We start from the raw sequence: 115,343 nt of genomic DNA, 5'->3' as shown, positions 1-115,343 counted from the left end.
GTATTCAGAAACAACGCCTTCATAAAAGATCCTTTAAAGTGGCTGCTTAAAGGAATCTCAAAATCATCTGCAAGAGTGATTATATCATCTCTGATAGAGACAACCATATCGAGATTGGCTATATAGCTTTTATGGGTAAATGCAAATTTGCCGGCAGGCAAAGCTTGAATCAATTCATTCAGAGTTTGCCAAGTTTTTATTGTTGCATGACCAATACAAACGATCTGCCTTTTTCTCAGCTCAGAGTGTATGCATAAAATGTTATCTGCCCTTATGATGTTAGCTGATGAAGCACTTTTTATTTTTATATAAGAGACAGAATGATTTAATTTTTTTAAACAGGAGGTTAATACATCGGAAATTTCTTTTTCTGAAAATGGTTTTACAACAAATCGAAATGGTTCTGCGCGGTATACATCAATGGGCAGATAATTCCGTGAGGTTATCATAACAATAATAGAATTATTTCCTTTCGCACGCAATTTTTCAGCCAAGTCTATCCCTGAATTATTATTACCGAACCAAATATCCAAAAACAAAATGTCATATAAGAATGGAAGCGTCATCAACTTATCAGAGGAATCCGTTTCAATTATATTAATATCAAAATTATAAGAAAATGAGTATTGTAAAATATATTTTTTTAATTCACCTCTAACATATGGTTCATCATGACATAAACAAATATTACAGCTTTTCATATTCCCCTCCTCCTGCTTTATGTGTTTCCCCTCCTACAATATACATTGGCACACCACTCTTTCGGGCCACGACAGCATAAGCAGCCGAATATGTATCACAAACACCCTCTTTAAATATAAATGTACCATATGCACTAAGGTATGGATCACCCAAACGCACTAAAGAACCATATTCTGTATTTTGAATTATATAATCATAACACGCTTTTAGCTTATCATGTGTATCCATATCTTCCGTTATAATCTGAGCAAATATAGCATCTAATAATCTGCCTACTTCATCGGAACCTGTTGTTTCCATGGGATACAATGGTACAGAATCCAAAGCATGTCTCAGTCCTGAATAATACAAATCCCCTTTGCTGCTTTGAATACCCATCTTTGGTAATTGTGTCCCAATACTTTGTGTTTGTACAACACTATTAATTACCCACTCACCTTCTTTATTTACTTGACTTCCATCAGGGGCCATTGAATCCGTTAGCATATAGCCCTCTGGGCCAAAGTGGTACTTTTCTGAAACCCCATCTTCATTCCCATCCAGCCATTTCCATTCATTTTTAGAAAAGAAATGGTTTAAGCGGCTCCTTATCAGGATCTATTTCATACATTTGGTGTCCTACAATCATAATACCAATATACGTACCCATTATCTTATATGCTCTTCCAACCATACATTTCGCTTCCTTCATTTTAAATTGCTACAGTCAACATAATGGGGACTTGAATTATCTCTTTCTTATTGCTATAATATAAACATAAAAGGAACAACCGCCCCATACAAGGGGTTGGCCTATTTTGATGATAGAAAATCCACCCTATCAACGGCCAAGTTTACAAGGGTGGTTTTTCTATACCCATTTCTGGGATTTTTATAGAAAAATGTTACTTACGATTATGAAATATAAAGGTAAGCAATGACAGAATGAAAAGCCCAAAGGTCATTAAGTCCTGAAAGCTAAATTCCATCTGCACCACCTCCCATCTTTTGTATATGGGAGGCCAACGCCCTTGCAGTGACACGATTGTTCCTTTTCCAGTATATCATATCGCTTTATCTGAAACAATCCCAAATCTTCTTTAATTCTCCCCCTCCTTTTGATTATAGCATATGTTCACCGATTTTTGATTAAAATATTAAAAAATAGTTTATCATTTGTATTTGGCATTACGTTATGAAATTTTCAATGTGCGAGTCTTACGTTATCCTGCCGTCTGATACATAAGTGAAATCAGAAGAAAGGTTATGACATAATCAAAAATCCCTCCTGTCCTAAATGGCGATAAACTTACTTTTTTACTGGAAAATGGGAAAAACACTGGAATCCCCCCAGCTGTAAATAGATCTTGTATTAAATGTCCGGCATAGCCAGAACAAAATAACCAGCTAAATCTAAATCTATATAAAAGGCACCAGAGAACCAGCAAAAACACTGGAGCATGAAGTGCGCCTCTATGTCCAAACAAAAAGTTAAGAATCCTTGCTGTAATTGGAAATCGTCTGCCTATTATGCTATGTACATTTTCTATATCAGTACATTCTCAGCCACAACCCATCTTGGCTTAATTTCGCCAATGACGCGCCGATACTCCGGCCACAGCTCACGTTCATCCTAGACGCCTTACGCAATCCAGCAGCCGAATGCGGCTGGCAGGGGAACCCTCCCGAAATACAGGTAAGCTCTCCCGGACGGATTCCTGTCCTCTGAACAAATTCATCTGCTTGTAACTCATGTATATCCCTTCAAGAATTATCATCTGAATTTGCCCAGTCTGCTTTCCCATCATAAAAATGACCTCCCGCAATTGATATGATAATTATACCATACAGAAGGTCATTTTTCTTTAGTTTGTCAACAGGTCCATTTTTTAGTGTAAACTTACTATTTTATTAATTTTTTTTAGTTTTTTATGTACACATTGTATTCCCCCCCTCTATATGATATATTGTATTTAAAGGAGGTGAATCCGTTGAACAAAGCAAATCATAGAATTATTTTTTATTAAGTTTATTTTTAAATTTATAAGAAAGGAGTTGCTTTTATGTTAATAAAAAAAATTGTCTCTTTATTTTTGGTATTATTGACTACTCTTTCTATGACAATCCCCAGTCTTGCTTCCATACCTAATACTCAAAATACATTAGAAGTACAATTTAATGATTTCAAATTTACAACCAATGATTATGATCCTGCAAAAGTTACCTTAGAATATTCTAAAAAGGGAACGCAAGAACAAGTTGTCATTAAAGATAAAGCTGCAAATGAAACTCTTGAGATTATGACAGTACAAAGCCCTGCTGTTGCTACTCGTTCTGTCGTCCCTTATATTTTTAAACGAGCAAAAAGTTATGGAGCAACAACTGTAGAACTCAGTGTTCATGTTGAATTGTACAAGGAAGGATCTTTCCGGCAAATTAATGCCTTAACAGGTTCCTATCTTGGAATTACTACTAATGTTGCACCTACAGAAATAGAAGACAAAACTATTAGTGTTTGGAGCCAAAATAATACTTTTCCTACAACTGAACTAATGTTTGCTTATTCAGGAACTCTCGTGGCTTCTGTTAGTTCTTCTATGTCAGCAGAAGTTTCCGCCGAATTACTAGGTTCTGGTTTCAGCTTTAATTCAGAAGTTGACGGCACCTCTTATTATCGAAGATCTATAGATAGTACTGGTACTATCAGTTTATATTAATTAAAATGAAGGATAAATTTAATATGAAAGATAAATTTTCGGCTATAATAATAGCAATATCCATATTAGTTGGTAGTATATTAATATCTTTATCCATTTGGTTTAGTATAAACCAGGCTTTAAGAACCGCTGTAGGTCATCTCTTATTTGGATTAATGGAGGTATTCTAAAATTAAAGAATTGACAACGTAAAGGAGAGCCGGACATGAGTGGACCTACAGTGAAATGGGTTTATTGTGGCATTTCCGCTCCTATGATATAATACAAAACCACAGAAAATCAACATAAAAAAGTTCGTATAATCGTCAAAATACGAACTCTTAAAAATTCGCAAAAGAGCAGCACCTTTTTGTGGCGCTGCTTTTCGTAGTGATATTTACATGAGTATATAATCAGATTTTGGTTACTATCCATATTATAAACTAATCTGTGTTCGTCTGTAATGCGTCTGCTACACACTTTACTGTGCTTTAATGGTTCGGGCTTGCTACAGCTAACATATAAAGCACTCCTTTTTGCACTAAAAATCGTATGGTTTTTCGTGCTTTTATTATATGATATTATTATCTTCATGCCAATATTTTTAATGCGTTACAAAAATTTTATAAACAAGCCCGACAAGGATTTTTTATTGGGCCGGGGAATGGTTCGGCTCAGCTCCTTATATTATATATCAGCGTTTTTTCTATCGGCTCTACTTGGTCGAAAGTGAAGAAAAACGCCTTTGTCATAACCCAAAATATTTCACACCTGACTCAAACAGTTTCATATCCTGCTCTCCATAAATATTAACGGCCACAGACTGTCCCCTGCGCTCGGAATGAGCCATTTTTCCAAGGATACGTCCATCGGGGCTGGTAATGCCCTCAACTGCCATGTAGGAGCCGTTGGGATTCCACTCCTCATCCATGGTTATATTGCCCTGGCCGTCTACATACTGGGTGGCTACCTGGCCGTTGTCAAAGAGCCTGCGAAGCCATGTATCATCAGCTACAAATCTTCCCTCACCATGAGACGCAGGGTTGCAGTATACGCCACCAAGCTCCGCCCCTGCCAGCCATGGAGATTTATTAGTCACTACCTTCGTGTAAACCATCTTGGAAATATGGCGTCCAATGGTATTCATTGCCAACGTCGGTGAATCCGCCTTCTGCTCCACAATTTCCCCTTCAGGCACCAGCCCCAGCTTAATAAGGGCCTGGAACCCGTTACAAATACCCAGCATCAGTCCGTCACGCTGATTCAAAAGCTTCTCAATCTCCTCCTTCATTACGGCATTGCGGAATACGGTAGCAAAAAACTTGGCAGAGCCCTCCGGCTCATCGCCTGCGGAGAAGCCTCCTGGGAACATGACAATCTGTGCCCTGGCAATCTCCTTCTTATACACTTCCACGGACTGGCGGATATCCTCAGCGCTCAGATTCTTAAACACTCTGGTCACAGCTCTGGCTCCTGCCCGCTCAAATGCCCTGGCGCTGTCGTACTCACAGTTGGTGCCAGGAAATACAGGGATAAATACCGTAGGCTGACCAATTTTATGGCTGCATATATACACCTCATCCGTTTTGTACAGCCTTTCTTCCACCTTCGCTGCTTCACCCGAAAGCCCTCTGCCTGTAACAGTAGGAAACACATTCTCCAGTGTGCCGGTCCATGCAGTCAACGCCTCCTCCATGGTGATAACCGTATTTCCATATTCAAATATACCCTTGTCTGTCACCTCCCCGATTACGCGGCAGGATACGGACAGGCTCTCCACCTTGCCCTCCAAAACCTCACATACAAGGTTGCCCCAACCTGCTGCAAAGAAATCCTTGGGCTCCAGATTATTCTCAAGCTTCACTCCCAGCTTATTGCCAAAGGCCATCTTGGTCACTGCCTCGGCGATGCCGTTTCCCTCCACCGCATAGGCGGAAATAATCCTTCCATTTTTAATATCCTGAAAAACGGCTCCGTACCCTTCCATTACCTGACTGTAATCCGGCAGGTCGTACTGGTCACGGACAATCTCAAAGAGCGCCAGCTTGCTGCCCGGCTTCTTAAGCTCAGGCGTAATAATATGTTTGCTGCTGTTTACATCCACAGCAAAGGACACCAGCGTAGGAGGAACATGGATGGCTCCCTTCTCATGGTCAAATGTTCCAGACATGCTGTCCTTTCCCCCTATGGAAGGAAGCCCTAAGCCCATCTGGGCATGGTAGGCTCCAAGAAGGGCCGCAAATGGCTGGCTCCAGCTAGACGGCTCAGCGCTCATCCTGCGGAAATATTCCTGAAAAGTGAAACGGATCTTACTGTAATCGCCTCCTGCTGCCACAATCTTTGCTACCGAGGAAATCACAGCATAGACGGCTCCGTGAAATGGGCTCCAGCCGGAAAGGTATGGATCAAAGCCATAGCTCATCATAGTAACTGTGTCCGTATGTCCCGTCAATACCGGAAGCTTTGCAACCATAGCCTGCGTCTCTGTCAGTTGATATCTTCCACCGTAAGGCATCAATACGGAGCCCGCACCGATGGAGCCATCGAAGCGTTCTACCAGCCCCTTCTGGGAACACACATTCAACCCCCTCAGCACATCCAGCCATGCAGCTTTCACGTCGCCTGCCTCCTTTTTCTCAAAAAGGCTTCCCTTTTTGTCCGGAATCTCCAGCACCACCTCCGCCTCCTGATGGGCGCCGTTGGTATCCAGGAAAGCGCGGCTAATATCCACAATGGTCTTCCCTCTCCAGCGCATCACCAGCCGGGGCTCCTCTGTTACCACAGCCACGATCACCGCTTCCAGATTCTCCTCTGCCGCAAAGCGTAAGAATTGCTCTGCATCCTCAGGATTAACTACCACTGCCATACGCTCCTGGGATTCGGAAATGGCAATCTCCGTCCCATCCAGTCCCGCATATTTCTTCGGAACCTTATCCAGATCAATCTGCAACCCGGCAGCCAGCTCTCCGATTGCCACAGACACGCCGCCTGCTCCAAAGTCATTGCACTTCTTGATCAGACGGCTTACCTCAGGGCGGCGGAACATTCTCTGTATTTTACGTTCTGTAGGAGCATTTCCTTTCTGCACCTCAGCGCCGCAGACCTGTATGGACGCAGTCGTATGCACCTTAGAAGAGCCGGTAGCTCCACCGATGCCGTCACGGCCGGTGCGGCCTCCCAAAAGGATGATCCTGTCCCCCGGATCTGAGGTTTTCCGAACCACATCCTTTCTGGGAGCCGCTCCCATAACCGCCCCGATCTCCATTCGCTTGGCAACATAGCCCGGATGGTATATCTCCTTTACGTAGCCTGTAGCCAATCCTATCTGGTTCCCGTAGGAGGAATATCCCTGTGCCGCGCTGTTAACAATCTTTCTCTGAGGCAGCTTGCCTTTCAATGTCTCCCTAAGAGGTTTAGTGGGATCAGCCGCTCCCGTTACCCGCATGGCCTGGTACACGTAGGTTCTGCCTGATAAGGGATCACGGATGGCTCCGCCCAGGCAGGTGGCTGCCCCTCCAAATGGCTCTATCTCAGTTGGATGGTTGTGAGTCTCATTTTTAAAATTAACCAGCCACTCCTCCGTTTCTCCATCGATATCTACAGGCACAATGATACTGCAGGCGTTGATTTCATCGGAGATTTCCATATCCTCCAGCTTTCCCTCGCTGCGCAGCTTCTTCATTGCTATAAGAGCCAGATCCATCAAACAGATATACTTATCATCCCGGCCTTTGTAAATAACCTCACGGTCAGCCAGGTACTGACGGTACGCCGCTTCTATGGGAATTCTGTAATCGCCTTCCATAAAGCTTACTTGTTTCAGCTCTGTAGAAAAAGTGGTGTGGCGGCAGTGATCAGACCAGTAAGTGTCCAGAACCCGAATCTCAGTTACAGACGGGTCTCTTTGTTCCTCTGTCCTATAATAATTCTGAATATGCAGAAAATCCTTAACGGTCATTGCCAGATTCAATGTGTCATAAAGGGCCTTTAGCTCTGTCTGGCTGGCCCTGATAAAGCCCTCCAAGAGTTCGATATCCTCAGGAATCTGGAATTCTGTTGCCAGAGTATCCGGCTTCTTCTCCTCTGCCTCCCGGCTGTCCACCGGATTAATACAGAAGCTCTTGATTGCCTCCTTCTGAGAGGCCGTCAAATCTGCCGTGATTACGTAGGTAGTGGCGGATTTAATAACCGGCTCCTCGTCCTCCTTTAAAAGCTTTACACACTGCTCTGCGGAATCAGCTCTCTGGTCAAACTGCCCCGGCAGATACTCCACAGAAAATACCAGATCGCCCGGCTTCCTTGGAAACTCTTCCTCATATATCTCATCTACAGGAGGCTCGGAAAATATGGTTCCCAGAGCTTTCCGATACGTTGTCTCTGACAAATGTTCGATGTCATAGCGGATCAGTACCCGCACACTCTCTACCTGTTCCATTCCCAGATAATTAAGAAGCTCCTCCCGAAGCTCTCCTGCCTTCACTGCATACTCTGGTTTCTTTTCCACAAATATTCGTCTTACGCTCATTTCCAAACCTCCTGGTTATGTGGCAATTCTCTGGCTGCACAATACAAATGGGAGCACCGCCCTTTTATCTTTGCTTATCATATCACAAAAACAACAGATAAGTAAAATTAATAAATTTAATCTTATTTATTTATTTATCTTATAATATTGCTTTTCCACATTCATTTCTATAAGACTGCTGCCATTAAACGGCCTCTTACATAGTTCATCCTGCTCCCAGTATGTACTAATTTATACTGGAACGGCAAAACTACTTCTAGCACAAGTCTGTAAATTATGCTATACTAGATAAATATGTGATTATTTCATGATTAGAAAACAGGGGGAGATTATACAGATATGAAAATCGGGTTTGACAACGAAAAATATCTGACCATGCAGTCAGAGCACATCAGAAAACGAATTGGAGAATTTGGAGACAAGCTGTATCTGGAGTTCGGAGGAAAGCTCTTTGACGATTATCATGCTTCCAGAGTTCTTCCGGGCTTTGCTCCGGACAGTAAGCTGAGAATGCTTCTTCAGATGGCTGATCAGGCGGAGATTCTAATTGCCATTAATGCAGCAGACATTGAGAAAAATAAAATCCGCCATGATTTGGGTATCACCTATGATGAGGATGTGCTGCGCCTGATTCAGGAATTCAGAGACAAGGGGCTTTATGTAGGCAGCGTTGTCATCACTCAGTACAACGGCCAGAACGGCGCAGACCAGTTTAAAGCCAAGCTGGAGCACCGGGGCATTAAAGTTTACCGCCACTATCTGATTGACGGCTATCCCAGCAATATTCCTCTGATTGTCAGCGACAACGGCTACGGAAAGAACGATTATATAGAAACCACGAGACCCCTGGTTATCATTACAGCTCCCGGCCCCGGAAGCGGCAAGATGGCGACCTGCCTGTCCCAGCTCTACCATGAAAACAAGCGCGGCATCAAAGCCGGCTATGCCAAATTCGAGACCTTTCCCATCTGGAATCTGCCCTTAAAGCACCCGGTAAATCTGGCTTATGAGGCTGCTACTGCCGATTTAAATGATGTAAACATGATTGATCCATTTCATCTGGAGGCTTACGGCGAGACTACTGTAAATTACAACCGTGACGTGGATATTTTCCCTGTATTAAACGCTATCTTTGAGGGTATCTACGGCACAAGCCCTTACAAATCTCCCACTGATATGGGGGTAAATATGGCAGGCTTCTGCATCATTGATGATCAGGCCTGCAAAGAAGCCTCCAATCAGGAGATTATCCGCCGCTACTATCATGCATTAAACAGGCTGGCTAAGGAGGAAGGGAATTCTGACGAGGTATATAAGATTAACCTTTTGATGAATCAGGCTAAAATTACCACCAGCATGCGGTCTGTCATCGCTCCCTGTCTGGAACGGGCCGAACGGCTGGGCTCTCCTGCCGCGGCTATGGAGCTGGAAAACGGTACGATTGTCACAGGCAAAACCAGCAGTCTTTTGGGAGCCTCTGCCGCTTTGCTGCTAAATGCCATCAAAGCGCTGGGGAATATCGATCACGATACACATCTGATTGCCCCATCTGCCATTGAGCCTATACAAACCTTAAAGATCAACTATCTGGGCAGCAGAAATCCCCGCCTTCACACAGATGAGGTGCTTATCGCCCTGTCCATGAGCGCAGCCACTGGTGAAACTGCCAGAAAGGCCCTGTCTCAGCTGCCTCGATTAAGAGGCTGCCAGGTGCATACCTCAGTCATGCTTTCGGATGTGGATATTAAGGTATTTAAGAAATTAGGCGTAGAGCTTACCTCTGAGCCAGTCTATGAGCATAAGAACATCTATCACTAAGAATATTCTTTAGATATAAGCAGAGCTCATCTGTCATGTGTCAGTATTTGTTAAGGGAAAAGGCCCTTGTTGGGCCTTTTCAGTTGTATCTATAGGTACGCACGGTCTGAAGGACCGCTCCTTTTTCTTTCGATGGGGCTTTTAGGAGCGGCCTGCCCCCTTTCCAGGTGCCTTCTGTCATTAAGCTCCACCAGTCTGCATATTCTCTCCTCCGGAAAATATTCTATAGTAGTAATACTGGCGTTCCCCACAATCATATCCCTGCTGTCAGGCTGCCCCTTAAGGAGATAAGCCATAAAATGAGCCAGAGTTGAGCCGTGGGAAACCATAGCTATGTCCCCCCTTATCCTGCTGCGGATATATTCCCAGGCCAGGCCGCACCTCTCATCTATCTGGGCTAAAGTCTCCCCGCCGGGGGGAGCCACACCGGCAGGATGCCTGCGCCATGCATCATAACGTTCACCATCGGTAGCAAGGATATCCTGAACAGTCCTCCCCTCCCAAGTGCCGTAGCTGATTTCCATAAGCTGTGGAAGAAGCTCAACCGTCAGCTTAAGAGGCTCCGCAATCGCCTTAGCCGTTTCCAGAGCCCTTATCTGAGGACTGGAGTACACAGCAGTCACAGGCCGTTCAGACATCCCTTCAGCTAATGCTCTGGCCTGCAGCCTTCCCTGGGCATTCAGCGGAATATCCTGCCTTCCCTGAATCCTTCCGGCCACATTCCAATCCGTCTGGCCGTGCCGTATTATATAAAGCTTCACTGCCACCCTCCTACTGCCCGTCATCCAGACTCCAACCGTCTTTTACAGGGTTAGAGGAGCCTGCCTTACCGGCTGAGAGAACCTGTCCCTCCCCGCTGACAGTAAAGGCATCCAAAGTCAGCTTCATAATATCCTTTATCTCCTCCTGGTCCATCTTCATCTTTGCGGCCAGCTCCTCCAGAGTTGCCTCACGGCCTAACTCTCTGGCCAGAGTCTGAGATACCGTCTGAAGGACATTGACCCTGGCTGTCATATTCTCCTCAATGGCAAGCTCTCTCCTTTGCTCTTTCAGGGCAAACTCTACTCCTTCCTTCACCCTTCGGCATAAAAGCGCCTCCCAGTCTTCACTCCCGTCATACTCCACAGCAGCCAGCATAAGGGCTGTATTTGCCTCCTGCACAATATCCGGCATAGAAAGCTCTCTGCCTTCATACTCTCTTACCAGCTCCAGCACCTGTCCCAGACTGCCCTCCACAAGCCGCCCTCTTGCCTCTGTATTTCCGTGGGTCATCTCCCTAAGAAGCGTGTTTCGTTCCTCTTCCTCTAAAGGAGCAATAACTCCCATCTCTCTGAGATACATTTCATAAAAATTCTCTGTCATATCCTTCTAAATCCCTTCACTTTCCTAGACGCCCATTCCCTGGCACAGCCATATGACCTCATCCCGCGTTTGAACACCGGCAAGCTGCAAGCCACACGTCTGAAAGGATTCCCTCACTATCCCCGCGACCGTCTGCTTCACAGCTTTCCGCTTCCACTTGAGGCTTCTTTCTAGATTATACTGCATATCAAACTATCTTTCAATTAGTTTGCCATAGGAAGACACGGCAACCGAATGAATGATTTTTGTAGTTCAGCTTTTATATGCAGCATAAAATATGGAAGTAAGTCTCTTTACAACTGCATGTAATTCGTGATAAAATATGGTTAGCTTATAAGGAGGACTTAATAATGGATATTAATTATGAATTGTACAAAGTATTTTACCACGTAGCAGCTACACTCAGCTTCTCCGAAGCTTCCAAGCAGCTTTTCATTTCCCAATCGGCTGTTAGCCAATCCATTAAGGTCCTGGAGCGAAAGCTGAATCAGCCACTTTTTATCCGAAGCACAAAAAAGGTTCAGCTGACCCCCGAAGGAGAAATTCTGTTAAAGCATATTGAACCGGCAATGAATCTTATTAAAAAAGGGGAAAACCAGCTTCTGGAGGCCCATACCTTAAACGGGGGACAGCTGCGAATCGGAGCCAGTGACACCATCTGCCGTTACTACCTGGTGCCCTACCTGAATCAATTTCATAAAAAGTACCCTAATATTCATATCAAAGTTACCAATCAGACCTCCATTGAATGTGTTCGGTTTCTGGAAAATGGACAGGCTGATTTTATTATTACCAATTATCCCAACTCTGCCCTGACCAATCATTTAAAAACTCAGGTTATTAATGAATTTCATGACGTGTTTGCTGCCAGCAGAGCGGCATTTCCGCTGGAAGGACAATCTGTTACTCTGGAATCCCTGCTGGATTACCCTATTATGATGCTGGACCGGAAAAGCACTACCAGTGAATTTCTTCATCAGCTATTCCAGAAAAACCAGCTGGATCTGGTTCCTGAGATTGAGCTTTCCAGTAATGATCTGCTTATCGATCTGGCACGTATCGGACTGGGAATCGCCTTTGTTCCAGACTTCTGCATCCCGAAAGAGGACAAGGAACTGTTTGTCCTGAATCTAAAAGAACAGCTGCCCGCCAGGCAGATGGTGGCAGTTTACAATGAAAACCTGCCTGTATCCCAGGCCGCACGGCAGTTCATGGATCTTCTGCAGGCCACAGCCACCGCAAATGGCCTGTCCTGCTCATTTCAGGAGCAGCGTATCCCTGCCTCTTGCTGAAAATCAGGCATGGGCGCCATGGTCTGACTGCTCCTGACGCCCCCAAAACTCTCTCACCGCCTGCTCCACATTGAATCGGTTTACAACGGTGTAGGTTCCCCACTCTCTCGGAAAAAGAGCTACGGCCTCCTCTCCCAAAAACCGCTCGTCCAGCAAAGCAATAATTCCCTTATCCCCGGCTGTCCGTATCACCCGGCCTGCCGCCTGCATTACTTTATTCATTCCAGGGTACTGGTAGGCATAGTCAAAACCACGGCCCTGATGTTCGTCAAAATATTCCTTTAGGATTTCCTGCTCCGTATTTACCTGGGGCAGTCCCGTTCCTATTATGATGACGCCGATCAGTCGTTCTTCCTTCAAGTCAATCCCTTCGGAAAAGATCCCCCCCATCACACAGAGGGCTGCCATCGATAAGTCCCGCTCCTCTTCAAAGCTCCTCAGAAATTCCTCCCGTTCCTCCTCTGACATCCTGACTCTCTGCGCCATCCAAGTAAAGCCCATACTCCCTTCCGCCTTTCTTCTGGCAAGACGCTCCTCAATCTCGTTCAGATATAGATAGGAGGGACAAAACACCATATAATTCCCCTTTCTCCCCTCCACAATCCTGCAAATATAGTCCACAAACTTCTCATACTCATGAGGCCCCCGTCTGCTGTATCGGCTGCTCACATCTTCCGCAGCCAGTACCAAACGGTTTTCCTGCGGAAAAGGCGATTCGGCATATACCGCATACTCATCCTGATTTCCGCTCAAAAGCTCCTTATAATACCGGATAGGCAGCAGAGTAGCGGAAAAGAACAAAGTACTGGCCCCCTTATCCAGGCATTCCTTCAGATTCACCGCAGGATTGACACACAGAAGCTTTACCATAAAGTTTCCGTCAGAACAGAGCCTATCATAGATTCTATAATGATCATCCAGCCGGTCATAAACATAGAGAAAATCCCTTACCCGGAAATAAAAATCCAGCACCAACTCCCTGTCTGTAAACTCTGGATGTTCATTCATGAAGGTTTCCAGCACACCAAACATGGACATAAGACTTAAAGCCAGCAGATTTACATCCGGCAAAAGCTCATAGCTGCAGCCCAGCGCCTTCCTGTGAATCCCTCGTTCCGCTTCGTAAGAACGCTTCAACTCCAGGAACTGCTTGTTGCACTTCTCAAGAAGTTCCACTGCTTTCCCCGTGCCGGGATGGGATTTTAGGATTCGCTTCACCAAAAGCACATCTTCCTTAATCAGGCTGGCGCTGTACATCTCCCTGGCCCTAAGCACCAGGTTGTGGGCCTCATCTACCAGAAAGAGATAGGCCCGTCCTGGCTCATTCTCCGCAAAGTATCGCTTCAGCCGTACATTCGGATCAAAAACATAGTTGTAGTCGCAAATGATCCCATCCACCCAATTACTAATATCCAGGCAAAATTCAAAGGGACAGATCTTATGCTTCTCCCCATACTCAAGTATCCTTCCTCTGGTAATGCCATCCACCTCATGCAAAATCTCATACACAGCATCATTGACCCTGTCATAATGTCCTTTTGCCCTAGGGCAATAGTCCGGATTACAGTCAGGCTTCTCCATAACACAGAGCTTTTCCTTTGCTGTAATGGTCACTGTATTAAAATACAGGTTTCCTTTCTCCCTTAAAATCTCAAAGGCTTCCTCAGCCACACTTCTGGTTATCGTTTTTGCTGTTAAATAAAACAGCTTCTCTCCATATCCCTCTCCCATGGCCTTCAGACTTGGATATATGGTGGACAGTGTTTTCCCCACCCCCGTAGGCGCCTGTATAAACAGATTCCTTCCTCTCACAATGGAACGGTACACACTTACAGCCAGCTCTCTCTGGCCCTCTCTGTATGGGTAGGGAAAGGGCAGCTCCTTTAAACATTCCTGGCGGCGCAAACTATGATGATAGAGATATCTGGCCCATTTCACATATTCGTGTATCAGACCGCTAAACCAATGCTTCAGGGCTTCAAAACTGCGGCTTTCCTTAAATCTGCGAATCTGCTCCGTCTCTATATTACAGTAGGTAAGCTGGATATCAATCGAGCTTAACCCATGATCGCAGCAATAGAAATAGCCATAGCACAGAGCCTGGGCCATATGCACAGGCTCCGCCTCCTCCAGCCGTTCCAAATCCATATAAATGCACTTTATTTCATCAATAGTAACGCCGGAAGCTTCCATAATAATACCGTCAGTTCTTCCCTCCACCAGAATCTGAAAGCCATCCACCTCAACCTGGTGCTTTAGATTCACCTCGGCTCGATAGCTGCTTCCCATACGCTTCTGTATCTTCCGGTGCAGACGGCTTCCGGCCTGCATAGCCTCCCTCCTGGCTCCTGCTGTTCTGCGGTTGTCCAGGTCTCCTCTTCTCAGAACAAATTCAACCAGGTTCCGAACAGATATGCGAATTTGTGCCTGTGTATCCAATCCCCCGCCCCTCCTGACCACTGATAGCTATTTGTACCTGCTTCTTCCCGGCCTGCGGAATACCTCTAAACCATATCATAGCACAAAAAAAGGAGGATTGCAAACAAATGTTCGCAACTCTCCTCACCAGATCTTTGCCCTTTTGCTGATGCAGTTCATGGATTCATACCTTATGCGGCCTTACCAGCAGTATCCGGTGATATGGAATCCAGAAACTTCTCAAACCGTTCGTCGCTGCCTTGGAACTGAACCGTAAGAACACGGGTCAAATCCAGACTCAAAACACCCAGAATAGACTTTGCATCAATTGTTACGCGATTATAAAAAACATCAATATCAAAGCCACACCTGGAAGCCTCCTCAACAAACTTCTTCGCGTCAGCTATTGTAGGTAACATGATTTTCTTTGCTTTCATATACAAGACTCCTTTTAGAGGGCATTCATCAAGGTAGAGAATGTCCTTAAATATAACAATTTTAAGGTTGTTGATATATATATATCACTATTATATTCAGTTGTCAATTTTCGTTTCATTATCCATACCTTTCCATATTCCATTTTTTTATATGCATTTTTCTTAAACTATTTCTCATTTATCCAATTATATTTATGCAAAATTTTATTCGGTTTCCAAAAATCTGGGGAACCGGCCTGATTCTTATCCTTTGAAACTGAATTTCCTGTTTTGTTTTTCACCTTTTCATAGAAATTTCAGGCCTGAAAGCCATTTGAAATACGAATATTGGAAGAATGGATCACCACACCGTCCATTGATACAAACACCTCAGCCAGATAACCAGCAATGGCAGCAGAAAGCCCATAGCATTTCCTCTGCTTCTATTAGTAATGGTCATAATCCCCTGACAGAAGCTATGACTATGAACCTTCTCGGTCACGGCTACGCCTTAAGCTGGGAGGTTGTAATCCAGAAGGCTCCGACCATATCCGCAGCCGCGGCAAGCATTCGCGCCTTGGAGCTCCTATGCCAGGGGATACCTTTTTTTGATTATGGGAATTGTTACAGTCCTATCTGCATATGTGTTAAACAAAGGAGAAATGAACATCCGGGGCATCCGGCTGTCCATTCAAGGCGAAGCAGCCAAAGGCCCTGATAACGATTATAAGGCAGCTATGGCAATCCTCACGCCTATGGCATTCTTTGGAGGTATGCTGCCGATGCTGCCCTTTCATCTAAAAGGTGGGGATGAACCAGTATGGTATGGGGAACAGCTCTGATTCTTATGTGCCTGGGCCCTTTGGCTGGCCCGCAATGAGCCTTTGAACTAATATTCAGCCTCCCCGTAAGCCCTCTAAAATTGGCACAAACAAACCTTATTCCAGTATGCCTGGGCTTGGTCTGTACCTTTATTGCAGCCTGCTTTCTTCTTTAATTTCTGATAGAGAGAAAACAATTATTTATTGCACCTGGGGAACCACCATAGGCTCCTTACGTGCTCACAGCAAGGAGGAATCTTCTATATGTGTGGAATTGCCGGTTTCTATAATCCACTTGAGCATTACCTTACAACCAGCCATCATTATGAAGAAATCCTGAGATCAATGGCCCATGTTTTGAATCACCGGGGCCCCGACGACTCAGGGATATGGCTGGGAGAACAGGGAGGGCTGTCCCACGCCCGCTTATCCATCATCGACCTGACAGGAGGACGGCAGCCCATGGTAAGATCCAGGGCAGGACAGACCTTCTCCATCGTCTACAACGGAGAGCTTTACAATACGGAGGAACTTCGACAGGAGCTTATAGGTCTGGGACATTCCTTTCAAAGCTCCAGTGATACAGAGGTAATTCTCACAGGCTACATGGAGTTCGGCCCTGACTTCGTAAAACGCCTTAACGGTATTTTTGCCTTTGCTATCATAGATACTGCTGAAAAACGTCTCTGCCTTTTCCGGGATCGGGCTGGCGTAAAACCTCTTTTTTACACTCTGCGGGGGGATGAAATCATCTTTGCCTCTGAGCTTAAAGGTATTCTGGCTTACCCCGGTGTTAAGCCCCAATTAGACAAACAAGGGCTCAACGAGATCTTCTCTATCGGGCCTGCCAGAACTTGTGGCTGCGGTGTACTCAAGGGCATAAAGGAGCTTTTGCCGGGACATTTTCTCCTCTTCTCCCAGAAGGGCCTCTGCCTGAAACGCTACTGGAAGCTGGAAAGCCTCCCCCACGAGGACAGCTATGAAAAAACAGTTGAAAAGACAGCCTTCCTTATAAAAGATGCCGTTACCAGACAGATGGTTTCCGACGTTCCCATCTGCACCTTTCTCTCCGGCGGCGTAGACTCCAGTCTGGTTTCCTCCATCTGCGCTCTGGAGCTGAAAAAGCAGGGCAAACGCCTCACTACCTTCTCCTTTGACTTCATAAACAATGACAAATTTTTCAAAGCCAACACTTTTCAGCCCTCCCGCGATCGTCCTTTTGTAGAGAAAATGGTCCAGTATCTGGACTCCGAGCACCATTATCTGGAATGTGACAATCAAACCCAGGCTGATGGTCTGTACGATTCTGTACTGGCCCATGATCTGCCTGCCATGGGAGACATCGACTCCTCCATGCTTCAATTCTGCTCCATGGTAAAAGAATATAATAAGGTAGCCCTCACCGGGGAATGTGCAGATGAAATCTTTGGAGGATACCCATGGTTTCACAAAAAAGAATGCTTTAAAGCCCACACCTTTCCCTGGACCATGGATTTGGAGGCAAGGAAGGCGCTTTTAAAGGACAGCTTTCTGGATTATCTGGAGATGGACGATTATGTAAGAAATGCCTATGAGCGCTCTGTGGCTGAAACGCCAAGGCTGGCAGAGGATACTTTCGAGGAAGCCCGGCGCAGGGAGATAGCCTACCTGAATCTGCGCTGGTTCATGCAAACTTTATTAAACCGCATGGATCGCGCCAGCATGTATTCCGGTCTGGAAGCCAGAGTTCCCTTTGCGGATCACAGGATCATCGAATATGTTTGGAATGTTCCATGGAACATGAAAACCAGGGACGGAGTTGTAAAGAACCTTCTGCGCCAGTCAGGAAAAGGACTTGTACCGGATGAAATTCTTTTCCGGCGCAAATCCCCTTATCCAAAAACCTATGATACTGCTTATGAAGCCCTTCTGGCAGACCGGGTCCAAGAAATGATTTCCGACAGCAGCTGCCCTGTGATGGAGTTTCTGGACAGAAGGAAGCTGGAACGCTTCCTTACTAACCCCTCGGACTACGGCAAGCCCTGGTACGGACAGCTGATGGCCGGCCCTCAGATGCTGGCCTATATCCTTCAGATTAATTTTTGGCTGAAAACCTATCAGATTGAAATTCTGTAAGGCGCATTGTTCTTCCGCCTATGCTGCTTTGGCAGCTTGTCTGCCTGGCATCTAAGCTTCTTTCAATCAGAACAGGGATGCTGCAAAACAATTTTTGCAACATCCCCTTTTAATGCCCCTCATTTTGTGCATCTAGCTTCACCTGCAAATAGTGAGCTGCCTGCTGTCTGAAGCCCTGAAATTATGAGCGTGCTATTCCAACGCCTCAGGCCATAGACGCTACTATCTGGTCTGCCAGGGTCTCCAGTTCCTCCAGCTGTCCTTCCTTTAAGGAGGATTTGATCGTAATCATATTTTCCAGGATGGTCATATTCTTCATAGACCCAAGCAACTCCTGAATCTGCTTTCCAGACAGCACTCCCCAAGAGCCGTTTTCTATAATGGCCACAGTACGGTTCTGAAGGCCATGGGCTTTCATTTCCATCAGAACATGCTCCATATTGCTGAAAATACCTCCATTGTAGGTAGATGAGGCAAACACCAGGTGGCTGCAGCGAAATGCCTCCGAAAGAATAATGGATGGATGAGTGGAGGAAACATCATACATAGCTATGTGCTTCACCCCCCGATCCCCCAGCATACCTGCCAGAATGTTGGCCGCATTTTCCGTATTGCCGTAGATAGAACCGTAAGCGATCATCACGCTCTTCTCCTCCGGCTCATAGCTGCTCCAGGTCAGATATTTTTCTACATACCAGCTGATATTCTCACGCCAAACAGGGCCATGCAAAGGACACAATAGCTGAATATCAAGGACAGAAACTTTCTTTAGAAGAGTCTGTACAGAGGGGCCGTATTTCCCAACGATATTAGTATAATACCTTCTGGCGTCGTCCAGCCATTCCCTCTCAAACTGAATTTCATCCGCAAACAGATTACCGTTCATAGCTCCAAAGGTTCCAAAGGCGTCTGCGGAAAAAAGAACCTTATCTGTCATGTCATAAGTGACCATCACCTCCGGCCAGTGCACCATGGGAGCCATAAAAAAGGTGAAGGTGTGGGAACCTGATGAGAAGATATCCTTTTCCTTTACAATAATTGCTCTGGAATCAATGTCAAAATTATAAAACTGCTTGATAATAGGCACTGTCTTAACATTACAGATAATTTTTACATCCGGATATTTGAGAACAATCTCACCCAGCGTCGCGCAGTGATCTGGCTCCATATGATTCACAACTACATAATCCAGAGTACGCCCCCTAAGCAGAGCCTCTATATTCTCAAAAAATTGCTCTGTAATGGCGCGATCTACCGTGTCAAAGAGTACGGTCTTATCATCCAAAAGCAGATATGCATTGTAGGAAATACCTTTGGGGATCGGGTATGCATTTTCAAACAAGGCCAGTCTGCGGTCCGTTCCCCCGACCCAAAACAGCTGTTTATTGATCTTCTTCACACAGTACATATTTGGTCTTCCTTTCGCTCATAATTTATTCAAATGTCATCAACGTTATCTATCGCTTAGAAGTATACTATATTTTCCCCAAAATGTCACTGTATTATTTGGGATACATGTGAAGAACTGTCTAAAAATGACAGCAGCCCTTCCAAAACTAAGAACAAGTTTTCATTGCTTCACTTGTCCCCCTGGATATAATCTGCCAAAGCTATCTGCCCTTCGTTTTAAGACCCATTTCTGTTTATTTACAGATCAAAAATTTCAAAATCATCCATATCATCCTCCGTATTCTTCTTGAGATCCGGCTCCTGTAGATCATCTCCGTATTGCTTCTGGGCCTGACGAGACCCTCCTTTCTTAGAAGAAGCGTCACGGTATTCTATCTCATTCTGGAAGGAGCCTGTATGTCTGTCTGCTGCCTGGGCCTTGTCCTTCCCCCTATGATGCGCATGTTGCTGTTGAGCATTATAACCATGGTTCTGGGAATCCGCCGCCTGATATTCCCCATGCTCTCCTTGACAAACCACGTTTTGCCGGCCGGCGGCCTCATGCTCATTTTGCTCCCCTTCAAGGCAGCCGTCACCCTCGTACTCATCCTGATAACCTGCCTTATAGCCGTCGTCACCGTACTCATCCTGATAGCCTGCCTCATAGCCGTCGTCACCGTACTCATCCTGATAGCCTGCCTCATAGCCGTCGTCACTGTACTCATCCTGATAGCCTGCCTCATAGCCATCGTCACCGTATTCATCCTGATAACCTGCTGCACGGCCATCTTCCTGGTTATTACCCCGATACCCTTTTACGCTGCCGTTCTTATCCCCATCTTCCAAGAAATCATGGGAACGAGTATTAGCTCCTCTTTTTCTTTTGCCTCCTTTCAATACAGCCTTTCCTTTTCCTCCAGAACCGTTGTTCTTCTTTAAAACCACTATCAGAACCAGAATCAAAAGACCTACCGCAATCAGAATCGCCGCAATCAAAAAGATCTGGAACATCTTGTAATCGTCGCAGAGCTTGTCATAAGTTCTTGCCAGCTCATCGTAATCCGCCTTGGATACCATATTCCCTACAGCCGGATCTTCAAAGTAACGCTGAATGGTCCGCTCCGTATCTTTCATATCATAGCGGTAGAAGTTCTTCTCTCCCGCCTCATTCATGCCATAAACGATACAGTACTGATGCTCGGTTTCATTGCCCCATACCCAGCCGCGAACCTTGTTGTTATCATCAATATTAATGATACTTTCCTTAAATCCATCGGGAATCTTTACGGATTCGTCCGGCTCAAGAACTGTAATCTCCCTTTTGGATATCTTCATCTTTACGCCTGTAGAAAGACCGGACTCTTCTGTACTGGCTCCGCCCTCTGTCTTAGTAACCACAATCACGTATTCCTTTGTGGTTTCTCCGTCCTGGGCCGTAACCTTACAGGTTACCCGGTTTTCTCCCATCTGCAGATCCTCATAGCCAGATACTACGTTAGTAGCATTCTCGTCAGTGCACTGGGCCGTAACAATGAGCTTCTCCACATCTGTTCCCACCGTTACGGAATACGTATCCACATCTGGAGAAAACTGGGGAGTCAGGGCCCCCGGCGATACCTGGAGAGACTTAAGAGTAGCGTCCTTAGATGCTGTCTGAAGCGCTCCCACTGTAACGGTAGAGCTGCCCAACTGATCCACTGTTACCAGTTGGGAGTTAGAACCATAAACCTCCTGGCTGGTAACGGCAATCTTGCTGCTGCCTGCAGTACGCGCGTTGAACGTAAGCGTAAAAGACATGGTCTTTGTATTAGGCGTACCACCGTCCCCGCGGACATGGATAGCTCCTGCGTCTCCCTCTGCATTCGTACCGCTTACGAACTCCAGAACATCCGAATCATAGGACAGCATTACGTTGACGCTTTGAAGGCTTTCGCTGCTGGTTATCTTCATATTTACATTTACCTGACTTCCCACAGTTGCAGAGGGATCAGAAAAAGCAATTCTTCCGCTGGCCGCCCAGGCAGTAAAAAATCCGGCGGATACTGCAATTGTCATCACAAAGGCCGCCACAAATACCGCAGCCCTGCGCTTCATTTGTCTCATCATTCTAAATTCTCACTTTCTGATTGTAATGTTTTCAATAAACGCTTATCAAGACTGAACCTCTACAATGGTGACATTGCTTCCGCCAGGGCCATTTCCACTGCTGTCTGCCGGACCTCCTGAGCTGCCGGGACCTGAGCTGCCTCCTCCTGGGGAGGCAGCGCTTCCTGATACAGATCCCCCAGCCTGGACAGCCACATGAATCATGTAATTACGTGCGCTTCCATTTTGGGCTGTTACGGTAATAATAATATCTGTACCGCCTCCTGGTACCGCAATCGTTCCTGTTCCGCTAACGGATGCATTCGAGTCCAAAGCCGATGCACTGACCGTAAGGCTGGTGACAGAAGTATCTACAATCAGATTATATTCCTGGGTATCCTTATGAAAGGACGGAGTCAGGCTGAAACCATCCACTCCCAGTCCTGCAAGCTTGTTATTAGGGCTTCCGTCCCCTGTAGGAGCTGCACAAGCCTGCTCCGGCATATTGCTGTATACCGGAATTTGAAATTCCAGCGCTGTCTTCTTAAGCTCCGGGGTGTAAGCCTGGGCAAGCTTTGCCGCTTCGGAAGCAGCTCCCTGTATATTACTCATGTACTGATGCTTATACAGATTTTCTCCCTGGACATTGAATTTCTTCAGGTAGAAGGTATTCTGCCCCGCCTTCACATAATTATCCCCGTAATTTTGGGCGCCGCCCAGAATCGACTTTTCAACCGTATTCCACGGGCGGCCATAGCTGCCTGACTGGGAAGCATACCTCAGCCCCATCTGAATAGCCGTCATAGAGCCTGACTGATATGCCTCCACATTAAAGAAATTATAATAGCCCTCATAGCCCGGATAGCTGCCGGAAATAAGAGGGCTTGTGCCATTGCTGCCCTGCTCCTGAAGAATCATGGCTGCCAGAACATAGGGACTTACTCCTGACTGTGCTCCCGCATTCATAATAATATTAATATAAGGAGAAGATCCGCCTGCTCCTCCGTTTACCTCCCCTGTGCCGGCAGCTGGGGCTGCCCCCTCCGTACTGCCTGCCAAATCTCCTCCCGGACCCACCAGGCTTACACCAGAGGCTACCAGATTGCGCTCTCTGGGAAGGATAGAGGCCTGGGGCCCTTCCAGGCTGATTTCCCCTTTGCTGCCCTGAGAAGCGGGACTGCCGCTTCCTGCTGGCCCTGACACTCCCGGACCATGCTGGCTGTCATCATAGGCAGAGCTTTGGGGAGAGCCTGCGTTTCCTGACGGCCCTGCCGGACTGACGCCAGGGCCTCCGCCAGGACCAGCTGTTCCACCAGAACTGCCGGAAAAGTTACTGCCCTCCGTTCCGGTAGAAGTGGTTGTCCCGGACAAAAAGGTTCCGGCTACCAGGCTGTTAAGCCCCTCTATCGTCTGTGTATTTGCGTCATACTCATGAGACAAGAACTGAAATACATAGGTCTCGTCCAGAAAGTTCCTAGGGTCCATATAATACCGGATAATATCAGAAGAAGCCGCTACCCAGTTGCTTCCATCCAGCCCTGTCCAGACGCTGTTATCCCAGTTATAAGCGCCGGCTTCCACCGATTTCCACGAGGAAACACTGCCTGCGGCCACCAGGTTCCGTCCCAGCAGGCTTTCATTCTCAATTACCGTGTTCCAATCCAAACCGGTATTCCTGGCCTTAAACACCCAGTTCGGATACTGGGCATGAAGCTGTCTTAAGCCGTTTTTATAGCTCTCTGGAAAACCTTGGGAGGAAAGATACGCCTCAAAGTTCGGGTCTGGTGTGTAGGAAACGGGTAGCCTCACATATTCAGAGGATACAAAGCCAGTCTTCACTGTCCCGCCGCTCCCTGCAAACTGAATCTGATACCATAATTTTCCGTCGGCTCCCGTCTGCTCTCCGGCAATGGTAATCGCCGCTCCTGCTGCCAGTCTGCCCACTGCCGGGTAGTTGATTCCGGCCCCGCTGCGGACATTTAGTGAAGTGGCCTTGACTGTGGCCGCTCCCGTATATGCATAGGAATCCATCATCCTAAAAGGTGTGGAGAACGATGCCGGAGTTTTCACTGCCAGCATCAGGCCCAGCGCTAGCGCCAGCGCCTTTTTATACTTTTTTCCCTTCATTATGTACATATCTCCCGTATTTTCTATCATTTCCAGAAAAGGAATGATTTTCTATTTTTGACATTACTCCTATTATAATGACAAATATCTCTATATGTCAATAAAAACGGGGGATTCTCAGTTCAATGATCAGATTTGTAAGAAAAGCTTAAAATTTATGGCATTTCTTTCCATTTTCAAGAAACAGTTTCACAATACGTCGAACCGATCGTAATAAAGTCATGGCCTCCACATCATCCTTGGCATAGACAGGATAGCTTTTAATAAGCTGACCGTCCAGAATATAATCGATGGAACCCACCTGCTGGCCCGCCCTTACAGGCGCCTCCAGCCGGTTGGGAATACGCCGTAAAATCTCTATCTGCTCATCCTCCTTCAAAAGGAGGGCAAGATGCATTTCTTCTGGTTCTAAATTCAAAGAAAGACTCGTTTTATCTGTTTTGCAGCCATCCTCCTCCCAGCACAGTCCTCCTGTAACAGGAACAGTTCCAAGAGCCTCCTCCTGAAATACGTCTCGCATCTGGAAATTTTCCAAACCGTAATTGTACAGCTTTCTGGCGTCGCTCCATTTGTAGGTTTTATGGGGAGGCCAGCCACAGCCCAGAAGGGAAATAATATACGTCCTTCCCTCATTCTCCATAGCCCCCACATAGGAATAGCCTGCTCCGCCTGTAAAGCCTGTTTTGCCGGAAAGTATGCCCTTCATCATGGTAAGCAAAGCATTGTGATTGCAGCAGCTGAAGCTGCGCTTCCCTGACAGGTCGGTAAAGTAATAATTTTGAGTCTGGGTTATTTTTAAAAACGCTTCCCTCATCGGGGATTGGGTTACGCAATAGCGCATAATCTGGGCCAGCTCAGAGGCTGTAGTAGAATGAATCCGCTCTATGCCATTCTCATCCGTTTTTACTCCATCCAGACCGTTAGGGGTGATAAAATAGGTATTCTCACAGCCCAAGCTCCTTGCCTTCTGGTTCATAAGAGACGCAAATTCTTCCGCGCTTCCGCCTATGTGCTCGGCAATCATAACGGCAGCATCATTGTATGACTCCAGCATCAGGGCATAGAGCAGATCCTCCAGCCTGTATTGCTCCCCGGAACGTACCCCCAGGTGAACCTTGGGCTGTGAGGCTGCATAAGAGGAAGCAGTCACCCTGTCATCGGGGTTGCCCAGCTCCAGGGCCAAAATGCAGGTCATGATTTTTGTGGTGCTTGCCATTGGGCGGATCATATCCTGCCCCTTGCCGTACAGGACACGGCCAGTACGGCCGTCTATAAGGACAGCAGACTGAGCATAGAGCTTCAGGAAGTCGCCTGAGGCAGCGTCACCAGGCCGGACAGCGGAGGGAGCAGACAATGCCGGGGACTCTGTCTCCCGCACCCATCCATTTTCTGTAAATATCTCCCCTCCCAATCCCTCTAATGGATTCAGAAATAAGGAGATCGCCAATACTGCTGAACAAATCCATCGTTTCATGGCAGTGCCGCCTTTTTGCCTTTATTTCATCCTATTCTGTAAAAACTGCATTTATACATGGAACCTTGCAATCGAACACACATTCTGATATAATGATAAAAAGACTATTATTATCTAAGCTTCTAAGCAAGAGAAAGGCGGCAGAATAATGGCAGCTTGGAAACAAGGACAGCGGCTTATCTTTCATATTGATGTCAATTCAGCATTTTTAAGCTGGGAATCTGTATACAGGCTGACCAGCGATCCGAATGCCCTGGATCTGCGTTCCATCGCCTCTGCTGTAGGCGGGGATGCCAGCACGCGCCACGGCATTGTCCTGGCCAAGTCTCCCTTAGCCAAACAATACGGAGTCACCACTGGAGAGCCTCTGGCACAGGCACTGCGCAAGTGCCCGAATCTGACTATAGTCCCCTCCCGGTTTGATTTTTACATCAAATGCTCCAGGCAAATGATGCAGCTTTTAGAGGAATATAGCCCTGACCATGAGAAATTCAGTATAGATGAAATTTTTCTGGATATGACAGAAACCATCCATCTATTCGGCCAGCCTCTGGAAACAGCCGGGCATATACGTGAAAAAATTAAAAAACAGCTGGGTTTTACCGTAAATATCGGTATCTCCACCAACAAGCTTCTGGCTAAGATGGCATCCGACTTTGAAAAGCCGGATCAATGTCATACTCTGTTCCCTGAAGAAATACCTGAAAAGATGTGGCCCCTTCCTATACGGGAGCTGTTCTCCGTCGGCGGAGCGGCCCAGCGCAAGCTAGAGAATCTGGGCATCTTCACCATCGGTCAGCTGGCCGCCTGCAATCTGGCCCTTTTGAAGGCTCACCTGGGAGAAACATATGCCCTGCTGATTCATCAGTATGCCAACGGCATTGATCCGGCTCCGGTTGAGGAGCGTGACGCTGTGGGTAAATCCTACGGCAACAGCATTACCCTTTCCAGAGATATATCGGACTATTCCAGAGCGGATCAGGTGCTTCTTTCCCTCTGCGAGACAGTAGGAGCCAGACTAAGAGCCAGTCAGGTATTCTGCTGTAATATCTGTGTGGAGCTTAAGGACTGGGAATTTAAAACCCAGTCTCACCAGATGGTTCTTGCGCAGCCTACCGACTCTACCTCTGTGCTTTATAAATATTCCTGCAAGTTACTGAGAGAATGCTGGAATATGACTCCCCTTCGTCTCATGGGCGTACGGGCAGGAAAGATAATTGATGGAGGCTGTTCCCAAATAAGCTTTTTTGATGATCCGAAGCTGCTGAAACAGAAACAATTTGAAAAAGCGGTGGATTCTATACGAAGCCGCTACGGTGTTGACAGTATTAAGAGAGCCAGCTTTCTTCAGAAAGATGCCGTAGTTGACCACGCGGCCAGCAAACAGAAGCATTTAAACATCCCCCACGCTTAGATCGTGTCCACTGCCGCAGGAGAGACCATGATAAAGAAAACCCTACACTATCCCATATCAAACGAACAGGCCGGACTTACAGCAGAGCAGTTTTTAAAAGCCAAGGGCTATTCCCACCGTCTGATAGTCTGCCTGAAGCATACCCCCATGGGGCTTTCCGTAAACGGGAAGCCTGCATATGCCAACCGCCGGCTTTCACCAGGGGAAGCGCTCACTGTTCGTCTGCCGGAGGATGAGCCTTCCGGCAGTATTGTCCCTGTACAGCTTCCTTTGAATATTGTATATGAGGACGAGGATCTTCTGGTTATCAACAAAGAGGCTGGCGTTCCTGTCCATCCCTCTCAGGGCCATTATACCAACACCCTTGCCAACGGACTGGCCTGGTATTTCAGGGAAAAGGGCCAGCCCTTCACCTGCCGTGCTGTCAATCGTCTGGATCGGGATACCACCGGTCTGCTGCTTTTTGCAAAGCACATGCTCAGCGCGTGCATCCTGTCCTCCCAGATGCTAAACCGCTCCATCCACCGTGAATACCGCGCGTTGGTACAGGGGAAAATTCAGAAACCAGGAACAATCACCGCCCCAATAGCCAGAAAAGAGGGTTCCACCATTGAGCGGCAGGTGGATTATGAGAAGGGAGAGGCCGCCTGCACCCATTACAGTCCGGTTTGCTACAGCCCCAGGTACGATCTATCCTTAATCAGCCTGTGGCTGAAGACAGGAAGAACCCACCAGATACGGGTACATTTAAGGTCGGTAGGCCATCCTCTTCCCGGCGATTTTCTCTATAACCCTGATTACCGTTGTATTGCAAGACAGCCCCTTCACTCCTTCAGTCTGGCCTTCACACATCCCATAACCGGCGAAACGATGAAATTCAAGGCTGAACTGCCTGAAGATATGGCCTCCCTGCTCCAGCTCTGAAAGCAGCTTTGTCCAGTTCAGTTCCATCTAAGTCCCTTAGGATAATGGTTTTTCAGAATCCCTCCGGCCAGCTTACACCAGCCCAGACTGTATCCGTCAACGGTGACGAGTACCCAGCCCTTCCCCCTTGCTAACCACCCGGCATTGTCCCCTTCCGGCACAACGGTTCCTCCCCTTAAATAATTAAAAGCCTGAGGGCTTTCTGCCTGCAGATCACAGACCGCATTTACTTCCTCCGCCTTCAAGGTCAGCGCCAGTCCGTGGGAGGGTTCAAAACGGTTCTTTTTCAGCGTCCCCATATGAAGTCCGGGACGCGCCACCTTAAGTCCCGTCATATCCGGCATCTGCTCAGGCACAAGATAAAGCTGTTCCCCAAACAGCACATATTCCTCCCGGCTGAGAAATGGCTCCGGAGCTATAAGCGTATTCCTTAAAAACACCTCAAACTCCTTCAGCACATCCCTTCTTTTTCTATCATCCAGATACCTTGCCTTCCCGTTCTTTCCTCCGTAATTCTCATAAGCCCCAGTGCCTTCCTTCCTGAGCACAGCTATAAAATGTCCCTCTCCCTCCAGCTTATGGGGCATAATCCTCATCGTTCTCTCCAGGTGCAGCTTAAAAAGCTGGCTTTCATCCTGGAAGCTTCCTCCCGTTATCTGCCCGTAACCGGCCCACTTGGGAATCCCCGCCGTAAAGCCTTTATAATGGGGCCTTTCCTCTACGCTGAAATTCTCATGTCCCTCCAGAAACCGCATAATCGTTCCTTCATTTTCCTCTGGCGCAAAGGTGCAGGTAGAATATACCAGACGGCCTCCAGGCTTTAGCATGTAAGCTCCGTAATCCAGAATCTCCGCCTGTCGTGCCGCGCACATTCTTACACGCTCCTCGCTCCACTCTTCTCTGGCCCTCTCATCCTTCCTGAACATTCCCTCACCCGAACAAGGGGCATCCACTACCACTTTATCAAAGAAGCCAGCAAAATGAGGCGCCAGACGTCCCGGTTCTTCATTGCAGACAACACAGTTTCTTATTCCCATCCGTTCTATATTTTGGGAAAGAACTTTTGCTCTGGCGGGATGAATTTCATTCGACAGTAAAAATCCCCTCCCTTCCAGCCTAGCAGCAATATGGCTGGATTTTCCACCCGGCGCTGCACAGAGATCCAGAACCGAATCTCCCGGCAGGGGTTCCAAAAGCTCCACTACCGCCATAGCGCTGGGCTCCTGTATGTAGTAAACCCCTGCCTCATGGTAGGGATGCTTGCCAGGCCTGTCCTGGCTTCCATAATAAAATCCCTCTTTAACCCAGGGAACCGGACGGAGGGAAAAGCCGGCTTTCTTCGCTACCTGTTGGGCAAGCCTGACTGCCCACAGTCCAGAGGCCTCTCCATGCCTAAGCTCTGCTTCCTGTCCATGCAGCTTCAGGCTGCTAAATCTCAGTCCCTGACTCCTCTCTTCAAGGTAACTGGCCTCAAAGGCCCAGTATTCATCTCCTAATAGCTCCTTCATCCGTTCCTGAAAACCAACTGGTAACTCTGACATATTCTTACACCCTTCATAAATATAAAATGAGCTGCTGCATCTATCATACAGCAACTCACCTTATCCTTCAATCCTTAATCTTACATACATGCTCCATCCAGAGAACCCGGACGGCCGGAATGTCACAAAAGCTACAGCATAATCTTATAATTGCCGTCTGCTTCTCCATTTATAACATAGTAGGCGGCGCTTTCATTGGCAACTATATACAGCTCAATGGTCTTGATCACAACACCCCTATGACTTTTCTTGAATGCCTTAACCGCCTGATCCAAAACCTCCTTAGCCACCAGATCCTTTCCATCAAACTGGAAATGAACGGCAACCTTAGGCTCTCTCTTTCTTGTTACCGGCTTTTTAGCTGCTGCCTTGGAAGTCTCCTTCTTCGCGGCAGCTTTCTTCTGAGCTGCCCCTTTGTCCGCAGAAGCTGCCGCCTTCTTTGCCGGAACTGCCTTTGCATCCTTTGTAACCGGAGCTGCTGTCCTTCCTTCTGCCTTTACTCCTGGCTTATCAACCGTTTCCAAAGCTGGCTTAGCTGCTTCTTTCATCCCTTTTTTCGATTCCACCATAATCCGTTCCCTCCTTTGCTTTCTATGTAGATCCTTATAAATGCCCCCCTGATGTGTTAAGGAAATTATAAAATTCTTTCCTGCATTTGTCAATAAAGCCCCGCTAAAAACCCGCTTAATATCAGAATTTTTCTTATACTCGGCTTTTGTATCAAAGGTCAGTCACTGAACCCCTGGGCCAGCCTCTTCCCCTGATGCAGAAGCTGTAAATCCGGGACCATATCCAGCTGTAGTGCCTGCCGTCTGGTTTTCCTTTTCATATGCTGCCGTAGTTTTATCTACTGGTTGGATGAATACCTCCGGCTGGGTCTGTGCAGGAGGGGAGGCCGGAGGCGGCACAGGCGAAGAAACGGCAGCCGCGGAAGCGGCTGGCGCTGCTGTGGGTGCGGCCGGCGCTGCTGTGGATGCGGCCGGCGCTGCTGTGGATGCGGCCGGCGCCTTACCTGACTCCTGACTGGATTTGGAATTTTCCGTACCTGGCAGATTATAACAGATCACCGGCATACCTGCATAGACATTCTCAAACAGTGTCTTGGCTGCGGCATAGGGCAAATTAATACAGCCATGGGAGCCATTGTTCTTATAAATACTGCCTCCAAAGCTGGAGCGCCAGCTTGCGTCGTGAAAGCCGATACCACCATTAAAAGGCATCCAAAACTTAACGGGGCTTCGGTAGTTCTCCCCTTTTAGCACTGCGTCCCTCTGCTTGTAGGTAAGTCCGAAAAGGCCAGGAGGCGTCGTATAGCCCTTAGAGGCATTACCTGACACAAAATCAGATTCCAGAATTAGCTCACCCTCTTTGTAAACGAACATGTGCTGTGCAGTCAGATTCACCTCCGCATAGGTGTTGCCATAATCAGGCCCATCGCGGCTGGCAGCTGTCTGAGAATATATAGGCTCCCTTGTAACACTTTCTCCTGACTCCAGAATCCGTATCAACTCCTGAACCTCAGCCGCCTGATTGATGCGCCATCCATAAAAACCACTGACCTCTATGGTATTTCCGTAGCTGGTCTTAAAAGAACGTGTTGTATAAGCAGTGTTATACTCCCTTGCCAGTTCCTTCACGTAATCCGCAATCATCTCTCCGTTGAGTGTAACAGTATCTCCGTTACCCACCAGCCACTGATGAATTCGCTCCCCATCCAGCACCTGTGTTTTATTTCCGAAGATATAAGTGACTGTCATATTTACATAACCGTTTCTAGCATCCCTGGCAGCTGCCAAAGCCGGGTTATCTGCCCGTATTGCGGCTGTCCGGTAGCAGCCCAGCACTTCCAGATCCAGCTCTGGGGCAAGCTTCATAACTCCACGGGAAACCGCCTCTTTTACTTTGGCCTCATCCAGCTGATTCCCTTCTGTCTCAGGTACTATGGTGTATCCCTGACCGCTTATGTAGTCTGACAGACAGGCGTCCCTGGGCGCTTCCGCCAGAGAGCTGTCAAAGCAGTCCAGCTTACTCAGAGTTTTACTAAGCCCTTCTTCATCAAAGGATATCATCGTCTTCAGCTCATAGGACGGCCCCTTTAGCAGATAGCGGGGCCAGGCGTAGGGATTCTGCTGCCTGATAATCTCCTCCAGGCTTCCGTCAAATACGGTATAAAGCCCGATGTCAGTTCCCTTTATCGTCTCTCTGCCATTTCCCCGCAGGAGAAGGCTCAGCTCATAGTCCTTCACACCAGCCGCTATTAATTCCTTAACCTCATCTGCGGTCTTACCGGTCACATCCATCCCATTTATAACCGTATGGGGCAGATATGCCTTTTGAAAGCTCACGACCTTATACATATAAAAACCGCTGGCTGCCACTGCCAAAGCCATGAAAATACCTACGGCTGGCTTCCAAGAAAAAGGCTTGCCCGGCTCTCTTTCTCTGAAGGAAGCTCCTCCTGCATGGCCCTGTTGAAACGTATCCTGACCCCTTTTTCCGGTGGCTTTGCCACGTTTTCTAACAGAAGTCCGGCTGCGGCTTCTGGGATTTTTCTGTTCCTTTACTCCCATTTTCTCCCCGAAGGCTTCCCCATAAGACCCATAGAGTGGTTTTGCCTGCGCTGCTGACTCCACCTGCCGGATAGACGCTTGAAGTTCATCTGCCAGTATTGCTGCCTGAGACCTTCCTTCTGTCCTAATCTCGTCCCTCATTCATCATAACCTTTCTATTTCTTCCATCAATCTGCAAATTCTGCTTTCCCCATACACCTTAATCCCGTGTGCCTCCAAACATTCTCCACACACTCCATCCCCCTGTATCAATGTCCCGGTAAATGTTCCATCGTAAATTATCCCTCTGCCGCAGGAGGGGCTTCTCTCCTTTAAAACTGCCGCCCTGCATCCATAAAGCTGAGCCAGTCTAAGAACCTGGGCCGCTCCCCGTTCAAAGGCTCCGGTCACATCCTCCCCGTCCTTTGTAAGAACACGGCCAAAACAACGCTCCGCAGGAGTTCTTGGTGTGGAGAGGCCTCCCATGATCTCCGGACACACTGGAATCAGATGATGTTCCTTCATAAGACCTGCCAGCTTAGGCTCCAAAACACCTGTTCCGTTATATCTGCATTCCACTCCCAGCAAGCAGGCGCTTACCAGTATATTCATATTCCTCACTCCTCTGTTTATGTATTAGACAAGATCGATTTTTAAAATCAATGAGCCCTGAAATCTTCTCTAAAGCCGTTTGTTATCTCCCAGCACCTTGCCGCTTAAGAGAAGAAAGGCGGCAGCAGAGGATATACAGGCCGCTACGTCCGATACCGGCTCTGCAAAAAATACTGACTCCACCCCAAAAAGCATAGGGATAATCAGCATTCCCAGAAAATAAATCAGTTTCCTGAACATAGAGAGGCTGACAGCCACCCTGGCAATTCCCATTCCCGTAAACCCGTCTACAATGGTATACTGAACTGCCAAAGGAATAATGCACATAGTACAGACCCGGATAGCCCGCTGTGTCACTTCCATATAAGCAGGATTTCTGGTAAAGATCTGTACAAAATATCCTGGGACAAGCTGGCCTATTATAAACATAATCGTTGTAAAGACCAACCCCAGGGCTAAAATATACTTCTGTGCCTTTCGTATCCGGTCTGGCCTCTTTGCACCATAATTATAACCTAAAACCGTCTGAGTTCCACCGGTAATTCCTCCCAGCGGCATGGTGATCATCAGCATAAAGCTCTGTAGGATCGTATTGCAGGTCAGAAGCATATCTCCTCTTCCCCCCTTCCCGTAGGCATTGATAACCATGTTCATAACGATAATGAGTACGCTGTCCGAAGCGATAATCAGAAAGGGGGAAAGGCCTACCAAAAGCACCTGCTTCATGTATCTTCCCCGATACCCGCCAAAGGTAATAGGAACCAGAGACCGGTCGCTGAATAGAAAGGCCAACACATAGATACAGGAGGCCATCTGTGACAGCACCGTAGCGATAGCCGCTCCCTTAACTCCTATATGCATTGAGAAAATAAATACCGGGTCCAGCACAATATTGCTGACAGCGCCTATCACGACTGATTTCATGCCCACCTTCGCAAAGCCCTGACAGATAATAAATTGGTTCATGCCTACTGACAAAAGGGAAAAGACGGTTCCCGCCAGATACCAGCTTAAATACTCATTCGCATAAGGAAAAACAGCAGAGCTAGCTCCAAACCACCTTAAAAGCCAGCCCTTTAACAGAAATGTCACAGTCATAATCACTAAGGCCATTCCTAAAAGAAGGGCAAAGCAGTTGGCTAACATGCTCTGGGCTGCCTTCTCATTCTTTTGTCCAAGCCGGATACTCATAAGAGGAGCTCCTCCCACTCCAATCCAGCTGGCAAAGGAGGATAAAAGAGTCACTACTGGCCCGCAGATGCCTACACCTGCCAGGGCTTCAGCCCCAATTACCGGAATGTTTCCTATATACATCCTATCTACAATACTATACAGCACACTCACAAATTGAGCCAGCATGGAGGGAAACGCCAACCTCCATACCAGCCCTCCTATTTTATCCGTATCCAGATTATTTTCGATCTTCACTTCCGCTCTCTCCTGAAGCTAGTTTGTAAACTTCCCATTGTCTAAAGCCAATGGACCTCCTGCTTCAATTTTCTCTATGTCTGAATGTATTTACATCCCGAACCAACTCTTTCAGGTTGTCCGTAAGTCCTTCAAAGGCGCCGTACTTATACAGATTTACAAAAAACATACCGATAGGCACAGCCAGAATCATACCCGCAATGCCGCTTACCTTAAAACCCACATACAAAAAGAAAAGGGTAAGAAGGGGTGGCATTCCCATGCTGTCTCCCACCAGCTTTGGCTGAACCAGCTGCCTGATAAATTGAGTCAGAATATAGAGGCCCAAAAGCCCTGCCGCAACATAGTATTCTCCCCCCAAAAGCTTAACAAATCCCCAGGGAATCAAAGCCGTTCCCGTACCAAATACAGGGAGAAAATCCAGTACCGCAATGAGAATGGCCCAAAGGGGCCCATCCTTTATGCCCAGCACAAGGAAACCTGCCGTTAGAATCAGCCAGACCACAACCATTATTTTAAACTGGGCCATAAAGTACCCACTCATAAGCCGTAATACATCTCTTTTCAAATGCTGGAGATACCGGCTTGCCCCCACTGGCAGATAGCCCTTGATCAAATTCACAATCCGCTCTCTATCCACAATGAAAAAATACGCAGAAAGCACCGTCACTACAAAATTGACCAGTACAGCCGGAAGGCTTCTGGCTACAGAGCCGGCGGCCTCCACAGTAGGAGAAGCCAGCTTTTCGGCCAGTGCTCCGATGAGAGCGCCTACATCATCTCCAATGCTCTCCCAGGACTGCCGAATGCCATCGGGTAAAAACTGAAACAAATGCCGGGTCCGTTCCAGGCTCTGGCTTATGTCCACCTCAATACTTGCATACAGGGCTGGAAGCTCCTTAAAAAAGCCCTGAAGCAGCAGAATACTTCTGGAAACCACCAGATAGATAAGCCCGATTACCAGGGCCAGGGCAATCACCACAATGACAATGGAGCTGTGCTTTCGCACCAGCTTCACCCTGCGCTCCAGAAAGCGAACCAGCGGATTAGCCATCATAGAAATAATCCACCCGATGACAAAGGGCATAAAAAACCGCAGAAATCTGGGACCTGCAAAGCACAGCAAAAGCCATCCGGCTGCAGGAATCATAATATTCAGGAAAAGCCGCAGATAATGCCGCCATCCAGCTCCGTTTTTCATTCTTCCATCACCTGTCCTGTTACATTTTTTTAATAAAGCCTTCTGTCATTTTCCCTTTAGATACTCCTCCAGAAAATGAAAAAGGGCATCCATCTCCTCATCGGTTCCGATGCTGATTCTCAGGCTACTCTCCAGCCTTGGGGCATGAAAATAGCGTACGTAAATCTGTTCATTTTTAAGGGCTTCAAACAGCTGTTGCGCAGGTGCCCATCGGTGGGAAGCAAAGATAAAGTTAGCTCTGGAATCAGGAAAGCGAAAGCCCAGCTCCCTCAGGCGCGCCTTAGCCCTCTCCCTGGTTGCCACAATTTTCTTTGTGGTTTCGCAAAAGTAAGCCTCATCCTTCACTGCCTCCACTCCCATCACAATGGAGGGAAGGTTCATGGTATAGGAGTTATAGGAATACTTTACATCAGAAAGGGCTTTGATCAGGGCAGGGCTTCCCACCGCAAAGCCGATACGCAGACCAGCCATAGACCTGGACTTGCTGAAGGTCTGAACCACCAGCAGATTTTCATACGTGCTTATAAGCTCAAGTGCGGAGGGTCCCGCGAAATCAATATAAGCCTCGTCCACGATCACCACTACGTCCCGGTTGGCCCGTAGGATCTCCTCCACCTGATCCAGAGGCATATAAAGGCCTGTAGGCGCATTGGGATTCGGAAATATAACGCCTCCATTTTCCTTCTTATAGTCCCCGGTTCTGACAAAAAAATCCTCATCCAGAGCAGGCGTTTCGTAGGGTATCCCAAAAAGGCTGGCCCATACAGGGTAAAAGGAATAGGTCACATCTGGGAAAAGCACCGGCTTATCTGAATTAAAAAAGGTGAGAAATGCCATAGCAAGCACATCATCCGAGCCTACGCCCACAAAGACCTGGTCCTCTCCTACTCCGTAACGCTTTGCCAAAGCCCTGACAAGCTGAAAGGCCCCAGGATCCGGGTATTTGCGCAGCTGAGCCGTATCCATTTCTGCCAGGGCTCTGGCAACTCCCGGAGCCGGGGGATATGGGTTTTCATTTGTATTCAATTTAATCAGCCGTTCACCCTTTGGCTGATCCCCTGGCACATAGGGAACCACCCGTCGTATATTCTCTTCCCATAGCTTCATATTGTGCAGCACCTCCATCCTCCTTTTATTGATTCATTCCATAGGCTTTAGCTACCTTCTCAAATTCCGGAAGGGCACGCTGAATCTGTTCACTGGAAACGCAATATGCAATTCTTACATAACCGGGGCATGCAAAGGAACTTCCCGGCACAACCAAAATATTATGCTGTTTACAGATGCCGCAAAACCGTTTTTCATCTGCTTCAGGTGCTTTTACAAAGAGATAGAAAGCCCCTTCCGGCTTTACACACTCAAAGCCTGCCCTTATAAGTCCGTTGTATAAAAGATTCCTGTTCCGGTCATAGGCCTCAAGATCCACCTTCTCATCCACACAACGCAGAATCGCCCTCTGCATCAGGGACGGTGCGTTTACTGAACCCAGCACACGGTTTGCAATGGTTGCCGCAGTAAATACCTGGCCGCTTTCCTCTAACTCATCTGGAATTACCAGATAACCGATACGCTCTCCTGGAAGAGATAAAGTTTTACTGTAGGAATAGGCAACCACCGTATCGTCGTAGAACCTGGTCACATAGGGAACCTCCACACCATCATAGGCTAGTTCCCGGTAAGGCTCGTCGGAAATCAGGACAATGGCGGTTTTAAGCTCCTCTTCTTTGGCCCTTAGAATATCCGCCAGCCTCGCCAGCGTTTTTGCGGAATAAACTACGCCTGTCGGATTATTGGGGGTGTTAATAATCACGGCTTTGGTTTTGGCGTTTATCTTTTTCTCCAGCTCATCCAGATTGGGCTGGAAGGTTTCCGTATCAGGTGAAATTACAATCAGCCTGCCGTCATAATTAGATACATAATTTCCATACTCTACAAAATACGGAGCAAATACAATTACCTCGTCCCCAGGATTTAAAAGGGTCTTTAAAATCACATTTAAGCCGCTGGCTGCGCCTGCGGTCATGAGTATATTATTCTGGTGGAATTTCGTGTTAAAGCGGCGGTTTAAGGATTTTGCAATAGCAGCCCGCACATCTTCAAAGCCTGCGTTGCTCATGTATCCATGGACAAAGACAGAATTCTCCTCCTTAAGAATATCGCAGATCGCCATATTGACCGACTGGGGAGCGGGCACATTGGGATTTCCCAGGCTAAAATCAAATACATGCTCCTCTCCATAGATGGCCGCAAGACGCCTGCCCTCCTCAAACATGGCGCGGATCGCGGAGTTATGATTCACCAACGGCTTTATCTTCTCTGATATCATACATATGTCCTCTCTTTCCCTGTCTGTCCATCCTTTTTCCAGTTAATCCCTCTGTAGCTATGATTGTAGCTTTCCCTGGTTGGATTGTCAATCCATTTTCAGCGTCTGCCCTCCAAGACCGGTAAGCTGCCTTTCCGCAAAGTGAAAAGCAGGCACTCTTTCAAAAAGAATCCCCGCTTTCCCATGCAATCAGATCACCCAAAAATTATCGGTGCATACAATTTTCCGATACAGCTCGAATCTGGACCATTTATTAAAGAACTCCGTCCGCTCATTTGCTTTCATATGCTCCAGCTCATACCTGAAATTATCGAAATCCGCTTCGCTTTTAATGTATAAAGCGAATCCACGCTCATCCACAACCGGCAGCCCTGTAAATTGATACGCTTCCAGCGGAATAATATCCTGAATCCTCTGGCTTCGGATTAAAACAGCAACCCTGCTTTCTGCAGCCACAATATCAAAGTAGTCCGGGTATTGATAGCTATCCCCCGCAACCGGCACTAAATCACCTGCATGATAGGTTTTCTCCCCTCCGTTCATCCTGGATAGAGCAGCCTGATCCAGATTAAAATACAGCTCTTCAAATATGTAGCCTCCTGCTTTCAATTCACCCTTTTCAAAATATGGCTTTTCGTCTGCCGCATGATGCACCTCTTCCACAACGCCGCAGGCAGATGTCATATGGGAAACACGGTCAATTAAAATCAGTTCGCCCAGGGTCTTATTTCGCTTAAAAGTATCCACTACTATTTTTTCAGCAAATTCTATGCGGCATAAAGCAATTTCATTCTTTTCAATATAGGGAGCCGGTATCTGCTCTCCTGTATTTACATCTACCTTATAGAAAATTTCCCGTACTGTCCCAGGAAGCTTCCTAGTTCCTAGCTTCACTAGATACTCTTTTCCAACAAAAAGCTTTTCATCATCCATCCACAAAAGAGAGACTGTAACCTGTTTCTCCACCGGCAGCTCCTTCCAGCTAGTAAGCACGCACCCACGGCTTACATCCACCTCTTTATCCAGCTGTATCGTAACCGCTTGCCCCGCAGCTGCCTGCTCCGCCTTTGCATCGCCGTTTAATATTCCCTTTACCGTGGCGGTTTCCTTGCTTGGAAGTGTGGTAACGACATCTCCAACCTGAATTTTGCCACACTCAATCTGGCCCTGAAAGCCTCTAAATTCATGGTTGGGCCTGCACACTCTCTGTACCGGTAGATAAAATACATCCCCTGCCTCCTGCCGGGAGACATCCACTTCCTCCAGATACGATAAAAGAGGCTCCTCTTCATACCATGGCATATTGCCGGAAGCATGGGTTACATTATCTCCCGCTGTGGCACTGACTGGTATTATTTTTACACTGTAAAGACGCAGCTCGTCAGCCAGGGCTTTAATATCCCCTTTCACTTTCTCAAAACGGGCCTGGCTGTAATTCACCAGATCCATCTTATTAACAGCAAATACAAAATACCGGATGCCCATCATAGCGCAGATTCTGGCATGCCTCCTGGTCTGGACGAGAACGCCCTGCTTCGCGTCAATCATAACAATAGCAAGCTGGGCAAAGGAGGCTCCTACCGCCATGTTTCTGGTGTATTCCTCATGCCCCGGCGTGTCTGCCACAATAAAGCTTCTTCTGGCTGTGGTAAAATAGCGGTACGCTACATCAATCGTAATTCCCTGCTCCCGCTCAGCCATCAGGCCATCCAGCAAGAGAGAATAGTCAATCTCCCCACCTCTGGAGCCAATCCTGCTGTCCAGAAGCAGCGCCTTTTCCTGATCCGCATACAACAGCTTTGAATCATACAAAATATGTCCAATCAGCGTTGACTTACCATCATCCACACTTCCGCATGTGATAAATTTTAACAATCCGCTCATTCTAGAAATACCCCTCCCTCTTTCTCTTTTCCATGCTCGCAGCTCCGCCGTCCTTATCAATCACACGGCTGGTCCGCTCAGACTCAACAGAAGCTAAGGTTTCATGAATAATTTCATCCAGCGTCTCCGCATCAGATTCTATACCCCCTGAGAGAGGATAGCATCCCAGGGTACGGAACCGGATCTTTTTCATCTGCGGCACCTCGCCCGGCTCTAAACGCATACGGTCGTCATCTACCATAATGATGTTGCCGTCTCTGTATACCATCGGACGCTCCGCCGCAAAGTATAAGGGCACAATCGGAATCTGTTCGCGCTTAATATACTGCCAAATATCCTTCTCCGTCCAGTTAGAAATGGGAAACACCCGGATGCTTTCTCTCTTATTAATTTCTGTATTATACAGCTTCCACATCTCCGGTCTCTGGTTTTTGGGTTCCCAGGCGTGGGATTCATTTCGGAAGGAAAAAATGCGTTCCTTTGCACGGCTTTTTTCCTCATCCCGCCTGCCGCCTCCAAAAGCAGCCGTAAATCCATACTGATTCAGCACCTGCTTTAAGGCCTGGGTTTTCATAATATCCGTATAGGCGCTCCCATGGTCAAAGGGATTGATTCCCTGTCTAACGCCGTCCTCGTTTATGTATTCCAACATTTCTATGCCAAGCTCTGAGGCCGTTTTATCACGAAATTCTATCATTTCCTTAAATTTCCAGGTTGTGTTTACATGTAAAAATGGAAAGGGAGGTTTTTCCGGGTAAAACGCCTTCATCGCAAGACGGAGCATTACGGAGCTGTCCTTTCCGATTGAATACAGCATCACAGGCTTCTCACACTCTGCCGCCACCTCTCTGATAATATAAATCGCCTCTGCTTCCAGTTCATCTAAATGTGATAATCTGCTCATAAGCAACCGTCCCTCCTAATATTGGTTTGAATTACGTCTATCAAGCTCAATGGTTCTTATATGTCCGTCCAATCCCACAATCTTCCAATGGAGCATATGCCCTTTAGAGGTCACATACATCCTGCTGCCATTCCCTCCTATATCCGCGCCCAAAAAAAACTCAATCGCTCCTGGCGAACATTCCTTTAGGCAGGACGCGCATCCCCAGCAGTCCCTTGGATAATCCATATTGGCCTTTTCCCTTGAAATGGATATTAGAGTTCCCGGACAAACCTCGGCGCACCTGCCGCATCCAACACATTTTTCCTTATTGATCCGAATGCTCATATTCCGCCTCCTTTACAAGCTCTCTCCAAAACGTATGTATTTCGCCGTTTTCCAGCCTTGAGTTCAGATATTTTTCATAATCCGTTTCTGTATCTGGATAATCCAGATGCTCATTAAAGGAATGCCATCTGGTCTCCTTACGCCCGGACAAATGCGCGATTACCGCCAGGCAAACCAGCAGCCTTTCTTTTAATTCATAGGCAAATAAAAGCTCATGCATATTGGAGGCAGCAACAAAATCCGCCTGCTGCTGGAGCCTTATGATCTGATCCCTTGCAATACAAAGCTGTCTTTCATTGTACTGGTAACTGCTGGAAATGCCGCCTGCATACTCATCCATGACCTTCTGCATGGCCTCCTCCAGTTCTTCTATGGTATAAATGGCTCCTTCTTCGTTCAGTATCCGCTCATACTCCTGTAAGATACCATCAGCAAGGGCCCTAATGGAAGCTTCTGTTTTCTCCTCTGAGTCTTCACCTTCCCCAGCTTTTCCTGACAGCTTTTCTATCATATCCAGTGCAGCCAGCTTTCCCTCTGCCAAAGCGCCGGTTACATATTTTTGCGGACAGCCCCCTGCCACATCGCCTGCAGCATAAAGTCCTCTGACCGTAGTCTCTCTTTTTGTGTTAATCCAGTAGCCGCTTGCGGTATGTCCCCCCACAATATAAGGCTCCGTTCCCTGAATCTCCACATCCTGCCCGCTTGGGCCCTTCCCAGCTTCCATCCATTTCAGCGTCTGACTTGGGGCCATGTTCAGATATGCCTTAAGCAGCTCATCCTCCTGCTCCTTACTGATGCCCGTTGTCCTTAGATAGCACGGCCCCCTTCCTGACTGATTCTCCCGAACCGTTCCATACACACGTTCACTGGTGGTAAGACCATACTTTGCTTCATACACCTCTCCCCTCCCGTTTACCTGCTTTGCCCCAACTCCCTGTGCAATGGTTCCTGTGGGGGCAATGGTATCCTTACAGCGAAGCGCTATAAAGCGCATTTCAAAGGTGGTCATTTCCGCTCCGGCCCTTAAGCCCATAGCATAGCCAGCCCCTGTATTAAAGGGGGGATACCACATTTTATGCCTTGAAAATCCCGGATTGTTTGGCCGGTACAGGCCGGAGGCCCCGCCAGTGGCGACCAAAACCGCCTTTGCGGCAATCACATATGCAGTGTTTTCAACCACAGAAAAGCCAACCGCGCCATAGACCCTCCCCTGCTCCACAAGCAAATCCGTAATGTTGATATGGTTGAGCACAGACAGCCCTTCCCCTTCTTCTACCGCCTTTGCTAAAATCGGCTTTATGTTTTCTCCATTTATCTTAATGTTTCGATTGCCCCGAGCAGCGTATGCTCCTGTCTCATCCTTTAAAATAACCAGTCCCAGCTGTTCCAGATCTGCCGTCAATTCATTAAAATGCTCTGCCGCAGACAGAAGTAAATCCTGGCGGACAATTCCTTTTGCGTCCTTCACAGCATAATCCACATAATCCTGGGGCTTTCTTCCCTTTGTAATATACGCATTGATCGCATTTACCCCTGCTGCTAGACAACCGCTTCTCTTAATGTTCGCTTTCTCCACGATGAGTACAGACAGGCTGCTGTTTCGGCTAAGTGTAAGGGCCCCATAACAGCCTGCCGTTCCTCCTCCAATAATAAGCACCTGCGTTTGAAGCTGTTTAACTTCCAATTTCCTTTTCATCTTTTCCATCCCCTGGCCCTTGGATATCAGCAAAGCTGCTGACCAATGCCTCATCTCCCTGTTCTTAATGATAGTTTCTTATTTTGTTACATCATTATAAACCTATTAATATTATATGTAAATAGGTAATTTAAAAATGACAGCATTTTTTTATTAACTGCCCCTTCTGCAAATCAGACAGCCTTACCTTTACATCCGGGCTTCTCCAAGTCTGATTCAAGCAGAAGGCAAAGCAGATGGTGCAGACAGAAGGGAATATATTAACATTGAAAGCAACCTTCCAGATTATGGGCAAATGTATTGAATCTGGCCCTTTTACACATACCGCAAAAAACACGGTTCCAGCAGCTATTAAAAAGCTACATGAAACCGTGTTTTTATTTGGGGTAACAACCTGATGATGCTTCCTTTTCTTTAAAACAGAGTCTGCTGCTCATACTCTGCCAGCTTCTTTAGAAGAACCGGCCTCTGCTCCAGGATACGCATCACAGCCCTGTCATTCAGAACCCATTCCTCAAGCTGATCCCGCTCCAGAATCAGAGGCATTCTGTCATGGACTCCCCTGACCGAAGCATTGGCCCGCGTCGTAAGAATCACGAAACGATCCCCATCCTCAAAGGAACTATAAAAGCCTGCCATGAACATCACCTGCAAATCCATTCTCTGAAAGGTTATCTTCTCCTTACTTCTGTTCCACTCATAAAACCATGCAGCGGGGACAATGACCCGGCGGCAGCGGATTCCCTCGTAAAACATCCGTTTCTCCAACACAGATTCCGATCTAGCGTTGAAGATCACCTTATTTCCAGAAAACCCCGGATATCCCCATCTCTGCCAGGCCGCAGTCAGTCTGTTTCCTTTTTTGAGCAGCACCGGAGCCTGCTTTGCAGGATATACGTCATAGCCCAGCTTATCTCTCCAAAGCCGCTCGTCCAACTCCCGGACTGTGTTTCTGATTTCTCTGGCCGTTTCCTCATCAATATAGTATCTTCCGCACATAGCCTGCTCCTTTCTTCCCTTCGGAAAATGTACATAATGCAGCATTGCACTTTCGCGTGCCACCGAACCAGCGCGGTATCATATCTGGCGATATGATACCATATCCATATCCATCCCAAATCTACAAAAAACCTTACGGATGCTATTATTTCCAGGTCATTCCCTATATATCCTGCTTCTGTCTTACCATTACCGATGCAGACAGGAAATTTTTTCCAAGGCCTTTTCCGATTCCTTTATCCCTTTTATCTCGTCAAATCCCCTGCTTTTTCAATCGGGATTCCTTCAAACAGCTTCAAAAGCTCCGGCGTTACATGCTCCCCGGTAAACACACAAGTTACCGTTCTTCCTCCAGAAAGCACAAGGCTGCCTGTAATTCCCTTTAATGAATGCTCAGGCGGATCATAGAGGTAATTCAGACTGTAGCAATCCTCCTGTGCCATAGCGTCCATCAGCGTCTTTATATCCTTCTGATCCCGAAACTCCAGAAAGCCATCTCCCCTGTAGTTTGGATTCAGCTTCTTGAGAGCCTCCAGCCCCTCTCCCTTGGGCAGATCGCTATAGGAACCAGAGTCGTCCCTTTGAAGTACGGGCAGCACATTCAGCACGACAGAATCTACCTTATCAGGAACAAAATAGGTTCCCGGCAAAATATCCTGCTGTTTAAGAAGGGCTATTGTACGTGTAAAGGAGGGATACACCGGCCAGAAATAGTCATAGTTTTGAGAAAAATTTAATTCCTCCCACGACTGGTAGCTGTAATTCCACCTTAGGTGCTCCTCCAAATCTCCTGCGTTCTTCTGCCGCATGTATTTGGCCGCGGCATCAGTCACAAAGCTGATTCTTCCTAAAGGAAGCTCCGCCATTCGTTCCTCCACACTAAGCTCCATCAAATCTGACTGATAGGCCTCCAGTATCCTCTTCGATATTTCTCTGTCCTCACCTGCGCTCATCATTTGACCTGCCTCACTGTACACTACCTGACACACCTCAGAGGGAGCCTGACCTAAAATATCGTAAAGGCCTTCTTTATACTCCTGACTGCCGTAGATGGCTCTGTATGCATCCATAACAGAGCTGATAGGTATATTCTGATACTCCCGGCTCACCTTCCGACCATCCTTTAGCTCATAGCAGACCGTAATCGTCGTAAAGAATTTTTCCTCCGTCTCTTGTTCACCTTCTTGCTTTCCTGCAAGGAAAACAGCAGTAGGGCCGTCAGCTCCACCTATCGTTGTATAGGAAGCCGCCGCATAGCTTTTCTGAGCATTGCGGCCTTCCAGCCTCCGGTCTCTTCCTTCTAGGGTTCTGTCCCTGCTTTCTTCCACAATTGCAAGCACTGAATCCAGATCCGACAGCTTCATATTATTTTCAATATACACATACATAGGCTTATATTTCATGGTCAGAGCGCCGTCCTCATTCTCTGTAAACTCCGGGCGGCCTCTCCGCTGATGATCCTGTTCTACATCCAGACTTGCAAAAACCACACTTTCCTTCTTTGGAAGATAAGAATCATAGCCATACCAATCAAAGCGGAAGCTTAAAAATAGCAGTATCGTAATCACCAAACTAAGGCCCAACTGAAGCTTATTGGCAAAAAGCTTTTTAAAATCAAAATGATATATAATCTCTATGATACAGTGGGACAAAAGCACTGACACAACTGCTCCGAATATCCCCCATTGCACCCTGTTTTGCAAAATCCAGAAAAACATCCCCCCAGACAAGCCAAAGCCTATTACCATAATCAGCCTGATTGGAGCCTTGCTGCGCCTGAAAGCCATGGCTCTGCCCGCCGCTTCACTTGGCCGTATACGGTACAGCCAAAGGGACAAAAGTGTCAGAGCCGGCACTGCGGCCACCGAACAGAACAGCTCCGGCACATGCTTTCCCAAATCCTTAAGCTTCCAGGAAAGAGCCTCCATATAGATGCTGAAGGGCGAAAGATACTTAACCCCCCACCAGAAAGGCGAGTGCTCGTTGGTCCACATATACCTGGCTGTGGTAACAAAGAACATCTGACAATAGGCAGACAAAAGGAACATAATTCCGGGAAGGAAGAAAAAGAAAACCCCTGCTGCCAGAATCCCCACTACCATGTTGCCTGTCATCATCATGGCAATTACCACTGTGGCATACATCAGCATAAAGTAAAGCATATTGAAAGCCCACCCGCCTGCAAGAGAGCCTGCAATCGCTCCTAATGGCACACCGTAGGCCATGGCTACCACTGTCAGAAGGAGCAGGTTGATTCCATAAGCCACACCGGTCATAAGAATCCCACCCATAAACTGACAGCCAAATAAAGCCTCTCTCTTTACAGGAAGGCTATGATAAAAATCCACCTTCTGCTTATTATGGAGATAAGAAAAGCTGGAAACACCGATTACCAAAGCCGCAACAATCAGAAGAAAGGGCGCAAGCCCGTTGCCAAAGCCCGCCTGGCTCAGTACCACCTCTGTCCTAAGAGAGAGCAGCTTTTCTCTGAACTGGGCTTCCGGTATCGTTCCGTCATTAATAAATGGCCTTTCATTATTAAAGGATACGTAGTTCGTATTCTCTGCGCCCTCCAGGGCCAGAGCCAGCCCGATGGGAAGGGAGAAGAAAAATACCAGAAAGGTCAGGGCAACAGCCCATGTACGCCGTTTTAAATCTTCCTTTAAAAGCTTAGAGAACAAGTTTCCGTATATCATACCCGGCCACCTCCGTTTCACTAATAAATATTTCCTCCAAAGACAGAGGGATGCACTCAAAAAATACCGGATTATAGGAAGACATAATTGCCTCCACCTCATCCCTGCTCCCCCTCACTGTCAAGGTGCAAAGCCTCCCTCTCTCCTCTACGCTCACCTTATCCAGCCCAATCAGATCCTCCGGCTTCATCTCCGGCTGAAGGACACACTGAAGCTTATGAATATTCAGCTTCATAGCATCCAGATCTTTGGAAAGGAGTATCCCTCCCCTGTGAAGAAGCCCCACATGGTCGCAAATATCCTCCAGCTCTCTTAGATTATGAGACGCGATAACAGGCGTCAAATTTCTATCTTCCATATCCGCCGCAAATATGCTTTTTACAGTCTGCCGCATAACCGGATCCAGGCCGTCAAAGGTTTCGTCACAAAAAAGATAATCTGTGTTAGCGCAGACGCCGCAGATAACCGATACCTGCTTTTTCATGCCCTTGGAAAAGGTATGAAGCTTCCGTTTCTCATCCAGGCCAAAATTACTCATCAGCTTGTGAAACCGATTCTCGTTAAAATCCTGGTATACCTTTTTATAGTAATGCATCATTTCCAGCGGAGTGGCGTTGCTGAAAAAATACTGCTCATCGGAAATATAGAAAAACCGCTTTTTAGCCGGAATATTTTCAAACACCTCCTGTCCGTCTATGGTAATGTAGCCCTCGTCAGGCTTCAGTATTCCGCTGGCAAGCCTTAAAAAAGTAGACTTCCCAGCGCCGTTGGTGCCTATCAGGCCGAACACGCTGCCTTCCCTGATGACAGCATTGATACAATCTACAGCCACAATATCCTCAAAGCGTTTTGTAAGATTTACTGCTTCAATCATTCCTCTTTCCCCTTTCTGTAACAGTCTGACGCCTCCTTTGCCTAAGCAGCGCTTCTATCTCCTCCTCTGTCACTCCTATCCTCAGTCCCTCCTCAACAGAGGCGATAAACCGCTCCTTCCACTCCTTCTGAACCGCCGTCCTGATACGGCTGTTATCTGCCACAAAGCTGCCTTTACCCTTAACAGAATAAATATATCCCTGCCGCTCCAGCTCCTGATAAGCCCGCTGGATGGTATTTGGATTAATGGAAAGGTCTGTGGCAATGCTCCGAACAGAAGGAAGCTTGGCATCCTGGGGCAAAATCTCCCGGAATATCAGCTCCTGAAACCGCTCCACCACCTGTTCATATAAAGGTCTCCTGTCCCTGTAGTCCAGCACAATCATCCGTCTCTCCTCCTTTCTACTGCAATATATGTATGGTTATAGCACCTGACAGCCAGTCGGGTCTTTATCCATCTTGCTGCTCAAGCCGTCAGAATGTAAGGAGCAGCGGATATACCGGCTTCATTTCTTACACTTCGCGTCCATTGATTCGACTCCCCATTCGCAGCGTTGGTTTTATGCAGGTTGAACTGCCTCCGGTATGTTCGAGCCACACCACAATAGATAGAAAGGGCAATGAGTCCTTACAGGCTCATTATTCGCTCACATATCTCGCGTGTATTAACCGAACTAATACAGTCATTATAAATTTACCATAGTTCCAAATAAAAAACAATAAAAATTTTTCTTAAGATTCCTTACTGGTATCTTTAAAAGTACTACTGCATATTTTAAAAATTTCTGGTATACTGGTAAGAGATTACAAACAGACTTTAAGGAGGTTTCTATGTCCGGCGCCATGTTCTTTAGTCTGCTGCTAAATATCGGCCTTCTGGTGCTGATCGCAACCCTGTTAACAAAAATACCCGTTGTTCGGAATATGCTTCTGGAGGGCAGCGCCTCCATCGGCTCCAAAGCTGCCCTGACTGTCATTTTCGGATCTGTCAGCATTATATCCACATATACCGGGTTCAGGGCTCAGAGCGCGATTGTAAATACCCGTGTCATAGGAGTCCTGGCCGCAGGCCTTTTGGGCGGTCCCTATGTAGGCATGGGCGCTTCCATGATCGGCGGAGCCCACCGCTATCTTTTTGATATTGGCGGATTTACCGCCCTTTCCTGCGCCCTTTCCACCTTTATGGAGGGATTTATAGGCTCCATCTTTTCCAGGAGGTTTAAATCAGGTAAAATAAACGGCACAGGAATCTTTTTCATTACAGCTCTGGCCGAAGCAGGACAGATGGTAATCATTCTCCTTATCTCCCGTCCTATCTCTGCCGCTCTGGCTCTGATTAAGCTGATTGCTTTTCCTATGATTATAATGAATGCCGTAGGTATGGTTATATTCATCGGAACCCTTAATATGGTATTTATTGAGGAGGACAGCCAGTTCGCGGAAAAAATGCGGCTGGCCCTTGGGATTGCAGAGCAAAGCCTGCCCCATCTGAGAAAGGGATTGTACAGCGCCGCAGATATGGAATCTGCCACTGAAATTATCTATACCTCCACCGCCTGTACTGCGGTAATGATAACAGACACAAAGGAAATACTGTCCATTAAAGGGGACGAATGGTGCAGCCATTTGAAAAGCAGGACTGTGCTTCAGCCAATTCTGGAGTCCATTAAGGATCAAAAACCCACCATTTTCTCCCATGTAGAGAAGATGAATCCGCTGTATCCTGTACTAAAGAATCACATGATTGTAGCCGCGCCTCTCATCAAGCTGGACAAGCCGGTAGGCAGCCTTACCATGATGGTACAAAAGCATTGGCACACCTCCCAGGTTAACCTGAATTTTGCCGTCGAGCTGGCAAAGCTATTTTCAACTCAACTAGAGCTGTCCGATCTGGATTATCAAAGGCAGCTTCGCAGAAAGGCCGAATTTAAAGCCCTTCAATCCCAGGTAAACCCTCACTTCCTCTACAATGCCTTAAACACCATTTCCTATGTATGCCGTGAAAATGCGGACAGGGCCAGAGAGCTGCTGCTAGCCCTCTCCTCCTACTACCGCCAGACTCTGGAAAATGATCAGTACATGTTGGGTATCCACACAGAGCTAAATCATGTAACCAGCTATCTGGAGCTGGAAAAGGCCCGGTTCGAGGAAAAGCTTCAGGTAGAGGTAGAGGTGGAGGCTGGGCTGGACTGCATGGTTCCGGCCTTCATACTTCAGCCTCTTGTGGAAAATGCCATTCGCTACGGCGCAGACAAAAAAGGAAACCGCCATGTGTCAATTAAAGCCCGCACCCAGGGAAGGATGACTGAAATATCTGTAAGTGATAAGGGTCCGGGCATCCCGTTCCAGGTTATCACCAATCTGTTGGCAGGAATATCTGTCTCAGGTGTAGGGCTTATGAATGTACATAAGCGTTTAAAAAGTATTTATGGAGAAGAAAATGGGCTCAAGATAGAAAGCTCTCCGGCCGGAGCCAGGGTATGGTTTTTGGTGCCGGCCCCTTCGTCATTCCTTCACTTACAAGGAAAATAAGGAGATTCTGTTATGAAAATATTGGTAATTGATGATGAACGCCCTGCAAGAAAAGAACTGATCCAGCAGATTCTGGATCTATACCCCGAAAGCCAGATCCAGGAGGCTGACAGCGGCTTTGAGGCCCTGAAATGCATCAGAGGCCAGAACTTTGACCTGATGTTCGTAGATATTAATTTAAATGATATGGAGGGAACGGCGCTGGCAGGCGAAGCCAAGGGGATTCTGCCCTATGCTCAGATTGTATTTGCCACCGCTTATTCCCAATATGCAGTGAAGGCCTTTGAGCTGGAAGCGGACAATTATATTTTAAAGCCCTTTGACCCGGAACGTCTAAAGAGGGTTCTGGAAAAATGTCACAGAGACTATACAACCCTGCTGGAAGCGAAAGGCCGCCAGCTGCAGACAACCGCAAAAGCTCAAGGAGAGGCTTCTCCAGAAGCATTTTCCTCCAACCGCCTGGCCATTAATGTAAGCCGAACCTTCATATTGCTGGATATAGAACAGATTGTATACATAGAAACAGCCGGCCGCAGCTGCATCATTCACACCACCTCCAGAGACTACAGGGAAAACCAGCTTCTGGGAGAATATGAAAAGCGGCTTTCCTCCAAAGTTTTTTTCAGGATACACAAAAGCTATCTGGTCAATCTCAATTACATTGCGGAAATGTTCCCCTGGGCTAACAACAGCCTGGCCCTCAAGTTACAGGGCTTCGAAACAGCCATTCTTCCTATAGGACGGGAAAAGGTTAAGCATCTAAGACAGTTGCTGGGAATTTAGCCTCCATATGGAAAGCACATTTCTACAGCCGTTAACAGCCGTTCATGAACCGAATCAGGATGTTTGTGCACTTGGCTGAACATTTTACTCAAAAACTATTTTATATTGTATATTATTCTAATATAATTGTGTCAAATATAAAGATTCTATAAACTTTTAACAAGGAGGTAGGTTTATGATTAGTTTCTTCGTATGTTTGGCGCTTTTAATCGGAGGTTTTGCAGTTTACGGTAGGGTGGCTGAAAAATCCTTTGGCCCTGACGACCGAAAGCCACCGGCTTTGACTATGACGGACGGAAGTGACTATGTCCCTATGGGCACGGCCCGCATCTTCCTCATACAGCTTCTGAACATAGCAGGCTTAGGCCCTATCTTCGGAGCGCTGGCAGGCGCATGCTGGGGGCCCAGCGTTTTCCTGTGGATTACGCTTGGAACCCTTTTGGGCGGAGGCGTTCACGATTATATGGTAGGCATGATGTCCATGCGTCATAAGGGAGCCAGCGTCTCAGAGCTTGCAGGCACCTATCTGGGATCTGTTATGAAGCAGGTTATGCGGGTGTTTTCCGTAGTTCTGCTTGTATTGGTAGGCGTTACCTTCTCCACTGGACCCGCCAATCTGCTGGCTATGCTTACCCCTCAGGTGCTGGACGCAAAATTCTGGCTGGTTGTGGTTCTGATTTATTACTTTATCGCTACTTTCGTTCCCATTGACAAGGTTATTGGAAAGATTTATCCAATTTTTGGAATCTGCCTGATCATCATGGCATTGGGCGTAGGAGGATCGATCCTCCTCGGCGGCTATCACATTCCAGAAATCACCCTCTCTAACCTGCATCCAAATGGAACTCCCATCTGGCCCGTTATGTTTATATCAGTAGCATGCGGCGCTATCTCAGGCTTCCATGCAACCCAGTCCCCTCTGATGGCACGTTGCCTTACAACTGAAAAGGATGGACGCAAGGTCTTCTACGGAGCCATGGTTGCGGAGGGAATTATCGCTTTAATCTGGGCTGCGGCAGGAGTTGCTTTCTACAACGGCACAGGCGGTCTTTTAACGGCTCTTGGCAACGGCCAGTCCGCAGTTGTATATGAAATCTGCTTTACCCTTTTAGGACCGGTAGGAGCGGTTATCGCTATGATTGGCGTTATCGCCTGCCCTATCTCCTCTGCCGACACCGCATATCGAAGCGCCAGGCTGACCCTGGCGGATTGGTTCCAATATGACCAGAAGCCCGTTAAAAACCGCCTGATTCTTACCATCCCCCTTCTGGGAGTAGGAACCGTCCTCACCCAGATAGATGTACAGATTATCTGGAGATACTTCTCCTGGAGCAATCAAACTCTGGCTATGATCGCGCTCTGGGCTGCCAGCGTTTACTTGTTCCGTAAAAAACGCCTGTACTGGATTACAGCCCTTCCCGCAACCTTTATGTCTGCCGTATCCTGCACCTACATACTCATGGCTGACGAGGGACTTCGTCTTTCAATCGCCATCGCTTATCCCGCAGGTCTTATCTTCGCGGCGCTCTGCTTAGGAACCTTTGTATTCACATGCATTATGGGCAAAGGAAAACACGCAGACGCTTCCTCAGCGGAAGCCCCATACGTCAGCTAGCGCTACAGCTTAGCGTTCAGCTTCTTCTGTAGAAAATCGCCCGGCCTGCCATACAAGAATTAAGGCCGGGCTACAATCCTAAATTGCTTTTATATTCATCCATTACGGAATTAGAATCCAAATCATACAGGGACATCAAATTATGAATTAACTTTGAAAAATTCGATTTGTCAGTCTGCCGATACCCCCTATTTCACAGGTTACTATATTTCCACGTTTCAAGAACCGTGGAGGCGTATACCCCATCCCCACACCAGCCGGTGTTCGGAAATTAATGAACCTGCTGCGACACAACAGAAACACACGGCTCCAAGTGGTTTTATAGCGGTTGGAGCCGTGTGCCATTGTGCAACATTTTCATGGTGCTCTCATTTACGGCACCCTTCTTTTACTTATATTCAGTTTTAAAGTTTAACGGAAAAATTCATGTCCGTCATGTGAAAACAGATAATTAAGATGTCTGTCAAACCATGAAGCCGCGCTTCCAGATCCCTTCCGGTTCATAAAATACAGGGCTCCATTGGAATAATCCTCTCCCTCCAGGGCCCGGTTTACACACTCGATGGTTTCGGCCGTTACCCTGGCTGAATTAATAGCGCCGTTGGATACGGGCTGAAACTGGGATGGCTCGTATACAACTGCTTTGACTGAATCAGGAAATTCATCTGACAGCACACGGTTAATAATAACATTCGCCACCAGTATTTTCCCTTTTTCATCGCAGATGCCTGCCTCTGCCTGAACAATACGCAAAAGCACCTGATAATCCTCCTCTGTATAGGAAATTCTTCTGGCTGCACGCCGTTCCTCCTCAGCCCTTTTCTTAGCTTCCTCAGCCTTCTTTCTGGCCTCAGCTTCCTGCTTCTCCTTTACAATTTGCCTCTGAAGAGCTTCCAGCCGGGCCTGGGCAGCTTCCTGCTGCTCCTGCTGTTTACGGACTTCATTCAGCAGCAGGGCGCCGGCAAGCAGCTGGCCTTCGCTGTCTGTATTTAAAAGTCCGAATTGTACTTTTGCTTCCGTAACCAAACTGCTTCCTTCAACCTCTTCTGTCTCAGGCTCTTCCTCCTGCCGCTCCTCAGAAATAGGAGCCGCCAGTGCATTCTTGCCGCTGCCGCCAAATCCATTGGCTGAAAACGCGATGATGGCAACTACCATCATTCCTGTCATCAGAACGGAAAAAGAACGATACATCTGTTTTTTCACCTTAACTGCCAGTGATTTAACAAACAGTACCACTGATTGAAAGAATGAATGAAATGTAAGCATACATACTCCTCTTTCCTGAAATTCAGAAATTTTTCTGAACTTCAATTCTCATATTTGCCTTCGTGGTATTTTCCCACTTTGTGCATATTTTTCCGGGATGTACGGCTTATTATATGGGATTTGATATTTTCAGTCAATGGACATTTAACATTTTTGTCACATTTTTTACTTGTAAAAATTGACCAGTATATTTTTTTGTATAAAAAGTATTATTTTATGAACTTTTTCATTTGTTAATTATATTTTTTCACCTTTTTATTTTTACATTTTTATTACATTATTGTTAACATTTAATCATAATATACTTTTCCCATTTTTTGTAATCTTGATTATGTAAATTATTTTTTACATATAATATACTATTTTTACTCATTTTTTCCTATATCTTAGAGTGGGAACTTTGTCGAAAAATAGGGCCTGTCACCCACTTTTCCAAAAATAGGCTCATGATTTTGTTTGATTCATCAAAATAATGCTCATGTGCGGTAAAATAACACACAAGAATTAATAGACATCAGCCCGCTATTCCAAATTATATTTTTTATTAGGGCATTTAATTTTGCGGAAATCGTGCGATAAATATAATAAAGCGGATAAAACTCTTTGTTAGACAAACAGAACAAAATTTGTGTTTTTGCAACGATGAAATTTTTTTGGGGATGGGGGGGGTATTATATTTTTGCCAAAAGTGCCGACTATATACTATAAAGGACATTATAGTTTGGTAAGTTTCTGACAATGGCGAATGGAAAAGAGGTGATTGCCTATGAGTTTATTGTACTATCCTTGTTAATATGGCAGCAAATATGCAAACAACAATATTAAATCACACTGAAAGGAGTTGCAATTATGAAAAAACGTATAACATCCCTTTGTCTAATAGTACTGATGCTGTGTGCCATGTGTGGTACATCTATAGCTGCTGCTGAACTTCCTGCTGAAAATATGATTAGCCCGATGTATCTCTATAATGATTACTTCACCGGAGGAACTGGGACGATGAATAGCATGGCTGGCTCTCAGTCCAAAATCTTCAATGCTTCCTCTGGAAGCATCTCAACCAATGCTCGTGTAACAAATGTGGAATTAAATGTTACTGTGAGTAGGGGGAGCATCCCATTTTATATCGTTGTTGAATCCCCGAATGGTTATCAGGCAGAACGATATATAAGCGCCAATGGTAAGGTTGAATTTGATGAGTTTAACGATTTTTACCCGAAAGGCACTTGGAAAATTTATATCTATAATCGTGGTTCTGCATTCACAGATGTTTCTACAGCAACAGCTCGTATAACTGTGAACTATGGCTATGACAGCTATTCTTAAAACAGGGTTTATTGTTATTTGGAGGTGTTCTTATGACGATTACAGGAATGGCACGATTTGTGCAACAAAATTATAAGGTTCAAAATTCGCACTTAACCCCTAAACTTCCAAATGGTTCCTTGCCACCAAAGGGTCATGTTAACCCATATTGTCCGGAGGGAATGGATATTACAGGTCGAACAGATTTCCGCCGCATTATCCCTGTTGACGAGGACGTTGCAAATAAGATAAAATCTTTGGTGTTTGAGAGCATGGAAAAGAACGGCGGCATGAGTGATGGAGAGATTGAAAGCGAAATCATAAAGAATTATGTTATGTCATTGCCGCCCGAAGAACGAGCTGCCGCTGGGTGGACATTAAATCAGATTAGTCTGCAAGAGGCTGACCGATTGGGAGAATATGTACATCAGCGAGACCCCTCATGGAATTGGGGAAAGCCAGTCAAGCCCGGTATCTTGGATGACTACAAATCAGGCATGAATATACTAATATGATGTAGCTGGAATAGTAATATTTGCTACTTTCCATTTGTAGGGGGGGATAGCCCAAAATGCTGCCGCCCTCTTTTATTATTTACAACTGAATATACCCTTCACCGGCGGCACATGAAGCAGTAAATCCGAAAAAGATTTGCTGCTTTTTTTGCGCCCATTTTTGGCAAACCGGGAAAGCGCCGGTACTTATATGTGAGCAAGGAAATTCCCGTTTTCTATCAAACAGCGGACAGAACACAGCTTCCGAAACGCCTTATTGTAGGGAAAGACCAAGCCGCCGGAAAAGTTCCTGCCGGGAAGTCCGTCCATTCTGCCTTTTTGTGGTTTGTAGGTAACAAAGGGAGAACACCAGCCCGCAATCCTTTTGAAAAAACTAGTTGCGATTTCCCGAAAAAGTGGCAGCAGTAAGTGAACGGCAGACTGTCAGTTTTTTAGAGCAAGATTCTACCACAGTACCAAATTTCGCCTACCTGCTCATTTTGTCCTGCGGGAGTCTTGTTGGGGTTGCCACCCCAAGCCCGCCTTTTGCGGCTTGCGCCGCTTGAAAAAATCCACCCAAGAAAGGAAGTTCACAGCCATGAAAAAATGCAACACGCCCCACCGCCGCCGAGTAATCAAAACACGCTTGACCGAGGAAGAATATGCCGAGACTTCTATTACTTCTTTATCGCACACAAGAAAACCTCCAGGGATTTACACATCCCCAGAGGTTTCTTTTTCCTGGCCTTCCGCCTTATCAAATTTTCCTTCTGCCCATGGTATCAGAAAGACCAGTACTTTCGTATAAGGCAGAACCGCTTAAGCTTCACTACTGGCGTGTCGTATATCCGAAGAAGAAGTAACCAAGCGGTGTATAGTACATACCCTTTACGCTGTCATCCAGCATATATTTTTCTACATAGAAGTAGAGAGGCGCATGTACGCAGTCCTGGCCCATCAGTATGTCCTCAGCCTCATGGAATGCTGCCATGCGCTGGGTCTGGTCAGTGGTTGCCTTTGCCTTATCGATTGCCGCGTCATAAGCCGGGTTGGAGTACTGGGAGTCGTTATTGCCGCCGTCTGTATACCACATATCCAGGAAGGAGCAGGGATCGTTGTAATCTGCAATCCAGCCATTACGTGCAATCTGGAAGTCTCCGTCTTTACGGGACTTTAAGAACACGTTCCAGTCCTGATTGCTTAAGGTTACGTTAACCCCCAGCACCTCCTGCCACATGTTCTGTAAAGCCTCGCCGATAGCCTTGTGTCTGTCATCAGTATTATACAGATACTCAACGGTTGGGAAGCCCTCTCCATTTGGATAGCCTGCCTCTGCCAGAAGCTTCCTGGCCTCCTCGCAATTTGCCTCGTAGTCCTCTGGCGCTGCGCTGTAGTAGTCGCCGCCTACGGTACGGAAATCATCTGAACCAGGGCCTGCCGCATCATAGACGCCAGATGGCACGAAAGCGGTAGCAGGAACCTCGCCGGTCTGAGTCACATTCTCTACAATATAGTTACGGTCGATCGCCAGATTGAAGGCCTTACGAATCCTGGGGTCCTGAAAGACCTCATCCTCTGTATTAAAGCATACATAATAGGTGCCGATATGCTTGGCAATCTTCAGCTCTCCGGAAGCCAGGTAGTTTGCGATCTCGTCAGTAGGAAAATTCTTGATGAACTGCAGTTCACCGCTCTTGTAGGCAGCCAGCATAGCGTTGGCATCATCCAGCAAGGTAAATTTAATGGTTTCCGGCCCAAGATTTGCGTAATCATAGTATTCCGGATTTTTCTCAGTCAAAATATACGCGTTGTGAGACCATTCTTTCATCTTATAGGGGCCGTTGCCAATATAAGTAGAAGGATCGTAGGTCCACTCAGCATTGCCCTCCACTATCTCCTGGCGCACAGGGAAGGTAGCAGGAAATGCCATAATCTCCTCAAAGTAGGGGCAGTCATTGTTCAATACAATTTCGAGAGTCCCGTCGTCAACAGCCTTCACAGCCAGGGTGTCAAGATCGGCGCCTTCCTGAACCTCGGAATAGCCCTTTACCATATCAATCATGTAGCAGTAGTCCGCCGCAGTCTCCGGGTTAGCCAGACGCTTCCAGCTATACTCAAAGTCACCGGCAGTTACAGGCTTGCCGTCAGACCATTTTGCGTCTGAGCGAAGCTTTATGGTATAGGTTACGGTACCGTCGTCATTTGCAGCCTTCTCCCAGGACTCAGCCTGTCCGGGGGCCAGAACCGCATTGCCCTTTCCGTCGTCTACCCATTTTACCAAGCCCTCAAACATGTGGTTGAGCATCATAGCGCCGTCAAGAGAGGTATTTAATGCAGGGTCAATGGTCTGCGGCTCGGAAGCCAGACACACCGCTAGCCCGCCGGTTGACGCTGCAGCAGCGCTCTGAGGAGCTGTGGTTCCAGTATCGCTGGTTTCTGCCGCAGTTGTGGTGTCTGCCGTACCGCCGCCGCAGGCTGCCAAAGACAATACCATAGCGGAAGCTAATACAGCAGAAAGAACTTTAGATGCCTTTCTCATAAATAAATCCTCCTTTTTTAATAACATCTTCTCGGAATCTTTTACTCCTGCTTTACAGGCCTTCAGATTCCATATTCAAAAAATCACCTGATTTCTGCCGTAAAAACAGTTCTGCTATAAAGACTTATAAGAAGCCAAAGCTTCCCACCTTACATTTTAAGCAGGTTTGGCTTAAGGTAATTTTTGATATTTCCGTAAGGTCTAGGCGGATATACCGCCCTGGCTGTGGCCCAAACGCTTTAAGGGCGCTCCAGCAAATGGCAGGCTACCCAGTGCTCCGGCTCATATTCCTTAAACTGCGGCTCCAACTGCCTGCATTGCTCCATAGCGTAGGGACATCTTGTATGAAACCGGCACCCTGAAGGCGGATTCATAGGGCTGGGAATATCCCCCTCCAGGACAATTCTCTGCCTCATCCTGCTAAGCTGAGGATCTGGAACCGGAACTGCGGAAAGCAGCGTCTGGGTATAGGGATGCATCGGATGGCGGTTTAATTCATAGCTTTCTCCCAGCTCCACCAAAGAGCCTAAGTACATTACGCCAATCCGGTTGGAAATATGGCGCACCACCGATAAATCATGGGCGATAAACAAATAGGTCAGCCCCAGCTCGTCCTGCATATCCTCCAGCATATTCACTACCTGGGACTGAATGGACACATCCAGGGCAGAAATCGGCTCGTCGCAGACGATAAATTCCGGTTTCACTGCCAGAGCTCTGGCAATGCCCACACGCTGCTGCTGTCCCCCGGAAAACTCATGAGGATAGCGGTTAGCGTGCTCCGTATTCAATCCGACTCGTCCCAGGAGCTCCCTGATCCTGTCGGCACGATCCTGCTTACTTGACGCCAGCTTGTGGATATCGATGGCCTCGCCGATAATTTCTCCTACAGTCATACGCGGATCCAGTGATGCTGAGGGATCCTGAAAGATGATCTGCATCCTCCGGCGATATGGAAGCATATTAACAGATGAAGCCTTTCCCGTTGGCTTTCCATCCTCTCCTAAGGGATTATCATACAATGTGGAGCCGTCATACACGATTTTTCCTCCCGTCGGCTCATGAAGGCGCAGCACCGTCCTGCCAAGGGTGGTCTTTCCACAGCCGGATTCTCCTACCAGCCCCAGGGTTTCTCCCTTTTTTATAAAGAAAGACACGTCCTGTACTGCCTGAACCCCCGCTCCCTTAAGACCCTTAACAGGGAAATATTTTCTTAATTTCGTAACTTCCAGGAGGTTTTTCTCATTACTGCTCATATCCGTTTTCCTCCTTGCTATATTTCTCCTGCACCCGCAGCCAGCAGGCGGACCGGTGATTCTCTCCCAGCTCTACATAGGGAGGCATTTTCTTTAAGCAAATCTTCATGCAGCGCTCACATCTGGGCGCAAAGGGACAGCCCTCCGGCGGGTTTAACATATCCACCGGAGTACCCTCAATAGGCACCAGTCTCTCATAGCTTTCAGCGTCCACCCGGGGCATGGATCGCAGAAGTCCTAGGGTATAGGGATGTCCAGCCCTGTAGAAGATAGCGTCTACAGGCCCCTGTTCTACGATCTTTCCGGCATACATAACCGATACCTTATCACAGATGTCCGCCACTACCCCCAGATTGTGAGTGATGAAAATAATTCCCATCTTCGTTTTTTTCTGTATATCCTTCATCAGCTCCAGAATCTGCGCCTGTATGGTTACATCCAAAGCCGTAGTAGGCTCGTCGGCAATGAGAAGCCTGGGATTGCAAATCAATCCCATAGCAATCATCACGCGCTGCCTCATACCTCCGGAAAACTCATGAGGATATTGCTTCATCCGCTTTTCCACATTATTAATGCCTACCATCTCCATCATCTCCATAGCGCGCTGCCTGGCCTCGTTCCTGGAAACAGCCTTGTCATGGGCGTGAAGGGCTTCTACAAGCTGGTTTCCCACCGTATACACCGGATTTAAGCATGTCATAGGGTTCTGGAAAATCATAGACACACGATTGCCCCGAAAACTTGTCATTTCTTCTTTTGAAAATTTAAGTACATCCTGCCCCTCGAAGATGATGGAGCCGCCTGTAACCCTGCCTGGGGACTGCAACAGTCCCATGATAGAATAAGCCTCCTGGCTCTTGCCGGAACCGGACTCTCCCACCACTCCCATCACTTCTCCGTAGTTCAAACTATAGGAAATACCGCCCACCGCCTTTACCTCTCCTGCCGGAGTAAAGAAGGAGACGTGCAAATCGTTTACTTCCAGCAATTTCTGGTTCTTGTTCATATCAGACATCGTAGGTCTCCTCCTCTCTATTTCTTAAGTTTGGGGTCTAGAGCATCCCGCAGGCCGTCGCCAAATAAATTAAAAGCCAAAATCATAATGCTTAATACCAGGGACGGGATAATCAGCCTGTAGGTATAGGTATACATACCGCTCAATGCATCCGTCGCCATAGAGCCTAAGCTCGGAAGAGGCGCAGACACGCCTACGCCCAGGTAGGACAAAAAGGACTCTAGAAAAATAGCGGAGGGGATCTGCAGGCAGGTGGTCACTACAATTTGTCCGATGCAGTTTGGAAGCAGGTGCCTGCGTATGATACGTCCGCCGGAAGCCCCCAGAGCTTTGGCCGCCGTTACATACTCCTGCTGCTTTAGCTGAAGGACCTGTCCGCGGATAATACGGCTCATAGTCACCCAGTATAGCATGCCAAAAGCAATAAACATAGAAATCAGATTTGGCCCAAGTACGGATACAAAGCTTTTTAAGGGGCCGCTCCCTGTATTAATATATTCCGTCAGGATAGGCTTCATTGCTGTGGCAATCAATAGCACCACCAGCATCTCCGGTACGGAATAAATTACCTCAACAATACGCTGCATGACAGCGTCTACCTTACCTCCGCAGTAACCGGACACAGCGCCGTAGGTTGCTCCGAGGATCAGTACCAGGAGGGCGGCAAAAAAGCCTACGCTCATAGATACCCTTGCGCCGTACATCACCCGGACAAGAATATCACGCCCATATATATCGGTTCCGAAAATATGAGGAAATACGTTTTCTCCATTTGCCTTCCTCTGTAATTCCTCTGTGGAATATCCGAATAATTTTTTTCTGATGCCCAGCTCCTTCTTCAACGCCTCTAAAACAGCCGCCTCATCTTCCTTGGAAGTATTCGTTCTTGCCGCTTTAGCCTTAGCCCGGATCTTGGCACGATCCACGGAGGTCAGTTCCTTACCCTGGGCAGCCGCTTGTGCCTCCGCCTCAGCAATCATATCCTCAACGCTCTTATTCTGACTAGAGGTTCTTGCTGCCAGCTCCTCCTGAAGCCGCTTCTGATCCTCTAAAGCGTAGTGGGTGGGATGAAGGTTCTCAGCGCCCTTATTAAACTGATCATACCCATAGGGCACCAGGTAGGGGCCGGCAAAGGCAAACAGCACCAGAAAAATAATCACCCCAAGAGCTATCATGGCAACCATATTCTTTTTCAGCCTTCTCCATGCGTCCTTCCAATAAGAAACGCTCTGTCGCTCCTGAATAAACTCCTCCTTCTCCAGTTGAGTGGCAGGCGCAAAATCTTCAGGGCTTAAGGTATTCCATTCCAGCATACCTTCGATATCCGGCTGTAACGTCACCGGGCAGCGTTTCATTTTCTTCTCTCTTGCCATGATCATTCACCCCCTCCCCCTGTTAAATTGATACGTGGATCTGCTATTTTATACAATATATCTACCACCATATTCATGAGGATAATAAAGCTTGCCAGAAATACGGTAGTTCCCATAATAACCGGATAGTCCCTGTTTTGAATCGACTGCACAAAATAACGGCCCAGTCCCGGAATAGAGAACACGCTCTCTACCACAAAGCCCCCGCAGAGCGTAAATGCAACCTGAGGACCTAAATATGTAATAACAGGAATCAGAGCATTCCTCAAGGCATGCTTGAAAATAATCCTGTTGTTTTTAAGCCCCTTCGCTCTTGCCGTCTTGATAAACTCCTGATTTAACGCATCCAGCATGGCAGAGCGAGTCTGACGGGCTGTATAGCACATGGGATAGAAGCTCAACGCCAGGCACGGAAGTATATAGGCCCTCGCCCCCTGGGACGCATCAAAAATAGTGGGGAAAAATTTTAACGCCTGAACACCTCCCGCAAATACCACCAAAAGAATAGATGCCACTACAAAGCTGGGCATGGAAATACCCAGGGTACAGATCACACGTAAAATGCTGTCGGTAATTTTTCCGCGCTTAAAGGCAGCGAAACAGCCAAGAGGTACCCCCGCCAGCACGGCCCAACACAGGGCAATGGCGCCAACCTTTGCAGAAACAGGAAACATTTCTTTTATAATACTTAAAACCGCCCTGTCTTTCTGCATCTTTAAGGATACGCCAAAATCTCCCCTCAACAAGTTCTGGAGATATTTCCCAAGCTGCACATATACTGGTTTGTCCAGTCCGTATTTTGCGTTTAAGGCAGCCAGCGTAGTCTCTGAGGGTGATTTCTCACTTAGCCACGGGCTTCCTGGAACCGCATTCATCAAAAGGAAGGTCAGACAAGCAACCAAAAAAATGGTGACAAGGGCCATCCCTAAGCGTTTCGCTATGTATTTACTCATTTTTTCACATCCTGTTTCTTTCTAGTTTTATCTTTGCCCCGGAATCTCTCTGCCTTAAGCGCTCTCAGGCAATTACCTTGACCGGACACTTCTCTGCACACTTACCGCAGTTGGTACATTTTTTATAATCAATCACAGCCAAATTATTGTCCATATGAATGGCATCAAATTCACACTGCTTGGTACAGAGAGTACAGCCAATGCAGCCGGCTGAACATACGGCTTTTACATCTTTGCCCTTTTCGTGAGAACTGCACCTCACCAAATGCTCTGCCCTGTAAGGAACCAACTCTATCAGCAGGTTTGGACATGCCGCCACGCACTTGCCGCAGGCCACGCATTTCTCCTTATCCACAACAGCCACTCCGTCTACTACATGGATCGCGTCAAAGGCGCAGGCCTTTACACAGGAGCCGTATCCCATACAGCCAACATTGCAGGCCTTCTCACCGGCTCCGGGAACAACGGCTGCCTTCCTGCAGTCGTCCACTCCATAGTAGTTGTATTGAACCTTGGCCTTATCACAGGTGCCGCTGCATTTTACAAAGGCAACTCGCTTCTCAGTACTGCCGCCTGAGACTCCCATAATCTCACCAATTCTAGCGGCTACATCAGGTCCCCCTACAGGACAGGCTCCTGGCTTTGCCTGACCGGCTGCTATGGCCTTTGCCAGGCTGTCACAGCCAGCATACCCGCAGCCGCCGCAGTTATTGCCCGGCAGCTCGTTGCGAACCAGAATTTCCCTCTCATCTATTTCTACCTTAAACCTCTCGCTGGCAACACCCAGAAAGACACCAATCAATATGCCAAGAATGCCCACCACCGCTGCCGCTGTCAAAATACCTGTTACCATTTTCCTTCTCCTCCTTCTATATTAATCCGGAAAATCCGAAAAATGCGATTGCCATCAAGCCTGAAGTAATCAGAACAATCGGCGATCCCTGAAATGAATGGGGTATGTCATTATACTGGATCTTCTCACGAACACCCGCCAGCATAATGATCGCAATGGTAAAGCCTACGGATATGCCTATGCCATTTACAACGCTCTGAACAAAGCCGTAAGCTTTCTGCACGTTTGTAAGAGCAACGCCCAGAACCGCGCAGTTGGTGGTAATCAGCGGCAGGTATACGCCCAGAGCCTCGTAAAGCGAGGGCATAGATTTCTTTAAGAACATTTCCACAAACTGAACCAGAGCCGCGATTACCAGGATAAATACGATGGTCTGAAGATACTCCAGCTTCAGCGTTACCAGGATTCCCGTGTACACCAGATTGGTTACGGCAGACGCAATGGTAATAACAAAAATTACGGCTGCGCCCATACCGGCTGAGGTTTCCACCTTCTTAGAAACCCCAAGGAATGGACAGAGTCCCAAAAACTGGCTTAACACCACATTATTTACCAGAGCGGAGCCAATGGCAATTAACAATAATTCTTTCATTTATCCACCCTCCTAATCATCTTTCCTAGAAGCAGATGCCTTAAGCTCTGCCTCCTTCCTGGCCGCTGCTGTCTTCCCAGCTGCCAGGGACTCCTCTTCAGCCTGTCTTTTTCTGGTATCCAGTATCTTATGGTTTTCCATACAGGTGGAGCCGGTACATTCCAAGCAGCTTCCGCCGCAGGACAGCCTGGATTTAGGCCCGGAACCGTTGGTTGCGCAAGGAGCCTTAAACTTATTCTGCAGCGCCGTCAAGATAGCCAGCACAAAGAACGCTCCCGGAGCCAGCACAAAGATTGCGATATGATAGTCCTCAGGAATCAGCATTTTACCAAATACAGCGCCGGAGCCTAAAAGCTCCCGCACAAAGCCAATACAGGTAAGGGCGATGGTAAAGCCCAGCCCCATACCGATTCCGTCAAAGGTAGATACCAGAGAGCCATTCTTTGACGCATAGGACTCCGCGCGGCCAAGGATAATACAGTTTACTACAATCAGCGGTATATAGATACCAAGAGCGGAGTACAGGCTCGGCACATAGGCCTGGAGCAGCAGCTGCACAATGGTAACCAGGGATGCCACTATCACTATGTATGCCGGAATACGCACACGATCCGGAATCACCTTACGCAAAGCTGATATAATCATATTAGAAAACATTAAAACCACGGTTGTGGAAAGCCCCATTCCAATACCGTTAACAGCTGATGTTGTAACGGCTAGAGTCGGACACATCCCCAGCATCAGAATAAAGGTAGGGTTTTCTTTCACAATACCGTTATATAAACGCTCTGTACATTTATTCATGCTCCCGCCTCCTATTTACCGATGCAGTTGTGCAGATAATACAAAGCTGCGTTCACTGCGTTTGTTGTTGCGCTTGAGGTAATGGTTGCGCCACTGATTGCGGCAATCTCGTTATCGCTTCCACTGCCTGACTTAGTGACACTCAAGGCTTCCGCCTTTTTTCCTGCAAACTGGCTCTTGAATTCGGGCTCCTTTGCCTTCAGTCCAAGGCCTGGCGTATCATTAATCTCCAAAAACTCAATCCCCGTGATGGTTCCGTCCTCCTTAAGACCCACAGACAGCTTAATGGCGCCGCCATAGCTGTCGTTAGACAGGGCCGTTATCACATAGCCCAGCTGGTTGCCTCCGGCATCCACTGCCTTCAGCACAGTTTCAACCGCTACGCTGCCGTAATTCATACCAGCCAGCTCTGTATTGCAGCCTTCGATGGCCTCCGTCAGAGCGTCGTCCAGTTCAAAGGACTCAGCTTCGTTAAACACCGCCTTATATGCCGTATAGTTTGCTGCCACAGCAGCCCGGCTGATAGGCTCCTTCGTCACCTGATATACGCCGCCCAAAGCCGCTCCCGCTACCAGCGTAATGGCGAACAGAACCGCTGCGTCTTTCATAAATCCTGCTTTGCTCATAAGGACCTGCCCTCCTTTCCAAATGCTCTGGGAAGGGTCGCTTTTTCAATCAGCGGAACCAGAATATTGCCAATGATAATTGCATAGGAAACTCCCTCCGCGGAACCTCCGAAGATACGGAACAGTCCTGTAAGAACCCCCAAAAGGATGCCGAATGCAATCTGTCCCTTGGGCGTAATAGGGCTGGTAACATAGTCTGTCGCCATGAAAAAAGCGCCAAATATAAGGCCGCCGCCGCAAAGGTGCGCCGCAATATAGCTGATATCAAATCCATGCCCTCCAAAAAGCGCGGCAAATACAGCGACAGTCAGAATGTAGGCCGCTGGAATACGGATGGAGATTACCCTTTTAATCAGGAGGTAAGCCGCTCCAACCAAAAGCGCAACCACAGATACCTCGCCAATGGTTCCGGGAATCGTCCCCACGAACATAGCGGGAAGATCCACAGAGGAGCCGCTCTTTAAGGCTGCCAAAGGCGTCGCGCCGGAGATTCCGTCAAAGCCGGCATAGCTAAAGTTTGTCATCTTTCCCGCAAAGGAAATCAGCAGAAAGCAGCGCGCTGCCAGCGCAGGGTTCATAAAATTCTGCCCAAGGCCGCCGTAAAGCTGCTTTACAACAATAATAGCGAAAACTCCGCCCAAGGCCGGAATCCAAAGGGGAATCTCCGGCGGCATATTCAATGCCAGAATCATACCTGTAACCAAGGCGCTGCAATCGCTAATGGTGTTGGGCTTATGCATCAGCTTTTCATATATGTACTCGCTGAGCATACAGACCGCAACTGTAACTAATAAAACCCCTAATGCATGAAGTCCAAAGTGATACACTCCAAAGGCAGATGCAGGCAGCATGGCAATAGCCACGTCCAGCATAATGCTGTGGGTGGTCTCACAGCTTCTTACATGGGGGGATGATGATACGTTTAACAATTTATCCATGACCGTTCTCCCCTCCTACCCTTTCTTTCTGCGGTTGGCCGCAACCGTCTTGCGCATTTCTCTGAAAGCCTGTGTAAGCGGGCGCTTTGCCGGACATACATAGGTGCAGCTTCCGCATTCCATACACTCCATACCGTTGAATCGCTCAAAAGCCTCGCAGTCATCATGAAGAGCTGCCTGCATCATCATAACGGGAATGATATGGCTGGGACATACGCTCACGCACTTGCCGCAGCGGATACATGGAGAAGGCTCCATCTCTGCTACCTGATCCTTTGTAAAGCAGGTCAGGGCGGATGAAGTCTTACTTACGGGGATATCCAGTCCGAAAAGGGCCTGTCCCATCATAGGGCCGCCGGAAATTATCTTCTCTGGCTCTGTTTTAAAGCCGCCGGCTGCCTCTAAAAGCTCCTGATAATTTGTCCCCAGCTTTACATTAAAATTACCTGGCTCCGCCACTGCGTCGCCTGTGACCGTAATAATTTTGCGCATCAGAGGCGTTTGCTTACAGACGGCCATGTATATGGAGATAACCGTATCAATATTATCTACAATGCAGCCTACGTCTTCCGGCAGCATAGAAGCATGCACCTTTTTGCCTGTAACTGCATAGATAAGAGAGCGCTCGCCGCCCTGTGGATACTTGGTCCTAAGAGGGCGCACAGTGATACGGGGTTCATTCTTTACCAGCCCGGTTAGCTTTGCTATGGCCTCAGGCTTATTATCCTCAATCCCGATCACACCCTTTGCATTGTCAAACAGCTGAAGAATCACCTTCAGACCGCCTACAATCTTTTCAGGCTCCTCCAGCATCATGCGGTAGTCGCTGGTCAAATATGGCTCGCACTCCGCTCCGTTAACCAGGATATACTGAATCCCATTTTCATCCTTCGGGGTCAGCTTAACATGAGTAGGAAAACCGGCGCCGCCTAATCCTACTATACCTGCTTCCTTTATGATTCTGCGGATTTCTTCCTTGGATAAAGAGGACGGGTCCCTGTCCTTTCCTATTCCCTCAACGGTTTTATACTCCCCATCATTCTCCACAACAACAGAGGATACTATCGTGCCGTTAGCCATACGCCTTGGTTCAATGGCCTTTACCTTACCTGACACAGAAGCAATGACATTGGCGGAAATAAAGCCTCCCGCTTCTCCAATCTTCTGGCCTGCCAGTACCTTATCGCCAACTGACACCAGCGGACGCGCCGGTGCGCCGATGTGCTGTGACATAGGATACACCAAATCACCCTTTGGCATCAGAATCTGCACCGGCTTGTTCTTTGACAGCTCCTTCCCCTCATAGGGGTGGATGCCGCCTTTAAAAGTCGCCAAACCCATGGACTCTCTCCCTCTTTCTTTCATAATATTACCTTTGTCCTCGTGTAAAGGCTGATATTTCAGAGAGGCTGCCTGGCCTTCTTCTGAATATACCATAATAGTATAGCATAAATGAACTTTGTATACAACATGGAATTCCATCCTTATAATTTAAATTCACCTGTTAATTTCACGGAAATTAGTCCAGATCTTTCCTTCCGGTATACAATTCGTAGTATCTTCCCTTTTGATCCAAAAGCTCCTGGTGGCTGCCCCGCTCAATGATTTCCCCTTGCTCCAGTACCATAATCGCATCTGCATTTCTCACAGTAGAAAGACGATGGGCGATAACAAAAGTAGTGCGGTCTGCCATCAAACGATCCATACCATGCTCAATATGCTTCTCAGTCCTGGTATCTACAGAGCTGGTAGCCTCATCCAAAATCAGCACCGGCGCTTTGGAAACAGCAGCCCTTGCTATGTTGAGAAGCTGCCTCTGCCCCTGACTTAAGTTAGTCCCATCCCCTTCAAGTATCGTGTCATACCCATGGGGAAGGCGCATGATAAACGAGTGGGCGGAAGCTGTCCTGGCTGCCTGAATCACCTCCTCATCCGTAGCGTCCAGCCTGCCATAGCGAATATTTTCCCTCACCGTTCCTGTAAATAAATGGGTATCCTGGAGAACCATGGCAATACTGCGCCGCAGCTCATCCCGCTTGATATGGCGGATATCCACTCCGTCAATGGTGATAGCCCCTGACTGTATATCATAGAATCGGTTCAAAAGATTGGTTATAGTGGTTTTCCCTGCGCCGGTAGAGCCTACAAAAGCTATCTTCTGACCCGGCTTTGCATAAAGGCTGATATCCTTTAAAATTACCTTATCCGGGTTATAGCCAAAGGTTACATGCTCCAGGGTCACATAACCCTTCATGGGATTTAGAACCACTGCGTCCTCATCGTTCGAAGCCTCCGGCTCCTCGTCCATCACCGCGAATACACGCTCCGCCCCGGCCAAAGCGGCAAACACATTGCTGACCTGCATGGAAATCTCGTTAATAGGCCTGCTGAACTGTCTGGAAAAGTTCAGGAACACGGTAAGGCCTCCCACATCAAAACCTCTCAGAACGCAAAGAAGGCCTCCGATACAAGCCGTCAGTCCATAGTTAATTTGGCTTAAATTCCCCATCACCGGCCCCATCATACCTCCGAAAAACTGAGCACGTATCATGTTTCCTCTCAGCTCCCGGTTCAAAAGCCGAAATTCCTCCTTAGCTGCTTCCTCATGGCAGAATACCTTCACTACCTTCTGTCCGGTAACCATTTCTTCTATATATCCATTTACCGCTCCCAACGATGCCTGCTGGGCAGTAAAATACTTCTGGCTTCTGGCTGCCACCGCACTTGCGGCCTTAGCCATCAAGGGAATCATAACCACCGTTACCACCGTCAGGGTGACATTGGTGTACAGCATCAGAACAAGAGTTCCCACAATGCTTAAGGACCCTGAAACCAGCTGCACCAGGGTACTGCTGAGCATCTGGCCTACCGTATCTACATCATTTGTAAAACGGCTCATGAGATCCCCACTCACATTTGTGTCATAAAAGTAGATCGGCAAAGCCTGCATTTTTTCAAAAAGCTCGTATCTGATTTTTTGAAGCGCGTTCTGGGCTACCGTAAGCATAACCTTGGCCTGGGCATACTGAGACAAGATGCCGGCTCCATACACCGCTCCCAAAATTACCAAGGAGCTTGCAAGACCTGCGGGATTGCCGGCGCTTCCATCTATGGGAGCGATAAAGAGGTTTATAATGGGACGCAGCATATATGATCCTGCCAACGTAGATATTGTGCTTATAATGACACAGGCAAATGCCAGCAGTACCTTTCCCCTGTCCTCCTTAAGATAGCCCATAAGCCGCTTTACCGTCTGGCGGCTGTTCTTTGGCTTCCCCCTTCCACTCTGGCCCATAGGATGTCTCGGCCCATGTCCCAGCTCTCTCCTTGGGGCCTTCACGGAAGGCGCTTCACAGTGGCCATAGCGCCGCTTCAGGCTGTCCATTCTCTGCTGCTCATTCATAAGGCAGTCCCCCTTTCCTCCCGTTCTCTCTGGGAATAGTAAATCTCCTGGTAGGCTTCGCAGTCTTTTATAAGCTCCTGGTGAGTTCCATGAGCTATGATTCGTCCGTCATCCATAACCAGAATCTTATCCGCCGTCTCCACAGAGCTGATTCTCTGGGCTATGATAATCTTGGTCGTATCCTTCAGATCTGTGGCAAAGCATTTTCTGATTTTTGCCTCCGTAGCTGTGTCCACAGCGCTGGTGCTGTCATCCAGAATCAGTATTTTCGGATGCTTTAAGAGGGCTCTGGCAATACAAAGCCTCTGCTTTTGGCCCCCAGATACATTGACGCCTCCCTGACCCATGTCCGTATCATAGCCTCCTGTAAAACCGGTAACAAAGCCGTCTGCCTGCGCATACCCTGCCGCCTCTCTTATTTCTTCCAAAGACGCGTCCTCCTGTCCCCACCGCAGATTCTCCTCAATGGTGCCTGAGAAAAGCACATTCTTTTGAAGAACCATGCCCACGCCTTCTCTTAAATTATGCAGGGAATACTCCTTTACATCCACGCCGTCCACCAGCACCTGACCTCCAGTCGCGTCGTAAAGTCTGGGGATCAGCTGAACCAGACTGGTCTTTCCGCTTCCTGTAGCTCCGATAATTCCAAGGGTCTGACCTGGTTCTGCTGTAAAGCTAATCTTTTCCAGAACCAGCTCCGCTTCATTATCCGTATAGCTGAAACTTACATCTCGAAACTCCACCCGTCCCTCTGTAACCAGAAGGCCCTTTCTGGAAGCCTCAGCATCAGTCAAATCAACCTCTGTATCCATAACTTCATTGACACGCTTTACAGAGGCCATAGCTCTGGAGCTCTGAAGAAATACCATGGACAGCATCATAAGGGACATAAGGATCTGTACAATATAGGTAGTAAAGGCAGTTAAATCTCCTACAGGCATATGTCCCGCGATGATCAGATTGCCTCCATACCAAACCACGGCCAGGGTGGTAATATTCATAGCCAGCATCATCACAGGCATAGTGGCAATGACGATTTTCAGAGCGTGCAGGCTGCTCTCCTTCAGCTCCTGATTCATGCCCTGAAATTTTTTCTTCTCAAAATCCTCCCGCACAAAGGACTTGATCACCCGTACATTTGTGAGGGTCTCCTGAATTCCAGAATTTAAAGCGTCCAGCTTCTTCTGCATCATTGTAAACCTTGGAAATGCCAGCTTTAAAATCACCGAAATCGTCAGGATCAGCAAAGGAATCACGACCAGAATCACGACTGCCAGCCTGGCATTCATGAGAAAAGCCATGATAATCGCTCCTATAAACATTCCCGGAGCTCTTAAGGCCAGCCTGAGAATCATCATCATTACAATCTGTATCTGCTGTATGTCATTAGTCAACCTTGTAACCAGGGAGCCAGTGCTGTAATCGTCTATATTTTTAAACGAAAACTCCTGAACCTTTGAAAACAAATCATCTCTCAAATCGCTTGTAAAGCAGATGGACGCCTTCGCCGCGTAATATGCTCCGCCAATTCCCCCTGCTGCCATTACTATGGCCGTCAGTATCATCACCCCACCCATAAAAATGATATAGCCTATATCCCGGTTTGCCACGCCATGATTTATAATCATAGACATAAATTTCGGCAGCAGAATTTCACCCAACACCTCGGTAATCATTAAAGCAGGCCCTATAATAAAGGCACTGAGGTAGGGGGTAATATATTTTTTATATCGTTTCACCTGGTTGTCCTCACTTTCCGTATCAGAGATCCTATTCCCTTTCGGATTCTCATAGAGCCGATTCGGAAATTCTCCTATCATATCCTGCTCAGTAAAGCTCTGGAGCATACAAAGCAGCCTTTTTTCCACCGCCCCGGTTATTCTCTCCCGGAGCGGTTCTGGTCTTTTTTATGTCTGCTTTTTTCCGTCTTATCTGATAAAGTTTGTTCTCTTTCTCTCCTCCTCTGCCGCAGGTTGGATTCCCGCAGCTCTTCCAGCTTCCATACATTTTAACAGCCAGGCCATATTTCGGCCTAATACGCGCATTACCTGCATGCCCTCCTCATCCTTCCTCACATCCTCAGGACATGACCCATGAACCATATTCCAATACTGAGAAGAAACCACCGGCATCTGAGAAATCATAAAGTACTTGTTCAACTGATCCAGAGTTGCCGTAGTTCCGGCCCTTCTGGCAGAGGCTACAGCCGCTCCCGGCTTATGGGAAGCATAGCGTCCTCCACAGTAGAAAAACCGGTCCAGAAAGGAGGTGATGGTTCCTCCGGCTGACGCATAATGAACCGGTGAGCCTACCACCAGTCCATCAGCCTCCTTCATCATCTCCACCGCGGCGTTCACCTTATCCTCGCCAAACACACACCGTCCAAGCTTGCCGCAGCCGCCGCAGCCCATGCAGCCAACCACGGCATCCCCTCCCACATGAAGAATTTCCGTTTCAATTCCCTCCTGCTTCAGAGTCCCGGCTACCTCTGTAAGAGCCGTATAGGTGCACCCTCTTTCATGGGGGCTTCCATTTAACATCAAAACTCTCATTCTTACTTACCTCCTTTAACATGATTCGCCTGAAATCATACTCAAAATATCCTCCTTTGTCAGGCTTACAAGGGAACGAGTTCCCTCTGTGACAATCTGCTCTGACAGACGCTGCTTCAAAGCCTGAAGCTTTAGAATATTCTCCTCTATCGTATTCCGGGCTATCAGCTTATATACCGTCACCTGCTTCTCCTGACCGATCCGGTGGCTTCTATCCGTAGCCTGATTCTCAGCTGCCACGTTCCACCAGGGATCATAATGAATCACAATATCCGCAGCCGTCAGATTAAGTCCTGTTCCTCCCGCCTTCAAGCTGATCAGAAACACTGGCACGCCGTCCCTCTGAAACTCATCCACCAGGCGGCTTCGCTCCTCCTTAGAGGTAGCACCGGTCAGCTTATAACAGGAAATCCCTTCCTCCTTAATCCGTTCCTCAATCAGCCCCAGCATGGAAGTAAACTGGGAAAACAAAAGTATTTTATGCTCTCCGGCCACAGCCTTGCGCACTAGAGCCATACAGGTCTCCAGCTTTCCTGAGCCTTTCTTATAATTCTCATAGCAAAGCCCCGGATGGCAGCAGATCTGCCGCAGGCGCATCAGATCTTTCAGTATTTGAAGTCTTTCCTTTCCGCTGTCTCCAAGGTCTCCTGCCTCCAGCTTTTTCTTAAGCTCCAGAACATTGGCGGCGTACAGCTTCTTCTGCTCTTCTCCGAAGGCAGAATACACCACTTGCTCCAGCTTTTCCGGCAGCTCCTTGAGCACATCCTTCTTAACACGCCGCAGCACAAAGGGACCTGTCAGCTTCTGGAGCCTCTTTAGGGCCTCTTCATCCCCATCCCTCACAATCGGCCCCTCATATTTCTTCTTAAAATGCTGGCTGCTGAACAAAAATCCCGGCATCAGATAATCAAAAATACTCCAAAGCTCACTTAACCGGTTCTCTACCGGAGTCCCGGTCAGCGCAAACCGTGTCCGTACGTCAATGGCCTTTACTGCCCTTGCGCTGAAGGTAGAAGCATTTTTAATATACTGGGCTTCGTCCGCTACCTGATACCGGAAGCATATATTTTTATAATGCTCCACATCCCGCTTAAGCAAATCATAGGAGGTAATCAGCACCTGGAAGCGCTCGGTTCCGTCCTTTAAGGCACGAAGTTTTTCCTCCCGCCTGCTGCTGCTTCCAACCAGCGAACAGACGCCAAGCATTGGAGCGAACCGTCCAATTTCATGCTCCCAATTATATACAAGAGAGGCAGGACACACAATCAAAGAGGGAGCTTTCTCTCCGTTTTCATAGGCATCCTCCAGCAATGCGATTACCTGGAGCGTCTTGCCAAGTCCCATATCATCGGCCAAAATCCCTCCAAAGCCATAGCTGTCCAATGTCTTCATCCAACGAAAGCCTGCCTTCTGGTACTCCCGAAGGACCGTCTGTAACGGCTCCGGCACCTGATATTCACTGTCCTCTACTGACTTTAATCCCCTGACCACCGCCTTAAACAGCTGATCCTGGTAATAGGATATCCCCGTCCCTTCTTTCAGCAAAGAATCAATGTACATAGCCCGATAAGCCGGAACCTTCATCCTGCCGCTCATAAGCTCCTTCCTGCTGATGCCAAGTTCTGAGGCCATACGGCTCACTGTATAAAGCCCACCCTCGCCTAACTGTAAAAATTGTCCGTTCTTTAGCCGATAGTATCTTAGCTTTTGGGTGTACGCTGTCAGGATTCTGATCAGCTCCTGGGGATCTATATTTCCCATATCTACCGACAGCTTGAGCCACCCGGAGGAAACATTCACGCCTACGCTGACCTTCGGAGGCGGCAGAATCTTCCACTGCTTCATCTTCTCAGAGACATACACATCTCCCAAAAGGCGGAATTCCTCCAGACCTGCATCCAGCAGCCGGTACAGGCTGTCCTCATCCTCCTTTATCACCAGATGAAGGCTTTTAGTATCCTTATATTTAAAATACTTTTGGATCAACTGGCTGATTCTGAACTCACCCGGCACATCTCTGCATATAGTTCTTGGCACATTTTCATCCTCCAAGGGATGAAAGGTATAGCTGCCATAGGAAAGCTGGGGCTCCATAAGCAGCTCACCCCTTTCATTTACATCGAACCTAAAGGACGCCTGCAAGGGCTCCGGCCTATAAGCATCTAAATCCACATCCTTCAGAACCATCCGGCTAAAGGGACGCAGATGCTTGAGCACCCGTTCATAAAAAAGAGGAATATCCTTCTGTCCAATCAGCAGGCTATCCTCCCGCTCCCGTACAATCTGCTTTAACAATGGGCCCAAACACTCGGAAGCCTCCCGCCCGCAGCGGTACAATACCTGGCCAGCTGCTACATAGAGATAGTCTTCTCCTTCAAAACAGCCATTCATTACACAGGGTTCTTCCCCTTCCCTCTTGGTCCGAAGTATGCCCTGAAACAAAACCCTGATCCCATCCCTGCCGTACCGCTCCACACAAAGAGCCACTGCCGGATCTCTTTCCTTTACAAGGAGCCTTGTGCGAATCCCGCCGGAATAAACTACCTCCAGCTCACGCTCCATCATAAGCTGGAAAAACCGATCCCGGTTCATAGGGCTTAAAACCAGGCTTCTTTCCGCCCCCTGATTTTCAGTAATAGCCATAAGAAAGGACAAAAGCTCCTGACTGTCCTTTGAAAAGGCACATTTCTGGTGATGAAAGGCCAGCTCCTTCCCATATTCCACGAAAGAACCTGCCTCTACTGCCTCCTTAAATCTACTTAAATCCCGAATCGCATAAAACCGTCCTTCCCCTGCCTTAAGCTCCAGGCTAAGCCTTTGCCCTTCTATGAACAGCACAGGCAGAAGGCTCACCTTCCCCATCCCATCCTCAGCCAGAATCTTCCCAACTTCCCTGTTGGTATATTCCCGTATCATGGAATGAACCAGGCCGGATGTATAAACGGTTGGTTTTTCACCTTCCTTCTGCCGCTCCTTATAATATGCAAAAAGGGCCTCCCCATGAGCGCACATGCCCTTATAAGAATTCCCCTTTGCGCAGGAACAGGAGTAGTCCCTCACTCGTCCTTTCCCCAGATACAAATTAACGTTAAACACTTCTCCCTGGTCTTCCACCAGGCCTCTCACACCAGCCTCTCCCTTCCAGAAGCTGCTGGCGCTCATCCTGATAATTTTCATTTACCTTACGCATCCTTTCAGCGCTTGCCCTGTTCCTCTTACATGCGCTCCGGCGCTTCCATCCCCAGCAAATCTATACAGATCTCCAGAACCCTCTTAGTAAGGCTGATTAAGCCGATATAGCTGTCCCTCCTGGCCTCGTCCTCCTCAGAGACAATCCTGGTATCGTGATAGAAGCTGTTGAAGCCGTTAGCCAGCTCATAGATATACTGGCAAATCTTATGGGGGGCCGCTTCCGCGAAGCTTCCCTCCAGTACCTCATGATACCTTGACAAAAGAAGCTCCAAATCCTTCTCAGAATTTCCCAGAGCCGGTAAAATTCTCTTCTCTGCCCCAGTCTCGCTTACTTTGCCGCCAGTCTCCTTATATTTATTCACAATGGACTTGATACGAACAATGGTGTACAGGATATACGGCCCTGTATTCCCCTCAAAAGAAATAAAGCGCTCCAGATCAAACACATAGTCCTTGGCCGCCTGGTTGGATAAATCACCATACTTGAGAGCAGCCAGCCCTACCAGCTCAGATGTCCTTCTGGCCTCCGCCTCAGACACGGTACGGTTCTCCATAATCCTCTGGTAAACCGATTCATTGATATCCCTTATCAGGGTTTCAAGACGCATCACACCGCCTTCCCGGGTTTTAAAGGGCTTTCCATCCTTACCGTTCATCGTGCCAAAGCCCAGAAATATCATGGGCGTATCCTGCTTTACAATCCCCGCCTTCTTCGCCACACGGAACACCTGCTCAAAATGCATCCCCTGACGCTTATCCACTACATAAATGTAACGGTTGGGGCAAAAATCCTGTTCACGCTCCACAATAGTGGCCAGATCCGAGGTAGCATAGAGGGAAGCTCCGTCTGATTTGCGGATCAGGCAGGGCGGCATCTCCTTTGTGTCACTTGCCTGTGCCACATCCACCACCAGAGCTCCCTGGCTCTCATAGGCCAGTCCCTTGTCTATCAGCATCTGAATCATATCCTGAATGTATGGCTCCGCATCGCTTTCGCCCTTCCAGAGATCGAACTCCACATTGAGATTGGAGTAATTTTTTTTAAGGTCAGTCACAGATACCGTCATAATATGCCGCCAGATAGCCCGAAAGGGAGGATACCCCTTCTGGAGCTTCAGCGTAGCCTGGTGGGCTCTCTCCCGAAAGGTCTCGTCCTCCTTGGACTTAGCGCTGGCCGCAGGATAGATTGCCTCCAATTCACTGATGGTAAAGGGAGCTTCAGCCGGAAATTCGCCAATATAGCTCTCGTCAAAATACACCAGCTCTGGCTTCCTGTCTCTTAGCTCCTCTATAATCAATCCCATCTGAAGGCCCCAGTCCCCCAGATGTACATCTCCAATCACGTGATGACCCAAAAACCGGCCCATCCGTTTGATGCTTTCGCCGATAATGGCAGACCGCAGATGCCCCACATGAAGGGGCTTTGCCACATTCGCTCCGCCGTAATCCACTATAATTGTCTCCGGCTCCTTAGCGTTCTCCAGACCCAGCTTTTCTTCCACCGCCATCTGTCCCACATAGTCAGCCAGAAAGGATTCCGACAGCTTCAGATTAATAAAACCAGGCATCACAGCCACTGCTTCCCTGAATACAGGATGACTTCCCCCTTCCGTCAGCCTTTCGATTGCCTCGTTTGCAATGTCAATCGGCTTCTTTTTATAAGCCTTGGCCGCAGCCATGGCTCCATTGCACTGATATTCACACAGATCCGGACGGTTAGACAACGCCACCTTAGCAAACTTCTCATCATAGCCGCAGGCCGCAAATGCCCTCCGTAGTTCCTGCTCCATTATATCCAGAATTTTCTTCACAATTCAAACTCTCCTTTGCGAAAGCTAAAACTGCCCCGGCGCCAGCCGGAGCAATCATTCATCTTTTAAGCCTGACAGTAACCGATGACAGCCACTAAACACGTGACAGATACTCACCGGTTCTGGTATCAATCTTGATCTTGTCGCCCATGTCCACAAACAGAGGAACATATACCACTGCTCCCGTCTCAACAGTAGCAGGCTTTGTCGCACCCTGAGCGGTATCTCCCTTAAATCCCGGTTCTGTATCAGTTATCTCTAGCTCCACAAACAGAGGAGGTTCTACGGAAAATACGCTGCCGTTATAGGAACAAACCTTACATACTTCGTTCTCCTTTACGAACTTTAAGGCGTCCCCAATAATATCCTTATTCAAAGCTACCTGATCATAGGTCTCCTGATTCATAAAATTGTAAAGGTCGCCATCTGAATACAGATACTGCATATCCACACGCTCAATTCTTGCCTGAGGGAATTTCTCAGTTGGACGGAAGGTACGCTCCACCACGCCGCCGTTGATTACATTTTTCAGCTTGGTACGTACGAAAGCAGCGCCCTTGCCAGGTTTTACATGCTGGAACTCCATAATCTGAACAACCTGTCCGTCAATTTCCAGTGTAATGCCGTTTTTAAAATCTCCTGCTGATATCATAAAGATATTCCTCCTCGAATTCGTTCACGGCGCCCCTTAAAGCGATCCACAACCGCTTTCAGCGCCCGGTAAGTCTCTAATCTTTTATATTCTATACTATGTAAGCTCTATTTTCAAGTTTTTTTTTGACATGAAAAGGAAATTCCCGCATTTCCCGCAGCGTATGCCAAAAAGCCACAACCTCTGTCTTTAATTCTTTACCCTGCTGTAAATCTCCTTTACAAGCTCCTCTACACTGCGGCCGTTCACATCCAAAATCACATGGGATGCCTCCAGATAGACCGGCCTTCTGCAAGCCAAAAGGCCGGTAATCCGCTCCATTACATCCTCTCCCTGAAGCATGGGCCTGTCCGATACATCCCTTCCAATCCGTTCCAGCACAGTGGCAGGAGACGCATCCAGATATACCACTGTTCCCAGCTTCTTTAAAAGCGTGCGGTTCTCCGCCCGCAAAGGCAGCCCTCCCCCTACGGAAATCACAGATCCATCCGTACTGGCTAACAGCTCCTCCAGAACGCTGGTTTCCAGCCTTCGAAAGGCTTCCTCTCCTTGGGCGGCAAATATCTGTGAAACTGCCATACCTGCCGCGGCTTCTATGCGTTGATCCGTATCAATCCAGGGCATATGAAAGGCTTTGGCGTAGGCCTTTCCCACACTTGTTTTTCCAGCCCCCATAAAGCCTATGAAAATCAGGTTCCTTTTCCGGCCTTCTGATTCCTCCACAGCTGCCTTGTATAGAGCGGTATTTCCTGAAAGCCGCTCCTGAAGCAACGCTCTGGCAGCCTCTATGGTTTCCTTATCCACGTTTATCTGGGGATTCCACAGCTCATAGGCAATGATTCCCTGGTACAAAAGCATATCCAGACCATTGACAGCCCTTCCTCCGGCAGACTCCACCAGCTTCATAAACCGGGTTTTGGCAGGCGTGTATACAATATCCACCCCTGTATGAAGCATTTCATAAAAATGCTTATCCTCAATAATCACATCCTCCTCCTTGGGAGCCATCCCTACGCTGGTAGACTGAATCGCAAGATATCCCCCCTTCCTGTAAGGAATAGAGGGGTAGGCGTCAAGAGACAAGGGATACATCACTCTGCGGCCAAACATTTCGTTTATATACTCAGCCAGCTCCCTGGCCCGCTCCACCTTCCGGTTGAGAATGTAGATAAGCTTTGCGCCTTCCCTGGCAAGTACATAGGCCACCGCCTTAGCTGCCCCTCCTGCTCCTAAGAGAATACAGGCTTCGCCGGCAGCTTTTATGCCAGCTTCCCTGAGGGCCCTCTCAAACCCGGCTCCATCCGTATTATACCCCTTAAAGCCATGCTCCGTTCTGACCAGGGTGTTCACTGCGCCGATGGCGTAGGCAGCGTCATCCAACTCATCCAGATATTCCATCACCTGCTGCTTGTAGGGCACTGTCACATTCATTCCCAGAATATTTAGGGCAAAGGCTCCCTTTACTGCCGCCTCCACCTGATCCTTTTCCACCTTAAAAGGAACGTAGGCCAGATTTATCCCGGTTCTCCGAGCATAAAAATTGTGCATCAGCGGCGACATGGAATGCTCCACCGGATTGGCTATCAGTCCGCATACTTTTGTTTTTCCGTCCATTTCTAACTCCTGACTCTTTTAAATATTTATTTGCCGGTTAAAAATACGCCTCTTCCCCGCCAGCAGGGCCCTCACGCCTTCCTTAGGTGCTTTTTTTTGTAAAAATACAGCACAGGCTTTTCCAGATACCGTTTCAGCATGATCTGGATCTCCTCTTTGGGATTCATAGGCTTTACCAGAATGCTGTACAGCCCCGCCCGGTTGGCGCCATACACGTCTGTAAACAGCTGATCTCCTACAAACAGGGTGTTCCCCCTGTTCGTATCCATCAGCTCCATGGCCCGCTCATACCCCCTTACTCCCGGCTTTCCCGCCTTGTATATGTAGGGGGAATCCATCTTCTCGGCAAAGGCCTTGACTCTTGGCTCCTTATTGTTTGATAAAAGGCAGGTTTTCATCCCTATCTCCTTTAATCGTTTAAAAAGCTCCAGGGCCTGCTTATCGGCAGGCGCATCATGGAATACCAATGTATTGTCAATATCAAAGATGATCCCCTTATATCCCCTGGCCTGATAATGCTCATAAGGGATTACATAGGCAGAAACCTCATATCGTTTGGGATAAAATTGTTCCAGCATAAATAAAAGCAGTCCTTTCTTGTTCCTGTCTTTTCCCTGGCCTCCAGCAGAGCCAAACACCGCAGCACATTTATTTTTTCAGCAGCTTACCGATCTCATCAATAAAGGTGTTCACATCCTTAAACTCTCTGTAAACTGAGGCAAAGCGGACATAGGCAACCTCATCCAGCACCTTCAGTTTGGACATAACCAGCTCTCCTATCACAGAGGTCATAACCTCCTTCTCCTCCATATTAAATATCTGGTTCTCAATCTCATCAATCATCGTATTGATCTGCTGGGTGGATACGGGCCTTTTATGACAAGAATGAATAATTCCAGCCTCTATCTTGGACCGGTCATAGGTTTCCCTGGAATCATCCTTCTTAATAACCATAAGGGGCATCGTCTCCAGCTTCTCGTAGGTTGTAAAGCGTTTGCCGCAGCCCTCGCACTGACGGCGTCTGCGAATAGAGCTGTTGTCATCTGCGGGGCGGGAGTCGATTACCTTCGTGTCTGACTCATTGCAATAGGGGCATTTCATATCCTGTTTCCTTTCTTATGTAACTTTTTATATGCATCTTGTGCCCGTGGTTCTGTGCTGCATATATTTTAACCGAATCAAGTATGAATCGCAAGGACTTTGTATTTATTTTTCCCAGATGCTGGACGAATCCTCCCTGCTGTTTTATAATAAAAGCCACCACAAAATTTGCAAAGAAAGGTATATGCCCATATGACAAGTGTTACTATAAGAAATATAACGTTGGGAGAAGGCGTCCCTAAAATTTGCGTCCCCCTGTCGGAAACTGACTGCGGAAATTTACTGCGTGAAGCCTCCTCTCTTGACAGCCAGCCTGTAGATATGGTTGAATGGCGGGCTGACTGGTACGGTGACATTCAAAAGCCAGGCTGTCTAAAAACCGTGCTCCCCCGTTTGCGTAAGGCCATTGGAGAAATACCTCTTCTCTTCACCTTCCGCACTCTGAAGGAGGGCGGAAATTTAAACGTTTCCACGTCCTTCTATGTCTCTCTTTTGGAAGAGGCCATTTGCTCCGGATGGATTGACGCCGTGGACATAGAACTTTTTTCTGATGCAGGTGTGGCAAAAAGACTGACCGATCTCTCCCATAAGCGCCAGGTTAAGGTGATCCTTTCCAATCACGATTTTATCTCTACTCCCTGCCAGGAGGAATTAATCAAGCGGCTCCACTCTATGGAGGCGCTGGGAGCTGATATTGCCAAGCTCGCGGTAATGCCTGAGAAAGCGGAGGATGTTCTGACCCTTCTTTCTGCTACCCTACAAGCCGGCAAGTCCCTCTCCTGCCCTGTTGTCACTATGTCAATGAAAGGAACCGGACTTATAAGCCGCCTTTCAGGCGAGATATTCGGTTCCTGCCTGACCTTTGGCTCTACAGGGAAAGCCTCTGCTCCCGGACAGATTTACGTAGGTGAGCTTAAGGAGATTCTGGACATTATTCATAAGAATCAGCTGCCTTCATAATTCTCTCCCCGCCAGCTAGCACGCAAAAAAACCATACCCAATTCCCATAGTATCCTGCTTTCACAAAAACTTCACAATCAGCACATAAAATTATCACATTTAAGACGTATAGTCATCCATGTACAAAAGCAAATGCTTTTCATACAACTTTTTCTCACAAACTGGCCGGCAAGGGAAACCCTGCCGGCCACTCCTCAGTTATCATATAAGCAAAGCACGCCATTGACAATTCTCATCTCATTTTTTATCCTTTTATTTTTTCTCCTCTTTGTTTTTTAGCTCCACCAAAATCACGTCGTTTCCTACCTGACAGATATCACAAAAGGGAATGATGTATTCCTTTTCCCTCCCCAGAAATCCGCAGATACAGCCCGGACCTGGTACAATAAGGGCCAGCACACAGCCCTTCTCCATATCAAAATCCACATCCCCCACATATCCCAGACGTTTACAGTCCTTTACATTAATTACTTCCTTTTGTTTCAAATCATAAATTCTCACTCGCCGCAGCCTCCCGGCTTTTTCTTACTTACCTAAATATATGCCGTTGTCAAAGTAGCTAACACGGAAAATCCTAGAGGTTTACATAGCAGAAAAGTAATGATATTCTTCATCTTGTATTGAATGTTCCATGAATTTCAGCCTCTTGTGTCAAGCATAAGATGGAGAACCCCTTATTTACTTATCTCTGCTTTTGTGCTATTCTTTTCATATACAGAGCTAATAATATTGGGGGTTACTGTAGTGATTAAGTTCCTAACATCAGACAAACATTTTTGTTCACTTTATGAGTGTGAAATTAAAACAGAGACACTGCTCCTGCAAAAAAACTTTTTGATTTTCATTATTGTCGTATATGGAAGCTTTATTGCTCTGGACGCACTGGTTGACTGGATTTTTCATAAAACCGTCAATGCCAGCAGCATAGCAGGATGCATCGAAGTTCTCATAGCCGTATTACTGCTCTTCATCTTCAGATTTTATATAGAGCGAAAGCAAACAGGAGTGACTGTTTTTTTCTTTATCTCTATCTTCCAGTTTCTTCTGGCCACCTACATTCAGTATACCTTCATGCCGACACGTTCGGGGTTTTACTTGCTTATACTGGCATTTGTCTCCACCTCGGTATCGGTGATTTACCACAATGGGCTTTACTTCACAGGTCTGGCCGTTCTTATGCTGCACGACGTATTTTACACCTATCAGGCTCTCAGTTCCTGTCTGAGCGAGGTCTTTCATCAGGCTGTGGAAAATCTGATCTTTTTATTTTGCGCTGTCTTTATCAACATTTGCCTGACTATGGCAAAACGCAAAGAAATCATGAGCAGAGTCAGGCTGATTGAAGAGAGAGATACCGATAGCCTGACAGGTCTGCTTAACCGTAATGCCGCACAGCGCTCCATTGTTCAGTATCTGGGGAAAAATTCCCTTCAGGCCCTTCTTTTGCTGGATTTAGACGGCTTTAAGCAGATCAACGATACGCTGGGGCACCAGATGGGCGATATATTGCTGCAGGAAGTGGCGAAGGTCATCGGCACAATCTTTCGCTCATCCGATATTACGGCACGTCTTGGAGGCGATGAATTTCTGGTATTTATGGATAATCTTTCCTCTGAGACAATTCCCCAGCATAAGGCAAAGCTTTTAATTGATCGGGTTTCGGCCATAGCAGTGGGCCATAAAAAAAAGACAAGCGTCTCATGCAGTGTTGGCATTGCCTTTACCAGCAAGCATGAAAACGGCTCCTTTGAAGAGTTATATAAGAAAGCGGACAGAGCTTTATATCAGTCCAAATGGAACGGAAAAGCCTGCTACACTGTATGGAAGCCAGCCAGACCATAATAAGCCGCAGAACTTCCTGTTAGAGCAGCTCCATCCGGCGGCCTGTCCTTTTTACTAAGCTCAATCTGTTAGTTAAAATAAAGGTGAGAGACGAACCGCCGGCAGAAGCACATCAATAATATGTTATCCTAGGAAAAAATGAGAACAATAATATGAATATAACGGAAATGATATAAAGCCCAATACTCACACAGGACATAATAAGACCTGCTGTCGCCTGACTATCCATAGATTGCTTCCCATTTCTGGAAATAAGGGCAAAAATGATTCCCAATATTCCAAGTGGAAGGTTAATCCATCCGCAGCAGCAGGTAACCAAAGAAAGAATCCCCATAACCAGAGAAATAACCGCCATACCATTCTGCTGCTCTCCATGACTCTGATATTGGGTATGGTACTGCGTCTGATTTTGGTAATTGCAGCCCTGCTGGTTATTGGCATAGCCCCCTGGCTGGCTGTTGGCATAGCCTCCTGACTGGCTGTTAGCATAGCCTCCTGGCTGGCTGTTGGCATAGCCTCCTGGCTGGTTGTTCTGATTGCAGCCCCTCTGTCCTCCCAGCTGCTGGCTGCTTCCGCTGTTCCACGCGGGTTCTGCATTTTGTATATCGGATGGAGCCGGGGCAAGCGTTATATCTCCCGGTTGAATCCATCCATCCGTATTCGTCCCGGGTTCTGCCGGAGTAGCAATCTGCTCCGAAACTACCTCCGGTTCTTCCTTGGAGCGGTTGGCATCCGGATTCATTCCTTCTCTGGTTTCTGTCCCAGACTGGTTTTCATTACTGTAATCCATCTTTGTTCTCCTTTCAGTTGGTATAGAGCCCTTATACCTGTGCTCTGTTCCCTTAATGGATCTCATTCCTCCCTCTTCCGGCTCACACATGGTTCTCTATTATGGTTTAACCTGGTTCGGCACGGTGTTTTGTCACGCTTTCGCGTGTCACCGAACCAGCGCAGTATCATATCTGGCGATATTATACCATAACCCACCCAAATATACAATCCGCCAGGGAACTTCCTAGGCGGATTGCAGATTACAAAACCGTTTTTTTCTTCTTAGAATAAAGGCACTACAGCTCCTTCGTATGTATCCTCCATGAACTGCTTAACCTCCTGGCTGGTAAGAGCTTCTATCAGCGCCTTAATCCCTTCGTCATTTTCTTTACCCTCCTTTACTGCAACTATATTTCCATAGGTTGTAGCTGCAAGGGACTGGGAATCCTCCGTAGCCAAGGCTTGGCTTACCTTCAGACCTGCCTCAATCGCATAGTTACCGTTGATAACCGCGATATCGCTGTCCTGAAGGGAACGGGGAAGCTGAGCTGCTTCCAGCTCTACAATGTCCAGGTTCTTAGTGTTCTCTACGATGTCATTCTTAGTTGCCTCCAGGCCAACGCCTTCCTTTAACTTAATTAAGCCCTGAGCCTCCAGTAAGAGAAGAGCTCTCGCCTCGTTGCTTACATCGTTGGGTACCAGAACCGTTGCCTTATCTGGCAGCTCCTCTAAAGAAGCTGTCTTTCCCGCATAGATGCCGAATGGCTCGTAATGAATGGCGCCCGCGCTTACCAGCTTGGTTCCATTTTGCTCATTAAAGGAATCCAGATATGGTTTATGCTGGAAATAATTCGCATCCAGATCGCCGGAATCCAACGCATTGTTGGGCAAAACATAATCTGTATACTCTACAATTTTCAATGTATAGCCTTTCGTCTGCAATACCTGATTGGCAGCTTCCAGAATCTCCGCATGGGGAGCCGGACTTGCTCCAACTACAATTTCCTTCAGTCCCTCTGCAGGCTTTTTTTCCGCCTGGGAAGCCTGATCCTTTGCCTCTGCGGATGACTCCTGTGACGCTCCAGCTGCCGCCTCTGTTGACGCGGTGGTTTCTGCTGTGGAAGCGGCCTCCTTGTTGCCTCCTCCTGCGCATGCTGTCAATGAACCAGCTGCCAGCGCTGCTGCCAGAACAGCAACTCCTAATACATGTTTCTTCATAATTGCTTCCTCCTCTTTCCGGGCAGACTGCCCTAACTCTTTATCCCCAAAGGGAATGTTTCTATAAACCAGCCAGAGGCAAATACACCATCTAGCGGATTCTCTTATCACTTTTTCTTGACATTCTCATAAACACTTCCTGAATTAACTGAACAATAATGACTAACAGCGCCACGGTGATCAGCATCATATTCGTCTGATAACGATGGTAGCCATATCGGATGGCAATATCACCCAAACCGCCTCCTCCTGTAAATCCGGCCATTGCAGAATATCCCAAAATGGTTGTAATGGAAATAGCCGCTCCAACCAGCAGGGAAGGCTTCGCTTCCGGAAGAAGCACCTTTACAACGATCTGCCAGGTAGAAGCTCCCATAGACTTGGCGGCTTCTACCACTCCCCCGTCCACCTCCTTCAAAGAGGACTCCACCATACGCGCGATGTAAGGGGCCGCCGCAATGACCAAAGGCACTACCGTGGCATTGCAGCCGATGATTTTGCCTACAATTACTCTAGTAACCGGAATCACCATAATCAGAAGAATAATAAAGGGAACGGAGCGCAGAAGATTGATAATCAGCCCTAGAGCTTTGTTAAATATGGGAACGGGATGGATTCCCTCCCCATCCGTAACTACCAGCGCAATTCCCAGAGGAATTCCTATCACATAAGCCAAAAACGAGGAAAGAGCTACCATGTAAGCGGTCTCTCCAATTCCCTTTATCAGCATATTCATAGTTGTCCCATCTAACTGCATTTTACCGCACCTCCTCAAATGTAACATTAGCAGTTTTTAAATAATTGCAAATTCTTCCTGCATCACTCTCATCCTCTGGAAGCTGGATAAGCATCTGCCCCATGGCCTTGCCCTCAATATCCCTGGTATCCGCATGCATAATATTAACTGGTACCTTACAGGTCAGCACCATATTGGCAATAACAGGCTCCGAGGATTCCCTGCCATCAAAGATAATGCGTATCTGCCGGGAAGATCCAAAGCTGGAGCTGTGTCCTGCCACATCCCCCAGAATCAGCTGGCGGCCAATATCTGACTTAGGTCCTGAAAAAACATCTGAAACCTTTCCTACCTCTGCTATATGGCTGTGATCGATGATAGCCACCCTGTCACAAATAGATTCAATGACAGACATTTCATGGGTAATTACAATAACCGTAATGCCCATTTCCAGATTAATCCTCTTTAATAGTCCCAGAATAGACTTGGTCGTATTGGGATCAAGGGCGCTGGTAGCTTCGTCGCAAAGCAGAACCTTGGGATTGGTAGCCATAGCCCTCGCGATGGCTACGCGCTGTTTCTGACCGCCGGAGAGCTGGGCCGGATAAGCCTTCATCCGATCCTCAAGACCTACAAGAGCAAGGAGCTCCTCTGCCCTCTGTCTGGCCTCTGCTTTGGATCTGCCCGCAATTTCCAGAGGAAAACATACATTCTGAAGCACATTCCTCTGAGCCAAAAGATTAAACTGCTGGAAAATCATCCCCATAGACTGTCTTGCCAGACGCTTGTCCTTATCCTTCATAGCAGAAAGATTCTTCCCTTCAAATATGACTTTTCCGGAGGTTGGAGCTTCCAGATAGTTGATGCATCGCACCAAAGTGCTTTTTCCCGCACCAGACAAGCCGATGATACCAAATACCTCCCCATAGCGGATTTCCAGATTAATGTCCTCCAGAGCATTCACCGTACCATTGGATGTCTGAAACTGCTTCCCCAGACCTTCCAGCACAATGATGGATTTATCTTTATTACCTTCCATGATTTGATCCCTTTCCTTTGTCATTCCATCGCACATAAAAGGACCGCACGTCCTGCACAGACTTGCGGCCCTGAGTATTCCGTTCAAAGCAACTGTTTATCAATCATCACAATCTATACAGATGAAACCTACATTCAGTTTTTTGCCCATAGGGATACGCAGCACATGATACACATGCTGTTCATCATATCCATATTCATCCCCATGGCTCTGAACTGGGTCATAAGCTCCTCCTGTATTAATTCCCTATAATTTTACTAGGAATTATCTTAGATATGAAGATACAACACTCGCAACCATTTGTCAAGTTTTTTTTATCTGCCGGTTTTAGCTGCACAAATTTACAATCACCTGTGCAAATATTTTTGCGCTGGTCAGAAGATGATCCACAACCGCAAATTCATCTGCACCATGCATCCTGTTATCTGTACCAGGCATAGAAGCACCGTATGCCACGCCGTTTTTCAGATTATGGACGTAGGTCCCTCCGCCGGTAGCCTGACAGCTCCCTTTCAGTCCCGTGTAATCCTCATATACCGACAAAAGGGTTTTAATAAAATAGGACTCCCCATCTACATGGTGAGGCGGAACCATAAAATCGGTTTCCAGAGCGATTCCCTCCTCTGCCATAGCTTTCTTTACTATCTTTAAGACATTATCCTCATTAGAGCAAACAGGGCAACGGCTGTCAAAGACTCCCTCCAGGCTGTCCGATCCTACGGTCAGCATGCTAAAGGCCAAGGTCAGTGCGCCTGACAGTTCATCCTCCATATCAATTCCCACTGCCTTTCCGCAGGTGTCTCCATGGGGAAACAGCTTTAAAAGGCGCTTTATACAGGAAAACTGTGCGCACTCTGCCAAAGGCAGCCGCTCCAGCAATGTCAAAAGGCCTGTGAGGGCATTTCTTCCTTCTTGGGGGGTAGAAGCATGAGCGCCTGCGCCCTGGGCTGTAATCTGGATGACAGAAGCATTTTCCTCAAAGATAAAGGAAATGTCCGTTTCCTTTTCCACCAAACTGGCCGTCTCCTCCAAAGTTTTTAACTCCAGGCCCTCAACCACAGCCTTTGCCTTGCCCGGAACTACATTCACCTTGATTCCCGCGTCTAGCTTCACCAGCCTGGGCAGTGCGCTTGAAGCAGCAAAAGAGGCGTGGAAATGTCCCTCCAGACGGCCCTTCTCCGTATTAGTTACAGGAAATTCCGCATCTGGCGAAAAGGTCATGGGCGCTTCCTTCTCCCTGTCATAATAATATTTGATATCAGAGCTTCCGCACTCCTCATCCGTCCCCAGAATCAAGCGTACATTTTTCGTCACGGGAATTCCCAGCTCCTTTACAGCCCTCATGGCATAGAGAGCTGCCACAGCCGGTCCCTTGTCGTCAGCTGTTCCCCTCCCATAAAGCCTTCCATCCTTAACAACCGGCTCAAAGGGCTCCGTCACCGTCCATCCCTCTCCTGCTGGAACTACATCCAGATGAGCCAGAATATCCAGCTGACGCTCCTTATCATTCAAATCTGCCGTTCCCACATAGTTATCATAATTAACAGTGGAAAAGCCGTACCCTTCCGCCATAGCCAGGGCAGACTGAAGGGCGTCAAAGGCTCCTGCTCCAAAGGGTTTACCTTCTATATACGGCATTTTTTCACTGTTAATTCTGCAAAGCCTGCAGATATCCTCAATCATTTCGTCCCTATGAGCATCCATATAGCGTTCAATTTGATCCTTGTACATCATTTCGTCTCCTTTTATTTACATGCTTAAGGCGGCCTATGCCCTCCCAAATTCACTCAGCCTCAGTCCCGGATTCCGCTCTAACACCATACCTACGCTCCAGCTGTTAATAAACAGCAGCAGGGGATTTTCCTTCAAATCCTTGATCCGCTTCATATCAGAGGTTCCAGTCAGCTTTGCAACATCCACCTCCTGCGGGTTCTCTACCCAGCGGATGTGTTCAAAGGGCAGTTTCTCCAGAATGACCTCCACGTTATATTCATTTTTCAAACGGTAGGTTAGAACCTCGAATTGCAGCACGCCTACCACACCTACAATAATTTCCTCCATACCGGAGTTAAACTCCTGAAAAATCTGAATGGCTCCCTCTTGGGCAATCTGATTCACTCCCTTTATAAATTGCTTACGCTTCATGGTATCTACCTGACGTACCCGCGCAAAATGCTCCGGCGCAAAGGTAGGAATCCCCTCAAACTCAAAGGTATCATTGGAGGAACACAAGGTATCTCCAATGGAAAAAATACCGGGGTCAAAGACACCGATAATATCGCCGGCATATGCCTCTTCAACAATCTTTCTGTCCTGAGCCATTAGCTGCTGGGGCTGGGTGAGGCGGATTTTTTTGCCCCCCTGGACGTGATTTACCTCCATACCTGCGTCAAACCTGCCGGAACAAACGCGCATAAATGCAATCCTGTCTCTGTGGGCCTTGTTCATATTCGCCTGAATCTTAAATACAAAGGCGGAAAAATCCACTCGGAACGGATCAATCTCCCCGGTAAGGGTACGTCTGGGCAGAGGAGGAGTCGTCATTTTCAGGAAATGTTCCAAAAAGGTTTCAACACCGAAGTTGGTCAGGGCAGATCCGAAAAACACAGGAGACAAGTCTCCTCTCTGAACCCGCTCCATATCCAGCTCATCGCTGGCTCCATCTAAAAGCTCAATGTCCTCTAGAAGCTGCTGGCGATAGTCAAGCCCGATTGCGCTGTCTACATCCTCTGCATTTACTCCAAACTCCCGGCTCTCAACCTCTTTTGCTCCTCCCATGGCAGCTGTGAAGGTGGTGATTTTTCTGGTAAACCGATCATAAACCCCTTTAAAGCTCTTTCCACAGCCAATCGGCCAATTCACCGGACAGGTGCGGATTCCCAGTACATCCTCAATCTCGTCCATCAGCTCATACGGGTCTCTGGCCTCACGGTCAAATTTGTTAATAAAGGTGAAAATGGGAATATGGCGCATAACACAAACCTTAAAAAGCTTGATGGTCTGGGCCTCCACACCCTTAGAGCCGTCAATCACCATAACCGCGGAATCCGCAGCCATGAGGGTACGGTAGGTGTCCTCTGAGAAGTCCTGATGCCCCGGCGTATCCAGGATATTGATGCAGAATCCATTGTAATTAAACTGCATGGCAGAGGACGTAACGGAAATACCTCTCTCCTTCTCGATCTCCATCCAGTCAGAAACCGCATGCTTAGAGGCTTTCCTCCCCTTTACAGTACCAGCCAGGTTAATAGCGCCTCCATACAGCAGAAATTTCTCTGTCAGAGTTGTCTTACCTGCATCGGGATGAGATATAATTGCAAATGTCCTTCGCTTTTTTATTTCCTCTATTATCTGGTTATCTATCTGCGGCAAAATTTTGTCCTCCGTCCTTCATAATGATTACAATTCCTGTCCTCGAATCTTCATTTTATTATGATTGAAATCATAAGTCAAGGACTTCCCCTGACTGTTCCATAAATTCTTGGCCCATCAATCCTGTCTGTTTCGCTGCAGCCAGAAATATGCCCTCATAAGCTTCAATTCCCTTTCATTTTCCCCAGAATCTCCGTCAGCAGCCTGTCAGCCACCTCTGCCTTATCCATAAGGGGAAGCTCCAGCTCCATATCCTTTGTGATCAAGGTAACTACGTTCGTATCGGTTCCGAAGCCAGCCCCTTCCACCTTTAAATTATTGGCAACAATCATATCCAGGTTCTTTCGCTCCAGCTTGGCTCTGGAGTTTTCCAGCAGGTTCTGGGTTTCCATGGAAAAGCCGCAGAGGAATTGCCCTTCTTTGCGGTGATTCCCCAGCCAGCCAAGAATATCCTCAGTACGCTCCAGACAAATTGTCAGAGCATCGTCCTTTTTCTTCATTTTCTCCGCAGATGCCACAGCCGGACGGTAATCGGCTACTGCCGCCGCTTTGATAATAATATCCTGTTCATTGCTGCAGCTGGTAACTGCCTCAAACATATCCCTGGCACATACCACCGGAACCGTATTTACAAACAGAGGAGGCGAAAGGCTTACAGGACCGGTTATCAGTGTTACCTCCGCTCCCCGGCAGGCGGCTGTTTTTGCAATGGCATAGCCCATTTTTCCAGTACTGTGATTGGTAATAAAGCGCACAGGATCGATGGCCTCCATCGTAGGTCCAGCCGTCACAAGTATTTTTTTCCCGGCCATATCCTTAGGATACCCTATTTCCCTCACAATGTACTCAAACAGCGCCTCCGGTTCCGGCATTTTCCCTGCCCCTGTATCGCCGCAGGCCAGATACCCCTTTGCGGGGGGAATCACCTCCATGCCATAGCCTCTGCAGCGCTCCAGATTATCCTGAAGAACAGGATTTTCGTACATGTTAGTATTCATGGCAGGAGCCAGGATTTTTTTGCATTTGCATGCCATCATGGTAGTGGTCAGCATATCGTCCGCAATGCCATGTGCCATTTTCCCGATTACATTGGCGCTGGCCGGGGCTATCATAGCTGCATCTGCCGCCTTAGCCAACGCTACATGCTCCACGCTGAACTCAAAATTCCGGTCAAAGGTGTCCACCAGACATTTATTTCCCGTCAGGCTCTCAAAGGTAATCGGATTAATAAAATTAACTGCATGCTTCGTCATCAGCACATGAACCTTTGCGCCCTTTTTCACCAGCATGCTGGCAAGGCCTGCCGTTTTATAGGCAGCAATGCTTCCCGTTACTCCCAGCAGCACTGTTTTTCCTTTTAACATAGGGATTCCTCCTGTTGTTTTTCCTGTTTTTCTATGTTACAATCATAACGGTCAATTCTCTTAACCCTATATTCCTGCTAACCCCAGCTTTTGGAGCTTTTGTTAGTATATCATATATTTTTTTAATAGGAAAGGAGTCCCTTAGATGATTTTAGCAATCGACATGGGAAACACAAATACCGTAGCCGGCGGCATTGACGAGCAGAAAACCTATTTTATCGAACGGATCACCACAGACCAGAGCCGCACAGATACAGAATACGCAATCAGCTTTAAGAATATTCTGGAGATGAACCAGATCAGCGCTTCCTCCATTGAGGGAGCCATTCTCTCCTCTGTGGTTCCTCCACTCAGCAACACGATTTTAAATGCCGTAGAAAAGGTTGTGGGCATCCGCCCTTTTCTGGTCGGAGCCGGTATGAAAACAGGTCTTAACATTCTTATGGACAACCCTAAAGCAGTGGGAAGCGACCAGATTGTAGACGCGGTGGCTGCCAGCCATGAGCACCCTCTGCCTTTGATTGTCATTGACATGGGAACCGCTACTACCCTCTGTACAGTGGACAAGAAGGGCAACTATATCGGCGGCGTTATCCTTCCGGGACTTAAGGTTTCTCTGGACTCCTTAAGCGGCAAAACGGCTCAGCTCCCATACATCAGCCTGGAGGTACCGGATCGCATCATAGGAAAAAATACTATCGACTGTATGAGAGCCGGTATCATCTACGGAACTGTCGATATGATTGACGGAATCCTGGACCGGATGGAAGCAGAGCTTGGGGAATCCCCCACCATCATTTCCACCGGAGGTCTGGCCCGTTTTATTACACCGCTGTGCCGCCACAAAATACACTATGATGATGCTCTGCTGTTAAAGGGGCTTCTGATTCTGTATCGCAAGAATGCTCCCCAGGCTTTATCTTTTGCATAATCCGGGCCGCGGAAGGTATACGATTTATATTCCTGCTTTTAATGTTCCTTTAATCTTAAATATATAAAATAGCATTATACAACATCAACGTTATCTACGGAGGATATCAATATGGTAAAAAAATTGTTAGCTGCAGCTGGATTATCCCTTACCCTTGTACCCCTTCTTCCCGCGACAGCCATTGGAGCCCCAAAGCAGATTACAGAGGCATCCGCTAAGCAGATTGCCCTAAGCAATGCGGGCTTATCCGAACGTAATCTTGCCCTTATATATGCAAAGCTGGACTGGGATGACGGAAGACCGGTCTATGACGTAGAATTTTATACTCCTGATTATGCAGAGTATGATTATGAAATCGACGCCTATACCGGCGCAATTCTGAGCATAGACTACGAGGCTGAATCCATCACCTCTGCCGGACAGTCCGGCGGATTGGCAGCCGCTGCTCCCACTCAGCCTTCCGCCCCTTTCCAGACTGCCGCCACGTCTGCAATAAGCTTAGAGCAGGCCAAGGCAATCGCATTGAACCAAGCCGGACTTTCTGACTCCCAGGTGGTATTTGTCAAAGCAAATCAGGAGCAGGATGACGGACGCCTCCTATATGAATGCGAATTTGTTTACAAAACAACGGAATACACATATGAAATCGACGCCTATACGGGAGCTGTGATTGAAATGGACATTGACAGTATTTACGATTAATAAAGACAAATTTTTAAATCACGAAACTATAACACGATAAAACAGGGTTCTAGTATCTATAAAAGCTACCTGGAACCCCGTTTCACTTCTGAAAGGCCTATGCCCCCTTTCCCTTATTTCTCAAATGCATGTAAACTGTATTTTTAGATATATTCAAAAGTCCCGCAATTTTTACTACCGCATCCTTAATATTAAATATTCCATAATCATCCAGCATGCAAACTATCATTTTATTTTTATTTGAGGGAGTAATTGTCCCATCATTCATCACTTTTTCCTTGACATTCTCCAGGGCGGAGGCAATTAACTCATCTGAATTGTCCACATAATTTTCTCTCTTATTGCTCTGAATAATCCCTGGCTGCTTTGGGATAAATGCCTCAAGCACATTCGACAGAGGAGTATTCATATAAAAATTAATACACATCAGCCCGATGATTCTGTTCTGCTCCCCATGAATCGCAATCGTTGTAGATTTTAACGGTTCTCCTTTTTTGTTCCTGCTGAAATATGTAATATTGTCCTCCTTTGTCTCAGAAAGCTTCTCCAGCATATTCAAAGCCAGATCCGTTATCGGCGCTCCGACCTTTCTCTCTGTATGCTCCCCATGCAGAATATTAATAACGGAATGCTCGTAAGTCTCCAAACTATGAAGTACAATTTCATAGGCATCTCCCAGATACCTTCCCAGTCCGTCAATAAACCTGGAATATGAATTTAAGATCTCTCTGTCAACCAATGTAAGTGTTACAGGCTTCTGAGCCATATGACAATTTCCCCTCCGTTTTCATCCTTTCTTTTTATTTTAACTTAAAAATTCATTTTATTCCAGTCCAGAATCAAATATTTCCTTCTCATTATTCCTGCCATTTCACAAGAGCCCGGCGGATGCTTTCCAGAGCTTCCACAACCCTTGCCGTATCTTTGTAAACTCCCAGTACAATACGCAGATGCCCTTCTCCCCCAGGCCCATAATTAATCCCGTCGTTTACAGACACCTTCGCCTCCTTCACCAGATAAGCTGCAAGCTCCGACGAGCTTCCGAGCCTGGATACATTCACCCAGCTAAGGAAACCGGCTTCTGGAAGGCCCATGGACACATTAGGGATCGAATTGATTATTTCATAAGCCCTATGCCTGCGCTCATCAAAAGCAGCTTCAAACTCCTTCATAAAGGAAGGATTCTCCAGGGCCGCTGCCACAGCGTACTGGCATGCCGTATTGGTAGCTCCCAGTACGGACACTCCATTGGCAAACATGGTATCCATCACAATATCGCTGCACACAATGTAAGCCACTCTTAAACCGCTCAGTCCCATTCCCTTTGAAAAAGAAAACACAGTTACGGTTCTGTCAAACATATCCGGCATGGCCGCCGGGGTTATCATTTCATTGCCATAGCAGAAATCTTCAAATGCCTGATCGCAAATTAGCACTAAATCATGCTCCACAACGATTTCTCTCAATATCTCCAGGGAGCTCCTGTTAAATACCGTAGCAGTCGGATTATTCGGATGAGTAAGCACTACGGCTTTCGTCCGTTTTGTTATGCAGTCTTCAAAATCCTTTTTTACAAACTGAAACCCGTTTTCCTCCTTTAAGAGCACAGGAATCACTTTTCCGCCCATGATTTCCACATTCAGGTAATTATTTGGATAACTGGGAGAAGGAATCAACACCTCATCTCCGGGGTATATAAAGGGGAGAATAGAAAAATAAAGCCCGCTATCAGACCCTGGAGTAATTAAAATATTTCTCTGCGGATCCACTTTTAATCCATTCTGCCGCTCCAGCTTTCTGGCAATAAGCTCCTTTAGCATTGGATTTCCAATAGGAGCCGTATAATGTGGAGCTTCCGCCCTTTTTACCGCATCTATCAGGGCTTTTTCCACACATTCTGGCATGGAGAAGTCAGGCATAAACGGATCCGCCCATCCCATCAAGGTAATTCCTTGCTTCTCCATTTCCTGATAGGAGCTCCCCACATCCGCCTTTTCCACAGAGGAAAAAAGTCCGCCTTCCGCCTTAGCAAAAGCAGGTATCATTTTATCTCTCATAGCTTCGCCTTTCTCTTCCTATTCCTCATCAAATCCAAATATTATAGTCAGCACAGCCGCCGCAACAAATGCAATCGCAAACGCCGCCATAACAAGCCATACATTCATGGGATCTTCCCCAATAAACATTGCAAAATTCAAAAATGACGGCCCACCCATGGCATATGCCTTTAAGGCAAAAAAGGATGCAAACGCACCGCCGAGCGCACCGCCGATGGAGGCTGCCAGAAACGGCTTTTTATACTTAAAGTTCACACCATAAATAGCAGGCTCACTGACACCCGTAACTGCGGCAATGGTGGCTGACGCTGCTATTGTCTTTGTCTTTTTGTTCTTTGCTCTCATCCATACTCCGAAAGCCGCTCCAGCCTGGGCCATATTGGCAGAACCGCTGGCAGGAGACAGGTAATTGAAGCCTTGAACAGTAATTCCCTGGGTAAGCACCGGCACCATTCCATGATGGATTCCAAGAACTACCATAGAAGAATAAATACCGCCATAAATAAGCCCCGCAAAAATTCCTCCCTTTTCAAACAACAGATTAAATATATCCGCAAGCCTCAGTCCCACCCAATTCGCTGCTGGACCAATCGTGATTAAGGCCACAGGTGTCGCAATCAGCATTGTCAGGAATGGCACCATAATAATTTTCAGAGCGCCAGGTATCACTTTGTCCACATACCGTTCCACATAAGATGCGAACCACACGGCGAACACCATAGGAAGAACGCTGGATGAATAATTTACCACTGTAAATGGAATCCCTATAAACGAATATATGGTCGTTCCCTCTGCAATCAAAGACACCCAGTTAGAGGACATCATCGCCGCGCAGATAGTCAGCGCCACATAGCGGTTCATTTTAAACTGCTTTGCAGCGGACGCCGCCAGCAAAAACGGCAGGAATGTAAAGATTCCGTTTGCTATCGTATCAATAACATGGTAAGTATGTCCCGTATTATCCAGCCCCAACACCACAGCAATGGTCAGAATGGCTCTTACCAGGCCGGCTCCGGCCAGCGCCGGAACAATGGGATTAAAGATCCCTGCTACTGTTTCAAAAAATGTTGTAAGCAGATTTCCCTTTTTATTTTTCAGGTTATTTTTTAGCTCCTTCACGTCATCCAGATTTTCATGGACATCCGTCTCTTCATTGAGTCCCGCAAGCTCTGTAAATTCCTTATACAGCGCGTTAACGGCCGGCCCTATCACTATCTGAGTCTGGGCGCCGCTGTTGATTACCCCCATTACTCCATCGGTATTTTTCAGAACCTCTTCGTTTACCAGAGTTTTATCTTTCAGTGTTAAACGAAGACGGGTCATACAATGTGCTGCACTTTCAATATTTTCTTTTCCTCCGATGTTTTCAAGAATTGTTTTCACTAACCGTTCGTATTTCATAAATACCTCCCCCTTATTATTTATGAGCAATTACTTCCATCTCGCACAAAACACCCTTCGGAAGCCCCTTTACAGCCACGCAGGAGCGGGCCGGACAGCTTGTAAAGTGTCTTCCGTAAACTTCATTAAATGCGCCAAAATCTTTCATATCAGCTAAAAAGCATGTTGTCTTTAGCACATTGCCTGTCCCCATGCCAGCCGCTTCAAGAACGGCTTCTACATTCCTCATGACCTGCTCTGCCTGTTCCTCCACTGTATCCCCTGCTACTTCCCCGGTTTCCGGCTTTACCGGAATCTGACCAGACGTAAATAAAAACTCCTCTGTCGCTACTGCCTGCACATATGGACCAATGGCTGCCGGCGCCTTATCTGTGTGAATTTTCCTTATCATTTGTTTTTCTCCTTTCGATAAAATATTTTCTTTTTATTTATTATATCAATATAAAATAGTTAAGTCAATCATAAAAATTAAATAATTTTCATTGATTTTTCGATTCATCCTGATATAATAAGATTACAAATGAAATTTAATTTATTCAAATAGGAGGCAGCTATGAATCATCTAAAAAAATTCCCTGAAAATTTTCTCTGGGGAGCAGCTTCTGCAGCCAATCAGTGTGAAGGCGCCTGGAACGTCCACGGTAAAGGAGTCAGCATTTCTGATGTAATGACTTCCGGCACCCATAAAAGCCCGCGCCGCATTACTCCTGTTATGGACGAACATGCTTATTTTTATCCTTCCCATGAGGCTGTAGATTTTTATCATCATTACAAAGAGGATATTGCCCTTTGCGCAGAAATGGGCTTTAACATTTTCCGCATGTCCGTCAACTGGACCCGGATTTTTCCAAATGGAAATGAAGCAGAACCAAATGAAGAAGGGCTGAAATTTTATGACTCTGTCTTCTCTGAACTAAAAAAATATAATATCGAACCCTTGGTAACTATTTACCACAACGAAAATCCATTTCAGCTCACAAAGGAGTGCAACGGATGGAAGGATCGCCGCTGTATTGATTATTACATGAATTTATGCAGGGTATTGTTTAACCGCTATAAGGATGTGGTCAAATACTGGATTCCTTTCAACGAAATAAACTGCCTTACCACAAAACTTGGGAATTGGAACCATGCAGGTATCCTTAACGAAGGAACCGAATTTTTCACAGAGCAGGCTGACGATCCCAGCTCCCGTTTTGCAGCCCTGCATCACCAATTCGTAGCCAGCGCCCAGGCCGTAAGGCTTGGCCGCTCCATTAATCCCGACTTCCGGTTCGGCACTATGATATGCCATATTACTGTATATCCCCTTACCTGCAGTCCCGATGATATTTTCCTTACTCAGCAGGAAGATTTAATGCGCAACTGCTTTAGCGGCGATGTTCAGGTAAAGGGGGGGTATCCTTATTACATTAAGAGATATTTTGAACGAAACCATATTGCATTTGAAATAACTGAACAGGATTTAACAGATATCTCGGAAGGTACCGTTGATTTTTATTCCTTCTCCTATTATATGTCCAACTGTATTACAGCCCAAAAGGACGCAGCCCAGGTTTCCGGAAACGTAATGGGCGGAGCTAAAAATCCCTACCTGAAAGCAACCGAATGGGACTGGCAGATTGACCCCAAGGGACTCCGTTATACGTTAAACCACGTTTACGACCGATACCACATCCCGGTTATGATTACTGAAAATGGCCTGGGTGCCCGCGATGTACTGGAAAACGGCCGCGTCCATGACAGCTACCGAATTGATTACCTGCGCCGTCACATTGAACAAATGCGTCTGGCCATAGACGACGGTGTAGATTTAATCGGCTACACGCCGTGGTCCGCCATGGATCTGGTAAGCGTATCCACAGGTGAAATTGACAAGCGGTACGGATTTATCTATGTAGACAGGGACAATCGTGGTAATGGCACGATGAAACGATATAGAAAAGACAGCTTTTACTGGTATAAGCAAGTTATTGAATCAAACGGAGAAAATCTTTCATTTCACTAAAAAGCAGCCATTTTAGGCTGTAGACAAAGCGCCTGCAGCGTTCCGTACGCGATACAGGCGCTTTTCTTCTGCATGTATCAAAATGCCCTGGCGAGTTCTTCTGCTCCCATTTAATTCCCCAAACAGCCCATTTATCTCTGTGCAAAAATTGGCATTTTTTTCTTTCCCATCCATCGTATAAAACAATCCGAATCCGTACATGATTCTTTATAGCAGATTCATCCGGCACAGCCCATTTTTTACAGGGCTGGAAGAATGACAGTATAATGGAGGTAAGGATAATGTCAGGCTACAAAGTTGAGATATGCGGAGTCAATACCGCCAAGCTGCCTTTATTGAGTAATGAAGAAAAGGAAATGCTATTTGAACGGATACTGAACGGAGATAAAGAAGCCAGGGAGCAGTATATTAAAGGGAATCTGCGGCTGGTATTAAGCGTGATACAACGTTTTTCCAACAGTCAGGAAAACATAGACGATTTATTTCAGATAGGCTGTATCGGCCTCATCAAGGCGATTGATAATTTTGATATTACGCAAAATGTAAAATTTTCCACCTATGCAGTACCTATGATTCTGGGTGAGGTCCGCCGTTATCTCAGGGACAATAATTCCATCCGGGTCAGCCGTTCTTTAAGGGATACCGCTTACAAAGCTTTGTATACCAGAGAGCAGCTAACGAGAGCTAATTCCAAAGAGCCAACCTTGATGGAAATTGCCCAGGAGCTGGGCGTTTCCAAGGAGGATATCACCTACGCTCTGGATGCCATACAAACTCCAGTCAGCCTGTACGAGCCTGTCTATACAGACGGCGGCGATCCGCTGTACGTTATGGATCAGATTAGCGACAAAAAAAATCTGGAGGAAAACTGGATAGAGGATTTGTCCCTGGTGGAAGCGATGAAACGGCTCCCAGAACGGGAACGGCATATTATTGATATGCGTTTTTTTGAGGGAAAAACCCAAACGGAGGTAGCCCAGGAAATCCACATCAGCCAGGCCCAGGTGAGCAGGTTGGAGAAGAACGCCCTTAAGAGTATGAAAAGTTATTTGAGTTAATCGCTTGGTGGTGTCGCAAAGTTACGAAACAGGTGACTTAGCGGCACCTGCACATCTATCTGTGAAATTTATCTATATACTCTTCTGCCAGATATATCCCATTCTCTGAGGTGCGCATAAAATGGATGTACCTCTTCTTTTTCATCATATCGTCAAATTCATCATCTGATGTACATATTTCTGTGCAAATAAGCTTTACCCGAAATCGCTCCGTATCCAGAGCCTGTAAAAGCTCAAAGTCCATCCCCTCTGTATCAATATCAATTACATCAGGACATCTGACGCAGTTTTCCTCAAATATCTGGTTAATATTGTGTACTGGGATATCTAATCCGTTTTGCAGATCAAAGCCTCTTTTTAGAGCCAATTCTTTATCAAAGGTATTATATCCCGTGTAGGCAGAAACAGAAGACTGGTAGTATTGCATTGTACCTCCCTCGCCACCGCAAGCCCCAATTTTTACAATTTTGTTTTTCGGTCTGTAAAGCTCCGCCAAGCCGCACATGATGGGATTAGGTTCGATTAATACCCCTTCTGTATATCCTTCATGATAAAAAAGGTACGTATTATTACGTATCACAGGATGACATACCCCAATATCCACATAATATGGCCTCTCTACCTTCATACATTTAATGGCGTTCAGTAAGATTCTATCCTCATTATCTGTTGAAAAGCTAAGCTTGCTCACCATTTCCCCGCAGTTTACCAATCGTGAGACAATAACAGAGAAATCGGTTACAAATTCCTGTATCTGCTGAATAATCTCCAATTCCGGATTCGGATAGATAATGAAGCAGATTGTTCCCTTATCCTTTATTTCATTTAAGACCGATTTTGGTGATATTTTCATACCGCATTTTATCTGACCTACGCAATGATCCCTTCCATCAATCATATAATCAAGATGATATAGGGATGGATTATACCTGCCAAGGAACTCATCTCTACCCACACCCCATCCGACTAAATAATCATAGTTGTCTTTTAAATATTCAATATCTTGCATTTTTGTATATTGAATCATAATTTACCACCTTTACCAAGCTTTTAAAATCATTGAATCAAATCCGGGCAGCATTGCGAAGTATATCTATCGTCCTGTCCAGACCCTCTTGAATGGAACATGCGGGCTTCCACCCCAATTCCTTTATCTTACCGGAATCCAAAACTGCTTTTGTAGCTTTGGAAAATCCCTGTTTCTCGACAGCATCCGGCAGCTCAAATGCTATCTGAACCCCTGATTTATCAGCCAGCAGCTTTGCCAACTCCTTTAGACAGATATTTGACCCTTCATCAGCAATATTGTAAGCCTCTCCATTTTCCCCATATAACAAACTATACAGTAAAGCCGAAACGACATCCGCAGCGTAGCAGTAAGAGAAATATTGGCTTCCATCGCTTTTCAGCACAATATTTTCTTTGCGAACCGCATTCCGGATAAACTGGGCGAGAGCCTTGCTGTCCGACTCCAGCATAGTGGGACCGTACACCCTGCAAATTCTTGGAATCACGATGTCCAGATCGTATTGTGCACGATAGGCCTGGCACAAGGCCTCTCCTACCCGCTTTCCCTCCGGGTATCCAGCCCTCACCGTATTACAGTCAATATACCCGCAATCTCTTTCCCTAAAAGCTTCTGTTCCCAGATTTTCTCCATATATCTCCACGGACGACAAAAAAAGCACTCTCTCGCATCTCTTGTCTGCCGCATATTTCAACATTTTATTAGTTCCCAAAACATTGGTCAAAATCGTTCCTATGGGATCTGCCGCATACGCCCGGGGATGTGTGTTGCTGGCACAATAAAAAATATAATCCACCCTTTTATTTAAATCCAGCCCTTCATTAATATCACCTGAAAGAAAGGTAAACTCAGGTCTTTGAAGATAATCAGCGAAACGCTCCTGCGCCCTCTTTTTTGTTCTCCCCATAGCATACACTCTGATGCGGCTGTTTCTCTTTATATTCCTTTCCATCAAAGCGTCCACCAGCACAGTTCCAATCATCCCGGTGGCCCCTATAATCAAAACCCCTTTATCCTCAAGACGCTTCCAATCGATTTTTAGATTATTCAGATATTCTATATCCTGCTTATATAAATAATCGTCCAGATACATACTATCTCCTCTATCGCTTCATACGCAGCAATGCTTTCAATATATCCAAATCATCCTGGGTAGTAATTTTTATATTTTTGTCCGAGCCCTTTGCAAAATACAGCTTTTCTCCCAAATCTACCATCATTGTGTTGGCATAGGACGAAGCGCTGGTTCCTATATTTTCACTGAATGCCTTTTTATAGGCCCAGTTCAGCTTCCCAAACAAATAGGCCTGGGGAGTGGACACTCGCTTCAATCGATCCCTGGGGATATATTCACAGGTCGTGTTTTCATCCTCCTTTACAAAAATCTGCTCATTATAGGGCATTGAGGTCACTGCATTTCCGTAAATCCGGCATTTCTCAATTACATCTGACAGAACACGTTCCTCTACCAGAGGCCGTATTCCGTCATGTATTACCACAATATCATCCGTTTCACATTTATCCTTCAGAAATAAAACTCCGTTTCTTATAGACTCCTGTGAGGTACTTCCTCCGCTGATAATCCATTCCAGCTTATGGATATGGAATTGCCTCCCATAAGCCCTGAGCGCCTCATGCCATCCGTCTATACATACTACCAGAATTTTTTCAATATCCGGGTGTCTTTGAAATGCTTCCAGCGTATAAATCACCAGAGGTTTATCATCTATATTCAAAAACTGTTTTGGAACCTCCTGCTGCATACGCTGCCCAAAACCTCCGGCAAGAATTAAAGCAACACTCTTCATATCTTATTCCCTTCTATAAAGCCTGTACCTTAAAGTATGTATCTATCAAGCTCCTGCTGCACATAAGGCTGCTTAAGGAGCAGCTTCTTGACCTCTTCCAGTTGTAGTATTCTTGTATTATTAGAATTAAATTCCTTAAGCTCTTTCCTCTCTGCTTTTCCCTCTTCGAAATATTTTCCATAATTCAGATCCCTGTTGTCAGCCGGAACGCGATAAAAATCACCTAAATCAAAGGCATGAGCACACTCCTCCCTGGTCAGCAGCGTTTCATATTTCTTTTCTCCATGTCTTGTGCCAATCTGATGTATTGCACTGCCACTGTGAAACAGCTCCTTCACTGCCTGAGCAAGTACCCCTATCGTACATGCAGGAGCCTTCTGTACCATAATATCTCCGGTTCTTCCTTCCTTAAAAGCAAACATGACTAAATCTACCGCCTCATCCAGACTCATCATGAAACGGGTCATCTCCGGATCGGTAACAGTCAATGGTTTCCCGGCCTTTATTTGTTCAATAAACAGAGGAATCACTGAGCCCCTGGAGCACATTACATTTCCATATCTGGTACCGCAAATCTCCGTTGTATTAGTTGTCCTTGACTTAGCTACAAATACCCGCTCCATCAACGCTTTGCTGATTCCCATAGCGTTAATGGGATATGCAGCTTTATCTGTAGAAAGACAAATTACCTTTTTTACCCCATAGCGGATGGCAGCTGTCAGCATATTATCCGTACCTGCCACATTCGTCCGCACTGCCTCCATTGGAAAAAATTCACAGGATGGAACCTGCTTTAAAGCAGCCGCATGGAAGATATAGTCCACCCCTTCCATACTATCCCATAAGCTTTGAGCATTACGCACATCACCTATGTAAAATTTTATTTTGTGATTATTGTACTTCCTGCGCATGTCATCCTGCTTTTTCTCATCCCTGGAGAAAATTCTTATTTCCCTGATTCCAGTATTTAAAAAACGTCTGAGAACCGCATTTCCAAAGGAACCGGTTCCTCCTGTAATCATCAGTACTTTATCTTTAAAAATATCCTCTTCCATACGGTCTGCCTCCATACCCTTCATCATCTTCTGTCTTACTGCCTGTCCTTTCTCCATACTCTGTCATTAATAACTGCCGTATAGCTCTGAATTAGTCTGAGCACGGTGGAGGAAACCTTTTCCTCACTATAATCAGGAACCAATGAGCCAAAGTCTCTATTCTCTGCCATTTTCACAGCCAAATCAACTGCCTGAAGAATGCTCTGGCCACTAATCCCCCCAAGAATACAGCAACCCTTATCAAATGCCTCCGGTCTCTCTGTGGAGGTACGGATGCACACGCCTGGGAATCTGCTTACAGCCGCCTCCTCCGGCATAGTTCCGCTGTCAGATACCACGCAGTAGGAATTTTCCATCAGACAACTATAATCCGTAAAGCAAAACGGCGGCATCTGCCTTATCAGGGAATGAAAATGAAATCCTCTCTTAGCGATGTACTTGGCGCTTCTTGGATGAACCGAATAGATAATAGGCATGGAATATGTCTCAGCCATAGTATTGACCGACTCCATGAGACTCATAAAATTCGTCTCATTATCTATATTTTCTTCCCTATGGGCTGACAAAACCAGATACCTTCCCCTCTCCAGCCCCAGTTGGTCAAGCACGCTGCTGCAGTCAATTTTATCTCTGTGTGCCATAATTACTTCCCGCATAGGCGAACCTGTAACAAATACATATTCCCTGCGTATGCCTTCCTCCATCAGATTCCTTCTGGCATGCTCCGTATAAGGAAGATTCACATCTGAAATATGATCCACAATTCTGCGGTTGGTTTCCTCTGGAAGATTCTCATCAAAGCACCGGTTTCCTGCTTCCATATGGAAAATCGGTATCTTTAATCGTTTCGCTGAAACAGCAGATAATGCAGAATTTGTATCTCCCAGGATCAACAGAGCGTCCGGTTTTATCTCCTGCATCAGACTATAGGACTTTGAAATAATATTCCCCATAGTCTCCCCCAGATGATTACCTACTACATTCAGGTAATAATCCGGTCTTCTTAGCTCCAGATCTGCATAAAAAATATCATTCAGTTTGTCATCATAATTCTGACCGGTATGAACAAAGGTATGGCAAAATAAAGAGTCCGCCCTTTTTACTATCTCCGATAACCGGATTAATTCCGGCCTGGTTCCAACAATGGTCATCAGCTTTAATTTTTTCATACATGCTCCTTATATCCAACATACAAATCCGGATGATTCACTATCCAGTCTGCCATTTCCTTCACCATTTCCTCATAGGAGGGAATCTGATAATGAAAATCCTCCCTTGTGCATACCATCGATTTATCACATACAAGCCCGCTATCCGGCACAATGGAAATACAATCCTCCCTGCACAGCCTATTAAACAGACACAGCAGCTCATATTTACTTATAGTTTCATTATTCGTCAGATGATAAAGGCCTGTGAGGTCTGCAAAGGCCGCTTTCTCCACCGCTTTAGCCAGCTCCAGAGTGGTAACTCCAGACCAGATGGCCTCTGTAAACCCCTTTATTTCTCCCTTCTGATGCATGAACCAGTGGAACAGGCCAACGCCATTCTTATTAAGCTCTGGTCCTATAATGGAAGTCCGAAAGGTCAGGTTCCTTCCGTCTGTTACCTCTCCCAAAGCCTTCGTTCTGCCATACAGGGAGCATTCATCCGGAATATCCGCCTCCGTATACCGGCCTTTCTTTCCAGAAAATACACAGTCCGTGCTAATATGGATGAACTTTGTATCCCTGTCCTTTAATATATCTGCCGCCAAATGAGGCAAAAGGCTGTTCAAATAAATCCCCCTGGAAATATCCTTATCCACAGCTCTGTTCAGAACACCGATGCAATTTACCACACAGTCATAGGGAACCGATGCTAATCGTTTTCTGAACCGTGATAAATCCATAGCATCCCCGATTATGGTGTGGGAGCAGCACAGGGATTTTTTCCTGGCGAAACCGATTACCTCATGGCCTCTTTCTGTCAGATAGGCGGCTATTATATGACCGGCCATTCCGTTGGCTCCTAAGATTAGATATTTCAAATTTTATACACCCTCCTTGCCCTTCAGCATTCTTCTGTATTTCTTCTAAAACTCTTCTCACTGAACTTTTTTCATCCAGAAACTTCCTCCATGTATTGGCAGCTTCGTCGGCCATTCTTTCAAAAATATATCCGGATATTTTTTTTCCATCATATTTTGGAAAAACACAATTTCCCACTCATGATTATATTGCAGAAACGATCGAAGAATATACATCTCATTCCAAACCATTCCATTCTCAATCCAATCCATGGGATACTCAAACGGATAAAAAATATCGTGTAAATGAACATAGACGCCTTTTTTTAGTCTTGGCAATATTTCAAAAAATAGGTAATTAACATCTGAACCCATTTTGGACACATGTGAAGAATCAATAAATAAAATATCCCCTTCCTCCAGCTGGGTAAAATAATTAATTTCCACTTCTTCTAGACCTTTAATATGTAACTCTATTCGATCCCCCTCTTTTAGAAGAGACTGTAAAAGTTCAGGATACGGTTCTATAAAGGAGCACTTTATACTATCATTCAATAACGTTTCATTGGTATCCAAAATCACACCTGAGCTCCATCCTGAACCAACCTCTATAAGACGTTGGGGCCTCACTAACTGAAGCATAGTACACAGGCCAATCATATCTCCCGGGGAGAGAGAAACATTTCCATATTCCGCCCGGTATCTACCTGTTAAAGTCCAGTCTGGGACATTTTTATATTTAGTTCTCATTTTATAAAGCCATTTCTTCTGCCCATCTTCATTTAAATCAATTCCTGGCAACTCTTTTTGTTCATCATAGAGAAAACTGCTTTTTTTCTTTACCTCACTCACATCTGGATAAAGATTGTAAAAGTGTCCTAATGGAAATAACCTTTTATAACTTGCACTTTCCGGTAAACAGCCGATCATGTTAAATACGGATTCCCCAAACACATGTGTATACTTTTTTTTAAGCTGCCGTTCCAGTTCTGCACTATTCTCTGGACTAACCAGTACTATCACCTCATTATCCATGTTCAAAAATTGATCCACCGGATAACATTTTATTTGCCCCCCCCCCCCCACTTTTTCTGATCATTATCAATAAAGCCCAGCACCCTTAAACCTTTGTTCCTGCAAAAACGTAATAGTCTCTTTCCCCTGGTTCCCGCACCCATAATTACAATTTTTTTATCTTTCAGATTCCACATGGTACTTCCTCCAAATATCAGTTCTATTAATTACTTATTCCCTTCAGGCGTTGAGTTTAAGGATCGACTCAGCCGCATCCCATGCATAGGAATCAGCCAGTCTCCCTAGAATACCTCCATAAATAATACCAGAAACGCTTCCGTAGTTTTTCAGACTATCTTGCATATCCTCCATAATCAACACAGGAATACCTCCTTTTACTTCTCTCTTATCCGTCCCTTTCTCTGCCTTCTGCCTTCTGAAAATGTATCCTTCTGCTCCTAATGCATCTGTATCCTTCGTCTGTTCATCCGCGATTGCCATTATCATCATATTCTGGTAATTGCGGTGATTGATGAGCCAGCTTACAGTTTCCCTTTGTTCTTCCGGATTACCATCCCACACAACGACAGCGGCAGCTCCAGATTGTTCAGCTTTCCTCAGAAACAGTTGCCGGTCGCCTCCTCTAAAGGGAATAATCAGTGGTTTTTCACTATTTATGCCAATATCCCACACAGCTGAGAAAACATCTGACTCACTCAGCAAAGAAGAACTTATTCCTTTTTGAAGCGCGACTCCTTCCACATCCAGCCATAATGCGTCAAACTGGCATTTCACTCCCTCCTTCCCCGTTATCCGCACCTGCTCCGCTATCTGGGCTGTCCGCGCACTGTAGACCCCTATGATCCGTGAAAACTGCTTCACAGCAAGCAGCCGCTTAAGATATGCTCGCCTCTGTTCAGGAGTTACCCCGTCCTGCTTGGCTTCCTGATGCAGTGCTGTTGAAGACACCCCCTTCGTATACTCAGGTTCCACAACCTCTCCTCCCCATTCAGCCATCACCTTTATCGCCCTGGCTCTGACCTCTGCCAATGGACCCTCTCGCCAATCCGTTCCATGTACCATATAGTCCGGCTTGTATTCACGAAGATTTGGCTCATAATCACGAGTCTCCTGCCTAACAACAATATCTACGCCCTTCATATTTTCAATAATGGCCTTCCTCTGCGCATAATTCATAATAGGCACCCGTTTATAGGAAGCGATTGCTTCGTCTGTAAAAAGGCCTACCATAACCTGTCCAAGCTCAGAAGCAACCTTAATGATGTTTAAATGTCCAGGGTGCACCGTATCGACTGCCATTGGAACATATACTAATTTTTTCTCTCTCACTCTTTATCCTCCTCCAGATATTTCATAAAACTACACTTGTTTTCCTCTGGAGAAATCGTGGGCCGTCCCAGATTCGCTCTGGAGCCCATAGCAGTCAGAACTTCAATAAAAGCAAGCTCCCTTTTCCCTCTTACTATCTCCAAAACAGCTTCCAGTCCTTCCTTTGAGTCAATGCGGTGTGCACAGCTATAACCCAAACTTTTCGCCGTCTCACACAGGTTAACCCTGCCCATTACTGTGGGAAGTCCTCCAACTGATTCATGAGCGCTGTTGTTAAACACAATGTGAACAAGATTCTTCACATTGGAAGTACCAATCACAGCCAATGCTCCCATGTGCATCAAAAGAGCGCCATCTCCGTCCAGACACCATATCCTCCGTTTGGGCTTTGCCAATGCAATACCAAGAGCCACAGAAGAGCTATGTCCCATAGAACCAACTGTCAAAAAGTCCTTCTCATGCCTTTCTCCCCTCTGTTCCCGCACTTCAAAGACTTCCCTGGATATTTTTCCTGTAGAAGCCACTATGATATCATCCCCGGTCCATTTCAAAATAGCATGAATGGCTTTTTCCCTCTCCAATTGAAAATCATTTTTATATACCTGCTTCTCACTATTTACAATAGACTTTGTGGTAAAAACCAACGCTGCCTGCTTCCCTTTGTCCAGCAACAGTCCCACCTGCTCAAGAATCTCTCCCAATTCCTCCTGATCAGTGGTTTCCCTAACTGTAAAAGCGGCAATCCCCATATCATTCAAAAGCTGATGGGTTATCATTCCCTGAAAGGAGTGCTGCGGCTCATCTTTACTTCCAGGCTCTCCTCTCCATCCCACCAAAAACAAGCAGGGAATCCCGTAAACCCGTTCATTCAGCAAAGAAATAACCGGATTGGCAATATTTCCAATCCCACTGTTCTGTAAATATACAACCGGCGTCTTCCCTGTTGCCAAATAATACCCCGCTGCCAGTCCTACGCAATTGCCTTCATTTGCTGCAATCACATGACTGGCCGAAATTCCTTTTTTCTTCATCAAGTAATCACAGATGGGCCTAAGCAGCGAATCCGGTACCCCTGTGAAAAATTCTCCATTCAGCTGGTTAAATAATGCTCCTGCTTCCATCTATGCCCATCCTTTGATAATCTCAACACAAGCTTCCACTGTCAAGGCTCCGTCATTACATATAATAATATCCGGATGCTTCGGCTCCTCAATATCCATATCCATTCCAACCACATTTTTTATCTGCCCGGCCTTTACATTGCTGTAAAGAGACTTCTGATTCCGGGCCTGAAGCACTTCTATGGGAACCTCCAGATAAACCTCGCAATAACTGAGAATATTCTCCCGATTCCAGTCCCTTACCTGATCAAACATGGAAATCGTACCAATAATTACTGTAATCCCCTGCTTTGCCAGCATTGCAGATAATCTTGCATATCGCATTGCTGCTTCAAGCCGTTCTGAGTATGTATACCCTAAATCTCCGGCCACCGTTTTCCTCAGTTCATCTCCATCCAGCAAAACAATTCCCTCTTTTTCACGAATTAGCTCCTTATATAAAAGGGAAGCGATGGTTGTCTTTCCTGCGCCGGACAGTCCTGTAATCCAATATACGGTTCCCTGGCGCGGGGTTCTCTTTTCCTGTTTCTCCATGTCTAAATCGATTCTCCTTTCACAGGAATAAAATTAATAATCTCTTTAATTGACATGCAGTATTTTTCTGCCTCCTCCCCTGAGCATCCATCCCTTAAAATCGCCTCTGCCGTCTTTTGCATAGCAGGAAATGCACTTCTAAGAAGGTGATTCGCATGAATAATAACATTGATTCCGCAGGCAGCCAGTTCCTCTTCCTTGATCTGGTTATAGGTCGTTGGAACCACAACAATCGGAACATCTGGATAACTGCTCTTAAAGCTCTCACAAAATTCAAAAACTTCATCCGGCTTTTTTTGTCGAGAATGAATCATAATTCCGTCTGCTCCCGCATGCACGTATTTACCGGCACGCATAAGCGCATCCTCCATTCCTTGATCCAGAATCAGGCTTTCTATTCTGGCAAAGATCATAAACTCTGAGGTTTTCAGGGCCTGCTTCGCCAGATGAATCTTCTCTGCAAAGCTATCCGGTTCAGCCTGAGTTTGCCTCACTTCCGTGCCAAAAAGGGAATTTTTCTTAAGCCCGGTCTTATCCTCAATAATAACCGCCGATACGCCAAGGCGCTCTAATGTCTGCACATTGTAGACGAAGTGCTCTGTCAGTCCTCCGGTATCTCCATCCACAATAATTGGTTTTGTGGTGACTTCCATAATTTCATTAATTCTGTCAATCTTGGAGGACCAGTCCACCAGTTCTATATCCGGTTTTCCACGGGAAGCCGAATCACAGAGGCTGGAAATCCACATAGCGTCAAACTCCCGTTCTTCACCATTATCCATATGAACCTTTGCATTCTCCACCACCAAACCAGTTAATCCGTTATGTGCCTCCAGCACCCGGATCGACTTTTTCAGATTCAGCAGCCGTCTCAGCATGCCTCGCCGGATTTCAGGGATTGCATAACGCCTGAACACGTCCCCTTCCAATGCGTTGATATTTTCATCCTTCGTATATGGAAACTCAACCAATTCTCCTCCCAGCTGATCCAAAAGCTCTATAACCTCAGAACGCAGCTTCGCCTTACTCCCTGTTTTCCACTCATCTCCATGAACAATAATATCTGGATGATACTGTTCTATGATCGGTCTGTAACTCAGAGTATCCTTCTTTATCACATGACTGACAAACTCCAACGCTTCTATCATCTGCCAGCGTTTTTCAAATGGAACCAAGGACGGACGCCTATATTGTGAAATGACCTTATCTGTCAGAATCCCAACTGTCAATTCTCCCATAGCTGCTGCTTTCTGCATAATCTGTATATGTCCGTAATGCAGAATATCCGTACTCACGCTCATATAAACCTGTTTCATTTTAAGTACCCCGCTTTTATCAGCCTGTCCCGTACCTGCTTATCCGAAAACAACTCCAGATTTATAGTTGCCGCTTCCGGGGTCAAGGGACTGGCAGGAAGCTTCTTATGATGGAGACAACCATCGCAAAGGGTTTGAGATACATTATCATCCATAAATCCCTGACGGATTTTCTTCATTTTTTCCCCATACCAGCCATCCTTCAAGGATTCCCTATTCAAATCAGCTACAACCAGCATATTTTCGTAATCCGCATTGCAGACCGAAAGATACCCCTCATGTGTAACGTAAATGGAATCAAAAGGAAGATTGCAGCGCCTGTAAGTTTCATTATCGTAGGTGCAACGGAGAAGTTCATCGATTTCCGGCATGTTACCGCCCTGGTTATAGACATCCTTAAATACAATCTCATCTGCAAGCCCCTTAAACACCTGAAAATAATCCTCCTTCAGCCGCTCCGTATATCTGGTCAGTATCCCGGTAATAAAAATCTTAAACTTGCGCCCACTCTCCTTCCTATATTCATTCATATACTGAAGATGCTCTACTACAATATCAAAATCATCCTTTCCATGAATGAACTGATACATCTCACGGTTAGGAGCATTGATGGAAAACTTAATGCTGTCCACTCCGTTATCAATAACTGCCCTTAATTTCTCAGGCGTGGCCAAGGAGCCGTTGGACGTAAGGTAAACATACTCATATCCGATTTTCTTTGCCTTCTTCACATATTTCGACAAATTATTGACGATAAAGGGCTCTCCCGTAGCATAAAAGCCAACTTCCCTTGTTCCCAGGTCATAGGCCTGCTGCAGCACTTGATAGAGCAGATCCTCTTTTATAAATCCTACCGGACGTTTCATTTTCTGGTGGGTGCAGAATATACAGGCATGGTTGCATGCATTGGACAATTCTATAAGAAAATTTGTGTAGGGGAAGGGGGGCTCAAGACTGTAGAGCTCCCTCCGATTGGCTTTTTTTAATCTTACGCGTTCTTCTAAGTTCATCTCTTATTCTCCTCTTTATGTTTCTTCATATTGCATTAATGCGCTCTGCCCCATACATTTTTCTTCTTTGATATATTTGTAATATTATACTTCTTACCTAACCAGTTTTGTTTTTCTTGGGATTTGGACTGCTGGGGGAACAAAATGATTATTAATCGTTGAATATCCATTGCACTTAGAACACATTTCCACATAGCCCAATTCTGAGTAACCAAGGCCGAATTCCATCAGTTCTTTACATTTTTCTTTTTGAAATAAAAATGTCTTTCCTTCATCTTCCCTCTCTATTTCTGTAGTACAGCTTCTCAGGTCGTAGTAATCCGTATCACAGCCACTCTTCGCTCCTGCCATCACCGCAAACCCAGCCCAATTGCATTGCCATAGTTTTCCATCGCTATAGTAACTCCAAGGGATTCCGCAGGCATCAAAGTGTTCGATTCTTTCCTTCTCTGTTACAAGCATATCTTTCTCTCGGAATACGTCTAAATTCAACCACTCATGGTTCTCAAACAGAACATATTCAACTTGAAATTCTTCCAGCTTCTCAATAAATTTTTTATAATTCGTTTCTATTCCTGGAAGGGCACTCCTATAATCGCTGATATGTAGAGTAAATCCATATTCCTTAAAAAGTAAAAAAGTCTCATCATCTGGCACTAAAACAGCCGAAGTTGTAACAGAAAGGACTACTATCTGTTTTCTGTACTTTTCTCCTATATATCGAAATAGTTCCTTATACTGAGAATAAAAGAATATTTCCCCTCCCACAACGCTCAAAATTCCCAAACAATCAATAACAGCAAATAACCTGTCTAAATCTTTTTTGACTGCCTCAATTTTATCCTCTGATGGTTTTTCCACATATGGAATAAAGTTCAAACAATGCTGACAATTTAAAGGACATTTCCTTGTTGGAATCAGACAAATTCCTCTGTGGTATACCTTATTAAATTTATATGCTGCATATATTGGAAGGTACACATCAATAAAATCCTGAAAATCAAAAAAATCTTCTCCTTCAATAAAACCGTTAACTACTAGTTTTTTTACTACATTGGTCTTGTTAATATTAGATACAGCAATCACAATTATTAGTTCTTCTCTGTCAATTTTTTTAATCTCCTCTAGAGAATAAACCCTATATCCCAAATATCCACATTTTTGCTTATTCTCATCTACGTCGATAAAGCCTCCCCTTATAGATTTTTTTTCATCCATCCTACCCATGCAATTTAAAAATTCAAGTCTTTTTAATACATACTTTCCATTATCTCCCGCACCATAAATATATATATTCTTTTTATTTTTAATTTTTTTCCCAATTTCATCAAATTGCCGCCCTTTGCTTGTCCATTTCATATACATGCTCCTCAAACTTCATATTTTATAAATTTCAATTTCTATATTACCTTAGTTACACATTCAAAACCCCTAAATATGCTTTTTTCCTAATGCTTCATATAGCAAATGGGAATATTTGAATTTGGGGTTTTTATTTATGTCTATTAAGCACTCTCCGGCATGCTTTCTTAAAATCTTTATACGTTTCTGATACCTTTTATCTTTAATACAATTTGTACATTCATCTGGAAAAATATGATATACTTCTTCCCCTGTTCCCAATTTTACATATCTGTCCATTAAAGTAAGAATTCCATTATAGGATATCCCTAACTCTAAGCATTCAATTTCATTGTATTTCTCAATTACCCTCTTATTATAAAAATCTACTCCATTTAACCATATCTCATCCGAAAATAATTCAGCTTCATTTCTCTCATTTTGTTCTAAAAGATAAACTAGTAGTTTTAAAAAGTCGGTTAGGCAGAATAGCCTACAATATTGCCTGCAAGGAACCCCTCTGCCAGTTACAATCATCGCTACATGCAAGGCATCTTTTGTATACTGACGAGTTTCTTTTCTCAAAACATCACCATGATCACTCATGAAAATTTTTATGCTATTATCTCCCAAAATATCCATAAAGAACTTCCATTCTTGATCGATATAATTAACATTTTTTTTCAAGCGCTCTCTGTGCAACTTTTCTCCTTCAGGCGTATACCTAGTCGGAATATCCGATTCAACTATACATGTATATTCATCTAAAGCAGGAGAAACAATTGGAACATGAGTTTCCATACCTGTATGGAGAAGAAAAAATACCGGTTTCTCACTTAATAGAAGTTCTCTCAATGCTTCCCACCATATTTCTGTTGCTGTAGCTTGTTGGAGCATGTTTTTTGAATATTGAATATCATATCTATCCAAAGGAATATGCTGTTTTCCTATACACATAATTTTTCTACAATCGTATCCCTTGCTTTTCATGAACTCAATCGTCTTATGTTCCTTAGGCCAGTTATTTTTATTATTATAGATATCATATTCTTCCTTCTGATCTAAAATTCTGGCATATACACTGCGAGTAACCCATGAAGGAGTATATGCCTGTTCAAAAAATATCCCTTTATTTGCCTCTTTGCTTAAATATTGCATTTCCTTTACATACTCAAAAGGCAAGGCATCCTGCCAGAACCATAAAATATCTTTTTGATTTCTGTCATTGCACTTTCTTTTTATTGTAACTAACAGTTGCTCCAGTTCCTCCAAAAGTTTCTCTTTTTCTTTCTTTTTTTTATAACTATATTTTATATATTCTTTTACATATTTTTGGGCAGAATATATATCCCTTATATCTAAATAGTGTCCAATTAGCTGGTCTAAAAACCTCTCTTTTTCTTTCGTATTCCTGCATTGCTTATATTGATATTGACACTTGATAATAGCTTTATAAGGTTCTCCAATATATTTATAATATTCCTTTGACAAATAATATCCTTTTTGCATTAGCTTATCATATATATCTACAATTTCTATGCCCGGATCATTTCCTAATTCCTGTTTACACTCACTTCTGAATTCAAAGGAACTGATGATAACTGTATTAATATTTCTCCCTTTATATGAACGGAAAATAGGTATATGGAATCTTTGTATCTCTTCTTCTATTCTTTCTGGATTATTATCTATGATACAATCAATTTTAAGAACATCTATAAAATCTTCCATCAGCCTACTTGTATGTATTCCTGCACACTTTATAGCAATCTTATGATTTCCTTCACAGACATCATGCAAGATGGTTCTAATTTCTCTATACATTTCTCTTCTAAAGTCTTCTTCCATCCTACTATAACCATATCTCAACAAAATCTTCTGAAATTCTGTTTCAATATCCAACATCACTTTTATCACCTCTCAAGCTGTACTGCTACTGGTATTGTATTCTGGTTGACATTTGAAACTCCGTTGCAATAATGACACATCTTCAAATTTGAATTCTTATTATATCCCAAATGATATTCTGTAATAATTTTTTTAATATTGTCCTCTTCTGTGGTTAAATCTAATCCCTCTTCTGAATCATCCAACCCATACAATGCCCGATTCGCCGTTAAGGCATGTGCACAATAGAATAATTTTCCGTCTTGAAAAGCTCTGCATTGTCCTCCGCATGCATCAAACAGTTTTTCAGCATTATCATGATATTTTCTCTCTGTCCAACCTAGATCTACCCATTCTTTCATCTTTATGTCCACTACCTTAATATCGTTACTACTCAATACCTCTATCAATCTATCATGCCGCTCCTTCCAGCCCTTCACCGTATCATAATTACTAATCATAACTGGCAAATTATATTTCTTAACAGTATCAATAATGCTTTGCCTCGGTATGAGCATCCCATTAACTAATACAGTACAATTTCCAATCTG

Annotated in this window: 99 protein-coding genes and 1 pseudogene (2 of these 100 running past the window's edge); 19 read left to right on the top strand and 81 right to left on the bottom strand. The window is 46.3% G+C overall.

Features of this window, described 5'->3' with window-relative positions; genetic code table 11:
* The 4 genes from FYJ39_RS01030 to FYJ39_RS01015 form a co-directional block, all read right to left on the bottom strand.
* Positions 1–701 carry the 5' portion of a LytR/AlgR family response regulator transcription factor gene (locus tag FYJ39_RS01030; RefSeq protein WP_154470610.1) on the bottom strand. The gene continues 10 nt to the left of window position 1, outside the view, so only the first 701 of its 711 coding nucleotides appear in the window; the start codon lies at positions 699–701; its stop codon lies beyond the left edge, outside the window.
* Positions 688–1,188, bottom strand: coding sequence for a transglutaminase-like domain-containing protein (locus FYJ39_RS01025; protein WP_154470609.1), 501 nt, complete (start codon positions 1,186–1,188; stop codon positions 688–690). Before FYJ39_RS01025 ends, FYJ39_RS01030 begins: the two co-directional genes overlap by 14 nt.
* A 716-nt stretch (positions 1,189–1,904) precedes the next feature.
* On the bottom strand, positions 1,905–2,231 hold the full coding sequence (locus tag FYJ39_RS21440) for a metal-dependent hydrolase (protein ID WP_353847287.1): 327 nt from the start codon (positions 2,229–2,231) through the stop codon (positions 1,905–1,907).
* A 78-nt stretch (positions 2,232–2,309) separates the two neighbouring features.
* Positions 2,310–2,489, bottom strand: coding sequence for a hypothetical protein (locus FYJ39_RS01015; protein WP_154470608.1), 180 nt, complete (start codon positions 2,487–2,489; stop codon positions 2,310–2,312).
* Between the two features lie 255 nt (positions 2,490–2,744).
* Between FYJ39_RS01015 and FYJ39_RS01010 the strand changes: the two genes are divergently transcribed.
* A complete protein-coding gene (locus FYJ39_RS01010; protein WP_154470607.1) occupies positions 2,745–3,398 on the top strand; it encodes a hypothetical protein in 654 nt (217 codons plus the stop codon).
* A gap of 279 nt (positions 3,399–3,677) precedes the next feature.
* On the opposite strand, the gene FYJ39_RS21145 is transcribed toward FYJ39_RS01010, so the two are convergent.
* Both FYJ39_RS21145 and FYJ39_RS01000 read right to left on the bottom strand, forming a co-directional pair.
* Entirely contained in the window at positions 3,678–3,971 is a 294-nt protein-coding gene (locus FYJ39_RS21145; RefSeq protein WP_154470606.1) for a type II toxin-antitoxin system YoeB family toxin, read from the bottom strand.
* A gap of 154 nt (positions 3,972–4,125) precedes the next feature.
* Positions 4,126–7,902 carry a phosphoribosylformylglycinamidine synthase gene (locus FYJ39_RS01000; RefSeq protein ID WP_154470605.1) on the bottom strand — a complete coding sequence of 1,259 codons (3,777 nt, stop codon included), beginning with the start codon at positions 7,900–7,902 and terminating at the stop codon, positions 4,126–4,128.
* A 339-nt stretch (positions 7,903–8,241) separates the two neighbouring features.
* Here FYJ39_RS01000 and FYJ39_RS00995 point away from each other — a divergent pair, with 339 nt between their 5' ends.
* Positions 8,242–9,720: a DUF1846 domain-containing protein gene (locus FYJ39_RS00995; protein ID WP_154470604.1), complete on the top strand. Its 1,479-nt coding sequence runs from the start codon at positions 8,242–8,244 to the stop codon at positions 9,718–9,720.
* Between the two features lie 89 nt (positions 9,721–9,809).
* Here FYJ39_RS00995 and FYJ39_RS00990 read toward each other — a convergent pair whose 3' ends face one another.
* Complete coding sequence (locus tag FYJ39_RS00990; RefSeq protein ID WP_287847459.1) at positions 9,810–10,481, bottom strand: histidine phosphatase family protein; 672 nt, start codon at positions 10,479–10,481, stop codon at positions 9,810–9,812.
* A 10-nt stretch (positions 10,482–10,491) separates the two neighbouring features.
* On the bottom strand, positions 10,492–11,082 hold the full coding sequence (locus FYJ39_RS00985; RefSeq protein WP_154470602.1) for a sigma-70 domain-containing protein: 591 nt from the start codon (positions 11,080–11,082) through the stop codon (positions 10,492–10,494).
* Positions 11,083–11,432: 350 nt separating this feature from the next.
* On the opposite strand from FYJ39_RS00985, the gene FYJ39_RS00980 reads away from it, so the two are divergent.
* On the top strand, positions 11,433–12,374 hold the full coding sequence (locus FYJ39_RS00980) for a LysR family transcriptional regulator (protein WP_154470601.1): 942 nt from the start codon (positions 11,433–11,435) through the stop codon (positions 12,372–12,374).
* Between the two features lie 3 nt (positions 12,375–12,377).
* Here FYJ39_RS00980 and FYJ39_RS00975 read toward each other — a convergent pair whose 3' ends face one another.
* Positions 12,378–14,813: an ATP-dependent DNA helicase gene (locus tag FYJ39_RS00975; RefSeq protein ID WP_154470600.1), complete on the bottom strand. Its 2,436-nt coding sequence runs from the start codon at positions 14,811–14,813 to the stop codon at positions 12,378–12,380.
* 170 nt (positions 14,814–14,983) lie between these two features.
* A complete protein-coding gene (locus tag FYJ39_RS00970; RefSeq protein WP_154470599.1) occupies positions 14,984–15,229 on the bottom strand; it encodes an HPr family phosphocarrier protein in 246 nt (81 codons plus the stop codon).
* Between the two features lie 587 nt (positions 15,230–15,816).
* Between FYJ39_RS00970 and FYJ39_RS00965 the strand changes: the two genes are divergently transcribed.
* Both FYJ39_RS00965 and asnB read left to right on the top strand, forming a co-directional pair.
* Positions 15,817–16,050: a hypothetical protein gene (locus FYJ39_RS00965; RefSeq protein ID WP_154470598.1), complete on the top strand. Its 234-nt coding sequence runs from the start codon at positions 15,817–15,819 to the stop codon at positions 16,048–16,050.
* A gap of 243 nt (positions 16,051–16,293) precedes the next feature.
* A complete protein-coding gene (gene asnB / locus FYJ39_RS00960) occupies positions 16,294–18,144 on the top strand; it encodes an asparagine synthase (glutamine-hydrolyzing) (RefSeq protein WP_154470597.1) in 1,851 nt (616 codons plus the stop codon).
* A 205-nt stretch (positions 18,145–18,349) separates the two neighbouring features.
* Here the strand turns inward: asnB and FYJ39_RS00955 are convergent, their stop codons facing one another.
* The 4 genes from FYJ39_RS00955 to FYJ39_RS00940 all read right to left on the bottom strand — a co-directional run bounded on the left by FYJ39_RS00955 (position 18,350) and on the right by FYJ39_RS00940 (position 25,219).
* Positions 18,350–19,552: an FprA family A-type flavoprotein gene (locus tag FYJ39_RS00955; protein ID WP_154470596.1), complete on the bottom strand. Its 1,203-nt coding sequence runs from the start codon at positions 19,550–19,552 to the stop codon at positions 18,350–18,352.
* Between the two features lie 239 nt (positions 19,553–19,791).
* A complete protein-coding gene (locus FYJ39_RS00950) occupies positions 19,792–21,639 on the bottom strand; it encodes a cadherin-like beta sandwich domain-containing protein (protein WP_154470595.1) in 1,848 nt (615 codons plus the stop codon).
* 45 nt (positions 21,640–21,684) lie between these two features.
* Complete coding sequence (locus tag FYJ39_RS00945) at positions 21,685–23,745, bottom strand: SH3 domain-containing protein (RefSeq protein WP_154470594.1); 2,061 nt, start codon at positions 23,743–23,745, stop codon at positions 21,685–21,687.
* Positions 23,746–23,893: 148 nt separating this feature from the next.
* The gene (locus FYJ39_RS00940) at positions 23,894–25,219 is read right to left on the bottom strand and encodes a D-alanyl-D-alanine carboxypeptidase family protein (protein WP_154470593.1); all 1,326 of its coding nucleotides are present in this window, start codon (positions 25,217–25,219) and stop codon (positions 23,894–23,896) included.
* A gap of 148 nt (positions 25,220–25,367) precedes the next feature.
* On the opposite strand from FYJ39_RS00940, the gene FYJ39_RS00935 reads away from it, so the two are divergent.
* The gene (locus FYJ39_RS00935; protein ID WP_154470592.1) at positions 25,368–26,633 is read left to right on the top strand and encodes a DNA polymerase Y family protein; all 1,266 of its coding nucleotides are present in this window, start codon (positions 25,368–25,370) and stop codon (positions 26,631–26,633) included.
* A gap of 27 nt (positions 26,634–26,660) precedes the next feature.
* Positions 26,661–27,557, top strand: coding sequence for an RluA family pseudouridine synthase (locus FYJ39_RS00930; protein ID WP_154470591.1), 897 nt, complete (start codon positions 26,661–26,663; stop codon positions 27,555–27,557).
* 17 nt (positions 27,558–27,574) lie between these two features.
* On the opposite strand, the gene FYJ39_RS00925 is transcribed toward FYJ39_RS00930, so the two are convergent.
* From FYJ39_RS00925 to FYJ39_RS00870, 12 genes are all read right to left on the bottom strand, one after another.
* Complete coding sequence (locus FYJ39_RS00925; protein ID WP_154470590.1) at positions 27,575–29,098, bottom strand: RsmF rRNA methyltransferase first C-terminal domain-containing protein; 1,524 nt, start codon at positions 29,096–29,098, stop codon at positions 27,575–27,577.
* Positions 29,099–29,229: 131 nt separating this feature from the next.
* Complete coding sequence (locus FYJ39_RS00920) at positions 29,230–29,667, bottom strand: DUF6465 family protein (protein WP_154470589.1); 438 nt, start codon at positions 29,665–29,667, stop codon at positions 29,230–29,232.
* Between the two features lie 162 nt (positions 29,668–29,829).
* A complete protein-coding gene (locus FYJ39_RS00915; protein WP_407923816.1) occupies positions 29,830–31,809 on the bottom strand; it encodes a L,D-transpeptidase family protein in 1,980 nt (659 codons plus the stop codon).
* A gap of 3 nt (positions 31,810–31,812) precedes the next feature.
* A complete protein-coding gene (locus FYJ39_RS00910) occupies positions 31,813–32,259 on the bottom strand; it encodes a DUF523 domain-containing protein (protein ID WP_154470588.1) in 447 nt (148 codons plus the stop codon).
* A gap of 69 nt (positions 32,260–32,328) precedes the next feature.
* Entirely contained in the window at positions 32,329–33,687 is a 1,359-nt protein-coding gene (locus FYJ39_RS00905) for an MATE family efflux transporter (RefSeq protein ID WP_178257880.1), read from the bottom strand.
* 64 nt (positions 33,688–33,751) lie between these two features.
* Positions 33,752–34,888: a sporulation integral membrane protein YtvI gene (ytvI, locus tag FYJ39_RS00900; protein ID WP_154470587.1), complete on the bottom strand. Its 1,137-nt coding sequence runs from the start codon at positions 34,886–34,888 to the stop codon at positions 33,752–33,754.
* A 45-nt stretch (positions 34,889–34,933) separates the two neighbouring features.
* Positions 34,934–35,995 (bottom strand): histidinol-phosphate transaminase, encoded by a 1,062-nt coding sequence (gene hisC, locus FYJ39_RS00895; RefSeq protein WP_154470586.1) that lies wholly within the window; start codon positions 35,993–35,995, stop codon positions 34,934–34,936.
* A gap of 25 nt (positions 35,996–36,020) precedes the next feature.
* The gene (locus FYJ39_RS00890; protein WP_154470585.1) at positions 36,021–37,214 is read right to left on the bottom strand and encodes a pyridoxal phosphate-dependent aminotransferase; all 1,194 of its coding nucleotides are present in this window, start codon (positions 37,212–37,214) and stop codon (positions 36,021–36,023) included.
* Positions 37,215–37,403: 189 nt separating this feature from the next.
* Positions 37,404–39,098, bottom strand: coding sequence for a sulfate adenylyltransferase subunit 1 (locus tag FYJ39_RS00885; RefSeq protein WP_154470584.1), 1,695 nt, complete (start codon positions 39,096–39,098; stop codon positions 37,404–37,406).
* Between the two features lies 1 nt (position 39,099).
* On the bottom strand, positions 39,100–40,002 hold the full coding sequence (gene cysD, locus FYJ39_RS00880; RefSeq protein WP_154470583.1) for a sulfate adenylyltransferase subunit CysD: 903 nt from the start codon (positions 40,000–40,002) through the stop codon (positions 39,100–39,102).
* Positions 40,003–40,017: 15 nt separating this feature from the next.
* Complete coding sequence (locus FYJ39_RS00875; RefSeq protein WP_154470582.1) at positions 40,018–40,329, bottom strand: 4Fe-4S dicluster domain-containing protein; 312 nt, start codon at positions 40,327–40,329, stop codon at positions 40,018–40,020.
* Positions 40,310–42,025 (bottom strand): adenylyl-sulfate reductase subunit alpha, encoded by a 1,716-nt coding sequence (locus FYJ39_RS00870; RefSeq protein ID WP_154470581.1) that lies wholly within the window; start codon positions 42,023–42,025, stop codon positions 40,310–40,312. Before FYJ39_RS00870 ends, FYJ39_RS00875 begins: the two co-directional genes overlap by 20 nt.
* Before the next feature lie 236 nt (positions 42,026–42,261).
* Between FYJ39_RS00870 and FYJ39_RS00865 the strand changes: the two genes are divergently transcribed.
* Positions 42,262–42,423: a hypothetical protein gene (locus FYJ39_RS00865; protein WP_154470580.1), complete on the top strand. Its 162-nt coding sequence runs from the start codon at positions 42,262–42,264 to the stop codon at positions 42,421–42,423.
* A 16-nt stretch (positions 42,424–42,439) separates the two neighbouring features.
* On the opposite strand, the gene FYJ39_RS00860 is transcribed toward FYJ39_RS00865, so the two are convergent.
* From FYJ39_RS00860 to FYJ39_RS00845, 4 genes are all read right to left on the bottom strand, one after another.
* Positions 42,440–43,024: an SOS response-associated peptidase gene (locus FYJ39_RS00860; RefSeq protein ID WP_154470579.1), complete on the bottom strand. Its 585-nt coding sequence runs from the start codon at positions 43,022–43,024 to the stop codon at positions 42,440–42,442.
* A 245-nt stretch (positions 43,025–43,269) separates the two neighbouring features.
* Positions 43,270–45,720 (bottom strand): DUF6449 domain-containing protein, encoded by a 2,451-nt coding sequence (locus tag FYJ39_RS00855; RefSeq protein WP_154470578.1) that lies wholly within the window; start codon positions 45,718–45,720, stop codon positions 43,270–43,272.
* Positions 45,695–46,594 carry an ABC transporter ATP-binding protein gene (locus FYJ39_RS00850; RefSeq protein WP_154470577.1) on the bottom strand — a complete coding sequence of 300 codons (900 nt, stop codon included), beginning with the start codon at positions 46,592–46,594 and terminating at the stop codon, positions 45,695–45,697. Before FYJ39_RS00850 ends, FYJ39_RS00855 begins: the two co-directional genes overlap by 26 nt.
* Positions 46,587–46,979, bottom strand: coding sequence for a GntR family transcriptional regulator (locus FYJ39_RS00845; protein ID WP_154470576.1), 393 nt, complete (start codon positions 46,977–46,979; stop codon positions 46,587–46,589). The genes FYJ39_RS00850 and FYJ39_RS00845 overlap by 8 nt, the downstream gene beginning before the upstream one ends.
* A 445-nt stretch (positions 46,980–47,424) precedes the next feature.
* On the opposite strand from FYJ39_RS00845, the gene FYJ39_RS00840 reads away from it, so the two are divergent.
* From FYJ39_RS00840 to FYJ39_RS00830, 3 genes are all read left to right on the top strand, one after another.
* On the top strand, positions 47,425–49,125 hold the full coding sequence (locus FYJ39_RS00840) for a LytS/YhcK type 5TM receptor domain-containing protein (RefSeq protein WP_154470575.1): 1,701 nt from the start codon (positions 47,425–47,427) through the stop codon (positions 49,123–49,125).
* Between the two features lie 12 nt (positions 49,126–49,137).
* Positions 49,138–49,908, top strand: a complete 771-nt coding sequence (locus tag FYJ39_RS00835) for a LytR/AlgR family response regulator transcription factor (protein ID WP_154470574.1) — start codon at positions 49,138–49,140, stop codon at positions 49,906–49,908.
* Between the two features lie 175 nt (positions 49,909–50,083).
* Positions 50,084–51,523, top strand: coding sequence for a carbon starvation CstA family protein (locus tag FYJ39_RS00830; protein WP_154470573.1), 1,440 nt, complete (start codon positions 50,084–50,086; stop codon positions 51,521–51,523).
* 147 nt (positions 51,524–51,670) lie between these two features.
* Here FYJ39_RS00830 and FYJ39_RS21435 read toward each other — a convergent pair.
* Both FYJ39_RS21435 and FYJ39_RS00825 read right to left on the bottom strand, forming a co-directional pair.
* Positions 51,671–51,787: pseudogene (locus FYJ39_RS21435) on the bottom strand (fumarylacetoacetate hydrolase family protein); the annotation flags it as partial.
* 147 nt (positions 51,788–51,934) lie between these two features.
* The gene (locus FYJ39_RS00825; protein WP_154470572.1) at positions 51,935–52,789 is read right to left on the bottom strand and encodes a cell wall hydrolase; all 855 of its coding nucleotides are present in this window, start codon (positions 52,787–52,789) and stop codon (positions 51,935–51,937) included.
* A gap of 849 nt (positions 52,790–53,638) precedes the next feature.
* On the opposite strand from FYJ39_RS00825, the gene FYJ39_RS00820 reads away from it, so the two are divergent.
* Complete coding sequence (locus FYJ39_RS00820) at positions 53,639–54,115, top strand: hypothetical protein (RefSeq protein ID WP_235919692.1); 477 nt, start codon at positions 53,639–53,641, stop codon at positions 54,113–54,115.
* A 32-nt stretch (positions 54,116–54,147) separates the two neighbouring features.
* Positions 54,148–54,609 carry a DUF3879 family protein gene (locus FYJ39_RS00815; RefSeq protein ID WP_154470571.1) on the top strand — a complete coding sequence of 154 codons (462 nt, stop codon included), beginning with the start codon at positions 54,148–54,150 and terminating at the stop codon, positions 54,607–54,609.
* 474 nt (positions 54,610–55,083) lie between these two features.
* On the opposite strand, the gene FYJ39_RS20395 is transcribed toward FYJ39_RS00815, so the two are convergent.
* From FYJ39_RS20395 to nrdR, 21 genes are all read right to left on the bottom strand, one after another.
* Complete coding sequence (locus tag FYJ39_RS20395; protein WP_195840349.1) at positions 55,084–55,284, bottom strand: hypothetical protein; 201 nt, start codon at positions 55,282–55,284, stop codon at positions 55,084–55,086.
* Positions 55,285–55,417: 133 nt separating this feature from the next.
* Positions 55,418–57,127: a peptide ABC transporter substrate-binding protein gene (locus tag FYJ39_RS00800; RefSeq protein ID WP_154470569.1), complete on the bottom strand. Its 1,710-nt coding sequence runs from the start codon at positions 57,125–57,127 to the stop codon at positions 55,418–55,420.
* Between the two features lie 239 nt (positions 57,128–57,366).
* Positions 57,367–58,383 (bottom strand): ABC transporter ATP-binding protein, encoded by a 1,017-nt coding sequence (locus FYJ39_RS00795; RefSeq protein ID WP_154470568.1) that lies wholly within the window; start codon positions 58,381–58,383, stop codon positions 57,367–57,369.
* Positions 58,373–59,389, bottom strand: coding sequence for an ABC transporter ATP-binding protein (locus tag FYJ39_RS00790; RefSeq protein WP_353847288.1), 1,017 nt, complete (start codon positions 59,387–59,389; stop codon positions 58,373–58,375). The genes FYJ39_RS00795 and FYJ39_RS00790 overlap by 11 nt, the downstream gene beginning before the upstream one ends.
* Before the next feature lie 26 nt (positions 59,390–59,415).
* Entirely contained in the window at positions 59,416–60,771 is a 1,356-nt protein-coding gene (locus FYJ39_RS00785) for an ABC transporter permease (protein ID WP_154470566.1), read from the bottom strand.
* A 2-nt stretch (positions 60,772–60,773) separates the two neighbouring features.
* Positions 60,774–61,724 carry an ABC transporter permease gene (locus FYJ39_RS00780; RefSeq protein ID WP_154470565.1) on the bottom strand — a complete coding sequence of 317 codons (951 nt, stop codon included), beginning with the start codon at positions 61,722–61,724 and terminating at the stop codon, positions 60,774–60,776.
* A gap of 64 nt (positions 61,725–61,788) precedes the next feature.
* A complete protein-coding gene (locus FYJ39_RS00775) occupies positions 61,789–62,577 on the bottom strand; it encodes an RnfABCDGE type electron transport complex subunit B (RefSeq protein ID WP_154470564.1) in 789 nt (262 codons plus the stop codon).
* A gap of 16 nt (positions 62,578–62,593) precedes the next feature.
* Positions 62,594–63,169 carry an electron transport complex subunit RsxA gene (gene rsxA / locus FYJ39_RS00770; RefSeq protein ID WP_154470563.1) on the bottom strand — a complete coding sequence of 192 codons (576 nt, stop codon included), beginning with the start codon at positions 63,167–63,169 and terminating at the stop codon, positions 62,594–62,596.
* A 12-nt stretch (positions 63,170–63,181) separates the two neighbouring features.
* Positions 63,182–63,973, bottom strand: a complete 792-nt coding sequence (gene rsxE / locus FYJ39_RS00765) for an electron transport complex subunit RsxE (RefSeq protein WP_154470562.1) — start codon at positions 63,971–63,973, stop codon at positions 63,182–63,184.
* A gap of 11 nt (positions 63,974–63,984) precedes the next feature.
* A complete protein-coding gene (locus FYJ39_RS00760; RefSeq protein WP_154470561.1) occupies positions 63,985–64,599 on the bottom strand; it encodes an RnfABCDGE type electron transport complex subunit G in 615 nt (204 codons plus the stop codon).
* Positions 64,596–65,537 (bottom strand): RnfABCDGE type electron transport complex subunit D, encoded by a 942-nt coding sequence (locus tag FYJ39_RS00755; RefSeq protein ID WP_154470560.1) that lies wholly within the window; start codon positions 65,535–65,537, stop codon positions 64,596–64,598. Before FYJ39_RS00755 ends, FYJ39_RS00760 begins: the two co-directional genes overlap by 4 nt.
* Positions 65,538–65,552: 15 nt before the next feature.
* Positions 65,553–66,878, bottom strand: a complete 1,326-nt coding sequence (gene rsxC / locus FYJ39_RS00750) for an electron transport complex subunit RsxC (RefSeq protein ID WP_154470559.1) — start codon at positions 66,876–66,878, stop codon at positions 65,553–65,555.
* A 178-nt stretch (positions 66,879–67,056) separates the two neighbouring features.
* A complete protein-coding gene (locus FYJ39_RS00745) occupies positions 67,057–68,940 on the bottom strand; it encodes an ABC transporter ATP-binding protein (RefSeq protein WP_154470558.1) in 1,884 nt (627 codons plus the stop codon).
* Positions 68,937–70,679: an ABC transporter ATP-binding protein gene (locus tag FYJ39_RS00740; protein WP_178258624.1), complete on the bottom strand. Its 1,743-nt coding sequence runs from the start codon at positions 70,677–70,679 to the stop codon at positions 68,937–68,939. The genes FYJ39_RS00745 and FYJ39_RS00740 overlap by 4 nt, the downstream gene beginning before the upstream one ends.
* A gap of 189 nt (positions 70,680–70,868) precedes the next feature.
* Positions 70,869–71,492, bottom strand: a complete 624-nt coding sequence (locus FYJ39_RS00735) for a flavodoxin family protein (RefSeq protein WP_154470557.1) — start codon at positions 71,490–71,492, stop codon at positions 70,869–70,871.
* A 15-nt stretch (positions 71,493–71,507) separates the two neighbouring features.
* The gene (locus FYJ39_RS00730) at positions 71,508–74,669 is read right to left on the bottom strand and encodes a DEAD/DEAH box helicase (protein ID WP_154470556.1); all 3,162 of its coding nucleotides are present in this window, start codon (positions 74,667–74,669) and stop codon (positions 71,508–71,510) included.
* Between the two features lie 38 nt (positions 74,670–74,707).
* On the bottom strand, positions 74,708–76,495 hold the full coding sequence (gene argS / locus FYJ39_RS00725; RefSeq protein ID WP_178258618.1) for an arginine--tRNA ligase: 1,788 nt from the start codon (positions 76,493–76,495) through the stop codon (positions 74,708–74,710).
* 94 nt (positions 76,496–76,589) lie between these two features.
* A complete protein-coding gene (gene efp / locus FYJ39_RS00720) occupies positions 76,590–77,147 on the bottom strand; it encodes an elongation factor P (RefSeq protein ID WP_154470555.1) in 558 nt (185 codons plus the stop codon).
* A gap of 189 nt (positions 77,148–77,336) precedes the next feature.
* Positions 77,337–78,761, bottom strand: a complete 1,425-nt coding sequence (gene aroE, locus FYJ39_RS00715) for a shikimate dehydrogenase (RefSeq protein ID WP_154470554.1) — start codon at positions 78,759–78,761, stop codon at positions 77,337–77,339.
* Between the two features lie 71 nt (positions 78,762–78,832).
* A complete protein-coding gene (locus FYJ39_RS00710; RefSeq protein ID WP_154470553.1) occupies positions 78,833–79,339 on the bottom strand; it encodes a YqeG family HAD IIIA-type phosphatase in 507 nt (168 codons plus the stop codon).
* A 70-nt stretch (positions 79,340–79,409) separates the two neighbouring features.
* On the bottom strand, positions 79,410–79,862 hold the full coding sequence (nrdR, locus tag FYJ39_RS00705) for a transcriptional regulator NrdR (RefSeq protein WP_154470552.1): 453 nt from the start codon (positions 79,860–79,862) through the stop codon (positions 79,410–79,412).
* A 192-nt stretch (positions 79,863–80,054) separates the two neighbouring features.
* Here nrdR and aroD point away from each other — a divergent pair, with 192 nt between their 5' ends.
* Complete coding sequence (aroD, locus tag FYJ39_RS00700; RefSeq protein ID WP_154470551.1) at positions 80,055–80,822, top strand: type I 3-dehydroquinate dehydratase; 768 nt, start codon at positions 80,055–80,057, stop codon at positions 80,820–80,822.
* 252 nt (positions 80,823–81,074) lie between these two features.
* On the opposite strand, the gene FYJ39_RS00695 is transcribed toward aroD, so the two are convergent.
* A complete protein-coding gene (locus tag FYJ39_RS00695; RefSeq protein ID WP_178258616.1) occupies positions 81,075–81,323 on the bottom strand; it encodes a PRC-barrel domain-containing protein in 249 nt (82 codons plus the stop codon).
* 243 nt (positions 81,324–81,566) lie between these two features.
* Here FYJ39_RS00695 and FYJ39_RS21290 point away from each other — a divergent pair, with 243 nt between their 5' ends.
* Positions 81,567–82,664: a GGDEF domain-containing protein gene (locus FYJ39_RS21290; protein ID WP_195840348.1), complete on the top strand. Its 1,098-nt coding sequence runs from the start codon at positions 81,567–81,569 to the stop codon at positions 82,662–82,664.
* A gap of 112 nt (positions 82,665–82,776) precedes the next feature.
* Here FYJ39_RS21290 and FYJ39_RS00685 read toward each other — a convergent pair whose 3' ends face one another.
* From FYJ39_RS00685 to coaBC, 7 genes are all read right to left on the bottom strand, one after another.
* Positions 82,777–83,454, bottom strand: a complete 678-nt coding sequence (locus FYJ39_RS00685; RefSeq protein ID WP_154470548.1) for a DUF4190 domain-containing protein — start codon at positions 83,452–83,454, stop codon at positions 82,777–82,779.
* 263 nt (positions 83,455–83,717) lie between these two features.
* Positions 83,718–84,653: a MetQ/NlpA family ABC transporter substrate-binding protein gene (locus FYJ39_RS00680; protein WP_154470547.1), complete on the bottom strand. Its 936-nt coding sequence runs from the start codon at positions 84,651–84,653 to the stop codon at positions 83,718–83,720.
* Between the two features lie 91 nt (positions 84,654–84,744).
* A complete protein-coding gene (locus tag FYJ39_RS00675) occupies positions 84,745–85,410 on the bottom strand; it encodes a methionine ABC transporter permease (protein ID WP_154470546.1) in 666 nt (221 codons plus the stop codon).
* Position 85,411: 1 nt separating this feature from the next.
* Positions 85,412–86,428, bottom strand: a complete 1,017-nt coding sequence (locus FYJ39_RS00670; RefSeq protein ID WP_154470545.1) for a methionine ABC transporter ATP-binding protein — start codon at positions 86,426–86,428, stop codon at positions 85,412–85,414.
* A 327-nt stretch (positions 86,429–86,755) separates the two neighbouring features.
* Entirely contained in the window at positions 86,756–88,162 is a 1,407-nt protein-coding gene (gene pepV / locus FYJ39_RS00665; RefSeq protein ID WP_456236674.1) for a dipeptidase PepV, read from the bottom strand.
* A gap of 33 nt (positions 88,163–88,195) precedes the next feature.
* Positions 88,196–89,800, bottom strand: coding sequence for a peptide chain release factor 3 (locus FYJ39_RS00660; protein ID WP_154470544.1), 1,605 nt, complete (start codon positions 89,798–89,800; stop codon positions 88,196–88,198).
* A 164-nt stretch (positions 89,801–89,964) separates the two neighbouring features.
* Entirely contained in the window at positions 89,965–91,164 is a 1,200-nt protein-coding gene (gene coaBC, locus FYJ39_RS00655; RefSeq protein ID WP_154470543.1) for a bifunctional phosphopantothenoylcysteine decarboxylase/phosphopantothenate--cysteine ligase CoaBC, read from the bottom strand.
* A gap of 145 nt (positions 91,165–91,309) precedes the next feature.
* Here coaBC and FYJ39_RS00650 point away from each other — a divergent pair, with 145 nt between their 5' ends.
* Positions 91,310–92,095 carry a type III pantothenate kinase gene (locus FYJ39_RS00650; protein ID WP_154470542.1) on the top strand — a complete coding sequence of 262 codons (786 nt, stop codon included), beginning with the start codon at positions 91,310–91,312 and terminating at the stop codon, positions 92,093–92,095.
* A gap of 111 nt (positions 92,096–92,206) precedes the next feature.
* Entirely contained in the window at positions 92,207–92,797 is a 591-nt protein-coding gene (locus FYJ39_RS00645; RefSeq protein WP_154470541.1) for a PepSY domain-containing protein, read from the top strand.
* 97 nt (positions 92,798–92,894) lie between these two features.
* On the opposite strand, the gene FYJ39_RS00640 is transcribed toward FYJ39_RS00645, so the two are convergent.
* The 4 genes from FYJ39_RS00640 to FYJ39_RS00625 all read right to left on the bottom strand — a co-directional run bounded on the left by FYJ39_RS00640 (position 92,895) and on the right by FYJ39_RS00625 (position 96,646).
* Positions 92,895–93,563 (bottom strand): helix-turn-helix transcriptional regulator, encoded by a 669-nt coding sequence (locus FYJ39_RS00640; RefSeq protein WP_154470540.1) that lies wholly within the window; start codon positions 93,561–93,563, stop codon positions 92,895–92,897.
* A 91-nt stretch (positions 93,564–93,654) separates the two neighbouring features.
* Positions 93,655–94,854 (bottom strand): pyridoxal phosphate-dependent aminotransferase, encoded by a 1,200-nt coding sequence (locus FYJ39_RS00635; RefSeq protein ID WP_154470539.1) that lies wholly within the window; start codon positions 94,852–94,854, stop codon positions 93,655–93,657.
* Between the two features lie 18 nt (positions 94,855–94,872).
* Complete coding sequence (locus FYJ39_RS00630) at positions 94,873–96,255, bottom strand: PTS transporter subunit EIIC (RefSeq protein ID WP_154470538.1); 1,383 nt, start codon at positions 96,253–96,255, stop codon at positions 94,873–94,875.
* A 16-nt stretch (positions 96,256–96,271) separates the two neighbouring features.
* Positions 96,272–96,646 (bottom strand): RidA family protein, encoded by a 375-nt coding sequence (locus FYJ39_RS00625; RefSeq protein ID WP_154470537.1) that lies wholly within the window; start codon positions 96,644–96,646, stop codon positions 96,272–96,274.
* A gap of 162 nt (positions 96,647–96,808) precedes the next feature.
* Here FYJ39_RS00625 and FYJ39_RS00620 point away from each other — a divergent pair, with 162 nt between their 5' ends.
* The gene (locus FYJ39_RS00620; RefSeq protein WP_154470536.1) at positions 96,809–98,263 is read left to right on the top strand and encodes a glycoside hydrolase family 1 protein; all 1,455 of its coding nucleotides are present in this window, start codon (positions 96,809–96,811) and stop codon (positions 98,261–98,263) included.
* Positions 98,264–98,544: 281 nt separating this feature from the next.
* Positions 98,545–99,321, top strand: a complete 777-nt coding sequence (sigG, locus tag FYJ39_RS00615; protein WP_154470535.1) for an RNA polymerase sporulation sigma factor SigG — start codon at positions 98,545–98,547, stop codon at positions 99,319–99,321.
* Between the two features lie 55 nt (positions 99,322–99,376).
* Here the strand turns inward: sigG and FYJ39_RS00610 are convergent, their stop codons facing one another.
* The 16 genes from FYJ39_RS00610 to FYJ39_RS00535 form a co-directional block, all read right to left on the bottom strand.
* Positions 99,377–100,348, bottom strand: coding sequence for an FkbM family methyltransferase (locus FYJ39_RS00610; RefSeq protein ID WP_154470534.1), 972 nt, complete (start codon positions 100,346–100,348; stop codon positions 99,377–99,379).
* Positions 100,349–100,385: 37 nt separating this feature from the next.
* Complete coding sequence (locus FYJ39_RS00605) at positions 100,386–101,441, bottom strand: NAD-dependent epimerase/dehydratase family protein (protein ID WP_154470533.1); 1,056 nt, start codon at positions 101,439–101,441, stop codon at positions 100,386–100,388.
* 10 nt (positions 101,442–101,451) lie between these two features.
* Positions 101,452–102,156 carry an IspD/TarI family cytidylyltransferase gene (locus tag FYJ39_RS00600; RefSeq protein ID WP_154470532.1) on the bottom strand — a complete coding sequence of 235 codons (705 nt, stop codon included), beginning with the start codon at positions 102,154–102,156 and terminating at the stop codon, positions 101,452–101,454.
* 29 nt (positions 102,157–102,185) lie between these two features.
* Positions 102,186–103,199, bottom strand: a complete 1,014-nt coding sequence (locus tag FYJ39_RS00595; protein ID WP_287848536.1) for a polysaccharide biosynthesis protein — start codon at positions 103,197–103,199, stop codon at positions 102,186–102,188.
* Between the two features lie 47 nt (positions 103,200–103,246).
* Positions 103,247–104,380, bottom strand: a complete 1,134-nt coding sequence (wecB, locus tag FYJ39_RS00590) for a non-hydrolyzing UDP-N-acetylglucosamine 2-epimerase (RefSeq protein WP_154470531.1) — start codon at positions 104,378–104,380, stop codon at positions 103,247–103,249.
* Entirely contained in the window at positions 104,377–105,240 is an 864-nt protein-coding gene (locus tag FYJ39_RS00585) for an SDR family oxidoreductase (protein WP_154470530.1), read from the bottom strand. Before FYJ39_RS00585 ends, wecB begins: the two co-directional genes overlap by 4 nt.
* Before the next feature lie 57 nt (positions 105,241–105,297).
* Positions 105,298–106,254, bottom strand: coding sequence for a class I SAM-dependent methyltransferase (locus FYJ39_RS00580; protein WP_328597509.1), 957 nt, complete (start codon positions 106,252–106,254; stop codon positions 105,298–105,300).
* Between the two features lie 29 nt (positions 106,255–106,283).
* Positions 106,284–106,430 carry a nucleoside-diphosphate sugar epimerase/dehydratase gene (locus tag FYJ39_RS00575; protein ID WP_154470528.1) on the bottom strand — a complete coding sequence of 49 codons (147 nt, stop codon included), beginning with the start codon at positions 106,428–106,430 and terminating at the stop codon, positions 106,284–106,286.
* Positions 106,431–106,473: 43 nt separating this feature from the next.
* Positions 106,474–107,583 carry an adenylyltransferase/cytidyltransferase family protein gene (locus tag FYJ39_RS00570; protein WP_154470527.1) on the bottom strand — a complete coding sequence of 370 codons (1,110 nt, stop codon included), beginning with the start codon at positions 107,581–107,583 and terminating at the stop codon, positions 106,474–106,476.
* Positions 107,580–108,704: a phosphonopyruvate decarboxylase gene (gene aepY / locus FYJ39_RS00565; RefSeq protein WP_154470526.1), complete on the bottom strand. Its 1,125-nt coding sequence runs from the start codon at positions 108,702–108,704 to the stop codon at positions 107,580–107,582. The genes FYJ39_RS00570 and aepY overlap by 4 nt, the downstream gene beginning before the upstream one ends.
* Positions 108,705–109,238 (bottom strand): adenylyl-sulfate kinase, encoded by a 534-nt coding sequence (locus FYJ39_RS00560; protein WP_154470525.1) that lies wholly within the window; start codon positions 109,236–109,238, stop codon positions 108,705–108,707. It lies immediately after the preceding gene.
* 2 nt (positions 109,239–109,240) lie between these two features.
* Positions 109,241–110,554, bottom strand: coding sequence for a phosphoenolpyruvate mutase (gene aepX / locus FYJ39_RS00555; protein WP_154470524.1), 1,314 nt, complete (start codon positions 110,552–110,554; stop codon positions 109,241–109,243).
* Entirely contained in the window at positions 110,551–111,564 is a 1,014-nt protein-coding gene (locus FYJ39_RS00550) for a radical SAM protein (RefSeq protein ID WP_154470523.1), read from the bottom strand. Before FYJ39_RS00550 ends, aepX begins: the two co-directional genes overlap by 4 nt.
* A 93-nt stretch (positions 111,565–111,657) precedes the next feature.
* Entirely contained in the window at positions 111,658–112,923 is a 1,266-nt protein-coding gene (locus FYJ39_RS00545) for a radical SAM protein (RefSeq protein WP_154470522.1), read from the bottom strand.
* A 72-nt stretch (positions 112,924–112,995) separates the two neighbouring features.
* Positions 112,996–114,810: a sulfatase-like hydrolase/transferase gene (locus tag FYJ39_RS00540; RefSeq protein WP_154470521.1), complete on the bottom strand. Its 1,815-nt coding sequence runs from the start codon at positions 114,808–114,810 to the stop codon at positions 112,996–112,998.
* A gap of 8 nt (positions 114,811–114,818) precedes the next feature.
* Positions 114,819–115,343, bottom strand: partial view of a hypothetical protein gene (locus tag FYJ39_RS00535; protein WP_154470520.1) — the 3' portion only. It continues 633 nt past the right edge of the window; the window shows 525 of its 1,158 coding nt (coding positions 634–1,158); its start codon lies beyond the right edge, outside the window; the stop codon is at positions 114,819–114,821.

Origin of the sequence: Clostridium porci (assembly GCF_009696375.1) — a bacterium.
GTDB lineage: Bacteria > Bacillota > Clostridia > Lachnospirales > Lachnospiraceae > Enterocloster > Enterocloster porci.
Note: the sequence above shows the minus strand (reverse complement) of the source record. Positions and strands in the feature narration are given on the sequence as shown.

Excerpts from the sequence above, each read along its gene's own strand:
- FYJ39_RS01025 (WP_154470609.1), bottom strand. The coding sequence starts at position 1,188 with ATGCTAACGGATTCAATGGCCCCTGATGGAAGTCAAGTAAATAAAGAA.
- FYJ39_RS01015 (WP_154470608.1), bottom strand. The coding sequence starts at position 2,489 with ATGATGGGAAAGCAGACTGGGCAAATTCAGATGATAATTCTTGAAGGG.
- FYJ39_RS01010 (WP_154470607.1), top strand. The coding sequence starts at position 2,745 with ATGTTAATAAAAAAAATTGTCTCTTTATTTTTGGTATTATTGACTACT.
- FYJ39_RS21145 (WP_154470606.1), bottom strand. The coding sequence starts at position 3,971 with ATGAAGATAATAATATCATATAATAAAAGCACGAAAAACCATACGATT.
- FYJ39_RS01000 (WP_154470605.1), bottom strand. The coding sequence starts at position 7,902 with ATGAGCGTAAGACGAATATTTGTGGAAAAGAAACCAGAGTATGCAGTG.
- FYJ39_RS00995 (WP_154470604.1), top strand. The coding sequence starts at position 8,242 with ATGAAAATCGGGTTTGACAACGAAAAATATCTGACCATGCAGTCAGAG.
- FYJ39_RS00985 (WP_154470602.1), bottom strand. The coding sequence starts at position 11,082 with ATGACAGAGAATTTTTATGAAATGTATCTCAGAGAGATGGGAGTTATT.
- FYJ39_RS00980 (WP_154470601.1), top strand. The coding sequence starts at position 11,433 with ATGGATATTAATTATGAATTGTACAAAGTATTTTACCACGTAGCAGCT.
- FYJ39_RS00970 (WP_154470599.1), bottom strand. The coding sequence starts at position 15,229 with ATGAAAGCAAAGAAAATCATGTTACCTACAATAGCTGACGCGAAGAAG.
- asnB (WP_154470597.1), top strand. The coding sequence starts at position 16,294 with ATGTGTGGAATTGCCGGTTTCTATAATCCACTTGAGCATTACCTTACA.
- FYJ39_RS00955 (WP_154470596.1), bottom strand. The coding sequence starts at position 19,552 with ATGTACTGTGTGAAGAAGATCAATAAACAGCTGTTTTGGGTCGGGGGA.
- FYJ39_RS00950 (WP_154470595.1), bottom strand. The coding sequence starts at position 21,639 with ATGATGAGACAAATGAAGCGCAGGGCTGCGGTATTTGTGGCGGCCTTT.
- FYJ39_RS00945 (WP_154470594.1), bottom strand. The coding sequence starts at position 23,745 with ATGAAGGGAAAAAAGTATAAAAAGGCGCTGGCGCTAGCGCTGGGCCTG.
- FYJ39_RS00940 (WP_154470593.1), bottom strand. The coding sequence starts at position 25,219 with ATGAAACGATGGATTTGTTCAGCAGTATTGGCGATCTCCTTATTTCTG.
- FYJ39_RS00935 (WP_154470592.1), top strand. The coding sequence starts at position 25,368 with ATGGCAGCTTGGAAACAAGGACAGCGGCTTATCTTTCATATTGATGTC.
- FYJ39_RS00930 (WP_154470591.1), top strand. The coding sequence starts at position 26,661 with ATGATAAAGAAAACCCTACACTATCCCATATCAAACGAACAGGCCGGA.
- FYJ39_RS00925 (WP_154470590.1), bottom strand. The coding sequence starts at position 29,098 with ATGTCAGAGTTACCAGTTGGTTTTCAGGAACGGATGAAGGAGCTATTA.
- FYJ39_RS00920 (WP_154470589.1), bottom strand. The coding sequence starts at position 29,667 with ATGGTGGAATCGAAAAAAGGGATGAAAGAAGCAGCTAAGCCAGCTTTG.
- FYJ39_RS00915 (WP_407923816.1), bottom strand. The coding sequence starts at position 31,809 with ATGAGGGACGAGATTAGGACAGAAGGAAGGTCTCAGGCAGCAATACTG.
- FYJ39_RS00910 (WP_154470588.1), bottom strand. The coding sequence starts at position 32,259 with ATGAATATACTGGTAAGCGCCTGCTTGCTGGGAGTGGAATGCAGATAT.
- ytvI (WP_154470587.1), bottom strand. The coding sequence starts at position 34,888 with ATGAAAAACGGAGCTGGATGGCGGCATTATCTGCGGCTTTTCCTGAAT.
- hisC (WP_154470586.1), bottom strand. The coding sequence starts at position 35,995 with ATGAAGCTATGGGAAGAGAATATACGACGGGTGGTTCCCTATGTGCCA.
- FYJ39_RS00890 (WP_154470585.1), bottom strand. The coding sequence starts at position 37,214 with ATGATATCAGAGAAGATAAAGCCGTTGGTGAATCATAACTCCGCGATC.
- FYJ39_RS00885 (WP_154470584.1), bottom strand. The coding sequence starts at position 39,098 with ATGAGCGGATTGTTAAAATTTATCACATGCGGAAGTGTGGATGATGGT.
- cysD (WP_154470583.1), bottom strand. The coding sequence starts at position 40,002 with ATGAGCAGATTATCACATTTAGATGAACTGGAAGCAGAGGCGATTTAT.
- FYJ39_RS00875 (WP_154470582.1), bottom strand. The coding sequence starts at position 40,329 with ATGAGCATTCGGATCAATAAGGAAAAATGTGTTGGATGCGGCAGGTGC.
- FYJ39_RS00870 (WP_154470581.1), bottom strand. The coding sequence starts at position 42,025 with ATGAAAAGGAAATTGGAAGTTAAACAGCTTCAAACGCAGGTGCTTATT.
- FYJ39_RS00865 (WP_154470580.1), top strand. The coding sequence starts at position 42,262 with ATGGTGCAGACAGAAGGGAATATATTAACATTGAAAGCAACCTTCCAG.
- FYJ39_RS00860 (WP_154470579.1), bottom strand. The coding sequence starts at position 43,024 with ATGTGCGGAAGATACTATATTGATGAGGAAACGGCCAGAGAAATCAGA.
- FYJ39_RS00855 (WP_154470578.1), bottom strand. The coding sequence starts at position 45,720 with ATGATATACGGAAACTTGTTCTCTAAGCTTTTAAAGGAAGATTTAAAA.
- FYJ39_RS00850 (WP_154470577.1), bottom strand. The coding sequence starts at position 46,594 with ATGATTGAAGCAGTAAATCTTACAAAACGCTTTGAGGATATTGTGGCT.
- FYJ39_RS00845 (WP_154470576.1), bottom strand. The coding sequence starts at position 46,979 with ATGATTGTGCTGGACTACAGGGACAGGAGACCTTTATATGAACAGGTG.
- FYJ39_RS00840 (WP_154470575.1), top strand. The coding sequence starts at position 47,425 with ATGTCCGGCGCCATGTTCTTTAGTCTGCTGCTAAATATCGGCCTTCTG.
- FYJ39_RS00835 (WP_154470574.1), top strand. The coding sequence starts at position 49,138 with ATGAAAATATTGGTAATTGATGATGAACGCCCTGCAAGAAAAGAACTG.
- FYJ39_RS00830 (WP_154470573.1), top strand. The coding sequence starts at position 50,084 with ATGATTAGTTTCTTCGTATGTTTGGCGCTTTTAATCGGAGGTTTTGCA.
- FYJ39_RS00825 (WP_154470572.1), bottom strand. The coding sequence starts at position 52,789 with ATGCTTACATTTCATTCATTCTTTCAATCAGTGGTACTGTTTGTTAAA.
- FYJ39_RS00820 (WP_235919692.1), top strand. The coding sequence starts at position 53,639 with ATGAAAAAACGTATAACATCCCTTTGTCTAATAGTACTGATGCTGTGT.
- FYJ39_RS00815 (WP_154470571.1), top strand. The coding sequence starts at position 54,148 with ATGACGATTACAGGAATGGCACGATTTGTGCAACAAAATTATAAGGTT.
- FYJ39_RS00800 (WP_154470569.1), bottom strand. The coding sequence starts at position 57,127 with ATGAGAAAGGCATCTAAAGTTCTTTCTGCTGTATTAGCTTCCGCTATG.
- FYJ39_RS00795 (WP_154470568.1), bottom strand. The coding sequence starts at position 58,383 with ATGAGCAGTAATGAGAAAAACCTCCTGGAAGTTACGAAATTAAGAAAA.
- FYJ39_RS00790 (WP_353847288.1), bottom strand. The coding sequence starts at position 59,389 with ATGAACAAGAACCAGAAATTGCTGGAAGTAAACGATTTGCACGTCTCC.
- FYJ39_RS00785 (WP_154470566.1), bottom strand. The coding sequence starts at position 60,771 with ATGGCAAGAGAGAAGAAAATGAAACGCTGCCCGGTGACGTTACAGCCG.
- FYJ39_RS00780 (WP_154470565.1), bottom strand. The coding sequence starts at position 61,724 with ATGAGTAAATACATAGCGAAACGCTTAGGGATGGCCCTTGTCACCATT.
- FYJ39_RS00775 (WP_154470564.1), bottom strand. The coding sequence starts at position 62,577 with ATGGTAACAGGTATTTTGACAGCGGCAGCGGTGGTGGGCATTCTTGGC.
- rsxA (WP_154470563.1), bottom strand. The coding sequence starts at position 63,169 with ATGAAAGAATTATTGTTAATTGCCATTGGCTCCGCTCTGGTAAATAAT.
- rsxE (WP_154470562.1), bottom strand. The coding sequence starts at position 63,973 with ATGAATAAATGTACAGAGCGTTTATATAACGGTATTGTGAAAGAAAAC.
- FYJ39_RS00760 (WP_154470561.1), bottom strand. The coding sequence starts at position 64,599 with ATGAGCAAAGCAGGATTTATGAAAGACGCAGCGGTTCTGTTCGCCATT.
- FYJ39_RS00755 (WP_154470560.1), bottom strand. The coding sequence starts at position 65,537 with ATGGATAAATTGTTAAACGTATCATCATCCCCCCATGTAAGAAGCTGT.
- rsxC (WP_154470559.1), bottom strand. The coding sequence starts at position 66,878 with ATGGGTTTGGCGACTTTTAAAGGCGGCATCCACCCCTATGAGGGGAAG.
- FYJ39_RS00745 (WP_154470558.1), bottom strand. The coding sequence starts at position 68,940 with ATGAATGAGCAGCAGAGAATGGACAGCCTGAAGCGGCGCTATGGCCAC.
- FYJ39_RS00735 (WP_154470557.1), bottom strand. The coding sequence starts at position 71,492 with ATGAGAGTTTTGATGTTAAATGGAAGCCCCCATGAAAGAGGGTGCACC.
- FYJ39_RS00730 (WP_154470556.1), bottom strand. The coding sequence starts at position 74,669 with ATGAAAATTATCAGGATGAGCGCCAGCAGCTTCTGGAAGGGAGAGGCT.
- efp (WP_154470555.1), bottom strand. The coding sequence starts at position 77,147 with ATGATATCAGCAGGAGATTTTAAAAACGGCATTACACTGGAAATTGAC.
- aroE (WP_154470554.1), bottom strand. The coding sequence starts at position 78,761 with ATGGACGGAAAAACAAAAGTATGCGGACTGATAGCCAATCCGGTGGAG.
- FYJ39_RS00710 (WP_154470553.1), bottom strand. The coding sequence starts at position 79,339 with ATGCTGGAACAATTTTATCCCAAACGATATGAGGTTTCTGCCTATGTA.
- nrdR (WP_154470552.1), bottom strand. The coding sequence starts at position 79,862 with ATGAAATGCCCCTATTGCAATGAGTCAGACACGAAGGTAATCGACTCC.
- aroD (WP_154470551.1), top strand. The coding sequence starts at position 80,055 with ATGACAAGTGTTACTATAAGAAATATAACGTTGGGAGAAGGCGTCCCT.
- FYJ39_RS00685 (WP_154470548.1), bottom strand. The coding sequence starts at position 83,454 with ATGGATTACAGTAATGAAAACCAGTCTGGGACAGAAACCAGAGAAGGA.
- FYJ39_RS00680 (WP_154470547.1), bottom strand. The coding sequence starts at position 84,653 with ATGAAGAAACATGTATTAGGAGTTGCTGTTCTGGCAGCAGCGCTGGCA.
- FYJ39_RS00675 (WP_154470546.1), bottom strand. The coding sequence starts at position 85,410 with ATGCAGTTAGATGGGACAACTATGAATATGCTGATAAAGGGAATTGGA.
- FYJ39_RS00670 (WP_154470545.1), bottom strand. The coding sequence starts at position 86,428 with ATGGAAGGTAATAAAGATAAATCCATCATTGTGCTGGAAGGTCTGGGG.
- pepV (WP_456236674.1), bottom strand. The coding sequence starts at position 88,162 with ATGATGTACAAGGATCAAATTGAACGCTATATGGATGCTCATAGGGAC.
- coaBC (WP_154470543.1), bottom strand. The coding sequence starts at position 91,164 with ATGTTAAAAGGAAAAACAGTGCTGCTGGGAGTAACGGGAAGCATTGCT.
- FYJ39_RS00650 (WP_154470542.1), top strand. The coding sequence starts at position 91,310 with ATGATTTTAGCAATCGACATGGGAAACACAAATACCGTAGCCGGCGGC.
- FYJ39_RS00645 (WP_154470541.1), top strand. The coding sequence starts at position 92,207 with ATGGTAAAAAAATTGTTAGCTGCAGCTGGATTATCCCTTACCCTTGTA.
- FYJ39_RS00640 (WP_154470540.1), bottom strand. The coding sequence starts at position 93,563 with ATGGCTCAGAAGCCTGTAACACTTACATTGGTTGACAGAGAGATCTTA.
- FYJ39_RS00635 (WP_154470539.1), bottom strand. The coding sequence starts at position 94,854 with ATGAGAGATAAAATGATACCTGCTTTTGCTAAGGCGGAAGGCGGACTT.
- FYJ39_RS00630 (WP_154470538.1), bottom strand. The coding sequence starts at position 96,255 with ATGAAATACGAACGGTTAGTGAAAACAATTCTTGAAAACATCGGAGGA.
- FYJ39_RS00625 (WP_154470537.1), bottom strand. The coding sequence starts at position 96,646 with ATGATAAGGAAAATTCACACAGATAAGGCGCCGGCAGCCATTGGTCCA.
- FYJ39_RS00620 (WP_154470536.1), top strand. The coding sequence starts at position 96,809 with ATGAATCATCTAAAAAAATTCCCTGAAAATTTTCTCTGGGGAGCAGCT.
- sigG (WP_154470535.1), top strand. The coding sequence starts at position 98,545 with ATGTCAGGCTACAAAGTTGAGATATGCGGAGTCAATACCGCCAAGCTG.
- FYJ39_RS00610 (WP_154470534.1), bottom strand. The coding sequence starts at position 100,348 with ATGATTCAATATACAAAAATGCAAGATATTGAATATTTAAAAGACAAC.
- FYJ39_RS00605 (WP_154470533.1), bottom strand. The coding sequence starts at position 101,441 with ATGTATCTGGACGATTATTTATATAAGCAGGATATAGAATATCTGAAT.
- FYJ39_RS00600 (WP_154470532.1), bottom strand. The coding sequence starts at position 102,156 with ATGAAGAGTGTTGCTTTAATTCTTGCCGGAGGTTTTGGGCAGCGTATG.
- wecB (WP_154470531.1), bottom strand. The coding sequence starts at position 104,380 with ATGAAAAAATTAAAGCTGATGACCATTGTTGGAACCAGGCCGGAATTA.
- FYJ39_RS00580 (WP_328597509.1), bottom strand. The coding sequence starts at position 106,254 with ATGGATAATGAGGTGATAGTACTGGTTAGTCCAGAGAATAGTGCAGAA.
- FYJ39_RS00575 (WP_154470528.1), bottom strand. The coding sequence starts at position 106,430 with ATGTGGAATCTGAAAGATAAAAAAATTGTAATTATGGGTGCGGGAACC.
- aepY (WP_154470526.1), bottom strand. The coding sequence starts at position 108,704 with ATGGAAGCAGGAGCATTATTTAACCAGCTGAATGGAGAATTTTTCACA.
- FYJ39_RS00560 (WP_154470525.1), bottom strand. The coding sequence starts at position 109,238 with ATGGAGAAACAGGAAAAGAGAACCCCGCGCCAGGGAACCGTATATTGG.
- aepX (WP_154470524.1), bottom strand. The coding sequence starts at position 110,554 with ATGAAACAGGTTTATATGAGCGTGAGTACGGATATTCTGCATTACGGA.
- FYJ39_RS00550 (WP_154470523.1), bottom strand. The coding sequence starts at position 111,564 with ATGAACTTAGAAGAACGCGTAAGATTAAAAAAAGCCAATCGGAGGGAG.
- FYJ39_RS00545 (WP_154470522.1), bottom strand. The coding sequence starts at position 112,923 with ATGAAATGGACAAGCAAAGGGCGGCAATTTGATGAAATTGGGAAAAAA.
- FYJ39_RS00540 (WP_154470521.1), bottom strand. The coding sequence starts at position 114,810 with ATGTTGGATATTGAAACAGAATTTCAGAAGATTTTGTTGAGATATGGT.